The 112024-nt window shown below is 62.3% G+C and carries 109 protein-coding genes, 1 pseudogene and 1 riboswitch (2 of these 111 running past the window's edge); of the genes and pseudogenes, 57 read left to right on the top strand and 53 right to left on the bottom strand.

Features of this window, described 5'->3' with window-relative positions; translation table 11 throughout:
• Positions 1 to 275, top strand: the end of a protein-coding gene (locus B9N88_RS22035; RefSeq protein ID WP_027606127.1) for a phosphonate degradation HD-domain oxygenase. The gene continues 280 nt to the left of window position 1, outside the view; the window shows 275 of its 555 coding nt (coding positions 281-555); its start codon lies off the left edge, out of view; it ends in the stop codon at positions 273 to 275.
• Here the strand turns inward: B9N88_RS22035 and B9N88_RS22030 are convergent.
• Together B9N88_RS22030 and B9N88_RS22025 are read right to left on the bottom strand one after the other, a co-directional pair.
• Positions 272 to 1639 (bottom strand): DUF3482 domain-containing protein, encoded by a 1368-nt coding sequence (locus B9N88_RS22030; protein ID WP_027606126.1) that lies wholly within the window; start codon positions 1637 to 1639, stop codon positions 272 to 274. The two genes, B9N88_RS22035 and B9N88_RS22030, sit on opposite strands and share 4 nt — an antisense overlap.
• Positions 1632 to 3011: a DUF2868 domain-containing protein gene (locus B9N88_RS22025; protein WP_027606125.1), complete on the bottom strand. Its 1380-nt coding sequence runs from the start codon at positions 3009 to 3011 to the stop codon at positions 1632 to 1634. Before B9N88_RS22025 ends, B9N88_RS22030 begins: the two co-directional genes overlap by 8 nt.
• Before the next feature lie 69 nt (positions 3012 to 3080).
• Between B9N88_RS22025 and B9N88_RS22020 the strand changes: the two genes are divergently transcribed.
• The gene (locus tag B9N88_RS22020) at positions 3081 to 3593 is read left to right on the top strand and encodes a dihydrofolate reductase (RefSeq protein WP_027606124.1); all 513 of its coding nucleotides are present in this window, start codon (positions 3081 to 3083) and stop codon (positions 3591 to 3593) included.
• A 78-nt stretch (positions 3594 to 3671) separates the two neighbouring features.
• Here the strand turns inward: B9N88_RS22020 and B9N88_RS22015 are convergent, their stop codons facing one another.
• Positions 3672 to 5063: an L-cystine transporter gene (locus tag B9N88_RS22015; RefSeq protein ID WP_027606123.1), complete on the bottom strand. Its 1392-nt coding sequence runs from the start codon at positions 5061 to 5063 to the stop codon at positions 3672 to 3674.
• A 242-nt stretch (positions 5064 to 5305) separates the two neighbouring features.
• Between B9N88_RS22015 and B9N88_RS22010 the strand changes: the two genes are divergently transcribed.
• The 4 genes from B9N88_RS22010 (at position 5306) to B9N88_RS21995 (ending at position 10634) form a co-directional block, all read left to right on the top strand.
• Entirely contained in the window at positions 5306 to 6364 is a 1059-nt protein-coding gene (locus tag B9N88_RS22010) for an HAD family hydrolase (RefSeq protein WP_027606122.1), read from the top strand.
• A 204-nt stretch (positions 6365 to 6568) separates the two neighbouring features.
• Entirely contained in the window at positions 6569 to 7102 is a 534-nt protein-coding gene (locus B9N88_RS22005) for an RNA polymerase sigma factor (RefSeq protein WP_027606121.1), read from the top strand.
• Entirely contained in the window at positions 7099 to 8055 is a 957-nt protein-coding gene (locus B9N88_RS22000) for a FecR family protein (protein ID WP_027606120.1), read from the top strand. The genes B9N88_RS22005 and B9N88_RS22000 overlap by 4 nt, the downstream gene beginning before the upstream one ends.
• 131 nt (positions 8056 to 8186) lie before the next feature.
• Entirely contained in the window at positions 8187 to 10634 is a 2448-nt protein-coding gene (locus B9N88_RS21995; protein WP_027606119.1) for a TonB-dependent siderophore receptor, read from the top strand.
• Between the two features lie 63 nt (positions 10635 to 10697).
• Here B9N88_RS21995 and ilvD read toward each other — a convergent pair whose 3' ends face one another.
• Positions 10698 to 12539 (bottom strand): dihydroxy-acid dehydratase, encoded by a 1842-nt coding sequence (gene ilvD / locus B9N88_RS21990; RefSeq protein WP_027606118.1) that lies wholly within the window; start codon positions 12537 to 12539, stop codon positions 10698 to 10700.
• 277 nt (positions 12540 to 12816) lie between these two features.
• Here ilvD and B9N88_RS21985 point away from each other — a divergent pair, with 277 nt between their 5' ends.
• The gene (locus B9N88_RS21985; protein ID WP_027606117.1) at positions 12817 to 14550 is read left to right on the top strand and encodes a DUF4153 domain-containing protein; all 1734 of its coding nucleotides are present in this window, start codon (positions 12817 to 12819) and stop codon (positions 14548 to 14550) included.
• Here B9N88_RS21985 and B9N88_RS21980 read toward each other — a convergent pair.
• Both B9N88_RS21980 and B9N88_RS21975 read right to left on the bottom strand, forming a co-directional pair.
• Positions 14525 to 15700, bottom strand: a complete 1176-nt coding sequence (locus B9N88_RS21980) for an MFS transporter (protein WP_027606116.1) — start codon at positions 15698 to 15700, stop codon at positions 14525 to 14527. The genes B9N88_RS21985 and B9N88_RS21980 overlap by 26 nt on opposite strands.
• 188 nt (positions 15701 to 15888) lie before the next feature.
• Complete coding sequence (locus tag B9N88_RS21975) at positions 15889 to 17085, bottom strand: class I SAM-dependent rRNA methyltransferase (RefSeq protein ID WP_015373227.1); 1197 nt, start codon at positions 17083 to 17085, stop codon at positions 15889 to 15891.
• A gap of 187 nt (positions 17086 to 17272) precedes the next feature.
• Here B9N88_RS21975 and B9N88_RS21970 point away from each other — a divergent pair, with 187 nt between their 5' ends.
• Both B9N88_RS21970 and mutM read left to right on the top strand, forming a co-directional pair.
• A complete protein-coding gene (locus B9N88_RS21970; protein ID WP_169898796.1) occupies positions 17273 to 18085 on the top strand; it encodes an HDOD domain-containing protein in 813 nt (270 codons plus the stop codon).
• 21 nt (positions 18086 to 18106) lie between these two features.
• Positions 18107 to 18919, top strand: a complete 813-nt coding sequence (mutM, locus tag B9N88_RS21965) for a bifunctional DNA-formamidopyrimidine glycosylase/DNA-(apurinic or apyrimidinic site) lyase (protein ID WP_027606114.1) — start codon at positions 18107 to 18109, stop codon at positions 18917 to 18919.
• A gap of 124 nt (positions 18920 to 19043) precedes the next feature.
• Here mutM and B9N88_RS21960 read toward each other — a convergent pair whose 3' ends face one another.
• The 5 genes from B9N88_RS21960 to B9N88_RS21940 form a co-directional block, all read right to left on the bottom strand.
• Entirely contained in the window at positions 19044 to 19295 is a 252-nt protein-coding gene (locus B9N88_RS21960) for a YfhL family 4Fe-4S dicluster ferredoxin (RefSeq protein ID WP_003195146.1), read from the bottom strand.
• Between the two features lie 114 nt (positions 19296 to 19409).
• Complete coding sequence (gene coaD, locus B9N88_RS21955; RefSeq protein ID WP_003176711.1) at positions 19410 to 19889, bottom strand: pantetheine-phosphate adenylyltransferase; 480 nt, start codon at positions 19887 to 19889, stop codon at positions 19410 to 19412.
• Positions 19890 to 20003: 114 nt separating this feature from the next.
• The gene (locus B9N88_RS21950) at positions 20004 to 21599 is read right to left on the bottom strand and encodes a GMC family oxidoreductase (RefSeq protein WP_027606113.1); all 1596 of its coding nucleotides are present in this window, start codon (positions 21597 to 21599) and stop codon (positions 20004 to 20006) included.
• Positions 21600 to 21636: 37 nt separating this feature from the next.
• Complete coding sequence (locus tag B9N88_RS21945) at positions 21637 to 22182, bottom strand: hypothetical protein (RefSeq protein WP_027606112.1); 546 nt, start codon at positions 22180 to 22182, stop codon at positions 21637 to 21639.
• A 28-nt stretch (positions 22183 to 22210) separates the two neighbouring features.
• Positions 22211 to 23638, bottom strand: coding sequence for a coniferyl aldehyde dehydrogenase (locus B9N88_RS21940; protein WP_027606111.1), 1428 nt, complete (start codon positions 23636 to 23638; stop codon positions 22211 to 22213).
• Positions 23639 to 23784: 146 nt separating this feature from the next.
• Here B9N88_RS21940 and B9N88_RS21935 point away from each other — a divergent pair, with 146 nt between their 5' ends.
• Both B9N88_RS21935 and B9N88_RS21930 read left to right on the top strand, forming a co-directional pair.
• Positions 23785 to 24456, top strand: a complete 672-nt coding sequence (locus B9N88_RS21935) for a TetR/AcrR family transcriptional regulator (protein ID WP_027606110.1) — start codon at positions 23785 to 23787, stop codon at positions 24454 to 24456.
• Between the two features lie 33 nt (positions 24457 to 24489).
• On the top strand, positions 24490 to 25344 hold the full coding sequence (locus tag B9N88_RS21930) for a sulfurtransferase (protein WP_027606109.1): 855 nt from the start codon (positions 24490 to 24492) through the stop codon (positions 25342 to 25344).
• A 57-nt stretch (positions 25345 to 25401) separates the two neighbouring features.
• Here the strand turns inward: B9N88_RS21930 and B9N88_RS21925 are convergent, their stop codons facing one another.
• The 4 genes from B9N88_RS21925 to B9N88_RS21910 all read right to left on the bottom strand — a co-directional run bounded on the left by B9N88_RS21925 (position 25402) and on the right by B9N88_RS21910 (position 29914).
• Positions 25402 to 26397, bottom strand: coding sequence for a hydrolase (locus tag B9N88_RS21925; RefSeq protein ID WP_027606108.1), 996 nt, complete (start codon positions 26395 to 26397; stop codon positions 25402 to 25404).
• Between the two features lie 61 nt (positions 26398 to 26458).
• Positions 26459 to 27076 carry a 16S rRNA (guanine(966)-N(2))-methyltransferase RsmD gene (rsmD, locus tag B9N88_RS21920; protein WP_027606107.1) on the bottom strand — a complete coding sequence of 206 codons (618 nt, stop codon included), beginning with the start codon at positions 27074 to 27076 and terminating at the stop codon, positions 26459 to 26461.
• Positions 27076 to 28566, bottom strand: a complete 1491-nt coding sequence (locus tag B9N88_RS21915) for a M16 family metallopeptidase (protein ID WP_027606106.1) — start codon at positions 28564 to 28566, stop codon at positions 27076 to 27078. Before B9N88_RS21915 ends, rsmD begins: the two co-directional genes overlap by 1 nt.
• The gene (locus B9N88_RS21910; RefSeq protein ID WP_027606105.1) at positions 28559 to 29914 is read right to left on the bottom strand and encodes a M16 family metallopeptidase; all 1356 of its coding nucleotides are present in this window, start codon (positions 29912 to 29914) and stop codon (positions 28559 to 28561) included. Before B9N88_RS21910 ends, B9N88_RS21915 begins: the two co-directional genes overlap by 8 nt.
• Before the next feature lie 232 nt (positions 29915 to 30146).
• Here B9N88_RS21910 and ftsY point away from each other — a divergent pair, with 232 nt between their 5' ends.
• From ftsY to rpoH, 4 genes are all read left to right on the top strand, one after another.
• A complete protein-coding gene (gene ftsY, locus B9N88_RS21905) occupies positions 30147 to 31526 on the top strand; it encodes a signal recognition particle-docking protein FtsY (protein WP_027606104.1) in 1380 nt (459 codons plus the stop codon).
• Positions 31523 to 32194: a cell division ATP-binding protein FtsE gene (gene ftsE / locus B9N88_RS21900; RefSeq protein WP_003213784.1), complete on the top strand. Its 672-nt coding sequence runs from the start codon at positions 31523 to 31525 to the stop codon at positions 32192 to 32194. Before ftsY ends, ftsE begins: the two co-directional genes overlap by 4 nt.
• Positions 32191 to 33213, top strand: coding sequence for a permease-like cell division protein FtsX (ftsX, locus tag B9N88_RS21895; RefSeq protein WP_027606103.1), 1023 nt, complete (start codon positions 32191 to 32193; stop codon positions 33211 to 33213). The genes ftsE and ftsX overlap by 4 nt, the downstream gene beginning before the upstream one ends.
• Positions 33214 to 33342: 129 nt before the next feature.
• Positions 33343 to 34197, top strand: a complete 855-nt coding sequence (gene rpoH, locus B9N88_RS21890; RefSeq protein ID WP_003176698.1) for an RNA polymerase sigma factor RpoH — start codon at positions 33343 to 33345, stop codon at positions 34195 to 34197.
• A gap of 40 nt (positions 34198 to 34237) precedes the next feature.
• On the opposite strand, the gene mtgA is transcribed toward rpoH, so the two are convergent.
• The gene (gene mtgA / locus B9N88_RS21885) at positions 34238 to 34960 is read right to left on the bottom strand and encodes a monofunctional biosynthetic peptidoglycan transglycosylase (protein ID WP_027606102.1); all 723 of its coding nucleotides are present in this window, start codon (positions 34958 to 34960) and stop codon (positions 34238 to 34240) included.
• 74 nt (positions 34961 to 35034) lie between these two features.
• On the opposite strand from mtgA, the gene B9N88_RS21880 reads away from it, so the two are divergent.
• The 4 genes from B9N88_RS21880 (at position 35035) to trmB (ending at position 37277) form a co-directional block, all read left to right on the top strand.
• A complete protein-coding gene (locus tag B9N88_RS21880; RefSeq protein ID WP_027606101.1) occupies positions 35035 to 35415 on the top strand; it encodes a DUF423 domain-containing protein in 381 nt (126 codons plus the stop codon).
• A 71-nt stretch (positions 35416 to 35486) separates the two neighbouring features.
• On the top strand, positions 35487 to 35687 hold the full coding sequence (gene thiS, locus B9N88_RS21875; protein WP_049711100.1) for a sulfur carrier protein ThiS: 201 nt from the start codon (positions 35487 to 35489) through the stop codon (positions 35685 to 35687).
• A gap of 60 nt (positions 35688 to 35747) precedes the next feature.
• Complete coding sequence (locus B9N88_RS21870; RefSeq protein WP_027606099.1) at positions 35748 to 36542, top strand: thiazole synthase; 795 nt, start codon at positions 35748 to 35750, stop codon at positions 36540 to 36542.
• Positions 36543 to 36551: 9 nt separating this feature from the next.
• Entirely contained in the window at positions 36552 to 37277 is a 726-nt protein-coding gene (gene trmB, locus B9N88_RS21865; protein ID WP_027606098.1) for a tRNA (guanosine(46)-N7)-methyltransferase TrmB, read from the top strand.
• Between the two features lie 140 nt (positions 37278 to 37417).
• On the opposite strand, the gene B9N88_RS21860 is transcribed toward trmB, so the two are convergent.
• The 9 genes from B9N88_RS21860 to B9N88_RS21820 form a co-directional block, all read right to left on the bottom strand.
• Positions 37418 to 37741 (bottom strand): DUF3392 domain-containing protein, encoded by a 324-nt coding sequence (locus B9N88_RS21860; protein WP_010207241.1) that lies wholly within the window; start codon positions 37739 to 37741, stop codon positions 37418 to 37420.
• Positions 37742 to 37759: 18 nt separating this feature from the next.
• Positions 37760 to 38962, bottom strand: coding sequence for a radical SAM family heme chaperone HemW (gene hemW / locus B9N88_RS21855; RefSeq protein WP_027606097.1), 1203 nt, complete (start codon positions 38960 to 38962; stop codon positions 37760 to 37762).
• On the bottom strand, positions 38959 to 39555 hold the full coding sequence (rdgB, locus tag B9N88_RS21850; protein WP_027606096.1) for an RdgB/HAM1 family non-canonical purine NTP pyrophosphatase: 597 nt from the start codon (positions 39553 to 39555) through the stop codon (positions 38959 to 38961). The genes hemW and rdgB overlap by 4 nt, the downstream gene beginning before the upstream one ends.
• Positions 39552 to 39986, bottom strand: a complete 435-nt coding sequence (locus B9N88_RS21845; protein WP_027606095.1) for a DUF4426 domain-containing protein — start codon at positions 39984 to 39986, stop codon at positions 39552 to 39554. The genes rdgB and B9N88_RS21845 overlap by 4 nt, the downstream gene beginning before the upstream one ends.
• A gap of 21 nt (positions 39987 to 40007) precedes the next feature.
• Complete coding sequence (gene metW, locus B9N88_RS21840) at positions 40008 to 40628, bottom strand: methionine biosynthesis protein MetW (RefSeq protein ID WP_017735309.1); 621 nt, start codon at positions 40626 to 40628, stop codon at positions 40008 to 40010.
• 7 nt (positions 40629 to 40635) lie between these two features.
• Entirely contained in the window at positions 40636 to 41775 is a 1140-nt protein-coding gene (locus B9N88_RS21835) for a homoserine O-succinyltransferase MetX (RefSeq protein WP_027606094.1), read from the bottom strand.
• Positions 41776 to 41900: 125 nt separating this feature from the next.
• A complete protein-coding gene (locus B9N88_RS21830) occupies positions 41901 to 42488 on the bottom strand; it encodes a YggT family protein (RefSeq protein WP_027606093.1) in 588 nt (195 codons plus the stop codon).
• 25 nt (positions 42489 to 42513) lie between these two features.
• The gene (proC, locus tag B9N88_RS21825; protein WP_027606092.1) at positions 42514 to 43332 is read right to left on the bottom strand and encodes a pyrroline-5-carboxylate reductase; all 819 of its coding nucleotides are present in this window, start codon (positions 43330 to 43332) and stop codon (positions 42514 to 42516) included.
• 33 nt (positions 43333 to 43365) lie between these two features.
• Complete coding sequence (locus B9N88_RS21820) at positions 43366 to 44052, bottom strand: YggS family pyridoxal phosphate-dependent enzyme (RefSeq protein ID WP_027606091.1); 687 nt, start codon at positions 44050 to 44052, stop codon at positions 43366 to 43368.
• Positions 44053 to 44109: 57 nt separating this feature from the next.
• Here B9N88_RS21820 and B9N88_RS21815 point away from each other — a divergent pair, with 57 nt between their 5' ends.
• The gene (locus B9N88_RS21815) at positions 44110 to 45144 is read left to right on the top strand and encodes a type IV pilus twitching motility protein PilT (RefSeq protein WP_027606090.1); all 1035 of its coding nucleotides are present in this window, start codon (positions 44110 to 44112) and stop codon (positions 45142 to 45144) included.
• Positions 45145 to 45282: 138 nt separating this feature from the next.
• Here B9N88_RS21815 and B9N88_RS21810 read toward each other — a convergent pair whose 3' ends face one another.
• Positions 45283 to 45918 carry a C40 family peptidase gene (locus tag B9N88_RS21810; RefSeq protein ID WP_027606089.1) on the bottom strand — a complete coding sequence of 212 codons (636 nt, stop codon included), beginning with the start codon at positions 45916 to 45918 and terminating at the stop codon, positions 45283 to 45285.
• Positions 45919 to 46168: 250 nt separating this feature from the next.
• Between B9N88_RS21810 and B9N88_RS21805 the strand changes: the two genes are divergently transcribed.
• Positions 46169 to 46597 (top strand): NINE protein, encoded by a 429-nt coding sequence (locus B9N88_RS21805; RefSeq protein ID WP_027606088.1) that lies wholly within the window; start codon positions 46169 to 46171, stop codon positions 46595 to 46597.
• A gap of 53 nt (positions 46598 to 46650) precedes the next feature.
• Here B9N88_RS21805 and B9N88_RS21800 read toward each other — a convergent pair whose 3' ends face one another.
• From B9N88_RS21800 to gshB, 7 genes are all read right to left on the bottom strand, one after another.
• On the bottom strand, positions 46651 to 47922 hold the full coding sequence (locus B9N88_RS21800) for a dihydroorotase (RefSeq protein WP_027606087.1): 1272 nt from the start codon (positions 47920 to 47922) through the stop codon (positions 46651 to 46653).
• Positions 47919 to 48923 carry an aspartate carbamoyltransferase catalytic subunit gene (locus B9N88_RS21795; RefSeq protein WP_027606086.1) on the bottom strand — a complete coding sequence of 335 codons (1005 nt, stop codon included), beginning with the start codon at positions 48921 to 48923 and terminating at the stop codon, positions 47919 to 47921. Before B9N88_RS21795 ends, B9N88_RS21800 begins: the two co-directional genes overlap by 4 nt.
• Before the next feature lie 24 nt (positions 48924 to 48947).
• Positions 48948 to 49454 carry a bifunctional pyr operon transcriptional regulator/uracil phosphoribosyltransferase PyrR gene (gene pyrR, locus B9N88_RS21790; RefSeq protein WP_027606085.1) on the bottom strand — a complete coding sequence of 169 codons (507 nt, stop codon included), beginning with the start codon at positions 49452 to 49454 and terminating at the stop codon, positions 48948 to 48950.
• An 83-nt stretch (positions 49455 to 49537) separates the two neighbouring features.
• Entirely contained in the window at positions 49538 to 49975 is a 438-nt protein-coding gene (gene ruvX, locus B9N88_RS21785) for a Holliday junction resolvase RuvX (protein WP_005792259.1), read from the bottom strand.
• Positions 49975 to 50544 carry a YqgE/AlgH family protein gene (locus tag B9N88_RS21780; RefSeq protein ID WP_027606084.1) on the bottom strand — a complete coding sequence of 190 codons (570 nt, stop codon included), beginning with the start codon at positions 50542 to 50544 and terminating at the stop codon, positions 49975 to 49977. The genes ruvX and B9N88_RS21780 overlap by 1 nt, the downstream gene beginning before the upstream one ends.
• An 88-nt stretch (positions 50545 to 50632) precedes the next feature.
• Positions 50633 to 51538 (bottom strand): energy transducer TonB, encoded by a 906-nt coding sequence (locus tag B9N88_RS21775; RefSeq protein WP_027606083.1) that lies wholly within the window; start codon positions 51536 to 51538, stop codon positions 50633 to 50635.
• A gap of 77 nt (positions 51539 to 51615) precedes the next feature.
• The gene (gene gshB, locus B9N88_RS21770) at positions 51616 to 52569 is read right to left on the bottom strand and encodes a glutathione synthase (protein WP_027606082.1); all 954 of its coding nucleotides are present in this window, start codon (positions 52567 to 52569) and stop codon (positions 51616 to 51618) included.
• 240 nt (positions 52570 to 52809) lie between these two features.
• On the opposite strand from gshB, the gene pilG reads away from it, so the two are divergent.
• From pilG to madM, 16 genes are all read left to right on the top strand, one after another.
• Positions 52810 to 53217, top strand: a complete 408-nt coding sequence (gene pilG / locus B9N88_RS21765) for a twitching motility response regulator PilG (protein ID WP_027606081.1) — start codon at positions 52810 to 52812, stop codon at positions 53215 to 53217.
• Positions 53218 to 53263: 46 nt separating this feature from the next.
• Positions 53264 to 53629, top strand: coding sequence for a twitching motility response regulator PilH (gene pilH, locus B9N88_RS21760; protein WP_014720320.1), 366 nt, complete (start codon positions 53264 to 53266; stop codon positions 53627 to 53629).
• Positions 53630 to 53641: 12 nt separating this feature from the next.
• Positions 53642 to 54166 (top strand): chemotaxis protein CheW, encoded by a 525-nt coding sequence (locus tag B9N88_RS21755; protein ID WP_027606080.1) that lies wholly within the window; start codon positions 53642 to 53644, stop codon positions 54164 to 54166.
• Complete coding sequence (locus B9N88_RS21750; RefSeq protein ID WP_027606079.1) at positions 54163 to 56214, top strand: methyl-accepting chemotaxis protein; 2052 nt, start codon at positions 54163 to 54165, stop codon at positions 56212 to 56214. The genes B9N88_RS21755 and B9N88_RS21750 overlap by 4 nt, the downstream gene beginning before the upstream one ends.
• Positions 56215 to 56311: 97 nt before the next feature.
• On the top strand, positions 56312 to 62134 hold the full coding sequence (locus tag B9N88_RS21745) for an Hpt domain-containing protein (RefSeq protein WP_027606078.1): 5823 nt from the start codon (positions 56312 to 56314) through the stop codon (positions 62132 to 62134).
• A complete protein-coding gene (locus tag B9N88_RS21740) occupies positions 62127 to 62582 on the top strand; it encodes a chemotaxis protein CheW (protein WP_027606077.1) in 456 nt (151 codons plus the stop codon). The genes B9N88_RS21745 and B9N88_RS21740 overlap by 8 nt, the downstream gene beginning before the upstream one ends.
• Before the next feature lie 466 nt (positions 62583 to 63048).
• On the top strand, positions 63049 to 63303 hold the full coding sequence (locus tag B9N88_RS21735) for a DUF6124 family protein (protein ID WP_027606076.1): 255 nt from the start codon (positions 63049 to 63051) through the stop codon (positions 63301 to 63303).
• A 276-nt stretch (positions 63304 to 63579) separates the two neighbouring features.
• Positions 63580 to 65250, top strand: coding sequence for a malonate decarboxylase subunit alpha (gene mdcA / locus B9N88_RS21730; protein WP_027606075.1), 1671 nt, complete (start codon positions 63580 to 63582; stop codon positions 65248 to 65250).
• The gene (locus B9N88_RS21725) at positions 65251 to 66084 is read left to right on the top strand and encodes a triphosphoribosyl-dephospho-CoA synthase (RefSeq protein ID WP_027606074.1); all 834 of its coding nucleotides are present in this window, start codon (positions 65251 to 65253) and stop codon (positions 66082 to 66084) included.
• Positions 66084 to 66383, top strand: coding sequence for a malonate decarboxylase subunit delta (locus B9N88_RS21720; protein ID WP_027606073.1), 300 nt, complete (start codon positions 66084 to 66086; stop codon positions 66381 to 66383). Before B9N88_RS21725 ends, B9N88_RS21720 begins: the two co-directional genes overlap by 1 nt.
• Positions 66376 to 67218 carry a biotin-independent malonate decarboxylase subunit beta gene (locus B9N88_RS21715; RefSeq protein WP_027606072.1) on the top strand — a complete coding sequence of 281 codons (843 nt, stop codon included), beginning with the start codon at positions 66376 to 66378 and terminating at the stop codon, positions 67216 to 67218. Before B9N88_RS21720 ends, B9N88_RS21715 begins: the two co-directional genes overlap by 8 nt.
• A complete protein-coding gene (mdcE, locus tag B9N88_RS21710; protein WP_027606071.1) occupies positions 67215 to 67985 on the top strand; it encodes a biotin-independent malonate decarboxylase subunit gamma in 771 nt (256 codons plus the stop codon). The genes B9N88_RS21715 and mdcE overlap by 4 nt, the downstream gene beginning before the upstream one ends.
• The gene (locus B9N88_RS21705) at positions 67979 to 68575 is read left to right on the top strand and encodes a malonate decarboxylase holo-ACP synthase (RefSeq protein ID WP_027606070.1); all 597 of its coding nucleotides are present in this window, start codon (positions 67979 to 67981) and stop codon (positions 68573 to 68575) included. The genes mdcE and B9N88_RS21705 overlap by 7 nt, the downstream gene beginning before the upstream one ends.
• Positions 68572 to 69471, top strand: a complete 900-nt coding sequence (gene mdcH, locus B9N88_RS21700) for a malonate decarboxylase subunit epsilon (protein WP_027606069.1) — start codon at positions 68572 to 68574, stop codon at positions 69469 to 69471. Before B9N88_RS21705 ends, mdcH begins: the two co-directional genes overlap by 4 nt.
• A gap of 67 nt (positions 69472 to 69538) precedes the next feature.
• Positions 69539 to 69943: a malonate transporter subunit MadL gene (gene madL, locus B9N88_RS21695; RefSeq protein WP_027606068.1), complete on the top strand. Its 405-nt coding sequence runs from the start codon at positions 69539 to 69541 to the stop codon at positions 69941 to 69943.
• A 1-nt stretch (position 69944) separates the two neighbouring features.
• A complete protein-coding gene (madM, locus tag B9N88_RS21690) occupies positions 69945 to 70709 on the top strand; it encodes a malonate transporter subunit MadM (protein ID WP_027606067.1) in 765 nt (254 codons plus the stop codon).
• 19 nt (positions 70710 to 70728) lie between these two features.
• On the opposite strand, the gene B9N88_RS21685 is transcribed toward madM, so the two are convergent.
• A complete protein-coding gene (locus tag B9N88_RS21685; RefSeq protein WP_027606066.1) occupies positions 70729 to 71649 on the bottom strand; it encodes a LysR family transcriptional regulator in 921 nt (306 codons plus the stop codon).
• 144 nt (positions 71650 to 71793) lie between these two features.
• On the opposite strand from B9N88_RS21685, the gene B9N88_RS21680 reads away from it, so the two are divergent.
• Complete coding sequence (locus tag B9N88_RS21680) at positions 71794 to 72411, top strand: PAQR family membrane homeostasis protein TrhA (protein ID WP_027606065.1); 618 nt, start codon at positions 71794 to 71796, stop codon at positions 72409 to 72411.
• Here the strand turns inward: B9N88_RS21680 and B9N88_RS21675 are convergent.
• Positions 72406 to 73308, bottom strand: coding sequence for a LysR family transcriptional regulator (locus tag B9N88_RS21675; protein WP_027606064.1), 903 nt, complete (start codon positions 73306 to 73308; stop codon positions 72406 to 72408). The genes B9N88_RS21680 and B9N88_RS21675 overlap by 6 nt on opposite strands.
• Before the next feature lie 108 nt (positions 73309 to 73416).
• Here B9N88_RS21675 and B9N88_RS21670 point away from each other — a divergent pair, with 108 nt between their 5' ends.
• The 3 genes from B9N88_RS21670 to B9N88_RS21660 are packed head-to-tail and all read left to right on the top strand — an operon-like array spanning position 73417 to position 75950.
• The gene (locus B9N88_RS21670; RefSeq protein ID WP_027606063.1) at positions 73417 to 74664 is read left to right on the top strand and encodes a D-amino acid dehydrogenase; all 1248 of its coding nucleotides are present in this window, start codon (positions 73417 to 73419) and stop codon (positions 74662 to 74664) included.
• Between the two features lie 10 nt (positions 74665 to 74674).
• Positions 74675 to 75025: a RidA family protein gene (locus tag B9N88_RS21665; protein ID WP_027606062.1), complete on the top strand. Its 351-nt coding sequence runs from the start codon at positions 74675 to 74677 to the stop codon at positions 75023 to 75025.
• A gap of 25 nt (positions 75026 to 75050) precedes the next feature.
• Positions 75051 to 75950 (top strand): transporter substrate-binding domain-containing protein, encoded by a 900-nt coding sequence (locus B9N88_RS21660; protein ID WP_027606061.1) that lies wholly within the window; start codon positions 75051 to 75053, stop codon positions 75948 to 75950.
• A 15-nt stretch (positions 75951 to 75965) separates the two neighbouring features.
• On the opposite strand, the gene B9N88_RS21655 is transcribed toward B9N88_RS21660, so the two are convergent.
• A complete protein-coding gene (locus B9N88_RS21655) occupies positions 75966 to 76685 on the bottom strand; it encodes a 16S rRNA (uracil(1498)-N(3))-methyltransferase (RefSeq protein ID WP_027606060.1) in 720 nt (239 codons plus the stop codon).
• A gap of 37 nt (positions 76686 to 76722) precedes the next feature.
• Positions 76723 to 78129: an adenosylmethionine--8-amino-7-oxononanoate transaminase gene (locus B9N88_RS21650; RefSeq protein WP_027606059.1), complete on the bottom strand. Its 1407-nt coding sequence runs from the start codon at positions 78127 to 78129 to the stop codon at positions 76723 to 76725.
• Between the two features lie 273 nt (positions 78130 to 78402).
• On the opposite strand from B9N88_RS21650, the gene B9N88_RS21645 reads away from it, so the two are divergent.
• Positions 78403 to 78954: a cytochrome b gene (locus B9N88_RS21645; RefSeq protein ID WP_027606058.1), complete on the top strand. Its 552-nt coding sequence runs from the start codon at positions 78403 to 78405 to the stop codon at positions 78952 to 78954.
• 32 nt (positions 78955 to 78986) lie between these two features.
• Positions 78987 to 79565: a YceI family protein gene (locus tag B9N88_RS21640; RefSeq protein ID WP_027606057.1), complete on the top strand. Its 579-nt coding sequence runs from the start codon at positions 78987 to 78989 to the stop codon at positions 79563 to 79565.
• A gap of 285 nt (positions 79566 to 79850) precedes the next feature.
• Here the strand turns inward: B9N88_RS21640 and B9N88_RS21635 are convergent, their stop codons facing one another.
• The 5 genes from B9N88_RS21635 to ahcY form a co-directional block, all read right to left on the bottom strand.
• On the bottom strand, positions 79851 to 81737 hold the full coding sequence (locus tag B9N88_RS21635) for a DEAD/DEAH box helicase (protein WP_027606056.1): 1887 nt from the start codon (positions 81735 to 81737) through the stop codon (positions 79851 to 79853).
• Positions 81738 to 81958: 221 nt separating this feature from the next.
• Positions 81959 to 82750, bottom strand: a complete 792-nt coding sequence (locus B9N88_RS21630) for a substrate-binding periplasmic protein (protein WP_027606055.1) — start codon at positions 82748 to 82750, stop codon at positions 81959 to 81961.
• Positions 82751 to 82813: 63 nt separating this feature from the next.
• Positions 82814 to 83896: a hypothetical protein gene (locus tag B9N88_RS21625; protein WP_027606054.1), complete on the bottom strand. Its 1083-nt coding sequence runs from the start codon at positions 83894 to 83896 to the stop codon at positions 82814 to 82816.
• A gap of 83 nt (positions 83897 to 83979) precedes the next feature.
• Positions 83980 to 84825 (bottom strand): methylenetetrahydrofolate reductase [NAD(P)H], encoded by an 846-nt coding sequence (gene metF / locus B9N88_RS21620; RefSeq protein WP_027606053.1) that lies wholly within the window; start codon positions 84823 to 84825, stop codon positions 83980 to 83982.
• 70 nt (positions 84826 to 84895) lie between these two features.
• Positions 84896 to 86305, bottom strand: a complete 1410-nt coding sequence (gene ahcY / locus B9N88_RS21615; RefSeq protein ID WP_027606052.1) for an adenosylhomocysteinase — start codon at positions 86303 to 86305, stop codon at positions 84896 to 84898.
• Between the two features lie 21 nt (positions 86306 to 86326).
• A riboswitch (S-adenosyl-L-homocysteine riboswitch) is annotated at positions 86327 to 86433 on the bottom strand.
• Between the two features lie 199 nt (positions 86434 to 86632).
• On the opposite strand from ahcY, the gene B9N88_RS21610 reads away from it, so the two are divergent.
• Both B9N88_RS21610 and B9N88_RS21605 read left to right on the top strand, forming a co-directional pair.
• The gene (locus B9N88_RS21610; protein WP_027606051.1) at positions 86633 to 87037 is read left to right on the top strand and encodes an acyl-CoA thioesterase; all 405 of its coding nucleotides are present in this window, start codon (positions 86633 to 86635) and stop codon (positions 87035 to 87037) included.
• 76 nt (positions 87038 to 87113) lie between these two features.
• Positions 87114 to 88001, top strand: coding sequence for a formate/nitrite transporter family protein (locus B9N88_RS21605; protein WP_027606050.1), 888 nt, complete (start codon positions 87114 to 87116; stop codon positions 87999 to 88001).
• Here B9N88_RS21605 and B9N88_RS21600 read toward each other — a convergent pair.
• The gene (locus B9N88_RS21600) at positions 87995 to 89254 is read right to left on the bottom strand and encodes a cation:proton antiporter (RefSeq protein ID WP_027606049.1); all 1260 of its coding nucleotides are present in this window, start codon (positions 89252 to 89254) and stop codon (positions 87995 to 87997) included. The two genes, B9N88_RS21605 and B9N88_RS21600, sit on opposite strands and share 7 nt — an antisense overlap.
• A 192-nt stretch (positions 89255 to 89446) precedes the next feature.
• Between B9N88_RS21600 and B9N88_RS21595 the strand changes: the two genes are divergently transcribed.
• Positions 89447 to 89833, top strand: coding sequence for an MAPEG family protein (locus B9N88_RS21595; protein ID WP_027606048.1), 387 nt, complete (start codon positions 89447 to 89449; stop codon positions 89831 to 89833).
• 47 nt (positions 89834 to 89880) lie between these two features.
• Here B9N88_RS21595 and B9N88_RS21590 read toward each other — a convergent pair whose 3' ends face one another.
• Positions 89881 to 91068, bottom strand: coding sequence for a murein transglycosylase A (locus B9N88_RS21590; RefSeq protein ID WP_027606047.1), 1188 nt, complete (start codon positions 91066 to 91068; stop codon positions 89881 to 89883).
• Between the two features lie 128 nt (positions 91069 to 91196).
• Here B9N88_RS21590 and B9N88_RS21585 point away from each other — a divergent pair, with 128 nt between their 5' ends.
• Positions 91197 to 91646 carry a c-type cytochrome gene (locus tag B9N88_RS21585; RefSeq protein WP_027606046.1) on the top strand — a complete coding sequence of 150 codons (450 nt, stop codon included), beginning with the start codon at positions 91197 to 91199 and terminating at the stop codon, positions 91644 to 91646.
• A gap of 6 nt (positions 91647 to 91652) precedes the next feature.
• On the opposite strand, the gene B9N88_RS21580 is transcribed toward B9N88_RS21585, so the two are convergent.
• The 5 genes from B9N88_RS21580 to B9N88_RS21560 all read right to left on the bottom strand — a co-directional run bounded on the left by B9N88_RS21580 (position 91653) and on the right by B9N88_RS21560 (position 96641).
• Positions 91653 to 92048, bottom strand: a complete 396-nt coding sequence (locus B9N88_RS21580) for a DUF1090 domain-containing protein (RefSeq protein ID WP_027606045.1) — start codon at positions 92046 to 92048, stop codon at positions 91653 to 91655.
• Positions 92049 to 92114: 66 nt separating this feature from the next.
• Entirely contained in the window at positions 92115 to 93776 is a 1662-nt protein-coding gene (gene ligB, locus B9N88_RS21575; RefSeq protein ID WP_043293571.1) for an NAD-dependent DNA ligase LigB, read from the bottom strand.
• 95 nt (positions 93777 to 93871) lie between these two features.
• Positions 93872 to 94222 carry a hypothetical protein gene (locus B9N88_RS21570; RefSeq protein ID WP_027606043.1) on the bottom strand — a complete coding sequence of 117 codons (351 nt, stop codon included), beginning with the start codon at positions 94220 to 94222 and terminating at the stop codon, positions 93872 to 93874.
• Positions 94223 to 94435: 213 nt separating this feature from the next.
• On the bottom strand, positions 94436 to 95626 hold the full coding sequence (metK, locus tag B9N88_RS21565; protein WP_027606042.1) for a methionine adenosyltransferase: 1191 nt from the start codon (positions 95624 to 95626) through the stop codon (positions 94436 to 94438).
• A 19-nt stretch (positions 95627 to 95645) separates the two neighbouring features.
• Positions 95646 to 96641, bottom strand: a complete 996-nt coding sequence (locus tag B9N88_RS21560) for an ArsR/SmtB family transcription factor (RefSeq protein ID WP_027606041.1) — start codon at positions 96639 to 96641, stop codon at positions 95646 to 95648.
• Positions 96642 to 96913: 272 nt separating this feature from the next.
• Between B9N88_RS21560 and tkt the strand changes: the two genes are divergently transcribed.
• The 6 genes from tkt to fba all read left to right on the top strand — a co-directional run bounded on the left by tkt (position 96914) and on the right by fba (position 103236).
• Positions 96914 to 98911: a transketolase gene (tkt, locus tag B9N88_RS21555; RefSeq protein ID WP_027606040.1), complete on the top strand. Its 1998-nt coding sequence runs from the start codon at positions 96914 to 96916 to the stop codon at positions 98909 to 98911.
• A 138-nt stretch (positions 98912 to 99049) separates the two neighbouring features.
• Positions 99050 to 100105, top strand: coding sequence for an erythrose-4-phosphate dehydrogenase (gene epd, locus B9N88_RS21550; RefSeq protein WP_027606039.1), 1056 nt, complete (start codon positions 99050 to 99052; stop codon positions 100103 to 100105).
• Between the two features lie 17 nt (positions 100106 to 100122).
• Complete coding sequence (locus B9N88_RS21545; protein WP_027606038.1) at positions 100123 to 101286, top strand: phosphoglycerate kinase; 1164 nt, start codon at positions 100123 to 100125, stop codon at positions 101284 to 101286.
• A 29-nt stretch (positions 101287 to 101315) separates the two neighbouring features.
• Positions 101316 to 101543, top strand: coding sequence for a hypothetical protein (locus tag B9N88_RS21540; RefSeq protein ID WP_027606037.1), 228 nt, complete (start codon positions 101316 to 101318; stop codon positions 101541 to 101543).
• A 60-nt stretch (positions 101544 to 101603) separates the two neighbouring features.
• Positions 101604 to 101936 (top strand): MliC family protein, encoded by a 333-nt coding sequence (locus B9N88_RS21535; RefSeq protein WP_027606036.1) that lies wholly within the window; start codon positions 101604 to 101606, stop codon positions 101934 to 101936.
• Positions 101937 to 102171: 235 nt separating this feature from the next.
• Complete coding sequence (fba, locus tag B9N88_RS21530; RefSeq protein WP_003177554.1) at positions 102172 to 103236, top strand: class II fructose-bisphosphate aldolase; 1065 nt, start codon at positions 102172 to 102174, stop codon at positions 103234 to 103236.
• 106 nt (positions 103237 to 103342) lie between these two features.
• Here the strand turns inward: fba and B9N88_RS21525 are convergent, their stop codons facing one another.
• The gene (locus B9N88_RS21525) at positions 103343 to 104008 is read right to left on the bottom strand and encodes a polysaccharide lyase family 7 protein (RefSeq protein WP_027606035.1); all 666 of its coding nucleotides are present in this window, start codon (positions 104006 to 104008) and stop codon (positions 103343 to 103345) included.
• A 308-nt stretch (positions 104009 to 104316) separates the two neighbouring features.
• On the opposite strand from B9N88_RS21525, the gene B9N88_RS21520 reads away from it, so the two are divergent.
• Genes B9N88_RS21520 through B9N88_RS21510 form a run of 3 tightly spaced genes read left to right on the top strand, consistent with a single transcriptional unit; the run spans position 104317 to position 107282 of the window.
• Positions 104317 to 106422 (top strand): putative bifunctional diguanylate cyclase/phosphodiesterase, encoded by a 2106-nt coding sequence (locus B9N88_RS21520; protein WP_027606034.1) that lies wholly within the window; start codon positions 104317 to 104319, stop codon positions 106420 to 106422.
• 43 nt (positions 106423 to 106465) lie between these two features.
• Positions 106466 to 106966, top strand: coding sequence for a M48 metallopeptidase family protein (locus B9N88_RS21515; RefSeq protein WP_027606033.1), 501 nt, complete (start codon positions 106466 to 106468; stop codon positions 106964 to 106966).
• A gap of 19 nt (positions 106967 to 106985) precedes the next feature.
• Positions 106986 to 107282 carry a winged helix-turn-helix domain-containing protein gene (locus B9N88_RS21510; protein ID WP_027606032.1) on the top strand — a complete coding sequence of 99 codons (297 nt, stop codon included), beginning with the start codon at positions 106986 to 106988 and terminating at the stop codon, positions 107280 to 107282.
• A 39-nt stretch (positions 107283 to 107321) separates the two neighbouring features.
• On the opposite strand, the gene B9N88_RS21505 is transcribed toward B9N88_RS21510, so the two are convergent.
• On the bottom strand, positions 107322 to 107774 hold the full coding sequence (locus tag B9N88_RS21505) for a GNAT family N-acetyltransferase (protein WP_027606031.1): 453 nt from the start codon (positions 107772 to 107774) through the stop codon (positions 107322 to 107324).
• 200 nt (positions 107775 to 107974) lie between these two features.
• Here B9N88_RS21505 and B9N88_RS21500 point away from each other — a divergent pair, with 200 nt between their 5' ends.
• Positions 107975 to 108712, top strand: coding sequence for a substrate-binding periplasmic protein (locus B9N88_RS21500; protein WP_027606030.1), 738 nt, complete (start codon positions 107975 to 107977; stop codon positions 108710 to 108712).
• Positions 108713 to 108734: 22 nt separating this feature from the next.
• Here the strand turns inward: B9N88_RS21500 and yccS are convergent.
• Both yccS and B9N88_RS21490 read right to left on the bottom strand, forming a co-directional pair.
• Positions 108735 to 110937 (bottom strand): annotated as a pseudogene (gene yccS / locus B9N88_RS21495) (YccS family putative transporter); the annotation flags it as partial.
• 145 nt (positions 110938 to 111082) lie between these two features.
• Positions 111083 to 112024, bottom strand: partial view of a BaiN/RdsA family NAD(P)/FAD-dependent oxidoreductase gene (locus B9N88_RS21490; RefSeq protein WP_027606028.1) — the 3' portion only. 237 nt of this gene lie beyond the right edge of the window; 942 of the gene's 1179 nt are visible here — the last part of the coding sequence; its start codon lies off the right edge, out of view — the gene reads right to left on this strand; its stop codon occupies positions 111083 to 111085.

Below are 112024 nucleotides of genomic sequence, written 5' to 3'. Positions count from 1 at the left end.
TGGCCAGGCTGGTGGAGTACCACGTCCAGGCCAAGCGCTATCTGACGTTCAGCCAGCCGGACTACTACGCACGCTTGAGCGAAGCCAGCCGCCGCACCCTCGGTTACCAGGGCGGCGTGATGACGGCCGAGGAGGCCCGCGCCTTTGAACAAGACCCGCTGTACCAGGTCAGCCTGCGCCTGCGCCACTGGGACGAACAGGCCAAGCAAATGCACGTGCCGGTGCTCGACCTGCAAGTGCTCAAGGCCAAGGCCCGGCAGCTGCTGGCGGCTTAAGTCTCGTCGAGGCGCTGGGCCAGGGCTTCGACCTGTTCCTGGCGTTCGGCCTGGCTCAGTCTGGCCTGGGGGTTGAGGGACGACCACTGCGGGTGGGCGCGGGCCTTGTGCAACGCGTCCGGCAATTTGCCTTCGCGCCAGGTCTTGTCCTGGGGCGTATCGACCTTGATGCTGTGCATCGCCGCATGGCCGCGCAGGTTCAGGGCCTTGAGCAACTGGCGCTGGCGCAGGGCGAGCAGGCGCAGCACGCTGTCGTCCACGGTCAGCTCGCGTTGGCCCTTGATCTTGCCCAGCAGGCGGCTGCCGTAGCTGCGTGCAGTCTGCAACGCGCCACCGGCGATGGCGCCCGCCAGGGCGGCGGCGCCGAGGGTCAGCCCGCCGACCAGCAGGTCCACACCGGCTCCGGCCGCTGCGCCTGCAGCGATGCCACCACCGACGCGCACGCCGAGTTGCTTGAGGGTTTCCGGGTTGAACAGGTCATCCCCCCAACGGCCGTCGAGCAACGGCAAGTCGCTGGCGGCGGCGTCCTGCGGGCGGAAGCCGAACAGCTTGAGCAGGGCCTCCACGCATTTTTGTTCGCGCTGACGCACCGCCTTGCGCAAATCGCTGATGGCTTGTTGCTCATCTTCAGTCACCACGCTGCGTCGGCACGCGGCGCAGTCGATCAGCAATTCGGCAATCAACCGCGCGGCACTCTGTTGACGGGCCTGGCGTTGGGCTTCCTGGTCGAGGATCAGGCGCTGCAACTGCGGTCGGGCGTTTTCCAGCAGCAGGGCGAGACTTTCATACAGGCGACGTTCGCCGTCTTCCGGCGGCGCGACGCTGTCGAAACGCACCAGCGCATGCAGGCCCAGGCGTGCCAGGGCTTCACGCCAGTCCGGCTCGCGGTGGTCGCTGCTGCTGACGAAGTTGAGCACCGGCAGCAACGGTTTGCCACAACTGGCCAGCACTTGCAGCTCATCACGGTACTTGGCCAGCACCGGTTCGCGAGCGTCGATCACATACAGGCCGGCGTCCGAGGCCAGCAGTTGGCGCAGCACCTTGGCTTCCTGTTCAAAGCGCTGGCGGGCTTCGCTGCCTTCCAGGAACCGCGCCAGACGGGCCGGGCCGTCCAAGCGTTCACCGGGGCGATCCAGGCGTTCCAGGTAGTCGAGCAGGGCGATGGCATCTTCCAGGCCGGGGGTGTCATAGAGATCGAGCAAGGCTTCGCCGTCGACCGACAAGCGCGCGCCTTCGACATGCCGCGTGGTGCTGGGGCGATGGGAGACTTCACCGAACCCGACGTCACGGGTGAGGGTGCGCAGCAACGAGGTCTTGCCGACGTTGGTGTGGCCGACCACCGCGAGTTTCAGTGGCTTAGTCATGACCGGTCTCCAGCCAGTTCAACGGCGCGCAGTCGGCGAACGGCAGCTCCAGTTGTTGCAGCGCGCTGTGCCAGTCGCCCAGGCGCTCGGCATCCAGCGCCTGGCCGGGCGGGGCTTGCAGCAGCCAGACACGGGTGTCGGCGGCGCTGCGTGCAAGTTCGGCGATCAGTGCCAGGCTGCCACGGTCCGGCGAGCGGCGCGGGTCGCAGACGATGGCCAGGCGCGCGGGCGGGAAGCGGCTGAGTTGCTCCAGGAGCTTGTTGCGCGATTCGCGGCTGTCGAGGATGCCGGCGTTCTTAACCTTCGCCGGCAACTTGGGCGGCCAGGGATGTTGATCGTCCAGTTCGATGGCGACGAGCAAGGCGCCGTCGCTGTCCAGCTCACTGACGCCTCCGGTGACGTGGTGCAGTTGTTCCGGCGCGGCGTCGTTGACGCCAAGGCGCTCGCTGCTGGGCATCAGGCGTTCGCGCAGTGGGCTGTAGCCGGGCAGGTTGAGGTCGAGATGCAAGGCGGCGCGCCCGCGTTTCCAGCGCCAGAGGCACAGCAGGGCGAGGATCAAGCGGGGCAGCAGGCCGTAGACCAGCAAGACGCCGACCAGCCAGGCGGCCCAGGCCTGGCGGGCGCTTTCGATGTTCAGGGCGGAATCGCCGCTGGCGCGGATCATCTCGACGGTCGGTACGTTGAAGCCCAGCAGGGCGGGCAGGGTGCCGAGGGCCTGGGTCACGGCGACGAAGGTGTCGGCGCCGAGGATGGTGGTTTCCCACACAAAGCCGTAACGGCGGGTGGCGAGCAGCGTCAGCAGAATCACCAGCGCGCTGAGCAGCGCCAGCAACCACAGGCTGTTGACCAGCACACCGACCGCCCAGCGATTGAGTTTCTGCCGTTGCAGCAACAGCAGCAACGCCGGGGCCAGTTGGGCAGCCTTGGCATCGCGCGCCAGTTTTTCACTGAGCCACAACCACAAGCGCCCGAGGCTGGCGCCGTGCTCGCCGGCAAACAACAGCCCCAACGCCCAGCTCAACAGCAGGATCAGGTTCAGGCCGAGCAGGCTGCCCAGGGCCCAGAACACATTCACCGGGGTCAAGCCGTTGCCCAGCGCAGCAAAGGCCAGGCCCGCGCCGCTGATGACGGCCACCACCGCCAGCAGCACCAGCGCCAGGCGTGCGCCTTGCAGCCAGCGCGTGAGGGCGGCGGTCAGGCCATCGCGCTCGGCCAGGTGCAGGGCGCGCTGCTGGATGCGCGTCGGCAGGTCGCCGCCCGCGGTGCGGGCGAGGCGATTGGCTTCCTGGTCTTCCAGGGGGCCGGCGTGTTCTTCACGCAGGCGCACGGTTTCCGTCAGCCAGAGTTTGTGCAGGGGGGTCAGTGCGGTCACGCGTCTTCCTGTCGTGCAAGTGAGCTTGGAGCATAACCGCTGGTTCGTGGCTCTGGTATTCTCGTCGCCATGAAAAAAACTCTCCCTTTAAGCCTGATCGCAGCCCTCGGTGAAAACCGCGTGATCGGCGTCGACAACAGCATGCCCTGGCATTTGCCGGGGGATTTCAAATACTTCAAGGCCACCACGCTCGGCAAGCCGATCATCATGGGGCGCAAGACCTGGGACTCCCTGGGCCGACCGCTGCCGGGGCGCTTGAACATTGTGGTCAGCCGTCAGACCGACCTGGCGCTGGAAGGTGCGGAAGTTTTTCCGTCACTCGATGCCGCCGTGGCGCGGGCTGAAGCCTGGGCGCTGGAGCAGGGCGCGGATGAGCTGATGCTCATCGGCGGTGCGCAGTTGTATGCGCAGGGGCTGGAACAGGCGGATCGCCTGTACCTGACACGCGTGGCGCTGAGCCCGGAAGGGGATGCGTGGTTTCCGGCGTTTGATGCGAGCCAGTGGAAGTTGGTTTCCAATCTGCCGAACCCAGCCGAAGGTGATAAGCCGGCTTACAACTTCGAAGTCTGGGAAAAAGCCTAAAAGCATCGGGGGCAAGCCCCCTCCCACATTGAAGTGCATTCCAACTGTGGGAGGGGGCTTGCCCCCGATGGCGGCCTATCAGGCCTGCGCTAACTCCGCATGCTCATCCGCATCCAACAACGCTTTATCCGTCTGCCCCATGATCTGGCTGGTAATGGCCCCCGCCGTCATCGAGCCATTCACGTTCAGCGCCGTACGACCCATGTCGATCAGCGGCTCCACGGAAATCAGCAGCGCCACCAGTGACACCGGCAAGCCCATGGCCGGGAGCACGATCAACGCGGCGAAGGTCGCGCCGCCGCCCACCCCCGCCACACCGGCCGAACTGAGGGTCACAATCGCTACCAGGGTCGCGATCCACAGCGGGTCCAGCGGGTTGATGCCCACGGTCGGCGCTACCATCACCGCCAACATGGCAGGGTAGAGACCGGCGCAACCGTTCTGGCCGATGGTCGTGCCAAACGAGGCGGCGAAGCCGGCGATGGATTGCGGGATGCCCAGGCGGCGGGTCTGCGCTTCAATGCTCAGCGGGATGGCCGCCGCGCTGGAGCGGCTGGTGAAGGCAAAGGTCAGCACTGGCCAGACCTTGCGGAAGAAGCGCAGCGGGTTGATGCCGGCCAACGACAGCAGCAGGCCATGCACCACGAACATCAGGCCCAGGGCCAGGTACGACACCACCACAAAACTGCCGAGCTTGATGATGTCCTGCAGGTTGGAACCGGCGACGACCTTGGTCATCAGCGCCAGCACACCGTACGGGGTCAGCTTCATCACCAGGCGCACCAGGCGCATCACCCAGGCTTGCAGGGTGTCGATGGCGTTGAGCACCTTCTGGCCTTTTTCCACGTCATCCTTGAGCAGTTGCAGCGCGGCAACCCCAAGGAAGGCGGCGAAAATCACCACGCTGATGATCGACGTCGGCTTGGCCCGGGCCAGGTCGGCGAACGGGTTGGCCGGCACGAACGAGAGCAGCAACTGCGGGATATTCAGGTCGGCGACCTTGCCGGCGTAATCGCTCTGGATCACTTGCAGGCGTGCCATTTCCTGGGTGCCGGCCACCAGGCCTTCGGCGGTGAGGCCGAACAGGTTGGTCAGGCCGATACCGATCAGCGCTGCAATCGCGGTGGTGAACAGCAGCGTACCGATGGTCAGGAAGCTGATCTTGCCCAGGGACGAGGCGTTATGCAGGCGCGCCACGGCACTGAGGATCGAGGCGAATACCAGCGGGATCACGATCATTTGCAACAGTTGCACGTAGCCGTTGCCGACCAGGTCGAACCAGCCAATGGAGGCTTTGAGCACGGGGTTGCCGTCGCCGTAAATGGCGTGCAAGGCCGTACCGAACGCTACACCGAGGACCAGGGCGAACAGAACCTTCTTGGCGAGGCTCCAGTGGGTGCGACGGGTTTGTGCCAGGCCCAGCAACAGGGCCACGAACACCAGCAAGTTGAGAATCAGGGGCAGATTCATTGAAGCTCCGTTGAGAAGGCAGCCAATCGCGTGAGCCTGCGATTGCGAACCGGAAATCCTAACAGCTTGAAATATATTGATTTAATACCAATATGGAATGGCGACTGTCGTTTTTGGAATAAGCTGCTGACGCTCCGGCGTATGCCCATGACGGAATCAGGACGCACACCGTCGTGCTCGCGTTGGGAACTGTCACAGGGATTTGTTAGCGTCCATGTCTTTCACTCAGGGAGACAACGCCTATGAAGCTCGCGCCGAAATTACTAGCCGCCGCATTCTGCCTCGGACTCGCCAGCCAGGCGTTCGCCGCCACCGAGTTGAAACACTGGCCGGCACCCGCCGCCAAACAACTGAACGAGATGATCGCCGCCAACGCCAATAAGGGTAACTTCGCGGTGTTCGACATGGACAACACCAGCTACCGCTACGACCTCGAAGAGTCCCTGCTGCCCTACATGGAAAACAAGGGCCTGATCACCCGCGACAGCCTCGACCCGTCGCTCAAGCTTATGCCGTTCAAAGACACCGCCGACCATAAGGAAAGTCTGTTCAGTTACTACTACCGCCTTTGCGAAGTCGACGACATGGTCTGCTACCCGTGGGTTGCGCAGGTGTTTTCCGGCTTCACCCTCAAGGAACTCAAGGTCCAGGTGGATGAACTGATGGCCTCCGGCAAACCGGTGCCGGTCAGCTATTTCGAAGGCGACGTGGTCAAGCAGTCCGAGGTACAGCCGCCGAAGGTCTTCACTGGCCAGGCCGAGCTGTACAACAAGCTGATGGAAAACGGCATCGAGGTGTACGTGATGACCGCCGCGTCGGAAGAGCTGGTGCGCATGGTCGCCGCCGATCCGAAGTACGGCTACAACGTCAAACCCGAGAATGTCATCGGCGTGACCACCCTGCTCAAGGACCGCAACACCGGCGAACTGACCACCGCACGTAAACAGATCGCCGCCGGCAAATACGACGAAAAAGCCAACCTCGGCCTGGAGCTGACCCCCTACCTGTGGACCCCTGCCACCTGGATGGCCGGCAAGCACGCGGCGATCCTCACCTACATCGATGAATGGAAAAAACCGGTGATCGTCGGCGGCGATACGCCGACCAGCGACGGTTACATGCTGTTCCACGATGTGGACGTGGCCAAGGGCGGTATCCACCTGTGGATCAACCGCAAGGACAAATACATGACCCAACTCAACGGCATGATCGCCAAGCATGCCGCGGCGCAAGCCAAGGAAGGGTTGCCGGTGACGGCGGACAAGAACTGGGTGATCGTCAAGCCTGACGAGATTCAGTAACACCGGGTCGCCTGCATCCCAGGCAAGCCAGCTCCCACATTTTTAATGTGTTCACACATCAAAAGGTGGGAGGGGGCTTGCCCCCGATGGCGGACTCAAGGGCACTACAAAATCCAGCCTAAAATAGATATCAATTGCGAACAAATCTCATCCTCTGCTAGCGTGCGCACTTCCTGAACCCTCCGTTCTTCTCAAGGTAGTGCTGTGCCCTCCTGGAATTCGCAGATCGCGCGCCTGTTCGCGGAGCAGAAGAAAGCCCTCGAAGCCTTCGTCACTCGCCGCACCGGCAGCGCCCAGGTGGCCGCCGACCTGACTCAGGAGTCGTTCCTGCGCCTGGCTCGCATGGACTGCGGCGAAAAGATCGACAACCTTCCAGCCTTCCTCTTCACCATCGCCAGCAACCTGGTGCGCGATCACCAGCGCCAGGCCATCCGCCGTGAGCGCCTGGACGCGGGCGAGCCCAGCGAAGAGCTGCCGTGCAGCAATCCGGGTGCCGACGAGCAATTAGCCGTCTACCAACAGGAACAACTGATGCAGGATGCGATCCTGGCGTTGCCCCCAGCGACTCGGCAGATCTTCCTGCTTTATCATGTCGACGAACTTTCCTACCGCGAGATTGGCGAACGCCTGTCGATCACGGCACGCAGTGTGGAATACCAACTGCGTCGCGCCTTGATTGAATGCCGCGCGTACATCAAGACGCGGCTTGCCTGCGATGAACAAGGACGTCGCTCATGACCGCCACCTCCACTGCCGACGTGTTGTTTGACGAAGCGTCCGGCTGGTATTTCCGCCTGCAGGCCGAGGACGTGACGCCGGCCGACATGGACGCCTTTGCCGCCTGGCTGGGGCAAGGCCCGGCCCAGGATGACGCCTGGCAGGAAGTGCAGGCGATGCTCGGTGGACTGCGCGAACCTGCGCGGGTGATTCGCCGCGCCGAACAGGCCGCCTGGCGCAAACCGGCGCGAGCCTGGCAGCGTTGCGCGTGTGCTGCGGCGGTGTTGCTGGCCGTGGGGCTTACCGTGCAGAACACGCCATGGCTCGATCGCCTGCGCGCGGACTACACCACCGGCACCGGCGAGTCGCGCAGCATCGAACTGGCCGACGGCTCGCACCTGCAACTCAACACCGACAGCGCGGTGCAGATCCGCTTGAGCGGGGGCGAACGGCAAATCCGTTTGCTGCGTGGCGAAGGCTTTTTCGACGTCACCAAGGATTCGACACGGCCGTTCGTGGTGCAGTCCGGCGACGGCTGGGTGAAGGTGGTCGGGACGCAGTTCAGCGTTGCGCGGCGCGATGCGCAGACGCGGGTGCAGGTGGCGCAGGGCAAGGTGCAGGTCAGTGCTGGCAGCGGTGAACCGGTGTACCTGGAGCCAGGGCGGGCCGTGGAATATCAAGGCCAGCGCCTGGCCGAGGTGCATGCTTTCGACCCGGCCAGCGGCTTTGCCTGGCGCCAACGGCAACTGGTGTTCCGCCAGCAGCCGCTGTCGGAAGTGGTGAGCGAGTTGAATCGCTATTGGCCCGGCAAGACTCTGGTGCTCGGTGATGCGCTGCGCAACCGCGTGGTGTCGGGTGTGTTTGAAATCGACAAACCCGAAGCCGTGATCAAAGCGCTGGAGTACACCCTTAACCTGCGTGCCGAGCACTACACCCCATATTTACTGGTGTTGCGCGAAGGCAAGGCATCGTAATCGCAACTTTTTGAAAAAACTTTCAGGGTTTCTCCCCAGGCACTCGTCCTTGATCACTGAGGCGTAAATAGTAAGTACTCTCAAGTAGTGCGGCGCCGATCACAGACTTTTTGCACCGGGGAGCACCATCCATGGCACATCGATTCGCCGCACGGTCCTTGTTGGCACTGGCCATTTCCATGGCCTGTGGCACTGCGCCGCTGTATTTGCAGGCCGCCGACACCACCCAGGCCCAGACCTACCGTTTCGATATTGCAGGGCAAAGCCTGGACGGTGCGCTGGCGGCGTTTTCCGCGGTGACGCGAGTTCAGGTGCTGGTGTCGGGTGAGTTGACCCAGGGCGTGCTGTCGCCGGGTGTCAAAGGCAGCCTCGGCCAGCGCGAAGCCTTGGGGCAACTGCTCGGCGGTACCGGGCTGAGTGCGGCGTTTATCAACGCGGACACCGTGACCCTGGAAAAGCGCATGGACACAGGCTCCGCCATCGAAGTCGGCGCCACCACCATCAGCGCCGAACACTTGGGCGCCACCACCGAAGGCAGCGGCTCCTACACCACCGGCGCAGTGACCCTGGGCAAGGGCGAACAGAAACTCAAGGACATCCCGCAATCGGTCAGCGTCATGACCCGCAAGCAGATGGACGACCAGAACACCACCAAGCTCTCCGAAGTGGTCAAGCGCACGCCCGGCCTGACCGCGACCAAATCCCCGGGCCCCGGCATGTTCATCTTCTCCCGTGGCTTCGAGATCGGCACCCTGCAATACGACGGCGTCGGCATCCCGCGTAACACCTACGCGCTGGGCAGCTACCTTACCGAAAACATGGCGATCTACGACCGCGTCGAAACCTTGCGCGGTCCGGCCGCTTTGCTGCAAGGCGCCAACAGCCCCGGCGGCACCATGAACCTGGTGCGCAAGCGCGGCCAGCAGGCGCCTACGGTGACCGTCACCGCCAAGGCCGGTTCGTGGGATCACTATGGCACCCAGGTGGATGCGGGGGGGCCGCTGAACGCCGAAGGCACGTTGCGCGGCCGCTTTGTGGCGGATTACGACACCACCGATTCCTTTGTCGACTATGCCGGCGGCTGGAATCAGACGGTCTACGGGGCGGTGGACTACGACTTCACGCCTGACACCACCGTGGGTGTTGGTATCAGCAACCAGAAAGGCCATTCACGCCCCAACTTCATGTCGCTGCCCCGTTACGCCAACGGCAACGATATTGGCCTGTCACGCTCCACCTTCGTCGGTGCCAGCTGGAACCGCGCCGTCAACAACCAGACCCAGGTGTTCGCCGACATCGAGCATCGCTTCAACGACGACTGGAAAGTGAAAGCCGCCCTCGTGGCGATGGACGAACATAACGACGCGACATACCAAGCGACGTGGGACGCCATCCCCAACCCCGGCGACACCGGTAACGTGCGCTATGTGGACTGGGTTACCGACTTCAATACCAAAAGTCGTGGTGCGGATGTGTATGTCAACGGCGAGTTTGAAGGCCTGGGTTTCCAACAGGAGATGGTGTTGGGCGCCAACTATTCCAAGCTCACCACAGACGACCAATGGGCCCGTGCGGCGACGGCTGGCGCCGATATTTTCAACATCGACCACAACCGTCCGCAGCGCGATAAGTACCAGCTGTTTCAGGCAGGAAATGCGTCGAGGAGCTGGTACGACATTCGTCAGAAAGGCATCTACGGCACCTGGCGCGTGAAAGTGCTCGATCCGCTGACCTTGATCGTTGGTGCACGTACCAGTTGGTATGACTATTCCTACATCGACCAGAGTGGTTCCAGGGGGGTGTACGGCAGTCCGTCCGGAAGCGCCACTCAGACGAATGGCAAGGTCACGCCGTATGCGGGCCTGGTATATGCCCTCAATGACCAATGGTCTGCCTATGCCAGTTACGCCGATGCGTTCGAACCACAAACCAACCGGACAACTTCCGGCTCCTTGCTCAAGCCTATCGAGGGCAAGAACTACGAGCTGGGTCTCAAGGGTGAGTTGGCGGATGGTCGTCTGAATACCTCGTTCGCGATCTTCCGTTATGATCAGGAAAATCGCGGCGTCCAAGACCTTCAAGGGCCGATGAACTGCGATGGCTGGTACTGCTCGGTCGCCTCGGGCAAGGTCCGAAGCCAAGGCTTGGAAGCCACATTGAGCGGCGAAGTGCTGCCGGGTTTGCAACTGGTCTCCAGTTACACCTACAACACCACCAAATTCCTCAAGGACGACACCTACGAAGGCAAGGTCTTCAGTACCTGGACGCCCAAGCACTTGCTCAAGGTCTGGGGCGATTACCAATTGCCGGGGGACTGGAATAAAGTCAGCGTCGGCGCCGGGGTGACCGCGCAAAGCAGTACCGTGGCCTACGACCGCACCTTCAGTGTGCCGGGCAATGCACTGTGGGATTCGCGGGTGGCCTACAAGATCAACCAGGAGTTCACCGTCGCGGCGAACCTGTACAACATGTTCGACAAGAAGTATTACATCCCTGCCTACAACGCGAACTGGGGCAGCAACTACTACGGTGATCCGCGTAATGTGATGTTTACGATGACCTACACGCCGCAGTTCTGATTACATCCGGATATAAAAATGCCCCGCATTTGGCGGGGCATTTTCATGTGTGGCGGTTAGCCCTTACAGCCCATCCAGCATTGCCTTGTTACGTACCGCACCCTTGTCGGCACTGGTCGCCAACAAGGCATAGGCCTTCAACGCGGTCGTGACTTTGCGCGGACGCTTCTCCACCGGCTTCCAACCTTTCTTGTCCTGCTCGACCCGGCGCGCTGCCAGCTCTTCATCGCTGATCAACAGGTTGATCGAGCGGTTCGGAATGTCGATCAGGACCTTGTCGCCGTCCTGCACCAGGCCAATCGCACCGCCGGCAGCGGCTTCAGGTGACGCGTGGCCGATGGACAGGCCCGAGGTGCCGCCGGAGAAACGGCCGTCGGTGAGCAGGGCGCAGGCTTTGCCCAGGCCCTTGGACTTCAGGTACGACGTCGGGTAGAGCATCTCTTGCATACCCGGGCCGCCTTTCGGGCCTTCGTAGCGGATGATCACGATGTCGCCTTCCTTGACTTCGTCGGCGAGGATGCCGCGTACCGAGCTGTCCTGGCTTTCGTAGATCTTGGCGCGGCCTTCGAAGACGTGGATGGATTCATCCACGCCGGCGGTTTTCACCACGCAGCCGTCGAGGGCAATGTTGCCGTACAGCACGGCCAGGCCGCCTTCCTTGGAGTAGGCGTGCTCGACACTGCGGATGCAGCCGTTTTCACGGTCGGCGTCCAGGGTGTCCCAACGGGTCGACTGGCTGAACGCGGTCTGGGTCGGGATACCGGCCGGGCCAGCCTTGAAGAAGGTGTGCACGGCTTCGTCGTCAGTCAGGGTGATGTCCCACTTGGCGATGCCTTCGGCCAGGGATTTGCTGTGCACGGTCGGCAGGTCGGTGTGCAGCAGGCCGCCACGGGCCAGGGAGCCGAGGATCGAGAAGATCCCGCCGGCGCGGTGCACGTCTTCCATGTGGTACTTCTGGATGTTCGGCGCGACCTTGCACAGTTGCGGCACATGGCGGGACAGGCGGTCGATGTCGCGCAGGTCGAAATCGATCTCGGCTTCCTGGGCCGCAGCCAGCAAGTGCAGGATGGTGTTGGTGGAACCGCCCATGGCGATGTCCAGGGTCATGGCGTTTTCGAACGCCTTGAAGTTGGCGATATTGCGCGGCAACACCGACTCATCGTTCTCGCCGTAGTAGCGCTTGCACAGCTCGACGATGGTGCGGCCGGCCTGCAGGAACAGCTGCTCGCGGTCGCTGTGGGTGGCCAGGGTCGAACCGTTGCCCGGTAATGCCAGGCCGAGGGCTTCGACCAGGCAGTTCATCGAGTTGGCGGTGAACATGCCGGAGCACGACCCGCAGGTCGGGCAGGCGCTGCGCTCGTATTCCGCGACCTTCTCGTCAGAAGCGCTGGAATCGGCGGCGATGACCATGGCGTCGACCAGGTCCAGGCCATGGGAGGCGAGTTTGGTCTTGCCGGCTTCCATCGGGCCGCCGGAGACGAAGATCACCGGGATGTTCAGGCGCAGGGCGGCCATCAGCATGCCGGGGGTGATCTTGTCGCAGTTCGAGATGCACACGATGGCGTCGGCGCAGTGGGCGTTGACCATGTACTCCACGGAGTCGGCGATGATCTCGCGGCTCGGCAGGGAATACAGCATGCCGTCATGGCCCATGGCGATGCCGTCGTCCACGGCGATGGTGTTGAATTCTTTTGCCACGCCGCCAGCGCGTTCGATCTCGCGGGCGACCAGTTGGCCCAGGTCCTTGAGGTGCACGTGGCCGGGTACGAACTGGGTAAAGGAGTTGGCAATGGCGATGATCGGCTTCTTGAAGTCGTCATCTTTCATCCCCGTGGCACGCCACAGTGCGCGGGCGCCGGCCATGTTGCGGCCGTGGGTGGATGTTTTCGAGCGGTAATCTGGCATGGAGCACTCCGGGCGGCTAATCAGGTACTAAACAGGGGAGTGAGCTTCTATTGACGTCTGGAGCACTCAGAAATAGCCGTGTGTCCGGAGGTTGCCTCAAACGCTGCGGGATCGCCGCGCGCAGTGGCCTTGAGCTCATAAACCCGCCGGGGGATGACTGGCGATGAATAGGGCCGATTCTACACCGCTGGCGGCTGGAGGGAACGGGATACTCAGGGCCGCTGGCTTTGTTTAGACTGGCGGCCCTTTGCCCCTACCCCTCTCCAAAGGAATTGGAATGCCCGGTATCCATCGTTTTCTTGGGTTCTACCTGCTGATCGGTCTGATCCAGGGAATCGTCTTCTATTACTCCGATCAGCTCTATCGCTTGAGCGAAACCGTGTTTTTTGTCACCTACACCGTGGTGTTGGTGGGCGGTACCACCTTGCAACTGCTGGGGGAAAAAGCCCGACAGTGGCGGTCGTTGCTGCCTACGCTGGCATTCACCCTGTTGATGGGTGGCATGACGCTGTGGGTCTGCTACGGCCTCGACCATGTCGGCAATAACCGCTGGGCGATCAATTCCTGGTTTATCAGCGTGGTGGTGTTGAGCTATGTCTGTGCCACGTTTCTGTTCGCCTGGCCCGCCGAAAAAGGGCAACGCTGGCGTTATGAAGACCTGTTCCAGCAGGCCTGGAACAGCGTATTCATCGTGCTGTATGCCCTGATCCTGGTGGGGGTGTTCATGTTGCTGCTCAAGCTATGGGGCCGACTGTTCCTGATGCTGGGCATCGAATTTTTTGAGCGCCACTTCTGGAGCCAGCTATTCCTGTGCATCAGCTTGCCGTTGGTGTTCGCCTTGGGCATGTACCTGGCGGCGCGCAGCGAGAAAGTCATCGGCCAGATGCGCGGCATGCTGTTCAGCGCCTGTGGCTTGTTGTTGCCGTTGATCGCCCTGATCAGCCTGCTGTTTACCCTGACCTTGCCGTTCACCGGGCTCGGTCGGATTTGGGCGACGGGTTATTCCACGCCGATTCTGCTGGTGCTGGCGGGGGCGCAGCTGTTCTTGCTCAATGGTGTTTTTCAGGAGGGCGTTCAACCTCCACCGTACCCCAAATGGTTAACGCGGTTTATCGAATTGAGCCTGCTGTGCCTGCCGATTCTCGCCGCCCTGGCGTTTTATTCGAGCTGGTTGCGGGTCGAGCAATATGCCTTATCGCCACAGCGCTTCATTGCACTGGCGGCGGCGTTACTCTGTGGTTTGTATGGCCTGGCGGCCGTGTGGGCGGTGGTGTTGCGTTCGCCGGTCTGGCTGGCCAACCTGCGTGTTACCAACCCGGCCTTGGCGCTGCTGTTTTGTGGGCTGGTGGTGTTGGTCAACACGCCGATCCTCGATCCGGTGCGCCTGAGCGTCGACGATCAGGTCCGGCGTTTGCTCGACGGGCGTACCAAGGCTGAAGAGTTTGACGCGCACTACCTGCGTTTTGGCCTGGAGAAGGCTGGGGAGGCGGCGTATGCCAAGTTGCAGGTCGACCTGGACCAGGAGCGCATTCTGGACCCGGAATCGCGCCGTGCCTTGCGTGAGCGGATGGAAGACACCTCGCTGAGTTTCAGTGAACAGTATGAAAAAGAGCGTGCCCGCCGGCCCAAGCCCGAGCTGGAATGGATCGGCCCCGAGCCCAAGGGCAGCGAGCAGTTTGCCGAGCTCAGCCTGAACACTGACTCTGGGTGCGAGCCCGGCTGTGTGTTGTGGGCGGTGGACTTCGATCAGGACGGGCAGCCCGAAGTGCTTGCGATACCCCGCACCAGTTATCGCCATGACTTCAAGCCGCCGCGCATTTTTGTCCTGGACGATAAGGGCGAATGGGACGATCGCGGCCCTCTCGTATGGACGCAACTGCCCGACGGCTATGTGGACACCGAGACCCTGATCCACGATATCCGTGAGGGCAAGATCTCGTTGGTCAAGCCTCGTTACCGGCAGTTGCAGTCCAGTGACATGTTGCTCACGCCGGTGGTTCGTGAACCGTAGTCCGCCGATTGGTCACCAGCCCCCAGAGGCTGAATCCGATAAAACTGAGGGCGATGCTCATCAATAGATGATCGCCGGCCTGGGCCAGTGCCGCGCTGCCGACAGCGGCAGTGAGAAACATGATGCTATTGCCCGCCGACGCCGCCGTGCCCGCGCTGCTGGAGAACAACAGCATTGCTGCGGAAATCGCGGCGGGCCTGACCAGGGTGACGGCCAGGGCGCTGATCAGCATCGGGATCAACAAGGTCACAGTGGTCATGGCTTCAATGCTGACGATCAGCGTTAACAGCGCGCCTGCGACGAGCAGCAAGCCAAGACCGATATTGATTTGCCGGGACAGCGCCATGCGTTTTTGCAGGTACGAGGCAGCAACGCCGCCGAGCAGGTAGGCCAGGCCGTACACCATCAGCACCAGCGCATATTGGTATTCGGACAGCTTCAGCGCATCCATGAAAATCAGCGGCGTCACGCTGATCAGGGCGAAGTAGCAGGCAAACACCAGGGCGGCGATCCACCAATAGCGCAGAAAGTCCCGATTGCGCGCCACGGCCTTGAGTGTGCCGATGATGGATACCGGTTCGCGGTGCGGGCTGGAGGACTTCGACGGCAGGATACAGAGCGCCTGGATCAACATGCCCGATGCCATCAGCGCAAACCCATAGAAGCTCCCTTGCCAGTCGAAGGTGGTTTGCAGCCAGGAGCCGATCAGCGGCGACAGCGCGACAAACGAGCCGCTCAGGGTCATGTAATAGAGGCGCACCCGGGCTCGGTCCTGTTCGTCGAACAGGTCTTCCACCAGTGCATGGCCCAGTACGAAGAAGCCGCAGCCCATGGCCTGGACCGTGCGGAACAGCAGGAAGGTCAGGTAATCCGGTGCCATGGCGCAACCTATCGCCCCGAGGATCGACAGCGTGATACAGCCGAGCAGGACTTCCTTGCGCCCCCATTTATCCGAAAGCGGACCGGCGAGCAGTTGGGAGATGGAAAAGACCAGGGTGAACAGGCTGATGGACAGTGCGATGTCTGCGCTGGGCGTGTCGAACCGGGCGGACAGGGCGGGGAACGACGGGAGCAGGATATTGATCGGGAAAAAGCTGATCAGTGAGATGCAGGTGATGAGGATGAAGCGGGAGAGGGTGGGCCCAGACATTGTTTTTGTTTTCCGGAGTAAAGCCAGAAACCGATACTAGTCTGCGAAAAGTGGAATTCAATCAAAAGTGTTGAGAGAAACTTCCTGAATGGACGTGGCTTGCTTGGGTAGGAAAAGTTTTCACGGCAACCACAAAACAAATGTGGGAGGGGGCAAGCCCACTCCCACATTTTTATCTGTGCTTGGCTTTAGCTGTTTGGCAACAACCGGCACGTAATGCTCTTGATATACCGCGTCTCGACAATCGCCGGATGCACCGGATGATCCGGGCCCTGCCCGCCACGTTCCAGCATCTGGATATTGCGGTCCAGATGGCGGGCGCTGGTCAGCAGGATGTTCTGCAGGTCGTCTTCCGGCAGGTGCATGGAGCACGAGGCGCTGACCAGGATGCCGTCCTTGCTGAGCAGGCGCATGGCTTGCTCGTTCAGGCGGCGATAGGCGCCTTCGCCGTTCTTCATGTCTTTCTTGCGTTTGATGAAGGCCGGTGGGTCGGCGACGATCACGTCGAAGCGTTCTTCGCTGGCTTTCAATTCCTTGAGGGCTTCGAAGACGTCACCTTCGATGCAGGTCATCTTCTCGGCGACGCCATTCAGCGCGGCGTTGCGCTCCACGCCATCGAGGGCGAAGGCCGAGGCATCGACGCAGAACACTTCACTGGCGCCGAAGGCCGCGGCCTGCACGCCCCAGCCGCCGATGTAGCTGTACAGGTCGAGTACGCGTTTGCCTTTGGCATACGGGGCCAGGCGCGCGCGGTTCATGCGGTGGTCGTAGAACCAGCCGGTTTTCTGGCCCTGGATCACCGGGGCTTCGAATTTCACGCCGTTTTCTTCCAGCGCCACCCACTCCGGCACCAGGCCGAACACGGTTTCGACGTAGCGGTTGAGGCCTTCGGCGTCGCGCGCGGCGGAGTCGTTCTTGAACAGGATGCCGCTCGGCTTGAGCACTTGGGTCAGGGCGGCGATCACGTCGTCTTTATGGGCTTCCATGGTCGCCGAGGCGATCTGCACCACCAGGATATCGCCGAAACGGTCGACCACCAGGCCCGGCAGCAGGTCGGAATCGCCGTAGACCAGGCGGTAGAACGGCTTGTCGAACAGGCGATCACGCAGGGACAGGGCGACGTTCAGGCGGTGCACCAGCAGCGACTTGTCCAGTGGCAACTTGATGTCGCGCGACAGCAGGCGTGCGCAGATCAGGTTGTTCGGGCTCATGGCCACGATGCCCAGGGTCTTGCCGCCGGCCGCTTCCAGGATGGCCTGGTCGCCCGCCTGGAAGCCGTGCAGAGGGGTGGCGGCCACGTCGATTTCGTTGCTGTAGACCCACAGGTGGCCGTTGCGCAAACGACGATCGGCGTTGGCTTTGAGACGCAGGCTTGGCAGGGACATGACGTCGCTCCGGAAAAAAGAGCGGGAGTATACCTTGTTATGTAGGAAATGGCCGGACTGCCGGATGTGCGGGGAGGTGTCAGCCGAGGGTTGATAAGGGTTAGAATCCCCACCTAGCCCAGAGTGTGTACTTATGTCCCAAGAGCTTTCCGCCGAACAGATCCAGCAGGCCCTCCAAGGCATCAGCGTGCCGCCTCAGCCGCAAATCATGGTGGATTTGCAGATGGAGCAGTACATGCCCGACCCGGACCTGGAAGTGATCGCGCGGTTGATCTCCCAGGACCCGGGCCTGTCCGGCGCGCTGCTGAAGATCGTCAACTCGTCCTATTACGGCCTGAGCAACAAGATCGCCTCGATCCAGCGCGCGGTGAACCTGCTGGGCAGCCGTTCGATCATCAACCTGATCAACGCCCTGTCGATCAGGGGCGAGATGAGCGACGACACCATCGTCACCCTCAACCGCTTCTGGGACACCGCCCAGGACGTGGCCATGACCTGCCTCACCCTGGCCAAGCGCACCGGCGCCCAGGCGGTGGACGAGGCCTATGCCCTGGGGCTGTTCCACGACTGCGGCGTGCCGCTGATGCTCAAGCGTTTCCCCAACTACATGACGGTGCTCGAAGAGGCCTACGCCAACGCCGGCCCCGACTGCCGCGTGGTCGACACCGAAAACAATGCGTTCAACACCAACCATGCGGTGGTCGGCTACTACACCGCCAAGTCCTGGCGCCTGCCGGAGCATGTGACCGACGCCATCGCCAACCACCACAATGCCCTGGCGATCTTCAGCGATGAGACGTCGCGCAATCCGCAGCTGAAAAACCTGCTGGCGATCCTGAAGATGGCCGAGCACATCTGCTCGTCCTGCCGCGTGCTGGGCAACCAGTCGGTGGACCATGAGTGGAATGCCATCGGCCACCTGGTGCTGGACTATGTGGGCCTGTCGGACTACGACTTCGAAAGCCTGAAGTTGTCGATCCGCGAACTGGGCGCGCACTGATCCCCCCCTCACGAGGTACACATGCCCGAGTTACCAGAAGTCGAAACCACCCGGCGTGGGATTGCGCCGCACCTGGAAGGCCAGCGGGTCAGCCGCGTGGTGGTGCGTGAGCGGCGCCTGCGCTGGCCGATCCCGGAAGACCTGGATGTGCGCCTGTCCGGCCAGCGCATCGTGCTGGTGGAGCGGCGCGCCAAGTATCTGTTGATCAATGCCGAAGTGGGCACTTTGATCAGCCACCTGGGCATGTCGGGCAACTTGCGCCTGGTCGAGGTCGGCATGCCGGCGGCCAAGCATGAACATGTGGATATCGAGTTGGAATCCGGCCTGGCCCTGCGCTACACCGACCCTCGGCGTTTCGGCGCGATGCTCTGGAGCCAGGACCCGCACAACCATGAACTGCTGATTCGCCTGGGGCCGGAGCCGTTGACCGAGCTGTTTGACGGTGAGCGGTTGTTCCAGCTGTCCCGCGGCAAGTCGATGGCGGTGAAACCGTTCATCATGGACAACGCGGTGGTGGTGGGCGTAGGTAACATCTATGCGACTGAGGCGTTGTTTGCGGCGGGGATTGATCCACGTCGCGCGGCCGGCGGCATTTCACGCGGGCGTTATTTGAAGCTGGCAGTCGAGATCAAGCGCATTCTGGCGGCGGCAATCGAGCGTGGCGGCACCACGTTGCGGGACTTTATCGGTGGCGATGGGCAGCCGGGGTATTTCCAGCAGGAGTTGTTCGTCTACGGCCGCGGTGGCGAGGCGTGCAAGGTCTGCGGGACTGAGCTGCGCAATATGGTGCTGGGGCAGCGGGCGAGTGTGTTTTGCCCCAGGTGCCAGAGCTGATTGCTGTGTAGTGGTTGATATCGCTATCGGGGGCAAGCCCCCTCCCACACTTTGATTTGTGAATACGTTCAAAATGTGGGAGGGGGCTTGCCCCCGATGAGGTCTTTCCAGGCACTAAAGAAGCTCAAGCCTTACCGGTAATCTTCCGGTACTTCTCCATCAACTGCTCTTCCGTCTCCGGATGGGCTTCATCCAGCGGAATGCAATCCACCGGACACACCTGCTGGCACTGCGGCTCGTCGTAGTGACCGACGCACTGGGTGCACAGGTTAGGGTCGATCACGTAGATCTCTTCGCCCTGGGAGATGGCGGCGTTCGGGCACTCGGGTTCGCAGACGTCGCAATTGATGCAATCGTCGGTGATGATCAGGGACATGGAAACTCCTGCCAGGGCTGTCAGCCAAGGCATCTGAAAACTAATGCGCGCAATTGTGCCGCATTGGCGCCCGCAGTGCGAGCTGTGGTGAGCGGGGCAAGCCCGCCCACCACATTACTTCTTGAAGCGCAGCGTCAGCGCATCAGCCACGGCCGGATGCACGAACTTGGTGATATCCCCGCCCAAAGCGGCAATTTCACGGACCAACGTCGAGGAAATGAACGAATAACGTTCCGACGGCGTGAGGAACAGGCTTTCCACGTCCGGCGCCAGTTGGCGGTTCATGTTGGCCAGCTGGAATTCGTATTCGAAGTCCGACACCGCGCGCAGGCCACGCAGGAACACATTGGCGTTCTGCTCCTTGGCGAAATGCGCGAGCAACGTGGAAAAGCCCACCACTTCCACGTTGGGCAGGTGCTTGGTGACCTCACGCGCCAGCTCCACGCGCTGTTCCAGGGGAAACAGCGGGTTTTTCTTGGGGCTGGCCGCGACTGCGATGATCACATGGTCGAACAAACGAGAGGCGCGTTCGACCAGATCGCCATGGCCTTTGGTAATCGGGTCGAAGGTACCTGGGTACAACACTCGGTTCATCGCGTCGTCCTGGCGGAGTCCGTTGGGGAACCGGATGGTATCGCAGCCATCCCGGTCGGCCAAGTCAACTTATGCATAAGAAAGCCGTATAGACACCGTGAATAGCGTGTTTTTTCACGCTGTTTTCAGACGTTCGGCCAAGGCTGTCGCCAGTTGAGCGGTTAATCCGTACACCGATAATTGCGGGTTGGCCCCAATACTGGTGGGGAATAGCGAACCGTCGTGGATCGACAGGTTGCGCAATTGGTGATGGCGACCGAGGCTGTCAGCCACCGCATTTTTGGGATCTTCGCCCATGGCACAGCCGCCCATCACATGGGCGCTGCCCAGGGTTGTCCGGTGCAATTCCAGATTCAAACCCTCAATGACGCTGCGTGCCTCGGCCAAGGTGTTCACGAACCGTGCGTCATGGTGCATGGGCTTGACCGATTTGGCACCCGCCGCGAACTGGATTTCGGCCATGCTGTGGAAGGCCCGGCGCAGGCCGTCCCAGGCATAGGGTGAGACCTGATAGTCGAGCACCGGCGTACCGTCACCGCGTAAATCCACGCTGCCGCCCTGGCTGTCGGGGTGAAAGCCGTCACGCAACAGCGCGAGCATGGCGTGGGTATGGGGCAATTGGCCCATGTCCAGGGCGTTCTGCGTGCCATAGCCGCCGAACAAGGTGCTGGCCAATGCTGGATGCAAGGGCGGCGCTTCAAGCTTGTAGGACATTTTGCCGGTGGTGCCGTCCTGCCACTGGAAATGGTCGGAGTAGATCGACTGCGGCGCGCCGTAGAACGGGTTGATCACCTCGTCGAACAATGCGGCGGAGAAGTTCACCAAGTGCAAAAAGGTCCGCTTGCCCAGCCGCGAATGCGGGTCGGGGGCACCCGAGCGCATCAGCAGCGCCGGGCTATTGATGCCGCCGCCCGACAGCACGTAATGCTTGGCCTTCACTGTGATCTTGCGCCCGGTAGGCGCCACGCAGCGCGCGTCCATCGCTACGCATTCCAGGCTGCTGATGGTGTCGCCGCTGTATTTGAGCTGCTCGGCGCGGGCCAGGTACAGCAGCTCGCCGCCTTTTTCCAGGGTGGACGGGATGGTGGTCACCAGCATCGACTGCTTGGCGTTGACCGGGCAGCCCATGCCGCAATAACCCAGGTTGAAGCAGCCACGTACGTTGCGCGGGATCACATGCCAGCTGTAGCCGAGCTTTTCGCAGCCTTTGCGGATCACATCATTGTTGGCATTCGGGGGGATGGCCCATGGTGCGATGCCCAGGCGCTGCTCCATCTTTTCGAACCACGGTGCCATCTCTGCACTGCTGTGGCCTTTTACCGCGTACTCGCTGGCCCAATGGCTGAGGGTGGCGTCCGGGGTACGGAAGCTGGAGGTCCAGTTGATCAGCGTGGTACCGCCCACCGCGCGGCCTTGCAGGATGGTGATGGCGCCGTCCTTGCTCATGCGGCCGATGCCTTCCTGATACAGGCTGGCGTAGGCCTCGTCCTCCAGCAGCTTGAAGTCGCTGCTGGTCTTGAGCGGGCCTTCTTCGATCAACAGTACTTTGTAGCCGGCGGCGCTGAGGATCTCGGCAGTGGTGCCGCCACCGGCGCCGCTGCCGATGATGGCCACGTCGGCCTCCAGGGTCAGGTCGCGGTCGAGGGCGGCGCCATCGTGGGTTTTCCAGCCGCGGGCCAGGCCGTCGCGGAACAGATCGGGTACGGGCATCAGGGTCGTCTCTTGTTTTTATTGTGAGGGATGCAAATCAGATCTTCGGCGGGCCGGGGTAGCCGCAATGCGCCCAGGATTCGGGCCGGAAGTACCAGGCCATGATCACCAGCTTGAGCAGCGAGCCCTGGCCCATGCGCAGCAGGTTCAGGTAGCTGTTTTCCCAGCGGTGCAGGAAGTTGCGGATCTGCTCCGCGCTGGCGTTTTCCCAACTGCCCCAGATGCCGGTCAACGGGCCGCGCGTAATGCCCATGCCGAGCACATCGAACAGCTGCTGGGTGAGCTTGAACATCTCCGGCGACAGGTGTTGCAGGCTGTAGTCGAGTTTTTTCAACGTGTCTTCAATCCCGGCGACCACATCCTGAGCGCTGGCCACGCCTTCGAGCAGCACCGGGATCACCGCGCGCAGGAACGGCAGGTCACTGCTGCGCAACATGGCAAAGCCGCTGGCCGGGGTGCTGCTGGAGCAGCCGCTGAGGCTGGCGCCCAGCCCGGCCGTGGCCAGGAAAGCGCTGGCACACAGACCGATTTTCAAGACGCCGCGCCGCGACAGCGCGGGTGAATCAATGAGGCTAGGGTTCATTGTTATTGTTATCCCGTGGGTGGCGGTGTCAGCGGACAAACAGCTTCTGGATCAGTTTCTGGATCGATTTGCCGTAGGGCGGGTAGATCAATTTCGCCGCGTTCAGGCGCTGTTTCACCAGCACACCCTTGGCCTTGCTGAACGTCAGGAACCCTTCATGGCCGTGGTAGTGGCCCATGCCCGAGGGGCCGATGCCGCCAAAGGGCATGTCGTCCTGGGCCACGTGCAGGAGGGTGTCGTTCAGGCAGACACCGCCGGAATGGGTCTCGTGGAGGACCCGGTCCTGCTCGCGCTTGTTGTAGCCGAAGTAATACAGGGCCAGCGGGCGAGGGCGCTGGTTGATGTAGGCAAAGGCTTGGTCGATGCCGCGATAAGGCACGATCGGCAGCACCGGGCCGAAGATTTCGTCCTGCATCACGGTCATGTCATCGCTGACATTCAGCAGCAGGCTATGGGCCATGCGCCGTGCCTGGCCCTGGTCGTACAGCGGGATCAGGGTGGCGCCCTTGTCGGTGGCGTCCTTGACGTAGGCATTGAGCCGGGCCAATTGACGCTCATTGATGATGGCGGTGTAGTCCGGGTTGTCGGCCAGCGTCGGATAAAACCCGCGAACCGCCTTGCTGTAGGCCTCGACGAAACCCTCCACGCGGTCCTCCGGCACCAGCACGTAGTCCGGGGCCACGCAGGTTTGCCCGGCGTTCAAGGCTTTACCGAAGGCGATGCGTTCGGCGGCGTCCTTGAGCGGTACGTCGGCGGAGACAATGGCCGGCGACTTGCCGCCCAGTTCCAGGGTGACCGGCGTGAGGTGTTCGGCAGCGGCGCGCATCACGTGCTTGCCAATACTGGTCGCGCCGGTAAACAGCAGGTGATCGAAGCGCAGCTTGGAAAACGCCATGCCCACCTCGGCCTCTCCGAGCACCACGCACACCAGGTCCTCGGGGAAAATCCTCGCCAGTAACGCCTTGAGCAGTTCGCCGGTAGCGGGCGTGGATTCGCTGAGCTTGAGCATCACCCGGTTGCCTGCGGCCAACGCACCGACCAGTGGGCCGATGGCCAGGTACAGCGGGTAGTTCCACGGCACGATCACGCCGACCACGCCCAGGGGTTGGTAAATGACTTTGGCTGACGCAGGTTGGAAGGCCAGGCCTACAGCGCGGCGGGAAGGTTTCATCCAGCCTTTTAGGTGTTTGCTGGCGTAGTGAATGCCATGCAGGCTGGGCATCAGTTCGGCGAACAGGGTTTCGTCGGCGCTGCGCTGGCTGAAATCCTGGCTGATCGCATGGATCAGTGCCTGGCGCTCGTCACTGAGCACATCCCGCAAGGCCTTCAGCCACTGTTGGCGCTGTGCAGCTGGCGGCATCGGGTTGGCGGCGTAGGCGCGGCGTTGGGCGTCGAACAGGTCCTGGAGTTGATCCAGCGCCTGGGCATCTTGCAGGTAGGCAACGTTGGCAGACATGGCGCAGCACCGATTGTTATTGGTCTGCGTGGATTTTTAGAGTCATTGCTCTAAATTGTCAAATGACATTGCAGCAACATGCAGATTTATCCTGGCAAGGATAGGCCGTAAGATGCCCTATCACGTGTACAGAAGCTGATTCCCCTATGGCACCACGAGTAAAGACCAGCGAGCGTATTGTGCAAACCAGCCTGGAGCTTTTTAACCAGCAGGGCGAGCGCAGTATCAGCACCAACCATATCGCCGCCCATATGGAAATTTCGCCGGGCAACCTGTACTACCACTTCCCCAACAAGCAAGCGATCATCTCCGTGCTGTTTCGCGAATATGAAGCGTTGGTGGACAGTTTCCTGCGTCCGCCCCAGGGGCGTGCAATGGTCGTGGAGGACAAGCGCTTTTATCTCCAGGCCGTACTGGCCGGCATGTGGCGCTACCGTTTTCTGCACCGCGACCTTGAACACCTGCTGGAGAGCGACCCGGAGCTGGCCACCGGCTATCGGCGTTTTTCCCAGCGTTGCCTGATCCAGGGCGGCGCCATCTACCAGGGGTTTGTCGATGCAGGCATCCTGAACATGGACCCGGTGCAAACCGAAGCCCTGACCCTCAATGCCTGGATCATCCTCACCTCCTGGGTGCGTTTCCTGTGCACCACCAATGAAAACTCCGCCCACCTGAGTGCCGAAGCCATCAAGCGCGGTGTGTATCAGGTGCTGGTGCTGGAGGCGGGTTTCGTTACGCCCCAGGCGAAAGAAGCGGTGGATGCACTGTTCAAAGAGTTTTACGTGCCGTTGAACCAGGCACTGGAAGACGTGAAGTAGGACCTTTCCCGAATCTGTTCACAGGAGTCCATCATGCCGCTTGCCCAACTGATCAGCCCCCAGCAATTGGCCGAGCGCCAGACGTCGGCGGGGCTGGTGATCCTGGATTGCCGTTTTGCCCTGGAAGACCCGGATTACGGGCGTTGCAGCTACGCCGAAGGGCATATCGAGGGTGCGCAATATGCCGACCTGGAGCGCCATCTCAGCGGGCCGGTGATCAAAGGTGTGACCGGTCGTCACCCGTTACCGGCGGCGGGCACCTTCGCCGAGCAACTGCGGACATGGGGCATCCATGCTGACACCGATATCGTGCTGTATGACGACGGCCCTGGCGCCTATGCGGCTCGTGCCTGGTGGCTGCTGGCCTGGCTGGGCAAGCGTGACGGTGTGTTTATCCTGGACGGCGGCCTCAAGGCCTGGCATGCCGCGGGTTTCCCGTTGAGCCTGGACGCGCCGGTAACCGAGCGTGGGACTTTCGATGGCGCGCCGGACAATCACCTGCTGCTGGATGCCGAACACCTGCAAAAACGCCTGGGCCAACCCGGCCTGACCCTGATCGATGCCCGCGCCCAACCGCGCTTTCGCGGTGAAGTTGAGCCCATTGATCCGATTGCCGGGCATATCCCCGGTGCGCAATGTGCGGCGTTCAACGAAAACCTGGGCAGTGACGGGCGTTTCCTCCCGGCCGAGCAACTCAAGCAGCGCTTCGCCGCGCAGTTGCAGGGGCGCTCGCCGGAGGAACTGGTGGCGTATTGCGGTTCGGGCGTGACGGCCTGCCACAACCTGTTCGCCCTGAGCCTGGCGGGTTACCCGTTGGGCAAGTTGTATGCGGGGTCGTGGAGCGAGTGGATTACCGATCCGACGCGGAAAATCGCTACGGGTGACTGAGTTCCCGGCCGTGTAAACCCAATCCTAATATGAGAGGGGCTTATCCCTCCCACATGTTTAACCGTGTCGTGCCAATAACCATTGTGGGATGCGCCGCTCCAGGTAGTAGCCTGGGCGTTTCAGCGAGCCATCGACGAAGCCCACGTGCCCGCCCTTGGCCGTCAGCTCAAATTCGGTGCACGCCGACAGCTCACTGGCCTCGGGCAAGCTGTGGGCGAATACGAACGGGTCGTCGGCAGCCTGGATTATCAACGTCGGCGTGCGGATCGCGCCCAGGTAGTAGCGACTCGACGCGCGACGGTAATAGTCCTCGGCACTCAAGAACCCATGCAGCGGCGCGGTGACCCGGCCGTCGAAGTCCCAGAAGGTGCGCATCTTCTCCAGCGAGCCAAGCGCTTCCAGGGTTTTCAGCCCGTCCGCGCGGCCATCCTGTAAAAAACGGCGTTGTTTGACGCGGATATACGCGAGCATTTCACCCATGAAGTGCTTTTGATAAATCCGCGAGAAACCTATCCCGATCCGGTCTGCACACTGATCCAGGCGAAATGGCACCGACACCGCCGCTGCGCCTTGCAGCCCGGACGCCTCGCCGGTTTCCCCCAGGTGCTTGAGCAGCACATTGCCCCCCAGCGAATAACCCACCGCATACAGCGGCGCCAACGGCCGCTTGGCGCGCAGGTGCGCAATCGCGGCGGCGAGGTCTTCGCTGGCGCCTGAGTGATAGCTGCGCGCCAGCAGGTTGGGCTCGCCCGAACAGCCGCGCCAGTTCAAGGCCGCACTGGCCCAGCCTTGGGCGCCGAGGACTTTTTGCAGGCCGGCCACATAGGGGGAATTGGATGAGCCGGTCAGCCCGTGCAGCACCAGCACCAACGGCGCCTGCGCGTCATGGGGGCCATGCCAGTCGAGGTCGAGAAAGTCGCCGTCTTCCAGCCACAGGCGTTCGCGTTGGCGTTCGATATGGGTAGTCGGCCGCCACAGCGGCCCCCACAGGGTTTGCAGGTGAGGGTTGCCGAGGCCGAAGGCGGGGGTGAACTGGTCGGAGGACGGTGTCATGACACTCTCAGTTTTGAGCTGACTCACTGTCTGTGGTGAGCAGGCTTGCTCACCACAGATTTTAAGCGACGCTTTCGACCAATCGATGCCACAGCGCGTAATACACACGACCGGATTTCTGCTCCCGGTGCAGGCGCCAGGCGCCCGGCAAGCCCAGGGTAGACGGCGCGGTCTCGCTTTCAGTGTAGATCCACGCATCCGGTGCCAGCCATTGGCGCTCTTCGAGCAAGGCGCACACGGTCGGCAACAGGTTCTGGTTGAACGGTGGGTCGAGGAACACCACGTCGTAGGCACTGGGCGCCTGGGTTTCCAGGTAGCGCAGGGCGTCGGCGGTCTGCACCTGGCCATTGGTGCAGCGCAGGGTGCCCAGGTGTTCCTTGAGGCTGGACACCGCGACATTGCTGGCATCCAGCGCCTGGGCCTGGGCTGCGCCACGGGACAGCGCCTCCAGGAACAGCGCGCCACTGCCGGCGAATGGGTCCAGCACCTTGGCGCCGGCAATGTACGGCGCCAGCCAGTTGAACAGGGTTTCACGTACGCGATCCGGCGTCGGGCGCAGGCCCACGACGTCGGGGAAGCTCAGCTTGCGGCTGCCCCATTCGCCGCCAATGATGCGCAGTTGGCCCACACCGTTATGCACGTTGTGGACAGGTTTTTTCGGGCGAGATGAACTGGCCATTAATGCTCCGGAACCCCGAGCGGCTGCTCGGCAGGTTTATCAGTGGGGGGCGGTAGTGGCTTTTGCGCAGTCGTTGGGCCGGCGGTCACGATGACCATCTTGTCGGCGCTCAAGTGTTTGTTCAAGGCAGCCTTGACCTGCTCTACGGTCAGGGCCTGGGATTGTTTCATGAAATCTTCCAGATAGCTCAGCGGCAGGTTGTAGAAACCCATGGCGCCCAGCTGTCCGACGATATCGGCGTTGCTTGCGGTGGACAGCGGGAAGCTGCCGGCCAGCTCGCGCTTGGCGTCATCCAGTTCCTTTTGCGTCGGGCCGGTCTTGAGGTAGTCGGCGAGCACGTCTTCGACCAAGCGCAGGGTGCCGCCGCTCATTTCGGCGCGGGTCTGCAGGTTGATCATGAACGGGCCACGCACTTGCATCGGCGAGAAACCGGAATACACCCCATAGGTCAGGCCACGTTTCTCGCGCACTTCGCTCATCAAGCGGGTTCCGAAGCCGCCGCCGCCGAGAATCTGGTTGCCCAGGGACAGGGCTGCGTAGTCCGGGTCGGCGCGGTCGATGCCCAATTGGGCGAACAGCAGGTGAGTCTGTTTGGACGGGAACTCGATATGGCTCAGGCCGGCCTTGGGCTCGGTCGGCTGGGCGATCTTCGCCATGGCCGGGCCCTTGGGCAGCGCGGCCGACACTTTGGCGGTCATCGCTTCGGCTTCGGCGCGGGTCAAGTCGCCGACCACGGCAATCACCGCATTACCCGCCGCATAAGCCTTGGCGTGGAACGCCTGCAACTGCGCGAGGGTAATCTTCGGAACGCTTTGCGGCGTGCCTTCACTCGGGTGAGCATAGGGGTGATCGCCGTACAGGCGCTTGAACAGCTCCAGGCTCGCCAGCTTACCGGGATTCTGCTTCTGGTATTCAAAGCCGGCGAGGATCTGGTTCTTGATCCGCGCCAGGGAGTCGGCGGGGAAGGTCGGCTTGCCGATCACCTCGTCAAACAGCGCCAGGGCGGCGTCGCGTTTAGCGCTGTCGCTGAGGCTGCGCAGGGACACCAGCGCCATATCGCGATAAGCGCCATTGCCAAAGTCGGCGCCCAGGCCTTCAAAACCACTGGCAATCTGGCTCACATCCTTGCCCGGTACGCCTTCGTTGAGCATGGCGTTGGTCATCAGCGCCAGGCCCGGCACGTTGCCGTCCTGGCTGCTGCCGGCGGCGAACAGGATGCGCATGTCGAACATCGGCAACTCATGGGCTTCGACGAACAGCACCTTGGCGCCTTCGGCGGTGGTCCAGGTTTGCACGTCGAGCTTGCGGTTGGTCGGCGCCTTGCCGTCCAGTTCCGCCAGGGATTGCAGTTTGTTGGTCGATTGAGCCTTGTCCAATGCCTGGCTGGCGACGGAGTCACTCGGGCGCAGGAAGTACACGGCGCTCGCCGCGATCAACGTGACGACGATCAGGCCCGGCAGGATCAGGCGGCTGCTTTTGCGATCACTCATGAGCGGTCTCCTCAGGCAAAACATGGGCGACGCTCAGACGTTCGCGGGTGAAATAGGTGCGCGCGGCCTTCTGGATATCTTCCGGGGTCACGCTTTGCAGGTCGGCCAGTTCGGTGTCCATGAGTTTCCAGGACAGGCCCACGGTTTCCAGGGAGCCGATGGCCGTGGCCTGGCTGGTGATGGAATCGCGTTGGTACACCAGGCCGGCAATGACCTGGGCACGGATGCGTTCCAGTTCTTCGGCGGTCGGTGGCTTGGCCTTCAACTCTTCCAGCAGGCGCCACAGGCCGGCTTCGGCTTGGGCAACGGTCTTTTTCTTCTGCTGGTTCGGGGTGGCCGAGAGGGTGAACAGGCTGTCGCCCCGGGTGTAGGCGTCGTAGTTGGTGGACGCGGCGGATACCAGCTCTTCGCCACGCTCCAGTTGCTCGGAGATCCGTGCACTGTAGCCGCCGTCCAGCAGGGCCGAGATCAGGCGCAGGGCCTGGACCGAACGCTTGTCTTCGGCGGTGGCCAGGCCAGGTACGTTGAAGCCCAGGATCACGCTCGGCAATTGGGTCTGCACATGCATGGTCAGCAGGCGCTCGCCGGGCTCGGCCAGCTCCATCGGAACCTTGGCGGGCGGTACGTCACGCTTGGGGATCGGGCCGAAGTAGCGCTGGGCCAGGTTTTTTACCTCGTCCGGGGTGACGTCGCCGACCACCACCAACGTGGCGTTGTTCGGTACATACCAGGACTGGTACCAGTGGCGCAGCTCCTCGACCTTCATGCGGTCGAGGTCGGCCATCCAGCCGATGGTCGGGGTGTGATAGCCGCTGGCCGGGAAGGCCATCGCCTTGAAGCGCTCGAAGGCCTTGGACATCGGGTTGTCGTCGGTGCGCAGGCGGCGTTCTTCCTTGATTACCTCGATTTCGCGGCTGAACTCGTCGGCCGGCAGGCGCAGGCTGGCCATGCGGTCGGCTTCCAGCTCAAAGGCAACGCCCAGGCGGTCACGGGCCAGCACCTGGTAGTAGGCGGTGTAGTCATCGCTGGTGAAGGCGTTTTCTTCGGCGCCCAGGTCACGCAGGATCAGCGAGGCTTCGCCGGGGCCGACCTTGGCGCTGCCCTTGAACATCATGTGCTCCAGAGCGTGGGACAAACCGGTCTGGCCCGGGGTTTCGTAGCTCGAACCGACCTTGTACCAGACCTGGGAAACCACCACCGGCGCGCGATGGTCTTCGCGCACGACCACCTTGAGGCCGTTATCCAGGGTGAATTCATGGGTGGGTTGTGGGTCGGCAGCCAAGGCTGAAAGGGGCAGACAAACTGTGCTGAACAGCAGGCCTGCGGCGTGGCGGGCTAGAGCATTCATTCGTTTTTAAACCTGTTGGGCTGCCCGCTTGGTCTTAGCGTCGGCGGGCGAGGAGGTGCTAGGATACTGATCCGACCTAGGGACGGCCACTATGGCTGTCTTGTTAAGGCCCTATTTAGGCCTTACAAAATGTTGCGCATGAACGAGCTGGCTAAAAAACAGTCTGTTACGCATCGAATTTTATTTACCGATGTGCCCCTTGGCGCGTCGCTACCTTGAGATAGCCGTCTCCATGTTTGGTTCCAACGACGACAAGAAGACCCCAGCTGCGGCTGGCGAGAAGAAAGGCCTGTTCGGATGGCTGCGCAAAAAGCCGCAGGAAACCGTCGCTGAACAGCCACAGGTTCAAGCTGAGCCGATCCCCGAGCCTATAGTAGAAGCCGAGCCCGTTGCCGAAGCGCCGGCGCCGGTGGTGTTGCCGATGGCTGAGCCGGTGTTGCAGCCGGTGGCCGAGGTGGAGCCTGAGCCCGAACACAAGCCGTGGCCTGAGCTGCCGGTGCCCGAAGAGCCTGTGGCGCTGGTTGAAGATGTGCAGGCCGAGCATGTGGTGCCGCCGATTCCGGTGACCGTTGAGCCACAGCCGGTCGTTGTCGAAGCTCCCGCCCCCGTGCCCGCGCTCGTCGAGCCAGTGGTTGCCGCTCCCGCCGTCGTCGAAGCGCCCGTCGCCTCCACCGAAACCAGCAAGACCGGCTTCTTCGCCCGCCTCAAGCAAGGCCTGAGCAAGACCAGCGCCAGCATCGGCGAAGGCATGGCCAGCCTGTTCCTCGGCAAGAAAGTCATCGACGATGAGCTGCTGGAAGACATCGAAACCCGCCTGCTGACCGCCGACGTGGGCGTCGAAGCCACCGCCGTGATCATCCAGAGCTTGACCCAGAAGGTCGCGCGCAAGCAGTTGACCGATGCCGACGCCCTCTACAAATCCTTGCAGGCCGAACTGGCTGCGATGCTCAAGCCCGTTGAGGCGCCGCTGGTGATCACCCCGAACAAGCCGTTCGTGATCCTGGTCGTGGGTGTCAACGGCGCCGGCAAGACCACCACCATCGGCAAACTGGCCAAGAAGCTGCAGTCGGAAGGCAAGAAAGTCATGCTCGCCGCCGGCGACACCTTCCGCGCCGCTGCCGTCGAGCAATTGCAGGTCTGGGGTGAGCGCAACAAGATCCCGGTCATCGCCCAGCACACCGGTGCCGATTCCGCCTCGGTGATCTTCGACGCCGTGCAAGCCGCCAAGGCCCGTAACATCGACGTGCTGATCGCGGATACCGCCGGTCGCCTGCACACCAAAGACAACCTGATGGAAGAGCTGAAGAAAGTCCGCCGCGTGATCGGCAAGCTCGACGCAGACGCCCCGCACGAAGTGCTGCTGGTGCTGGACGCCGGTACCGGGCAGAACGCCATCAGCCAGGCCAAGCAATTCAACCAGACGGTCCAGCTGACCGGCCTGGCCTTGACTAAGCTCGACGGCACGGCCAAAGGTGGCGTGATCTTCGCCCTGGCCAAGCAGTTCGGGTTGCCGATTCGTTATATCGGCGTCGGTGAAGGCATCGACGACCTGCGCACCTTTGAAGCCGAACCCTTTGTCCAGGCACTGTTTGCCGAGCGGGAGCGTTCATGATTCGATTCGAACAGGTCGGTAAACGCTATGCCAACGGGCATGTGGGCTTGCATGAGCTGAGCTTTCGAGTGCGCCGCGGCGAGTTCTTGTTTGTCACCGGTCACTCGGGGGCCGGCAAAAGTACGCTGTTGCGCCTGCTGCTGGCCATGGAACGCCCGACCACGGGCAAGTTGCTGCTGGCGGGCCAGGACCTGGCTACCATCAGCAATGCGCAGATCCCGTTCCTGCGCCGCCAGATCGGCGTGGTGTTCCAGAACCACCAGTTGCTGTTCGATCGCACGGTGTTCAACAACATTGCCCTGCCGTTGCAGATTCTTGGGCTGTCCAAGGCCGAAATCGTCAAGCGCGTGGATTCGGCCCTGGAGCGCGTGGCGCTGTCGGACAAGACCGACCTCTACCCCGGCGACCTGTCCACCGGCCAGCAACAGCGCGTCGGCATTGCCCGCGCCATCGTCCACCGCCCGGCCTTGCTGCTGGCGGACGAACCCACCGGTAACCTCGACCCGCGCCTGGCGGCCGAGATCATGGGCGTATTCGAGGATATCAACCGTCTGGGCACCAGCGTACTGATCGCCAGCCATGACCTGGCGCTGATCGCCCGCATGCGCCATCGCATGCTGACCCTGCAACGCGGTCGCCTGATCGGTGACGGGGAGGCTGGCGTATGAGTGCAACACGTAGCCCCAAGGTTTCCGAGCGCGTGGCGCCGAAACCGGCCGACCCGCAGCCGAAAAAGAAAAAACACGACGACGATGACGGCCCGGACTTCAGCACCCTGCTGCGCGCCTGGATCGAAAGCCATCGCGCCAGCCTGCTGGACAGCCTGCGTCGCCTGGGCAAGCAGCCGATCGGCAGCTTTTTTACCTGCCTGGTGATGGCCGTGGCCCTGAGCCTGCCGATGGGCTTGTCGTTGCTGCTTAGTAATGTCGAGCGCCTGGGCGGTTCCTGGCAGCGTGCGGCACAGATTTCCCTGTACCTGAACCTGGATGCCAGCACCAAGGAAGGCGAAGCACTACGGGACGATATCAAGAACATGCCGGGCGTCGCGGACGCCGAGTACGTCAGCCGCGACCAGGCACTCGAGGAGTTCCAGCAGCAGTCCGGCCTGGGCGAGGCGTTGAAAGAGCTGCCGCAGAACCCGTTGCCGGGCGTGGTGCTGGTGACGCCGAATGAAGTCGACAAGACGGGCCTTGAAGCCCTGCGACAAAAACTCGCAGAGATGCCGAAGGTGCAACAGGCGCAACTTGATCTAGTCTGGGTGGAGCGCCTGGCGGCGATCCTCAAGCTGGGCGACCGCTTTGTGTTCGGCCTGACGGTGTTGTTGGTGTCTGCATTACTTTTGGTGATAGGTAATACCATTCGTCTTCATATTGAAAACCGTCGCACCGAGATAGAAGTGATTAAACTGGTCGGCGGCACGGACAGCTATGTGCGTCGGCCTTTTCTGTACATGGGCGCGCTTTATGGCCTGGGTGCGGGGATTTTGTCCTGGGGCGTGCTGGCGTTCGGCCTGAACTGGCTGAACGACGCGGTTGTCGGGCTTGCCGGCTTGTACGGCAGCGATTTTGCCCTGGCCGGGGTGCCGGTTGCCGATGGTCTGTCGCTCTTGCTTGGCGCGGTATTGTTGGGTTATATCGGTGCCTGGATTGCGGTCGCACGGCATTTACGCGAGCTGGCACCGAAGTAGTTAATGTCAGGGTAATGTGGTTTCGTTTGTATTGACCGTATCAGTGGTTTAGGGAACTTGTCCTACGGTTCCCGGTCAATTTTCGCAGTGCTGAACTGCACGAGTTATGTGAGTCGGAGGTTTTTTCGTATGACCACTTCTTTGCAACCTGCTTATGCCTTGGTCCCGGGTGCGAACCTGGAAGCCTATGTGCACACGGTCAACAGCATTCCATTGCTGACGCCCGAGCAGGAGCGTGAACTGGCCGAGAGTCTCTACTATGAGCAGGATTTGGGGGCGGCTCGGCAGATGGTGCTCGCCCACCTGCGTTTTGTCGTACATATCGCCCGTAGCTATAGCGGCTACGGCCTGGCCCAGGCTGACCTGATCCAGGAAGGCAACGTCGGCCTGATGAAGGCTGTAAAGCGCTTCAACCCTGAGATGGGCGTGCGCCTGGTGTCGTTTGCCGTGCACTGGATCAAGGCGGAAATCCACGAGTTCATCCTGCGCAACTGGCGCATCGTGAAAGTCGCGACCACCAAGGCCCAACGCAAGCTGTTCTTCAACCTGCGCAGCCAGAAAAAACGCCTGGCGTGGCTGAACAACGAGGAAGTCCACCGCGTGGCCGAAAGCCTCGGCGTGGAGCCCCGTGAAGTGCGCGAGATGGAAAGCCGCCTGACCGGCCATGACATGGCCTTCGACCCGGCCGCCGAAGCGGACGACGACAGTGCTTTCCAATCGCCGGCCAACTACCTGGAAGACCACCGGTACGACCCGGCGCGTCAACTGGAAGACGCCGACTGGAGCGACAACTCCAACCACAACCTGCACGAAGCGCTGGAAGTGCTGGACGACCGCAGCCGTGACATCCTCTACCAGCGCTGGCTGGCGGAAGAAAAAGCCACGCTGCACGACCTGGCGCAGAAGTACAACGTGTCGGCCGAGCGCATTCGTCAGCTTGAGAAAAGCGCGATGAACAAGCTGAAGTTGTCGATCGCCGCCTGAACATGTGGGAGGGGATAAGCCCCTCCCACATTTGTTTGTGTCAGTCGGACCAAGGTGCTTTGCGGGAATTGTTCAGTTCCACCAGGTAACCCTCTCCGCCCAGCTGGCTCATCTGCTGGCGAATCCAGGCTGCCCGCCGCGCCACATACGCGGTCGGATGGCTGGCACTCCATACCCGTGGATTAGGCAACACCGCCGCCAGGTAGCTGGCCTGCTGCCGGGACAACCCCTTGGCACTCACCCCAAAGTGATGTCGCGCCGCCGCTTCCGCGCCAAACACGCCTTCATCCCATTCCACGCTGTTGAGGTACACCTCAAGAATCCGCTGCTTGGGCCAGAACACCTCGATCAGCCCGGTAAACCAGGCTTCCAGGCCTTTGCGCAAATAACTGCGACCCGCCCACAGGAACAGGTTTTTCGACACCTGCTGGCTCAGCGTGCTCGCGCCCCGGATCGAACCGCCGCGCTCGTTGTGCAGGAGCGCCGCCTGGATCGCGCCGAAATCAAAGCCCCAGTGCTGCGGGAAGCGCTGGTCTTCACCGGCCATCACCGCCACTTTCAGGTCGTCGGAGATCTCGTCCCACGGCACCCAGGTGCGTTGCAGGTCAATGGGTTCGCCGTCGAACCAGGATTCGACCTTGCGTTCCACCATCAGCGCGGTGAAGGGCGGCGGGACGACACGGAACAGCAGCACCAGCAGAACACTGCCAATGGCAAACCATTTCACGATGGTGAGAAAGCGTTTGAAGAGGACACGCAGCATAGAGATGGCTTGGCCGAACCCGTTGAGCGGGCCATTATACAGACCCTGTCCAATGAGTCTGACTGGAGTTCCTCATGCTGCGTAGCTTTCTGATGCTGGCTGCCTTTTTCGGCTTCACCGGTGTCGCCCTCGGTGCGTTCGCCGCCCATGGCCTGAAAAGCCGCCTCAGCGCCGAGTACCTGGCGATCTTTCACACCGGCGTGACTTATCAGTTGGTGCACACCCTGGCGCTGTTCGGCGTGGCGCTGCTGCGGGCGCATATTCCGGGGCGCCTGGTGACGTGGGCGGGCGTGTCCTTTGTCGTCGGTATCCTGCTGTTCTCCGGCAGCCTGTACGTGCTGACCACCACGGGGATCAGCAAACTCGGCATCATCACGCCCTTCGGCGGGTTGGCGTTCCTGCTGGGTTGGTTCTTCCTGGGCCTGGCGGCCTGGCGCATGCAACTGACCGCTTGACGCTTGGAGCTGACCTTCAGGTGCCAATCGAGCTAGAATGCTGGCCCCTAAAAACGATGGCGGCCCGTGGCATGCGCATTCAGTTGAACGGCGAATCCCTTGAACTGCCCGACGGTGAAACCGTTGCGGCCCTGCTGACCCGCCTGGACCTGACCGGGCGTCGCGTCGCAGTGGAACTCAACCTGGATATCGTCCCGCGTAGCCAGCACGCCGAGACCACGCTCACCGAGGGTGACCAGGTCGAGGTGGTCCATGCCATCGGCGGCGGCTAGTCCCGCGCTTTTATGTAGCCCCGGATTCTGCAGAACCTCACCCCATTTCGAGGATTTCCCATGAGCATCGTTCGTAGCGACAAGCCCTTCGTCCTGGCCGGTCGTACCTACCAGTCCCGTCTGCTGGTCGGCACCGGCAAGTACCGCGACATGGAAGAAACCCGCCAGGCCATCGAAGCCTCGGGCGCCGAGATCGTGACCTTCGCCGTGCGCCGCACCAACCTCGGCCAGATCGAAGGCGAGCCGAACCTGCTCGACGTGCTGTCGCCGGATCGCTACACCTTCCTGCCGAACACCGCCGGGTGCTACGACGCCATCGAAGCCGTGCGCACCTGCCGCCTGGCCCGTGAACTGCTCGACGGCCACAACCTGGTCAAGCTGGAAGTGCTGGCCGACCAGAAAACCCTGTTCCCCAACGTGATCGAAACCCTCAAGGCCGCAGAAACGCTGGTCAAGGAAGGTTTTGACGTGATGGTCTACACCAGCGATGACCCGATCATCGCCCGCCAACTGGCCGAAATCGGCTGTATCGCCGTGATGCCGCTGGCCGGCCTGATCGGTTCCGGGCTGGGTATCTGCAATCCGTACAACCTGCAGATCATCCTCGAAGAAGCCAAGATCCCGGTCTTGGTGGACGCCGGTGTCGGTACCGCCTCCGACGCCACCATCGCCATGGAACTGGGCTGTGACGCGGTGCTGATGAACTCGGCCATCGCCCACGCCCAGCAACCGGTGCTGATGGCCGAAGCCATGAAACACGCCATCGTCGCCGGCCGCCTGGCCTACCTCGCCGGGCGCATGCCAAAAAAACTCTACGCCAGCGCCTCTTCGCCGCTGGATGGTCTGATCAAGTAAGAGCCATTGATGACTGAATCAAACGAAACGCCGAACACTGTGGAAGAAGGCGACGAGTCCAAGCACCGCCGCATCAAGAGTTTTGTGATGCGCGCCGGCCGCATGACCGAGGGCCAGCAAAAGGGCCTGGAGCAAGGTACGCCGCTGTTCGTCCTGCCCCTGGCCGACGCGCCGGTGGACTATGACCAGGTGTTCGGCCGTTCGGCCCCGCGTTCCCTGGAAATCGGTTTCGGCATGGGTCACTCCCTGCTGGAAATGGCCGCAGCCTCGCCGGAACAGGATTTCATCGGTGTGGAAGTCCACCGCCCAGGTGTCGGTGCGCTGCTTAATGGCGTGCTGACTCAAGGCCTGACCAACCTGCGGGTCTATGACTGCGACGCGATCGAAGTGCTCAACCGCTGCATCGCCGACAACAGCCTCGACCGCCTGATGCTGTTTTTCCCGGACCCTTGGCACAAGAGCCGTCACCACAAGCGCCGCATCGTCCAGGCTTCCTTCGCGGAACTGGTGCGCAGCAAGCTGAAAGTCGGCGGTATCCTGCATATGGCTACCGACTGGGAACCCTATGCCGAATACATGCTGGAAGTGATGGACGTTGCCCCTGGCTACCGCAACCTGGCGCAAGACGGCAAATGCGTACCACGCCCGGCCGAACGCCCGATCACCAAGTTCGAGCGGCGTGGTGAGCGGCTGGGGCATGGGGTTTGGGATTTGAAGTTCGAGAAGCTGGCGTAACTCGCCACTGACTTGAAATGCAATTCAATGTGGGAGGGGGCTTGCCCCCGATAGCGGTGGATCAGTCACTTTGATGTCGACTGACCCTCAGCTATCGGGGATAAGCCCCCTCCCACAGTTGTTTTGTGTTGGATTTGAGGTCAGCGGCGATCGGCGACGACGCCAATCAACACCAGCACCACCACCAGCACCGGCGCCAGGCTGTAGTTATTGAACTGGCTCAAGCCACGCACAATCCACGGCGTCGCATAGATCAGCGCCGCACCACTGCCGATCATGCACAGCAGGGCCATCAACGGTACGCGCAACGCGCCGGCAACGCTGCCCAGGCGTGCTTCGACCCAGCCCTTGATGTCGGCGCCAAACAGCACCAGCAAACAGCCCACAAGGGCCAGGGAGATTTCCGATAGGTTGCTGCGGCTCCAGCGGGATACGGTGGCGAGCAGGTCGAGTACCAGATCCATTCGATTTCCTTAGAGCGATCAGCTCAAAAACTTCTGCAACAGGTCATTGAGAAAGAGTTGCCCGCGGTCGGTGGCCGCCAGGCGTGACGGTTCGACCTGCATTAAGCCACTTTGTTCTGCCTCGCGCCGCGCCTCGTCGAGGCTCGCCAGGTCGAGGCCGGTGCGTTCGGCGTAGAGCGTGGCGTCGACGCCCTCGGTGAGGCGCAGGGCGTTCATCAGGAACTCGAACGGCAACTCTTCGTTGGTCAGCTCCTTCGCCCCGGCCTGGAAGCTTTTGGCCGGGTTGAGGTAGTCCTTCGGCGCGCGGGTCTTCCAGGTGCGCACAATGCGCCCGTCCGGATGGCTGAGCTTGCCGTGGGCGCCGGCGCCGATGCCGATAAAGTCGCCGAAACTCCAGTAGTTGAGGTTATGTCGCGCCGGGCGCCCGGGCTGGGCGTAGGCCGACACTTCGTATTGTGCGTAACCGTGTTCGGCCAGCAGCGCCTGGCCGGCTTCCTGGATGTCCCACAGGGTATCGTCTTCCGGCAGCGCGGGCGGCTGGTTCCAGAACACGGTGTTGGGTTCCAGGGTCAACTGGTACCAGGACAGGTGTGTGGGTTTGAGCGCGATGGCCTGGCGCAGGTCGCTCAAGGCATCGTCCAGGGACTGGTCGGGCAAGCCGTGCATCAGGTCCAGGTTGAAGTTGTCGAACCCGGCCTGGCGCGCCATCCCTGCGGCGCGTACGGCTTCGTCGCCGTTATGGATGCGGCCCAGGGCCTCAAGCTTTGCCTGCTGGAAGCTCTGGATGCCGATGGACAGCCGGTTGATCCCCAGCGCGCGGTAGGCGACGAACTTCTCTTGCTCGAACGTGCCGGGGTTGGCTTCCAGGGTGATTTCGATGTCGCCGGCAAACCGGATGCGTGCTTCCACGCCTTTGAGCAATCGGCCCAGCGCCGCAGCGCTGAACAGGCTTGGCGTGCCGCCGCCGAAGAAGATAGAACTCAGTTCGCGCCCATACACCGCGTGCAGGTCCTGATCGAGGTCGGCCAGCAAGGCGTCCACATACTCTTCTTCCGGCAGCACCTTGCTGGCGGTGTGGGAGTTGAAGTCGCAATAAGGGCATTTGCGCACGCACCACGGGATGTGGATGTACAGCGCCAAGGGCGGCAGCACCGGTAGCGCCGCCCGAGGTGTTTGCGCGCCACCGTGGATCAGCGGCTGCGCGGAGGTGTTCCGGGTCATTTCAAGCCCAGGCGCTGGCGCAGCAAATCCATTGCGCGGGCGCGGTGGCTGATCTGGTTCTTGTCGGCCGGGCTCAATTCGGCGCTGGAGACATTGCGCTCCGGCACCCAGAACAACGGGTCATAGCCAAAACCGTGCTCACCGCTGGCAGCGTGCAGGATGCGCCCGTGCCACAGGCCTTCGCAGAGGATCGGCAGCGGGTCATCGGCATGCCGCACCAAGGCCAGCACACAGACGAACTGCGCGCCGCGCATCGCGTCCGGCACGTCCTTGAGTGCGTCCAGCAGCTTGGCGTTGTTGGCCGCGTCGCCCTTGCCATCGGCATAACGCGCCGAGTAGATACCCGGCGCGCCGCCGAGGAAGTCCACCGCCAGGCCAGAGTCGTCCGCCAGCGCCGGGAGGCCCGAGATCCGTGCGGCATTGCGCGCCTTGAGGATGGCGTTCTCGACGAACGACAGGCCGGTCTCTTCCGGCTCCACCTGGCTGAACTCGCCGATCGAGCGCAGCTGCACGGATTCGCCGAGCATGGCCTGGAGTTCTTTGAGCTTGCCGGCGTTATGGCTGGCCAATACGAGTTGAGTAAGGTTCATCATTCCGCCGGAAACAGTTCCTGGTTGAATTGGAAGCTATGGGCTTTGCCGCCGGTTTCCACATTGATGGTAAACGTCTTGTATTCCCGCTGCGTCACGGAGTACGGCGCGAGGTAATTGATCCCGCCTTTCTCGTCGATTTGCTTGAACGTCAGGATCTCGCTCTTGCCGCCCAGGTCCTTGATGGTGCCTGTCACCTGCGCTGCCACCGGGGTTACGCCCTTGATCACGGTCACATTGATCAAGCCCTTCTCCTTGCTGCGCACCACGCCGACTTTCTGGGCGGTTTCCGGCTGCAGGAAGCTGGAGGTGAAGGTGTTGTAATGAACGGTGATATCACCGAAGTCTTTCTTGCGATTAGCGTCGATAGTGTCCGCCGCCATGGCGCTGGCGCCCAGGCATGCAGTCAGTAGAAAAATAGCCAAGCGACTCATGATCGTCCCTCTTGAAAATGATTAGACGGCAATCTTGTGATCCGTCAGGCCAGGGCTGCTGACCCGGTAGATACCAATTTCGCCCAACAGATTGGGCCATAGCTTGCTTGCCCAGCCGTGACGATGCTGTTGATCGACGGCCAGGCGGTTGATCACCTTGGCTTCACGCTCGCCACACAGGGCTTCGAAGTCTTCGAAGGTGCAGAAGTGGATGTTCGGCGTGTTGTACCAGGTGTACGGCAGGAAATCCGAGACTGGCATGCGGCCCTTGGTCGCCAGGTACCAGCGGCAGCGCCAGTGCCCGAAGTTGGGGAAGGTGATGATGCACTGGCGGCCCACGCGCAGCATTTCGTCGAGGATGCGGTCCGGGTAGTGCACCGCTTGCAGGGCCTGGGTCATCACCACGATATCGAAGCTGTTGCTGGCGAAGTTGCCCAGGCCCTTGTCCAGGTCCTGCTCGATCACGTTGATGCCCTTGGCCACGCACTGGGCGATGTTGTCCGGGTCGTTTTCCAGGCCGTAGCCGGTGACTTGCTTGTTGTCGCGCAGCCAGCTCAGCAGTTCGCCATCGCCGCAGCCCAGGTCGAGCACGCGGCTGCCGGCGGGGATCCAGTCTTGGATGATGTCCAGGTCGGCTCTCATGGCGTTCTCACAAAGTAATGCGGTTCATGTAGTTGCTGAAAGCCTGGAGGTAGCGCGGGATCGGAATCAGGAAGGCGTCATGGCCTTGCGGTGCATCGATCTCCAGGTAGCAGACGTCTTTCTTGGCGGCCATCAGCGCATCCACCAGCTCTCGGGAGCGGGCCGGCGAGAAGCGCCAGTCGGTGGTGAACGACATGACGCAGAACTTCGCCGTGGCGCCCTCGAAGGTTTTCGCCAGGTCGTCGTCGTGGTTGGCTGCCGGGTCGAAGTAGTCCAGGGCCTTGGTCATCAGCAGGTAGGTGTTGGCGTCGAAACGCCCGGAGAACTCCTCGCCCTGATAACGCAGGTAGCTTTCCACCTGGAACTCTACGCTGTGGAAGTCGTAGTTGAGCTTTTCGCTCTTGAGGCCACGGCCGAATTTCTCGCCCATGGAGTCATCGGACAGGTAGGTGATGTGCCCGACCATTCGCGCCAGCATCAAGCCGCGCTTGGGGATCACACCGGCTTCCTGGAACGAACCGCCGTGGAACTCGGGGTCGGTGAGGATGGCCTGGCGTGCTACTTCGTTGAAGGCGATGTTCTGCGCCGACAATTTGGGTGCCGAGGCGATGGCCAGGCAATGGCGCACGCGATCCGGATACGTGATGGTCCATTGCAGGGCCTGCATGCCGCCCAGGCTGCCGCCGATCACGGCGGCCCATTGTCGGATACCCAGCAGGTCGGCGAGGCGCGCCTGGCTGTGCACCCAGTCTTCCACGGTGAGTACCGGGAAGTCGGCGCCGAACGGCCTGCCGGTTTCCGGGTTGAGGCTGCTGGGGCCGGTGGAACCGTTGCAGCCGCCGAGGTTGTTCAGGCTGACGACAAAGAACTTGTTGGTGTCGATGGGCTTGCCGGGGCCGATGCAACTGTCCCACCAGCCAGGCTTGCGCTCGTCAACGCTGTGGAAGCCAGCGGCGTGATGATGGCCGGAGAGGGCGTGGCAGATCAGCACGGCGTTGCTCGCCGTGGCGTTCAGTTGGCCGTAGGTTTCATAAATCAGGTCATAGGCAGGCAGCGAACGACCACAGGCCAGGGCCAGTGGTTCGCTGAAGTGCGCCACTTGGGGCACGACCAGTCCAACAGAATCGGGGGGGAAGGCAGTTGGCATCGACCCTGCTCTCGTTTAAATGAGGCGTAAGTCTAAAGACCGATGCACCCAGCGGCAAGCAAAGGCCAAATGTGGGAGGGGCAAGTCGAATCGTCGCCCCGCCCCTCCTGCATTTGCTCTGCCTGTCAGATCAGTCCGAACAGTTCCTTCGGCATGTTCGCGAAGTCAGCCAGGTACGGGATGCCCCAGCCTTGTATCAGCTGGATCGCGATAAACGCGAAGATCGGCGAAATATCCAGGCCGCCCAGGTTGGGCACCCAGCGGCGGAACGGCGCGAGCACCGGCTCGGTGATCTGAGACACCAGCTCGGCACCTGGGCTGCGGCTACCCGGCGCGACCCAGGACAGGATCACGCTGATGATCATCGACCAGAAGATGATCTTCAAAAACAACGAGAAGATCCCGATCAGTGCCCACGGCAACAGCAGCACGGTGTAAGGCAGGTAGCCCTTGAGCATCAGGACCAGCGCGAACAGCAGGATCTGCAGCAGCAATGCCAGCACCAGTGACGACATGTCCAGGCCGAACATGCTCGGGACCACCCGGCGCAGGGGCTTGAGCAGCGGTTGGGTGGCCTTCACCACGAATTGGCACAGCGGGTTGTAGAAGTTCGCCCGCACCAGTTGCAGGATAAAACGCATCAGCACGATCAGCAGGTACAGGCTGCCCAAGGTCTGGATGATGAAGATGACGGCGTCATTGAGTCCAAGCATCATTTATTCCTTCGTAGGGGGACGACTATTTGCCCAGCTGCTCGGCCATTTCAGCCGAACGATGTGCTGCGGCACCCAGTGCTTTTTCCACCAGGGCTTCAAAGCCCCCGGCCTGGAACGATTCGATGGCAGCCTGCGTCGTGCCGCCGGGGGAAGTGACGCGGCGGCGCAACTCGGCAGCGTCCACCTCACTGGAGACAGCCATTTTCGCGGCGCCCAGGGCGGTTTGCTCGGCCAGTTGCTCGGCGACTTGCTGCGGCAGGCCCAGTTTCACGCCGGCGGCGGTCATGGCCTCGATCAGCAGGAAGAAGTAAGCCGGGCCGCTGCCCGACACGGCGGTGACTGCGTCCAGTTGCTGCTCCTGTTCCAGCCACAGGGCGATGCCCACGGCGGACAGCAGTTCCTGGGCCTGGTCACGTTGCTCGGCGGTCACCTCGTGGGTGGCGTACAGACCGCTCACACCCTGGCGCAGCAGCGCCGGGGTGTTGGGCATGCAACGCACGATCGGTTGCGCGCCGAGCCAGTTGTTCATGCTGGCGCAGGTGATGCCGGCGGCGATCGACACCACCAGTTGGTGCGGCTGCAGGCTTGGGCGCAGGCTTTCGCACACGGCCTTCATGGCCTGTGGCTTGACCGCCAGCACGATCACATCGACACCTTGGATGGCTTCGGCGTTATCGGCGAAGGTTTCGATACCGTGCTCGGCGCTGACGCGGGCACGGGTCTCGGCGCCCGGATCGCTGGCGCGGATCTGCGCCGCTTCCAGGCCCTTGGCCCGCAGGCCGCCGATCAGGCTGGCCGCCATGTTGCCGGCGCCGATAAAGGCAATACGCGTGTTGCTCATGACAGGTCCTTACTTAGATGGATGTCAGCCATTTCATGGCTGGCCGTAGTCGCGGGCGCCAAACAGGGCGGTACCGATCCGCACCCAGGTGGCGCCCTGGGCGATGGCCGACTCAAGGTCGTGGCTCATGCCCATGGAAAGTGTGTCGAGCGGCAGGTTCAGGCTGTTTTGCAGGTCGCGCACGCTGGAAAACGCGGCGTCTTGTTCGGCCCGATCGTCCGTCGGCTCGGGAATCGCCATCAGGCCCCGCAGCTTCAAGCGCGGCAGGGCGCTGATGGCGTTGGCCAGCGCCGGCAGGTCGGCGGAGGTGCAGCCGGACTTGCTGGCCTCGCCACTGACATTGACCTGGATGCAGATATTCAGCGGTGGCAGGTCGGCCGGGCGTTGCTCGGACAGGCGTTGTGCAATTTTGAGACGGTCCACGGAATGCACCCAGGCGAAATTCTCGGCGATGGCGCGAGTCTTGTTCGATTGAATGGGGCCGATGAAGTGCCAACTCAAGGGCAGGTCGGTTAATTCGGCCTGCTTGCCCAGGGCTTCCTGCAGGTAGTTTTCGCCAAAATCACGCACCCCGGCGGCATAGGCTTCACGCACGGCTTGGGCAGGTTTGGTCTTGCTCACGGCCAGCAGGTGGATGCTGTTTGCGTCACGTTGCACGGCGTCGGCTGCGGCGCGGATGCGCTGGCTAACCTGGCCGATGTTGTCTGCTATCGTCGACATTCAAGATGCGCCCGTGGATATGGAGTCCGCGGCATTCTACTGGAAATGGAAAGCCCTATGGATATCACTGAATTACTGGAGGCCGGCGTGCGTCGCGGCGCTTCCGACCTGCATCTGTCGGCCGGTATGGCGCCCATGCTGCGTATTGACGGTGAGGTCTGGCCGTTGGATTGGCCGGTGCTTTCACCCCCGCAAGTAGCGGATTTATTGAGCCCGTTGCTCAACCGCTACCAACAAAAGGATTTCGAAACATCTCTTGAAACGGATTTTGCCTTCGAGTTGCCGGGCGTGGCGCGGTTCCGGGCGAACGTATTCCAGCAGGATCGCGGCATGGGCGCGGTGTTTCGCACCATCCCGGCCGAGGTCCAGAGCCTGGAAAACCTCGGCCTGGGGGAAGTGTTCCAGCGTATCGCCCAGCTTGCGCGCGGCCTGGTGCTGGTGACGGGCCCCACCGGCTCCGGCAAGTCCACTACCCTGGCGGCGATGATCGATTACCTCAACCAGCATCGGCGCCAGCACATCCTCACGCTGGAAGACCCCATCGAGTTTATCCACACGCCGAAAATCGCCCTGATCAACCAGCGCCAGGTGCATCGCGACACCCACAGTTTCTCGCTGGCCTTGCGTTCGGCGCTGCGCGAAGACCCTGATGTGATCCTGGTGGGCGAACTGCGCGACCTGGAAACCATCCGCCTGGCCCTGACGGCGGCTGAGACCGGGCATCTGGTATTTGGCACCCTGCACACCACCTCGGCGGCGAAGACCGTGGACAGGCTGGTGGACGTGTTCCCGGCGGGGGAAAAGGCCATGGTCCGCTCGATGCTGTCGGAGTCGTTGCAGGCGGTAGTGTCCCAGGTGCTGGTCAAGAAGGTTGGCGGCGGGCGGGTGGCGGCCCATGAAATCATGCTGGGTACGCCAGCCATTCGAAATTTGATCCGCGAGGACAAGGTGGCGCAGATGGTCTCGGCGATTCAGACCGGCGGTGCGCTGGGTATGAAAACGCTGGATATGAGCTTGAAGGCGTTGGTCACGGAAGGCGTGATCAGCCGGGAAGAGGCGCGGGAGAAGGCGAGGGTGCCTGGGGATATCTGAGGGGTTGTGAACGACACACATCAAATGTGGGAGGGGGCTTGCCCCGATAGCGGTGGATCAGTCAGCTTATCTGTACCTGGCCCACTGCTATCGGGAGCAAGCCCCCTCCCACATGTACTACTGCATTCCAGCTTCAGATCAGCGTTGTACTACCCGCAAGGTGTTCTGCTCTTTCGGCAGAACCCGCTTGGCAATCACGTAGTTCTTGTCCCAGAACGGCTTTTTCAGCGTGTCGATGCTGACCGACTTGCCACGACGCGGTGCGTGGATGAAGCGGTCGTTGCCCAGGTAGATGGCTACGTGGTTCACCTGGCGGCTCTTCAGTTTGAAGAACAACAGGTCACCCGGTTTCAGGTCCTTGCGCTCAACCTTCTGCCCATGACCGGCGGCCATGGCGTTGGAGGTGCGCGGCAGATCCACGGCCGCTACGTCGTTAAACGCATATTTCACCAGGCCGCTGCAGTCAAACCCTTTACTTGGGCTGCTGCCGCCCCAACGATAAGGAGTACCGAGCACGTTTACGGCGCGGCTGAGGACGGTGCTGCTTTGCCTGGTGTTGACTGCCATCAGGCCTGGAACTGCTTTACCGTGGGCCTTGCTCAGTTGAGTCGGGCGGCTGACGGTTGGCTTTGCCGATTTGGCAGTGCTGGGCGCGCTGTGGACTTTAGGGGTGAAACCGTTGACGTTCGGAAGTCGTTGCTCACGATTGGTGGCGTGGGCGGCCAGTGGCATTAATAGGCAAATGGTTAGCCATGTCTTTAAAAATGGTCGCATCAGGCGTGGCTCTTATGGGTTTGCGCGCAACTTTATAACAGCTTTTTGTGTCGTTCTCAGGCCGTTTGTCGACTGAACCTTGGGGTCAAACTCAGGAAAAACGCGACGATTCGCCGCGATTGTCCTACACAAGTCAGGTGGCATAAGGCTTTCAGGGGAGGGAAGATACCATTTGCCGTACGTCGGGCGCCTGTAAAAAAGTCACAAAGAAAGTGAAAAAATTTATCTATCGAAGCAAAAGAGGTACGCCATGAACACCTATCAACAGGTTGGTCCGCAGCAAGACACCCACAGCAAGGTGATCGGTTACCTGCTCTGGATTTTCGGGTTTACCGGGGCCCATCGTTTCTATTACGGCAAACCGGTCACTGGAACGATCTGGTTTTTCACCCTCGGCTTGCTGGGGATCGGCTGGCTGATCGACCTGTTCCTGATTCCGGCCATGGACCGTGAAGCGGACCTGCGTTTTACCGCTGGGCCAATCGAATACAACGTGGCGTGGATTCTGTTGGCGTTCCTGGGGGTGTTCGGCGTGCACCGCATGTACCAGGGCAAATGGATCACCGGCCTGATCTACCTGCTGACCGGCGGCTTATTCCTGGTGGGGGTGCTGTATGACTTCTGGACCTTGAATACCCAGGTTTCGATCCGCAATGCCGAGCGCAACGGCGGCCGGTAGATCATAAATAACCTGTAGAAGCGAGCAAGCTCGCTCCTACAGTTTTTAATGGCTCAAGCCTGGTAGCTGATGCGCCCATCCACCAAGGTGTAGCGCACGCTCGCCGGCAGGCTATGGCCGATGAACGGGCAGTTCTCACCCTTGGACAGCCAGTGCTCGCCCGCAACCGTGGAGCCGGCCGGGTCAAACAGCACCAGATCCGCCGCCGACCCCACCGCCAGCTTGCCCGCCGGCAGGCGCAAGGCCTCGGCCGGGCCTGCGCTCAGGCGCGCCAGCAGTGTCGGCAGGTCCAGCAAACCGTCTTCCACCAACGTCATCGCCAGCGGCAGCAACAGCTCCACGCTGCTGATGCCCGGCTCCGTCGCGCCGAACGGCGCCAGCTTGGCATCGCGCTCATGGGGCTGGTGGTGGCTGGAAATCGCCGAGATCACCCCCGATTTCACTGCCGCACGCAAACCGTCACGATCGGCCAGTGTGCGCAGCGGCGGTTGCACGTGGTAAAGGCTGGAGAAGTCAATCAGCGCCTCATCCGTCAGCAGCAACTGATACAACGCCACGTCTGCCGTCACCGGCAGGCCACGGGCCTGGGCCTGGGCGATCAGGGCCACGCCCCGGGCGCTGGTCAGTTGGCTGAAGTGCGCACGCACGCCGCTTTGTTCCACCAGCAGCAGGTCACGGGCCAGGGCTACGGTTTCAGCGGTTTCCGGAATACCCGGCAAGCCGAGGAAGCTGGCGACCGCACCTTCATGGGCCAGGCCGCCTTCGGCCAGGTCGCGGTCCTGGGAGTGGAAGATCACCGTCAAGTCGAAGGTGGCCGCGTATTCCAGGGCGCGGCACAGGGTGCGGGTGCTGCGGAAACTCTCCAGGCCGTTGCCGAACGCCACGCAACCGGCATCGCGCAGGGCGATCAGTTCGGCGAGTTGTTCGCCTTCCAGGCCTTTGCTCAGGGCGCCGATGGGGAACACTTTGCAATTGCCGGCTTCACGGGCACGGTCGAGGATCAGCTCGGTCACGGCCGACGTGTCGAGCACCGGCTTGGTGTGCGGTGGGCAGCACAGGCTGGTGACGCCACCGGCTGCGGCCGCTCGGGTCTCGCTGGTGATATTGCCTTTGCGGCTGAAGCCCGGCTCGCGCAGGGCGACGTTCAGGTCAACCAGGCCGGGCGCGGCCACCAGGCCTTTGGCGTCGATGGTCTCGCTGGGGCTGAAAGCACCGGGCGCGGCACCGATGGCGATGATCCGGCCGGCCTCCAGGTGCAGATCGGTAACGTGATCCAGGCCACTGGCCGGATCGATGACTCGGGCGCCGAGAATGCTGAGCTTCACTGGGCCTTCTCCTGCTCGAATTGACGTTGCGCGGTTTGTCCGCTCATGGCCATGGACAACACCGCCATGCGCACGGCGATGCCATACGTGACCTGGTTGAGAATCACCGACTGGCTGCCGTCGGCCACCGCCGACTCAATCTCCACGCCTCGGTTGATCGGCCCCGGGTGCATCACGATGGCGTCCGGCTTGGCGCCGGCCAGGCGTGCGGTGGTCAGGCCGAACAGACGGTAGAACTCGCCTTCGCTCGGCAGCAGGCCACCCGACATGCGTTCGCGTTGCAGGCGCAGCATGATCACCACGTCCACATCCTTGAGGCCTTCGGTCATGTCGGTGTAGACCTTCACGCCGTATTGCTCGATGCCGATGGGCAGCAGGGTTTTCGGTGCGATCACGCGGATGTCCGGGCAACCCAGGGTTTTCAGGGCCAGCATGTTCGAGCGTGCCACCCGCGAGTGCAGGATGTCGCCGACGATGGCCACCGAGAGGTTTTCAAAGCTGCCCTTGTGCCGGCGTATGGTGAGCATGTCGAGCATGCCCTGGGTCGGGTGGGCGTGACGGCCGTCGCCGCCGTTGATGATCGCCACCTGCGGGCACACGTGCTCGGCAATGAAGTGGGCGGCCCCGGAGTCGCCGTGGCGCACCACGAACATATCGGCGGCCATTGCTTCCAGGTTGCGCAGGGTGTCGAGCAGGGTCTCGCCCTTGCTCGCCGACGAGGTGGACACGTTCAGCGTGATCACGTCGGCCGACAGCCGTTGGGCCGCCAGTTCAAAGGTGGTCCGTGTACGGGTGGAGTTCTCGAAGAACACGTTGCAGATGGTCTTGCCGCGCAGCAGCGGGACTTTCTTCACCGCCCGGCCGCCAACCTCGAGGAACGAGTCGGCGGTGTCGAGGATTTCGGTGAGCAGTTCGCGGGGCAAACCGTCGAGGGACAAGAAGTGTTGCAACTGGCCCTGAGCATTGAGCTGCAGCGGGCGCTTGGCATCTAGAGGCGTCATCGCGGGGACTCTTTACAAGGCGGTTTAAAGGGCAAGGTCTTGCAGTTCGAGTTCGAGCGGCGTGGGACCGGACAATTTTACTCGCTGGCTGGCCTCAAGGGACAGCGTGGCGCCAACCACGTCCGGGCTGATGGGCAGTTCGCCTGCCTCCAGGTCCAGCAGGCAGACCAGGGTGATGCTGGCCGGGCGCCCGTAATCGAACAATTCATTCATGGCGGCGCGGATGGTACGGCCGCTCATCAGTACATCGTCGATCAGCACCAGGTGCTGGCCTTCAATCTCGAACGGCAGGGCGGACGGGCGCACTTGCGGGTGCAGGCCGTTCTGGCTGAAGTCGTCGCGGTAGAAGGACACGTCCAGGGTACCCAAGGGTGAGTCGCTGCCCAGTTCGTCCAGCAACGCCTGGGCGACCCACACACCACCGGTGCGAATGCCGATAAAGCGCGGTTCGCTGATGCCACGGTGTTCCAGGTGCGTCTTGAGGCTAACCGCCATCTGGCGGATCAGTTCGGCGGGGTTTGGCAGGCTCATGGTGGCTCCTTCAAGGCCTTGCGCGGCGGGGGCGACGACAAGGTCCGGGCTCAAACGTAGGAAGACGCGGCAAGCCGCGTCAGTCAGGATTCAAATAAAGCAGTGTTTTCGTCCAGCCAGCCCTGTAACAGCAAGGCGGCGGCGATGGCGTCCACCGGGTTGTCGCGGTAGCTGCCTTTCTGGCCGCCACGGTCACGGCGCTCGCCCTTGGCTTCAAAGGTGGTCAGGCGTTCATCGTGGGTATAGAAGGGCAGGTTGTAGCGGCCATTAAGACGGCGGGCGAACTTTTCGGCGCGCAGGCACATGTCGCTGGGGGTGCCGTCCATGTTCAGGGGCAGGCCGACCACTACGGCATCGGGCTTCCACTCTTTGATCAGGGCTTCGACCTGGTTCCAGTCCGGTATGCCGTTCTGGGCCTTGAGGGTGCACAGCTCGCGGGCCTGGCCGGTGATGACCTGGCCGACCGCTACGCCGATCTGCTTGGTGCCGTAGTCAAAGCCGAGGATCAGACGCAAGGCCATCAGGCGTGCCCCGCCTGGCTGGTCAGCAGGCTGAGGTTGACCCGCAGCTTGGCCGCGGCGGCTTCCAGGCGCAATTCGCTTGCGGTGTTGAACAGGATGTCGGCATCGAACGGGCAGGTCAGCCAGGCATTGCTGGCCAGTTCGGCTTCCAACTGCCCGGCTTCCCAGCCGGCGTAACCCAGGGTGATCACACTTTGCTCAGGGCCCACGCCGTCGGCGATGGCGAACAACACGTCCTGGGAGGTGGACAGCGAGACTCCGTCCAGGTCAACCGTGGCCTGGAACTTCGGCCCGGTGGGGTGCAGCACAAAGCCGCGATCGGTCTGCACCGGCCCGCCGATGTAGATCGGCACGCCCTGGCAACGGGCCGGCGGGTCGACCTCCGGACGCAGTTGTTCAAGGATATCGGCCAGGTTCAGCGCCTGCGGGCGGTTCACCACCAACCCCATGGCACCATTGGCCGTGTGCTCGACGATGTAGGTCAAGGTCTGCGCAAAGTTCGGGTCGGCCATATGGGGCATGGCGATCAGGAATTGGTGCTTGAGGTAGGTCGGGCTGACATTTTTCATGTCCGCTAGTGTGGCGTTGGAGGGGCGAACTGACAAGCTGGACGTGACCCGAATACAGTGCTGTCGGCTTTTCTGTAGGACGGCGCGTTCAGTTGCTGGAAAGGCGATCACCCTTGGCAAACTTCCAGGTGCGGATGATTTCCAGGCGGTCCACATCGTTCAAGTCCCCGGTAAACGGGGCAAAGGGCGCGGCCAGGCGCACGATGCGTTGGGCCGCCTGGTCCAGCAGCGGCTGACCGGACGATTCCAGCACCTGCACTTCATATAAGGTGCCGTCGCGGTTGATCGACACCAAAAGACGCAAATTGCCGTAGATCTGCTGGCGCCGTGCCTCTTCCGGGTAGTTGAGGTTACCGATGCGCTCGACCTTCTTACGCCACTCGTCCTTATACCAGGCGCCCTTGTCGCGCATGGTCGAGGCGGCGTTCAGGCGGTAAATGCGTGGGCGCTTGGCGTACAGCTGTTGTTCATGGGCCAGTTCGGCTTCCAGGCTGGAGATTTCGTCGGACAGTGTCGAGCTGTCGAACGTCGGTGCCGGCTTCACGGGCTCGGGTTGCGGCTCGGTCTTGGTTTTCTCGCGCTGGACTGGGGCTTTTTGCGGCTTGGGTGCGACGGTGGTCACCGTGGGCTTGGGCGTGGCCTGTTTGACTTCAGGCTTGGGCGCCGGCGGCGGTGTGACCTTATTGACCTTGTTGTCCTGGAAGGGCGCCACTTCGGTGGTCTTGGGGATCGCCTTCTTGTCCAGGGTGCCACTGCCCTGCTGGTTGTCCTGGGCGAGAAAGTCGGCCTTCTCGGGCTTCTTTTCGCTCTTGAACGTGGCGAGGGTGATTTCCAGGGTCTTGGTGATCTGCTTGGGCTCGACCATGGTGAAACCCACGCCGAGGATCAAGGCCAGGTGAATCAATGCCGCGAGAAACAGGGTAAATCCGAGCCGATCAGCCGGGCGCACGCCGCTGTGGGAGAGTTCGGAGGGCAGATCGGACGGGAGTGTCATGACAAGAAAACCAACATCGCGCGTTTCACAGGTCGGGCATGATAGCGCAATGTTGGTATGTGTCCGGCTGTTCTATATCAGTTGGCCTGCAGCTTGCGTTCGATGGCGGCCATCAACATTTCGCCGATGTTCGTGCCAAATGCGTTATCGATCTCGCGAATGCAGGTCGGGCTGGTGACATTGATTTCGGTAAGATTTTCCCCAATTACGTCAAGGCCTACAAACAGCAAACCCTTTTCCCGCAGGGTCGGGCCAACCTGGCTGGCGATCCAGCGGTCCTTGTCGGACAACGGCCGCGCTTCGCCTCGACCTCCTGCTGCCAGGTTGCCACGGGTCTCGCCTGCCGCCGGAATACGCGCCAGGCAGTAATCCACCGGCTCGCCGTCGATCATCAGGATGCGTTTGTCGCCGTCCTTGATCGCCGGCAGGTAGGCCTGGCCCATGATCTGCTGGGTGCCCAGGGCGGTCAGGGTTTCGAGGATCACCGACAGGTTCGGGTCGCCGGCGCGGTGACGGAAGATCGAGGTGCCTCCCATGCCGTCCAGCGGCTTGAGGATCACATCACCGTGTTTGGCGGCAAATTCACGCAGCACGTCGGCACGACGGCTGACCACGGTGGGCGGCGTGCACTGCGGGAACAACGTGGCGAACAGCTTTTCATTGCAGTCGCGCAGGCTTTGCGGCTTGTTGACGATCAGCACGCCGGCACGCTCGGCCTGCTCCAGCAGGTAGGTGGAGTAGACGAACTCCATGTCGAACGGCGGGTCCTTGCGCATCAGGATCACGTCGAGGTCGCTCAGGGGGCTGTCGATTTCGTCCTGCAGTTCGAACCACTTCTCGGGGTTGGCAAACACCTGCAGCGGGCGCATGCGTGCACGGGCCTCGCCGTCGCCCTGGTAAAGGTCGCGCTGCTCCATATAGAACAGGCTCCAGCCGCGGGCCTGGGCGGCCAGGAGCATGGCCAGCGAGCTGTCCTTTTTATAGGAAATGCTGGCGATAGGGTCCATGACAATGCCGACGCGAACGCTCATGGGGGATTTCCTCTAGCAAAATTGGGGCGCATAAAAGTGGCGTCAGAGTGGCGCTGCGGCTGTTGTGGGTCAAGGAAAAACCACCGGGCGGGTGCCTCGATAGATTGCTCCCCGAGACTGTGCTAAAAAGACTGCCACGGCGCAGCAGCCCTTGAATTCCAAGGCCTGCGGCGCTCATCCTGTGCAACATCAGGCAGTACACACCGAAAACCGATTCGCTGTGGCGATGGTAGAGCAGATATGGAACAGCATTCCAACGCCTTGAGAGTGATGGTGATCGACGATTCGAAGACGATCCGCCGCACCGCCGAGACGCTGTTGAAGAACGTGGGCTGCGATGTCATCACGGCCATCGACGGTTTCGATGCCCTGGCCCGGATTGTGGATCATCACCCGCACATTATCTTTGTCGACATCATGATGCCGCGCCTGGATGGCTATCAGACCTGCGCCCTGGTGAAGAACAACCCGGTGTTCAAGTCGATCCCGGTGATCATGCTGTCCTCCAAGGACGGTCTGTTCGACAAGGCCAAGGGGCGCATCGTGGGTGTCGATCAGTTTTTGACCAAGCCTTTCAGCAAGGAAGAACTGCTGAGTGCGATCAAGGCCTATGTGCCCGGGTTCGCCGCAGTGGAACAAGCACACTGACGCCGCCTCACAAGGGCCGGCGCCGACCAATGTAGTGGGGAAAACCATGGCACGTGTTCTGATCGTCGACGATTCGCCGACCGAAATGTACAAACTGACCGGCATGCTGGAAAAGCACGGCCACCAGGTCCTCAAGGCCGAGAACGGCGCCGACGGCGTGGCCCTGGCCCGCCAGGAAAAGCCCGACGCCGTGCTGATGGACATCGTGATGCCGGGCCTCAATGGCTTCCAGGCCACCCGCCAGCTGTCCAAGGAGCCGGAAACCAACGGCATCCCGATCATCATCATCACCACCAAGGATCAGGAGACCGACAAGATCTGGGGCGCACGCCAGGGTGCCAAGGATTACCTGACCAAGCCTGTGGACGAGGAAACCCTGATCGCCACCCTGAACAAGGTGCTGGCCGGCTGACGGCACGCCATCATGACCGAGTCGCAAACCGCCTTCGAGTTGCTGCTGGACATCGACCGCCGCTGCCGCCTGCTGGCCGCCGACCTGCCATCCCAGGAAACCCGCCTGCAACGCTGGAGCGGGATTGGCTTTCGCCTGGGGCAGCATTGGTATGTCGCGCCCATGGGCGAAGTCGCCGAAGTCCTGCATGAGCCGCGTTGCACTTTAATGCCCGGGGTCAAGGCCTGGGTCAAGGGTGTTGCTAACCTGCGCGGGCGTTTGCTGCCGGTGATGGACCTCGGCGGCTTCCTTGGGCTTGAGCTGTCCAAGGCGCGCAAGCAACGGCGGGTGCTGGTGGTGGAATACAACGATCTGTTTGTCGGGCTGCTGGTAGACGAGGTGGTGGGGATGCAGCATTTTGCACAAGACGCCTTGCTGGTGAGCCCCAGCCCCGGCGCGCCATTTATCCAGGGCCAATTCGACGGCGAGCCGCTGTGGCAGGTCTTCAGCCCCTTCGCCCTGGCCCAGGCCCCTGGCTTCATGGATGTCGCCGCATGACCACCGCTACTACGCCCAAACCCCAGGCCGGCTCACGCAGCCGTTCACAGATCATCGTGCTGTTTATCGCGCTGATCGTATTCATCATGCTGCTGTTCGCCAACTTCGCTTACCTCAACACCCAGTCCACCTATGACAAGCAGTACATCGGCCACGCCGGTGAACTGCGCGTGCTGTCCCAACGCATTGCCAAGAACGCTACCGAAGCCGCCGCCGGCAAGGCCGCCGCATTCAAGCTGTTGGGCGATGCGCGCAACGACTTTGCCCGACGCTGGGGCTACCTGAAAAAAGGCGACCCGGAAACCGGCCTGCCCGCTGCGCCCAGTGCGGTCCGTGCCGAAATGCGCGCGGTGCAGACCGACTGGGAGGCGCTGCTGAAAAACACCGACGCGATCCTCGCCAGCGAACAGACCGTGCTGTCCCTGCACCAAGTGGCCGCGACCCTCGCCGAAACCGTACCGCAATTGCAGATGGAGTCGGAAAAGGTCGTCGACATCCTGCTGCAACGCGGCGCGCCGGCCAGCCAGGTGGCCTTGGCCCAGCGCCAGTCGCTGCTGGCCGAGCGTATCCTGGGCGCGGTCAACACGGTGCTGGCCGGTGACGAAACCGCCGTCCAGGCCGCCGACACCTTTGGCCGCGATGCCAATCGCTTCGGGCAGGTGCTCAATGGCATGCTCAACGGCAACCCCGGGCTGCGCATCACTCAGGTAGAAGACCGCGATGCCCGCGCGCGGCTGGCGGAAATCGCCGAGCTGTTCGAGTTTGTCTCCGGCTCCGTGGATGAAATTCTCGAAACCTCGCCCCAGCTGTTCCAGGTCCGCGCCTCGGCGAGCAATATTTTCAACCTGTCGCAAACCCTGCTCGATGAAGCCTCGCACCTGGCCACCGGTTTTGAAAACCTCGCCAGCGGACGCAGCTTCGACACCATCGGCGGCTATGTGCTGGGCCTGTTGGCGCTGGCCTCGATCATCCTGATCGGCCTGGTGATGGTGCGCGAAACCAACCGCCAACTGCACGAGACCGCCGAGAAGAACGAGCGCAACCAGAACGCGATCATGCGCCTGCTCGATGAAATCGAAGACCTGGCCGACGGCGACCTCACCGTGACCGCCTCGGTGACTGAAGACTTCACCGGCACCATCGCCGACTCCATCAACTATTCCGTGGACCAGCTGCGCGACCTGGTGGCCACCATCAATCTCACCGCCGGGCAAGTGGCGGGCGCCGTGCAAGAGACCCAGGCCACCGCCATGCACCTGGCCCAGGCCTCCGAGCATCAGGCCCAGCAGATCGCCGAAGCCTCCACCGCGATCAACCAGATGGCCCAGTCCATCGACCAGGTGTCGGCCAACGCGGCCGAGTCCTCGGCGGTGGCGGAACGTTCGGTGGAAATCGCCAACAAAGGCAACGAGGTGGTGCACAACACCATCCACGGCATGGACAACATCCGCGAACAGATCCAGGACACCGCCAAGCGCATCAAGCGCCTGGGCGAGTCGTCCCAGGAGATTGGCGACATCGTCAGCCTGATCGACGACATTGCCGACCAGACCAACATCCTCGCCCTCAACGCCGCGATCCAGGCGAGCATGGCCGGGGATGCCGGGCGCGGCTTTGCGGTGGTGGCCGATGAAGTGCAGCGGCTGGCCGAACGTTCGTCGGCGGCCACCCGGCAGATTGAAACCCTGGTGCGCGCGATCCAGGCCGACACCAACGAAGCCGTCATTTCCATGGAGCAGACCACCACCGAAGTGGTGCGCGGTGCACGGCTGGCCCAGGACGCCGGGGTGGCGCTGGAAGAGATCGAAGGCGTATCGAAAACCCTGGCCGCGCTGATCCAGAGCATCTCCAACGCGGCGCAGCAACAGACCTCATCGGCGGGGCAGATCTCCCTGACCATGAACGTGATCCAGCAGATCACCACGCAGACGTCATCGGGCTCCACCGCTACCGCCGAAAGCATCGGCAACTTGGCGAAGATGGCCAGCCAGTTGCGCAGGTCGGTGTCGGGTTTCACCTTGCCTGCGGCCAAACAGGTTGATGATTGAAATGCGATCCAAATGTGGGAGGGGCTTGCCCCCTCCCACACTAGATCTCCATTGGCTTTGAGATCCAGGCAACCCACGAATTCTAAGCGGAGCAGTTATGGTTGATCGGCACGACTACGTGGCCCTTGAATGGGTCAAGGGCGACATTGCCGAAACCCTGAAGCAGGCCCGTTCGGCGCTGGATGCATTTGTCGAGACCCACGACGATGGCGTGATCAGCCAGTGCCTGGACGCTATCCACCAGGTGCATGGTGCGCTGCAAATGGTCGAGTTCTACGGCGCGGCGCTGCTGGCCGAAGAGATCGAGGAACTGGCCCTGGCGCTCCAGGCCGGGCATGTCGGCCAGCGCGAGGAAAGTATCCGCCTGCTGCAACAGGCCTTGGGCCAACTGCCGTTGTACCTTGACCGGGTGCACAGCGCTCGCCGTGATTTACCGCTGGTGGTGCTGCCGCTGCTCAACGACCTGCGCAGTGCCCACGGCGAAAGCCTGCTGTCGGAAACCAGCTTGTTCAGCCCGCAACTGCTGTCGATTGCGCCGCTTGCCGAGGACGCCCTGGCCCAACGCGCGCCGGCCGACCTCCAGGCGCAACTGCGCCAGTGGCATCAACTGTTGCAGCAAGCCCTCGCCGGGCTGCTGCGTGAAGACCACGGGCCGAGCAACCTGGAAGACATGGCGCGGGTGTTCGCGCGCCTTGAGGCGCTGTGCCAGGGCGCGCCGCTGTTGCCGCTGTGGCAAGTGGCGTCGGCGCTGGTCGAGGGCATGCTCACCGGCGTGGTCGCCAACAGCCCGGCGCTGCGCAGCCTGCTCAAGGCCAGCGACAAGCAGCTCAAGCGCCTGCTGGCGCAGGGCATCGGCGGGATCAACCAGCCCGCACCGGATGAACTGCTCAAGAGCCTGTTGTTTTACGTCGCCAAAGTCACCCGGCCGACCCCACGCATGCAGAGTCTGAAAGAGCGCTACAGCCTGGATGAGGCCTTGCCCGACAGCGCAGTGGTGGACGCCGAACGCGCGCGCCTTGCCGGGCCGGATCGCAACGCCATGGGCTCGGTGCTCGGTGCGTTGTGCGAAGAATTGGTCCGGGTCAAAGAGCGCCTCGACCTGTTCGTGCGCAGCGACCGCCAGCACACGAGCGACCTCGACGCGCTGCTGGCTCCCCTGCGACAGATTGCCGATACCCTCGCGGTGCTGGGGTTTGGCCAGCCGCGCAAAGTCATCATCGACCAGCTGGCCGTGGTATTGAGCCTGGCCCAGGGGCATCGCGAGCCCAACGATGCGGTGTTGATGGACGTCGCCGGTGCGTTGCTCTATGTGGAAGCCACGCTGGCGGGAATGGTCGGCACCGTCGAGCCGGAAGGCCACGAAGAAAGCCGCCTGCCCACCACCGACCTGACCCAGATCCACCAGTTGGTCATCCGCGAATCCTGCCAGTGCCTGCAGCAAGCCAAGGAGCTGGTGATCGACTGTATCGAAGCCGATTGGGACCGCCAGCGCCTGGAATCCCTGCCGGAACTGCTGAGCCAGGTGCGCGGCGCGCTGGCGATGATCCCCTTGCCCCGCGCGGCCAGCCTGATGCGCGGTTGCACCGATTACGTCGACGAACAGTTGATGGTCAACGACAGCCCGCCGTCGGAGCTGCAACTGGGGCATTTCGCCGATGTGATCAGCAGCCTGGAGTATTACCTCGAACGCATGCTCCAAGACCCGGACGCCGCCGGTGAACGGGTGTTGGAACTGGCCACCCAAAGCCTGGCTGCGCTGGGCTACCTGCCCGCCGAAAAACCCTGGCGTCAGGCGCTGGCGGCACCCGATGGCGCGCTGTCGAGCGAGGTTGCGCCCAGCCAGTCCCAGTTCGACGCATTGGCCAACCCCACTTCGGGCCTCAATCCGCCAGCCTTGCAACGCCCCGGTAGCCTGCTGCCGCCGCCGGCCGATGAAGCGCCCATCGACGATGAACTGCGCGACGTCTTCCTCGAAGAAACCGAGGAAGTCCTTGAGGTGCTGCACCGTCACCTGCCCAACAGCGCGGACAAAACCGCCCAGGGCGAAATGCGCCGCGCCTTCCACACCCTGAAAGGCAGCGGCCGCATGGTGCGCGCCCTGGTGCTGGCGGAGCTGGCCTGGGCCGTGGAAAACCTGTTGAACCGTGTGCTCGAGCGCAGCGTGGCCCTCGGCCCCGAGATCCAACAGGTGCTGGATGACGCCGTGGCCCTGCTGCCGGCATTGATCGCCGACTTCGCGACGGGAGAGCAACACCAGCGCGATGAGGTCGACGCCCTGGCCGCCCGCGCCCACGCCTGGGCCAACGGCGCCCCAGCGTCGGTCGGCGAACCCCACGATCCGATGTTGCTGGAGATCTTCCGCAACGAAGCCCAGAGCCATCTGGACAGCCTCAACCACTTCCTGCAACAGGCCGCCGAGCATGTGCCGCTGCAAGTCAGCGATGAACTGCAACGCGCCCTGCACACCCTCAAGGGCAGCGCCTACATGGCCGGCGTGTTGCCGATCGCCGAGCTGGTGCGCCCACTGGATCACCTGACCCGCGAGTACAAAGCCCATCGCCTGCCGCTGGACCTGGACGAAGTCGAGTTGCTGCTGGAAGCCGAAGGCCTGTTCCAGCGTGGGTTGCGTCAACTGGACCGCGATCCCCTGGTGTCGATCAAGGGCGCGGATGACTTGATCCGCCGGACCCAGGCCCTGCTCGACCATCAACTGGCCGCGCTGCTCGACGCCCCCAACACGGGGTTGCGGATCAAGCGCGACCCGCAACTGATCGCCAACTTCCTGGCCCAGGGCATGGACATTCTGCTCGACGCCGAAAGCCTGCTGCGCCGCTGGCAGCAGCACCCCGGCGAACGCCAGGAACTCACCGCGCTGCTGGATGAATTGACCACGCTGGGGGAGGGCGCCCATGTCGCTGACCTGCACGCCATCGATGAACTCTGCGAAGCCTTGCTCGACCTCTACGGCGCCGTGGAAGAAAGCAGCCTGGCGGTCAGCGAGCGGTTTTTCCATGAGGCCGAGCAGGCCCATGAAGCGCTGATCAACATGCTCGATCAATTGGCCGCCGGCCAGGAAATCATCCCGGCACCGGCACGTGTACACGCCCTGCGCGAACTGTTGGACGATGCACTGGACCCTTCTGCCACCGGCCTGATCAAAAGCGACGGCAGCCGCGCCTTGAGCATCTCCGAACTGGGCGCCGCCACCGCGCAACTGCAGGATGAAACGTGGATCGACGATGAACTCGTGGAAATCTTCCTCGAAGAAGCCGTGGATATTCTCGACAGTGCGGGGCAGTCCCTGAAACGCTGGCTGCTGGAGCCGGACAGTGCCGCGCCGTTGTCGTCCCTGCAGCGCGACCTGCATACCCTCAAGGGCGGCGCGCGCATGGCCGACATCGGACCGGTGGCCGACCTGGCCCATGAACTGGAATGCCTGTACGAAGGCCTGGTGGATCGGCGCTACAGCTACTCCAGCGAGTTGTCGCAGGTGCTGATGGCCAGCCATGAGCGACTGGCCTTGCAACTGGAGGAACTGCAGCACCATCAACCCTTGAGCGACAGCGCCGAACTGGTCGCCCGGTTGCGCGCGCTACGCCAGGGCGGCATGCCGGCTGTACAGGCCGCCCCACCTGCGGAAACGCCGGGCACCGACCCCGAGTTGCTGGACATCTTCCTCGAAGAAGCCGCCGACATTCTCGACAGCTCCGGCAGCGCCTTGCTGCGCTGGCAGGCCGAGCCGAACAATCGCCAGGAAGTCGAAACCCTGCTGCGCGACCTGCACACCCTCAAGGGCGGCGCGCGCATGGTCGAGATCGGGCCGATCGGTGACCTGGCCCATGAGCTGGAATTTCTCTACGAAGGGCTGTCCGCCGGTTTGCTCGCGCCGTCCGCCGAACTGTTCGCGTTGCTGCAGGGCTGCCACGACCGCCTGGCGCAGATGATCGACGCCGTGGCGGATGGGCTGCCGGTGGGTTCGGTGGACAAGCTTATCGAACGTATCAAGAGCCTGGTGCACCCCAGCGATGAGCCCGTGACGCCCGTGGCGCTGCCCGCAGGCAAGGCCGAAGCGGTGGTTGATCCCGGCGCCGACATGGTGAAGATTTCCGCTGACCTGCTGGACGACCTGGTCAACCTGGCCGGCGAGACCTCGATCTTCCGTGGTCGTATCGAGCAGCAAGTCAACGACGCGCGCATTGCCCTGCATGAGGTGGAAACCACTATCGAACGCATGCGCGACCAACTGCGCCGCCTCGACACCGAAACCCAGGGGCGCATCCTCAGTCGTCAACAGGCCGAGGCCGAGCGCCTGGGCTATGAAGAATTCGACCCGCTGGAAATGGACCGTCATTCGCAGTTGCAGCAGCTGTCCCGGGCGCTGTCGGAATCGGCCTCCGACCTGCTCGACCTCAAGGACACCCTCGACCGCCGCAACGAGGACGCCCATGGCCTGTTGCAGCAACAGGCGCGCATCAACACCGAGTTGCAGGAAGGCCTGATGCGCACGCGCATGGTGCCCTTCGAGCGCATGCTGCCGCGCCTCAAACGCATCGTGCGCCAGGTGGCGGGCGAGTTGGGCAAGGACGTGGAGTTCATCGTCGGCAATGCCGAGGGTGAAATGGACCGCAATGTGCTGGAGCGCATGGCGGCACCGCTGGAACACATGCTGCGCAACGCCGTCGACCATGGCCTGGAGCCCCGCGATGCGCGGCTGTTGGCCGGCAAGCCGGAGAAGGGCCGCATCACCCTGGACCTGACCCACGAAGGCGGCGATATCGTTTTCGACATGCGCGACGACGGTGCCGGTGTGCCTCTGGACGCGGTGCGGCGCAAGGCGATCAAGCGCGGTTTGCTCGCCCCTCATCAAGAGATGAGCGACCGTGATGTGTTGCAGTTCATTCTGCAGCCGGGGTTCTCTACGGCGGAAAAGATCACGCAGATTTCCGGGCGTGGCGTGGGCATGGACGTGGTGCACGAAGAAGTGCGCCAGCTCGGCGGCTCGATGTTCATTGACTCGACACCGGGGGAGGGCGTGCACTTTCGCATCCGCCTGCCGTTTACGGTGTCGGTCAATCGGGCGTTGATGGTGCACTGCGCGGACGATCAATATGCGATCCCGCTCAACACCATCGAAGGTCTGGTGCGGGTGCTGCCCCATGAGCTGGCGGGGCACTACCAGCAGGATCCGCCGTGTTATGAATATGCCGGCCAACGCTACGAGCTGTTTTACCTGGGTGACCTGCTGCACACCGTCGGTCGCCCGAAATTACTGGGCCAGTATCAACCCGTGCCGGTGTTGCTGGTGCAGTGCAACGAGCGCCGTGTGGCGGTGCATGTGGACGCCATGGCCGGCACCCGGGAGATTGTGGTCAAGGGCCTGGGCCCGCAGTTTTCCGGGGTGCAGGGGTTATCCGGCGCGACCATCCTGGGGGATGGGCGCGTGGTGTTGATCATCGACCTGCTCGCGCACATCCGCGCCCGGCAACCGGCCTTGCCGGCCCAGGCGGTGGATGCTCCGTTGATCCTCAACGACCCGCTGAAAAAGCGCCCGCTGCTGGTGCTGGTGGTGGACGACTCGGTCACCGTGCGCAAAGTCACCAGCCGCCTGTTGGAGCGCAACGGCATGAACGTACTCACCGCCAAGGACGGCATCGACGCCCTTGCCGTGCTCGAGGAACATACCCCCGACCTGATGCTGCTCGACATCGAAATGCCGCGCATGGACGGCTTCGAAGTGGCCATCCAGGTGCGCAATGACCCCCGGCTGATGCGCCTGCCGATCATCATGATCACCTCCCGCACCGGCCAGAAACACCGCGACCGCGCCATGGCCATCGGCGTCAACGACTACCTGGGCAAGCCGTACCAGGAATCGGTGCTGCTCGAAAGCATCGCCTACTGGAGCAAATCCCGTGCTTGACCACCGCACCAGCCAACTCACCGGCCTGCTCCTGCCCCTGGCCGACCGCCACCTGATACTGCCCAACGTCGCCATCGCCGAATTGATCGACTTCCAGCGCGGCGAACCGGCCAGCGATGCGCCGCCGTGGTATTTGCGGCAAGTGACGTGGCGAGATCGACAAATCCCGTTGATCAGCTTTGAAGCGGCGTGCGGCGAGGCCGGCGTGACCGGCGAACGCTCGCGGATCGTGGTGTTGAATGCACTGGGCGGCCGACCGACGTTGAAGTTCATTGCGCTGGTGATCCAGGGGATTCCACGGTCGTACAAGCTCGATAGCGAATTGAGCTACGTGGACGTGCCGCTGTGCCCGCTGGAACTGGCGGCGGTGCAGGTGGGGGAACATGTGGCGAAGGTGCCGGATTTGATGGGGCTTGAAGCCTTATTGGTCGAGTCCGGACTGGCCTGAATCTAAGTCATGTGAGGATCCCCTGTGGGAGGGGGCTTGCCCCCGATGGCGGTGTGTCAGTCACTGCATCTGGTGGCTGACCCACTGCCATCGGGGGCAAGCCCCCTCCCACATTAAAGTGCCGGTGTTTGACGGATTGCGGGTGGTCTTAGGATTTTTCCTGCAAGATTTTGGGCTGTGCATGAACTTGTCGCGTGCAGCCCGCGCGCCTAGTCTTCGTCCCGTCATCGCAAAAAACGGTGACACGGACGTGCAAGTCCGACGAAACTGTTTAGGCGTACAAACGCCCTGCCAACCAACGGGCGTTTTTTGTGCTCGCTGCTTTATGGCGGCTGCGCGCAGGAGGTCTTCGGACCTGCTGGGTGTCCTAAACAGGCCCGGTCTTGCACACCTGCGCACGGTCGCCACCCTCATTCGCGTGCAAGCGAACGGTGGCGCTCCTTACTGACTGTTTAGGAGTTTCATCATGATCAAACCTACCCCTAATCTGCCTCTCTTCGCCGTAAACCCCCACCAAACCACCGAAACGCTGCTGGTCAACGCCAGCGAAACCCTGTCCTCCCTCAACGCACTCACCTGCAACCTGGCCTTCGACCTGGACACTTCCCAGCGCGCCATCATGCTCGGGATCCAGCAAATGGCCGAGTTGGGGCAGTTGTTGGTGGATCGGGCGCTGGAGCAGGTCAGCCCTTCTGCGGAAGAAGTCCCAGCCAGGGATTGATCATTCCCTTTTTGGGACCGCTATCTAACAGGCACTACTGAGCAAATGTGGGAGGGGGCTTGCCCCCGATGGCTGAGTGTCAGTTGATACATAACTTAGCTGACCCTCCGCTATCGGGGGCAAGCCCCCTCCCACATTTAGATCATCTTTTGGCTCGGCTCAGCGTTTACTGATGCTCCATTACTCCAACCGTAATGATCCGCCGCCCAGCTTGATTGATGGCCCCTTGAATCACTCCTAAGGTACAGCCCACGACAGCAAACCCGTGGAGCGACCATGACAACAACAATAACCCCCGACTCGCGCTGGACGCGGCGGCGCGACGAGAAGCAGCGGCGGCTTGGGCTGGTCAAAACAATCGCAGACGGGGCGGTTTTGCCCAGTGACAGGATTGTCGAAGCGCTTGAGGCCCTGATCCTCCCCGGCGACCGCGTGGTGCTGGAAGGCAACAACCAGAAGCAGGCCGACTTCCTCTCGCGCTCCCTGGCCAAGGCCGACCCGGCCAAGCTCCACGATTTGCACATGATCATGCCCAGCGTCGGGCGGTCCGAGCACCTGGACCTGTTTGAAAAGGGCATCGCGCGCAAGCTGGACTTTTCCTTCGCCGGCACCCAATCCCTGCGCATCAGCCAACTGCTCGAAGACGGCCTGCTGGAAATCGGTGCGATCCACACTTACATCGAACTCTATGCACGGCTGGTGGTGGACCTGATCCCCAACGTCGTACTGTCCGCCGGTTTCATGGCCGACCGTGCCGGCAATATCTACACCGGCGCCAGCACCGAAGATACTCCCGCGCTGATCGAACCCGCCGCGTTCAGCGATGGCATCGTGATCGTGCAGGTCAACCAGTTGGTGGATGACGTCAGCGACTTGCCCCGCGTCGACATCCCTGCCAGTTGGGTGGATTTCGTGGTGGTGGCCGACAAGCCGTTCTACATCGAGCCGCTGTTCACCCGCGACCCGCGCCATATCAAGCCGGTGCATGTGCTGATGGCGATGATGGCGATCCGCGGCATCTACGAAAAACACAATGTTCAGTCCCTCAACCATGGGATCGGCTTCAACACCGCCGCCATTGAATTGATCCTGCCCACCTACGGTGAATCCCTGGGCCTGAAGGGCAAGATCTGCCGTAACTGGACCCTCAACCCGCATCCCACGCTGATCCCTGCCATCGAAAGCGGCTGGGTGGAAAGCGTGCACTGCTTCGGCACCGAACTGGGCATGGAGAACTACATCGCCGCGCGCCCGGATGTGTTTTTCACCGGCCGCGACGGTTCGATGCGTTCCAACCGAATGTTCTGCCAGCTGGCCGGCCAATACGCGGTGGACCTGTTTATCGGTGCGACCCTGCAAGTCGACGGCGACGGTCATTCCAGCACCGTGACCCGTGGCCGCCTCGCCGGTTTCGGTGGGGCGCCGAACATGGGCCACGACCCGCGCGGTCGTCGTCACGGCACGCCGGCATGGCTGGACATGCGCCACGGCGACGCGCCGGAAGCGCTGCTGGAACGCGGCAAAAAGCTCGTGGTGCAGATGGTCGAGACCTTCCAGGAAGGGGGCAAGCCCACCTTCGTCGACACCCTCGACGCCGTGGAAGTGGCGCGCAAAAGCGGTATGCCCCTGGCGCCGATCATGATCTACGGTGACGACGTCACCCACCTGCTCACCGAAGAAGGCATCGCCTACCTGTACAAGGCGCGGTCCCTGGAAGAGCGCCAGGCGATGATCGCCGCCGTCGCCGGGGTGACCGCCATCGGCATGCGCCACAACCCCAAGGACACCGCGCGCATGCGCCGCGAGGGCCTGATCGCCTTGCCCGAAGATTTGGGCATCCGCCGTACCGACGCCACCCGCGAGTTGTTGGCCGCCAAGAGCGTGGCCGACCTGGTGGAGTGGTCCGGTGGCCTGTACAACCCGCCCGCCAAATTCAGGAGCTGGTAAATGCGCGCCCTTAAACTGCACGAACTCAGCCTCGCGGATCGCCTGGCGGATATGGCCGTCGATGCGCTGATCGATGAAGCCGACCTGTCACCCAAGCCCGCCTTGGTGGATCGCCGCGGCAACGGCGCCCACAGTGATCTGCACCTGGGGCTGATGCACGCTTCGGCGCTGTCGCTGTGGCCGATGTTCAAGGCGATGGCCGAGGCGGCGCTTGAATTCGGCGAGGTCGGCTTGCCGCTGCGCGAAGCGCTCGGCCGTATCGGGCGCGAAGGCGAACAGGCGATGCTCGTCACCACCCACGGCGTGAACACCCATCGCGGTGCGATCTGGGCCCTCGGCCTGCTGACCGCAGCGGCTGCCCTGGAACCGCGTGCCATAACGCTGAACGCCGCCAGACTGGCCCTGCTCAACGACCGTTACGCGCCGCAAACCCCGAGCCACGGCGCCCAGGTCGCCCAGCGTTATGGCGCACGCGGTGCCCGTGAAGAAGCGCAACTGGGCTTCCCCGCCGTGACCCAACGTGGTCTGCCGCAACTGCACAAAAGCCGCCAGCAAAATGCTGGTGAACAGAACGCGCGCCTGGACGCCTTGCTCGCGATCATGACCGAGCTGGCCGACACCTGCGTGCTCTATCGCGCCGGCGTGGAAGGCCTGCATGCCATGCAGCGCGGCGCCCAGGCCGTGCTGGACGCCGGCGGCAGCGCAAGCCTCGCCGGGCGCCGCCAATTGCATGAACTGGACCACCAACTGCTGGCCCTGAATGCCTCCCCCGGCGGCGCCGCCGACCTGTTGGCCGCCTGCCTGTTTATCGACCGCCTCGACGGAGCGTTGTGATGGAAACCTTATCCTTTGAATTCCCCGCCGGGCAGCCGCCAAAAGGCCGTGCGCTGGTGGGCTGCGTCGGCTCGGGCGACCTGGAAGTGCTGCTGGAGCCGGGCACGGCCGGCACGCTGACCATCCAGGTCCAGACCTCGGTAAATGGCGCCGAACAACGCTGGCAGCACCTGTTTGAACGCATCTTCCAGGAGCAGACGCCCCCGGCCCTGAACATTGATATTCACGATTTCGGCGCCACCCCCGGCGTGGTGCGCCTGCGCCTGGAGCAGGGTTTCGAGGAGATCGACCATGACTGACTTGCTGGCTAAACACAGCTTCGTGGAACTGGGGGCGCGGCAGCGGGCCAAGGCCTTGTTGGATGCCGGCACCTTTCGCGAACTGATCGACCCGTTCCAGCGGGTCATGTCGCCTTGGCTCAGCCGCCAAGGTGTGGTGCCCCAGGCCGATGACGGCGTGGTGATCGCCAAGGGCAGCCTCGGCGACTTGCCTGTGGTGATTGCGGCCATTGAAGGCAACTTCCAGGGCGGCAGCCTCGGTGAAGTGGGCGGCGCGAAAATCGCCGGCGCCCTGGAACTGGCGGCCGAAGACAACCGCAAGGGCATCCCGACCCGCGCCGTGCTGCTGCTGGAAACCGGCGGCGTGCGCTTGCAGGAAGCCAACCTCGGCCTGGCCGCGATTGCCGATATACACGCGGCGATTGTCGACCTGCGCCAGTACCAGCCGGTGATCGGCGTAGTGGCGGGCAGCGTTGGCTGTTTCGGCGGCATGTCCATTGCGGCCGGGTTGTGCAGCTACCTCGTCGTCACCCGTGAAGCGCGCCTGGGGCTGAACGGTCCGCAGGTGATCGAGCAGGAGGCCGGGCTGGAAGAGTACGACTCCCGCGACCGTCCTTTTATCTGGAGCCTCACGGGCGGCGAACAGCGTTTTAACAGTGGCCTGGCCGACCGTTACGTGGCCGATGATGTGGCGCAGATCCAGCAGACGGTCAGCGCGTTGCTGCAGCAGGGTGTGCCCGCACAACAGCGCAGTCGCCAGGCTGATGATTACCTCGCACGCTTGGCCGAGTTGGACGCCGTAGCGCAAATCGACCCGGCGACGGTGCGCGAGCTGTATCAGGGAGAACGCTCATGAGAGGCTTGCAGTGGTTCAACGCATTGAGCGCCGGCGCTCCAGTTGTAGACGATTTGCCGGCGTCGCTGAGGGTGGCCGACGGTGTATTGGGTGAGCAACAGGTGCGCTTTGTCGCCGTAGTGACCGACGCGCAAAACCGCTTCCCTCGGGCACGCAATGGCGAAGTCGGTTTGTTGGAGGGCTGGGGGTTGGCCAAGGCCGTCGATGAAGCCATCGCCCGGGGTGACAAGCGCCCGATCATCGCCATCGTCGACGTGCCCAGCCAGGCCTACGGCCGTCGTGAAGAAGCCCTCGGCATCCATCAGGCCCTGGCCGCTGCCGCCGACAGTTATGCCCGCGCGCGCCTGGCCGGGCACCCGGTGATTGCGCTGCTGGTGGGCAAGGCCATGTCCGGTGCGTTCCTCGCCCATGGCTACCAGGCCAACCGCCTGATTGCCCTGCGCGATCCCGGCGTGATGGTGCACGCCATGGGCAAGGCCTCGGCCGCGCGAGTGACCCTGCGCAGCGTCGAAGAGCTGGAAGCCCTGGCCGCCAGTGTGCCGCCCATGGCCTATGACATCGACAGCTATGCCAGCCTCGGCTTGCTGTGGGAGACCTTGTCGGTCTGCCAGATTGAACAGCCCACGGCGGACGATGTAGCGCGGGTCAGCGATTGCCTGGTGAATGCGATCAAGGACGTCGGCAGCGCCGATCTGCGCGGACGCCTCGGCGCGACCAATCGCGCAGCGTCCAGCCAGGTTCGCCAACTGCTGCGGGAACAATGGTGAACGCCCACGACTTGCTCTGGGGCATGACCCCGGCGCATGCGTCCACCGATGCACCGGCCTGGGTGCTGGAGGCGCTAGGCGCCGGCCACCCGGTGGTGGTGCGCCGCGCCATTGCCGCGCCGGGGCATGTGGCGGTCGGCGTGCGCGGGCGTTTGCGTGAGCAGCGGTTCGCCGCCGAGATGCCGCTGGCGGCGGTGCAGCGGCGCGTTGCACCGGAAGCCCTGCGCGACGTGGTTTCGCTACGGGACGTACCCGCACTGCAAGCGCTTGCTCAATTGCGTTCGGTGCTGGTGCACGAGGCATGGGGCGTCAGCGGTAGCGCCGGCTTTGAATTGGCCACCGGCATCGAAGCACTGCATGCCCAGAGTGATCTGGATTTGATCCTGCGCACGCCCAAGCGCCTTGAACGCGCCGATGCCGAGGACCTGCTGGCGAGCCTGGACACGGCGGTGTGCCCTGTGGACCTGCAACTGCAAACCCCGTTCGGCGCCGTGGCCTTGCGCGAATGGGCTGGCGGATCACGTCGCGTGCTGTTGAAAACCATCAGCGGCGCGCGCCTGGTCGACGATCCCTGGCAGGCCGTGGCATGAGCAGCCTCCTGGTGTTTCCGGGGCAGGGTGCCCAGCGACTCGGCATGCTCCAGTCGCTGCCCGAACCTGTGCTGGAAGAAGCCAGCGATGCCCTGGGCGAAGACGTGCGCCGGCTCGATTCAGCGCGAGCCCTGGCCAGTACCCGCGCCGTGCAACTGTGCCTGTTGATCGCCGGCGTCGCCCACGCCCGCCTGTTGGAGCGCACCCCGGATTACGTGGCGGGCCTGTCCATCGGCGCCTACCCGGCTGCGGTCATCGCCGGGGCCCTGGATTTTGCCGATGCGGTAAAGCTGGTCAGCCTGCGCGGCCAACTGATGCAAAACGCTTATCCACACGGCTACGGCATGACCGCGATCATCGGCGTGGAGTTATCCACCGTCGAAACACTCCTCGCCGACATCCACAGCCCTGAAACCCCGGTGTACCTGGCCAATATCAACGCCGATAACCAGAGCGTGATCGCCGGCAGCGACGAGGCCATGAAGCGTGTCGCCGCGCGCATCAAGGGCAACGGCATCGCCAAACGCCTGGCCGTCAGTGTGCCGTCCCATTGCGCGCTGCTGGCGCAGCCGGCCGAGGCCCTGGCCCAGGTATTTGTCCCGCTCAAGGCGCCGCGCATCACCTACCTGAGCAGCACCCGCGCGCGGCCGATCCACAACCCCGAACACCTTTGCGACGACCTGGCCTTCAACATGTGCCGCGTCGTTGACTGGCGCGGCACCGTACAAAGCGCCTACGAGCGCGGTGTGCGCCTGCAAATCGAACTGCCCCCGGGCGCCGTGCTCACCGGCCTGTCACGCCGCGTGTTCGAACAAGGCACCGTGATCGCCTGCGAAGGCGCACGCCTGGATACCTTGCAGGCCCTGCTGGAAGAGGAGGAGCGCCGCCACCGATAAAGCACCACCCAAGGCTGTCGAAGCACAAAAACAACAATTTCGATCGAGCACTTCGAGGACAACAACAATGATTATTTACGGTGTGGCATTGCTGGCGATCTGCACGCTGGCAGGTGTGATCATGGGCGACATGCTCGGCGTGTTGCTGGGCGTCAAATCCAACGTGGGCGGGGTGGGGATCGCCATGATCCTGCTGATCTGCGCCCGCCTGTGGATGCAAAAACGCGGCGGCATGACCAAGGAGTGCGAGATGGGCGTGGGCTTCTGGGGCGCCATGTACATTCCCGTGGTCGTAGCAATGGCCGCGCAGCAGAACGTCGTGACCGCCCTGCACGGGGGCCCGGTCGCGGTGCTGGCGGCGATTGGTTCGGTGGTGGTCTGTGGTTGTACCATCGCCTTGATCAGTCGTACGCACAAGGGCGAGCCCCTGCCCGCCGAAGAGCCGCTGATCGTGCCTGCGGGAGGTCGCTGATATGTGGGATCTCATCGAAAAAGGCCTGGAACATAACGGCCTGATCACTGCGTTTGCGTTTGTTGGCGTGGTGATGTGGATTTCCGTGGTGCTGTCCAAGCGCCTGACGTTCGGGCGCATCCACGGCTCGGCGATTGCCATCGTCATCGGCCTGGTCCTGGCCTGGGTCGGCGGCACCCTTACCGGCGGGCAAAAAGGCCTGGCTGACCTGGCGCTGTTCTCCGGCATCGGCCTGATGGGCGGCGCGATGCTGCGCGACTTCGCCATTGTTGCCACGGCGTTCGAGGTACAGGCCACCGAAGCGCGCAAGGCCGGGATGATCGGCGTGATTGCGCTGCTGCTGGGCACGATCCTGCCGTTTATCGTCGGCGCCAGCATGGCCTGGGTGTTTGGCTATCGCGACGCTATCAGCATGACCACCATCGGCGCGGGTGCCGTGACCTACATCGTCGGCCCGGTGACCGGTGCGGCGATTGGCGCGACTTCGGATGTGATGGCGCTGTCGATTGCGACCGGGTTGATCAAGGCGATCCTGGTGATGGTCGGTACCCCGGTGGCGGCGCGTTGGATGGGCTTGGACAACCCGCGTTCGGCGATGGTGTTTGGTGGCCTGGCCGGCACCGTGAGCGGCGTGACGGCAGGGCTGGCGGCGACGGATCGGCGCTTGGTGCCGTATGGCGCGTTGACGGCGACGTTCCATACCGGGCTTGGGTGTTTGCTGGGGCCTTCGTTGCTGTACTTCATTGTGCGTGGGTTGGTGGGCTGACCTTGGGGATTGCGGAGTGTCAGGCTGTTCCCTGCCGATTGGCATACATCCGACACTCCGCCAACAACGCCAGTAAATTCGGATCACGCTCCTTGGCCTTCAGGAACACCACGCCGATATGCTGCTGCAACCGATACCTGGGTTGCAGCGGTATCAGCTTCACGCGGTTCTCGTACACCGCCGCGATCCTTCCCGGCAGCAACGCATAACCCACCCCTGAACTGACCATGCTCAGCAGTGTGAAGATGTCATTGACCTGCATCGCCACCTTCGGCTCGAACCCCGCCTGCTTGAACACCCGGTTGCCATCCTGATGAGTGGCGAAGCCTTGGGTGAGGGTGATGAAGGTGGCGTCGCGCACGTCGGCCAGGTCGATTTCCTGGGCGCGGTCGAAGGGCGAGTCGGCCGGGGTGGCGAGGAAGATGTCGTCGCAGAACAGCTCGATCTGTTCGCAGTCGGGGTCGTTGGCGTGTTCGTCGAGGGAGATGAGGATTGCGTCGACTTCCATGTTCTTGAGCTTGTACAGCAGGTCGAAATTGGAGCCGAGGATCAGGTCGATATTGAGTTCGCTGCGCCTGATCTTCAGGCCCATGATCAATTGCGGCACGGTCCTGACGGTCAGTGAATACAGCGAGCCGAGCTTGAAGCGTTCGGCGGAGAAACCGGCGGCTTCGCGGGTCAGGCGTACGCTGTCGACCACATCGGCGATCAGTTTCTGTGCGCGTTCTTCCAGCACGTAGGCGCTTTCCAGCGGCGTGAGGTTGCGGCCCTCGTGTTTGAACAGCGGGCAGCGCAAGGCATTTTCCAGCGAGTGGATGGCGCGGTGCACGCTGACATTGCTGGTTTGCAGCTCGGCGGCGGCGCGGGCCAGGTTGCCGGTGCGCATGAATGCCAGGAAGATTTCCAGCTTCTTGAGGGTGAATTCTTCGTCGATCAGCATGGCCGTGGGCTCTTGTTCGAATGCGTCCGATTGTGCCCGCAAAACCCGGCGGCGTCCTCGGAACGTCACAAGTCGCTTGCACTCTTATGCGCAAGGCTGGACGCTTGCCAGCCAGTTCCAGCGGCTACAGGAGGTCAGTGACAGATGTATCACGGGGAACGATTCAACGCCTGGAGCCATTTGCTCGGTGCAGTCGCGGCGTGTATTGGCGCCGTGTGGATGTTGGTGGTGGCGAGCCTGGATGGCAGCCCCTGGAAGATCGTCAGCGTGGCGATTTATGGCTTTACGCTGATGGTGCTGTACAGCGCGTCGACCGTGTACCACAGCGTACAGGGGCGGCGAAAAGAGATCATGCAGAAGGTCGATCACTTTTCGATCTACCTGCTGATCGCCGGCAGCTACACGCCGTTTTGCCTGGTGACGTTGAGAGGCCCTTGGGGCTGGACGCTGTTCGGCATCGTGTGGGGGCTGGCGGTGATCGGCATCCTGCAGGAGATCAAGCCGCGCTCCGAGGCGCGCATCCTGTCCATCGTGATCTACGCGGTGATGGGCTGGATCGTGCTGGTGGCGGTCAAGCCACTGATCGCCGCGCTGGGCACCGCCGGGTTTATCTGGCTGGCGGCGGGCGGGGTGCTGTACACCGTCGGCATCATCTTCTTTGCCCTGGAGGATCGCCTGCGGCATTCCCATGGGATCTGGCATTTGTTTGTGATCGGCGGCAGCCTGCTGCATTTCGTGGCGATCATGCACTACGTGTTATAGGCGCTCCAGCAGCTCCCGAGCCCGGTTGCCGAAGATCTGTAGCAGATTGGCCAGCATATGCGGCGGCGGTTCATCGGCACGGGTCAGGGCGTAGAGGGTGATCGGCAGCGGCGGTGTAAGCGTGCGGATGCAGGTGGTCGCCGTCGATGCGCCGAGGGCGGTAAAGGGGTCGATGACCGTCAATCCGGCGCCGGACTCCACCATCGCCCGTGCCAGGGAATAGGTTTGCACCGATATCGTCACCCGAGGCGGCGGGTCGACGCTCTCCAGGTAGTTGTCGAGCCTCGCCGCCAGTGGGTCGGCGCTGGACAGGCCAATCAACGGTGCCCCCGCCAGGTCTGCCAGGGGCAGGGCTTGATGCAGCTCAGCGTCCGGCCAGTAGTTTTTCGACGCCAGGGCCACCAACACACCGTTGGCCAACACTTGTGTGGTCAACCCGGGATGGCCGGAGAAGCTGAGGGTCAGTGCCAGGTCGATCTCGCGCATCAACAGTTTTTGCACCAGCTCGCGGCTATGGTCGCTGGACAGTTCGCAGGCGATGTCCGGGTAGTCGCGCTTCCATTCCAGGATCGCCGGGGGCAGCAACGACAGTGCCAATGCCGGGATTGCACCAATCCGTACACTTTGCCCCGGGGCGCGGCGCAGGCTCTTGGCCAGGCGCCGCACGCCTTGCAGGCTCGCGGTGACTTTTTCGACTTCACTTTCCAGCGCCAGGGCTTCGGGCGTGGGCTGCAATTTGCCGCGTACCCGCAAAAACAGCGGGAAACCCAATTGTAACTCGGCATGTTGCAACACCTTGGTCACCGCTGGTTGGGAGACATGCAGCAACTGCGCGGCGGCGCTGATGGAGCCGGTCTGGCGGATGGCCTGGAAGATTTCGATATGACGCAAGCGCATGGCAGGTCCATAACCTTTGTTTATAGGTGCCCCATCTTTATTCATTGTCGGCGGCCTGTCACCTGCACCTACCCTGGGCTTTCTTGGATCAAGGGCTGGGGGTGTTGAATGGCCAGGCAGGTTTGCATCATTGGTGGAGGCGTTATCGGCCTGGCGAGTGCCTACGCGTTGGTACGTGCAGGTCATGAAGTGACGGTGATCGACGCGCGTGACACCGTGGGCAGCGAAACCAGCTTCGCCAATGGCGGGCAATTGTCCTACCGCTACGTCGCACCGCTGGCGGATGCGGGAGTGCCGCTACAGGCGATTGGCTGGTTGCTGCGCGGTGACTCGCCACTGAAGCTGCGCCCACGCCTGGATCCCCGACAATGGCGCTGGATGGCCGCGTTCATCGGCGCCTGCCGTGGCTCGGTGAACAAGCGCAACGCCGCGCACTTGCTGCGCCTGGCGAGCCTGAGCCAAAACACCTTACAGCAATGGCGCGTCGACGATCGCCTGGACACGTTCAATTGGCGGCGTAACGGCAAGCTGGTGACCTTTCGCAATGCCGATACCTTTGAGCGTGCGCGCAGCAAGGTCACCGACATCCTGCAACAACAGGTGCTGTCGGCGCTGGATTGTGCACGGCTGGAGCCGGCGCTGGCGCAGGTGGCGGGTGAGTTTGTCGGTGGTATCTATACGCCCAATGAAGAAGTGGCGGACTGTCATGCCTTCTGCCAACAACTGGCGGCACGCCTTGAAGCGTCGGGGCGCTGCACCTTTCTGCTGGGGCGCAAGGTCACCAGGATTCGCCATGCCGACGGCGCGGTGCAAGCCATCGAGCTGGGCGACGAAGTGATGCCGGTGGAACACCTGGTGCTGGCGGCCGGCCATCGCAGCGCCGAGTTGGCATTGCCCGGCGTGTCACTGCCACTGTATCCACTCAAGGGCTATAGCCTCAGCGTGCCGATTGGCGCACAGCATCAGGCGCCGAATGTGAGCATCACCGACTACGACCGCAAGATGGTCTACGCGCGTATCGGCGAACAGCTGCGGGTGGCGGCCATGGTGGATATCGTCGGCTTTGACGCCAGCCTTGAGCCCAAGCGCCTGGCGCTGATGAAACGCCAGGCGGTCGAGACATTTCCTACGGCTGGCGACTATGCCAATGCTGTGGAATGGGCCGGTATGCGTCCCGCCACCCCGACCGGTGTGCCGCTGATTGGCCCCAGCGTGTATCGCAACCTGTGGCTGAACCTGGGCCACGGCGCCCTCGGCTTTACCCTGGCGTGCGGCAGCGGCCAATTGCTGGCCGAGCTGATCGGCCACCACCTACCTTCCATAGATATGCAGGGCCTGGCGCCCCGCGCCGCGTGAGGATTGACCCATGACCATCAACCGAATCAGCAGCAACGACCGACTTTCCGGCGCCGTTACGTTCAAGGATCTGGTATTCCTTTCGGGCCAGGTGCCCGGCGAAGGCCAGGATGTGGCGACGCAGACCCGCGAAGTGCTGGCCAGGATCGATGCGCTGCTGGCCCAGGCCGGCAGTGACAAGGATCATTTGCTCAATGCGACCATTTACTTGAAAGACATCGGCAGCGGTTTCGCGCCGATGAATGAGGTATGGGCCGCCTGGCTATCGCCCGGGATGGCGCCTACGCGCACCACCCTGCAGGCGGAGCTGGCGCGGCCGAGCGTGCTGGTGGAAATCAGCGTGATTGCGGTACGAAAATAACGTCAAAAACCAACGGAGAATAACAATGAAAAAAATCCTGTTGACCGGCTGCATCGGCCTTTTGCTGGGAGTACACGCCCATGCCAACCAGGCGCCGCTGGACGGTACGCTGGGCAAGATCGCCAGCACCCAGTCCATCACCCTGGGCTATCGCGATGCGTCGGTGCCGTTTTCCTACGTGGGGGATCACAGCGGTAAGCCGATGGGCTATTCGGTGGACCTGGCCAGCAAGATCGTCGAGCGTATCCAGCAGAAAACCGGGGTGGCTGACCTGAAGGTGAAGTACAACCTGGTGACCTCTCAAACGCGGATTCCGCTGGTGCAGAACGGCACCGTCGACCTGGAGTGCGGCTCCACCGGAGTCACGGCCGAGCGGCAGAAGCAGGTGGCATTTTCCTACGGGTTTATTTACGTGAAAGGCCAGTTGCTGACGGCTAAGGACAGCGGCATCAAGGGCTTCGCCGACCTGGCGGGCAAGAACGTGGTGACTACCGCCGGCACCACCAACGAGCGTTTTCTAAAGAGCTACAACGCCGAGCACAAGAGCAATATGTTCGTGATCAGCGCCAAGGACCACGGCGAGGCGTTCAAGATGCTCGAGACGGGCCGAGCGGCCGCGTTCTATATGGACGATGCATTGCTCTACGGCGAACGTGCCAAGGCCAAGGACCCACACAACTGGGTGGTGGTGGGCGAGGAGCAGTCGCGGGAGATCTACAGCTGCATGGTGCGCAAGGATGACCCGCAGTTTCTTGCGGTGGTCAACGAGACCCTCGGCGACCTTTACCGTTCGGGGGAGATCAACGGGATTTACCAGCGCTGGTTTGAACAGCCGATTCCGCCCAAGGGCTTGAACCTGGAATTCCCGATGACCAGTGAGTTGAAGGCGATCATTGCCAAGCCGATCAGCGATCCGGTGGACTGATCACCCCTCCCACATTTAGAAGTCGCCCCAGAGTTGTTGGGCAACCGCCAACGCGACGACGGGCGCAGTCTCGGTGCGCAACACGCGCGGGCCGAGGCGGGCGGCGTGGAAGCCAGCGCCTTGGGCGGTGTCGACTTCGTTGTCGGTCAGCCCGCCCTCCGGGCCGATCAGAAACGCCAGGCTCGCAGGTTTGGCATGGCTGACCAGCGGCTCGGCCACCGGGTGCAGCACCAGTTTCAGGTCCGCCTCGACCTGCTTCAACCAGTCCGCCAGCAGCAACGGCGGGTGAATCACCGGTACCGTCGAACGCCCGCACTGCTCGCACGCGCTGATCGCCACCTGGCGCCAGTGCAGCAGGCGTTTGTCGGCGCGTTCGTCCTTGAGGCGCACTTCGCAGCGGTCGCTGAAGATCGGCGTGATGGCATTGACGCCCAGCTCGGTGGCTTTCTGGATCGCCCAGTCCATGCGTTCGCCCCGGGACAGGCCCTGGCCGAGGTGGATGTGCAGCGGCGATTCGGCCTGGCCGGCGAAGCTTTCCGTCAGTTGCACGGTGACGCGTTTCTTCCCGACTTCCAGCAGGCTGCCCAGGAATTCCTGGCCGGAGCCGTCAAACAATTGCACGGCGTCACCTTCGCCCATGCGCAGCACGCGGCTGATGTAGTGCGCCTGGGCTTCGGGCAGTTCGTGATCGCCGAGGCTCAGCGGGGTGTCGGTGAAAAAGCGGGACAGTCTCATGTCGGTTCTCTGGAAAAAGGTGTAGGTGTGCCGGCAATCAACCCGGATCGCGGAAACCAGGGTGGAAATCCTTCGGCACCGCCACGCTGACTTTACTGTTGGTGGCGATATCGATGCCTTCGCTGGCGACTTCGGCGAGGAAGTCGATCTGCTCCGGTGTAATCACATAGGGCGGGAGGAAATACACCACGCTGCCCAACGGCCGCAACAACGCACCGCGTTCCAGGGCGTGTTCGAACACCTTGAGACCACGGCGCTCCTGCCACGGGTAAGCGGTCTTGGTGGCCTTGTCCTGGACCATCTCGATGGCCAGCACCATGCCGGTCTGGCGTACTTCCGAGACATGCGGATGGTCGACCAGATGAGCCGTTGCCGTGGCCATGCGCCGGGCCAGGGCCTTGTTGTTTTCGATGACGTTGTCTTCTTCGAAAATATCCAGGGTCGCCAGGGCCGCCGCACACGCCAGCGGGTTGCCGGTGTAGCTGTGGGAGTGCAGGAAGGCGCGCAGGGTCGGGTAGTCGTCGTAGAACGCGTCGTAGACGTCATCGGTGGTGACCACGGCGGCCAACGGCAGGTAGCCGCCGGTCAGGGCCTTGGACAAACACAGGAAGTCCGGGCGGATGCCGGCCTGTTCACAGGCGAACAGGGTCCCGGTGCGGCCGAAGCCCACGGCGATTTCATCGTGGATCAGGTGCACGCCATAGCGGTCGCAGGCCTCGCGCAGCAGCTTGAGGTACACCGGGTGGTACATGCGCATGCCGCCGGCGCCCTGGATCAGCGGCTCGACGATCACGGCGGCGACGGTGTCGTGGTGCTCGGCCAGGGTCTGTTCCATGGCCAGGAACATCGTGCGCGAGTGTTCTTCCCAGCTCATGCCCTCGGGGCGCAGGTAGCAATCCGGGCTCGGCACCTTGAGGGTGTCCAGCAGCAGCGCCTTGTAGGTCTCGGTAAACAGCGGCACGTCGCCCACCGACATCGCGGCGATGGTTTCGCCGTGGTAGCTGTTGGTCAGGGTGACGAAGCGTTTTTTGTTTGGCAGGCCACGGTTGAGCCAATAGTGAAAGCTCATCTTCAGCGCGACTTCAATGCACGACGAACCGTTATCGGCATAGAAGCAGCGGGTCAGGCCCTCGGGGGTCATCTTGATCAGGCGCTCGGACAGCTCGATCACCGGCTGGTGGCTGAAACCGGCGAGGATCACGTGTTCCAGCTGGTCGACCTGGTCCTTGATGCGCTGGTTGATGCGCGGGTTGGCGTGGCCGAAGACGTTGACCCACCAGGAGCTGACGGCGTCGAGGTAGCGCTTGCCTTCGAAGTCTTCCAGCCAGACGCCTTCACCGCGCTTGATCGGGATCAGCGGCAGTTGCTGGTGGTCTTTCATCTGGGTGCAGGGATGCCACAGCACCGCGAGGTCGCGTTGCATCCACTGGTTGTTCAAGCCCATCGGTGATCTCCTCGAAGCGGTCCTGCGAGCGGCGCAGGTAAAACAATCGCGCAAGCCTATGCAATGGGCGGCGGTGTCACAACCCATAACGCATGAATTGGCAGTAAACACAGGACGGACTGTCACGTTTCTTCTGGATAGTCCTTAATCCTTGGTTAATTTACTGTTCATACCCTCAAGATCATATTTCTCGATATTTCAAAGCGAAATTTTCCGCTTTAATTCGATAGGTAAATCGCTAGTCTTGGGCGCAGCTCTTACGGGATTAAGTACATGCAGCTACGTAACTCACCGGCCCGTTATGGCTGGGTCAGTATGGTTTTGCACTGGGGCGTGGCCCTGGTGGTGTTCGGCCTGTTCGCCCTGGGCTTGTGGATGGTGGGTCTGGACTACTACAGCGCCTGGCGCAAGGACGCACCGGACCTGCACAAGAGCATCGGCATCACGCTGTTCGCCATCATGCTGGTGCGTATTGTCTGGCGCCTGATCAGCCCGCCGCCTCCGCCGCTGGCCAGTTACAGCCGCTTGACCCGTATCGGTGCCGCGTTTGGCCACGCGTTCCTTTATCTCGGGCTGTTTGCCGTGATGATCGCCGGTTACCTGATTTCCACCGCAGACGGTGTCGGTATCCCGGTGTTTGGCCTGTTCGAAATTCCTGCCGTGGTTTCCGGTCTACCGGACCAGGCAGACACAGCCGGCGTGGTGCACCTGTACCTCGCCTGGGTGTTGGTAGTCTTCGCCGGCCTGCACGGCGTGGCTGCGTTGAAACACCACTTTATCGATCGTGATGCGACCCTCACGCGAATGCTGGGGCGCAAAGCCTGATGTTCAACCTCGACTCACAAGGAATAGAAAGCATGTTGAAAAAGACCCTCGCCGCTCTGGCAATCGGTACAGCGCTGCTGTCTGCAGGTCAGGTGATGGCTGCCGACTACAAGATCGACAAGGAAGGCCAGCACGCCTTCATCGACTGGAAAATCAGCCACCTGGGCTACAGCTACATCCACGGTACCTTCAAGGACTGGGATGGTACGTTCAGCTGGGATGCCGCCAAGCCTGAAGCCAGCAAAATCGCGGTCGACGTGAAAACCGCCAGCCTGTGGTCCAACCACGCCGAACGTGACAAGCACATCGCCAGCAAGGACTTCCTGGATGTCGGCAAGTTCGCCGATGCCAAGTTCGTCTCCACTGCGGTTAAATCCACCGGCGAGAAAACCGCTGATGTGACCGGCGACCTGACCTTCCACGGCGTGACCAAGCCTGTGACCTTCAAGGCCACGTTCAACGGTGAAGGCAAGGATCCATGGGGCGGCGAACGTGCCGGCTTCAACGCCAAGACCACGCTGAACCTGAACGACTTCGGCATCAAGGGCCCTGGCCCGACTTCCCAGACTGTCGACCTGGACATCTCGCTGGAAGGCGTCAAGCAGAAGTAATTTCTGTCCGCACACAAAAAACCGGATCTCAGGATCCGGTTTTTTTTGGCCTGTATTTCCTGTAGTGAGCGAGCTTGCTCGCGCTGGGGCGCGAAGCGGCCCTAATCAGATACACCATGATTCTTCTGGCAGAACACGGTGACAGGTGTTGGGGCTGCTGCGCAGCCCAGCGCGAGCAAGCTCGCTCACCACAACCAGTTCGCTCATCCCAGGGAACGTGTGGGGAGGAGATAAAAAATGCCCCGCATCTTTCGATGCGAGGCATTTTTCATGGCGCTTTGAAACTCAGCGGTTGCGGGTCAGCAATGCTGGTTTTTCACCACGCGGACGGCCTGGCAGTTGATCCAACTGCTCGGGTGTCGGGAAGCGGTCGGCTTTCGACTCCTTGTGGATGATCTTCGGCGCCGGGCCACCGCGCGGGTTCTGCACGGCTGGCTCGGACAAACGTGGCTGGTCGTCACGGGCCGGGCGGCGGTTGTTGCTGCGCGAATCTTCGCGACGCGCCTGGCCGTCACGCGGTGCACCGTTACGCGGGCCGCTGCGCTTGGCCGGTGGAGTGCCGGTCGTGCCGCCGCTGCTGTTGCGCGGGCCGTTCTGACGACCGCCCTGGGGCTGGCCGCCACGTGGAGCGCCGGCGCCTGCGCCCTGTGCCGGAGCACCTGGACGACGGCCGCGGCCCTGGGCCGGTTTGGCCTGGGGCACGTAGTCCACGCGGTTACCGAAGTTATCCACGTCGTCGTCGAGGAATTCGTCCGGGGCGCGGTCGGCTGCGGCGCGTGGGGGCTGGCTCGGCTGGCGCTGTTCGCGGGCCGGGGTGCCTTCACGGGGCTTCTGCTCACGGGCCGGGCGTTCGCCACGGCCGTTGGTTGGCGCTTTTTCCTTGCCGCCCTTGTCCTTGCCCTTGTCGCGACGACCACCGCCACCACCGCCGCCGTTCGGGCCATCGCCCTTCGGACCGCGTGGGTTACGTGGGTTGCGCACGTCCGGACGTTCGCGCACTTCAGGCTTTTCGGCCTCAACGGCGCTGGCATCGAAGCCCATCAGGTCGCCATCGGCGATTTTCTGCTTGGTCATGCGTTCGATGCTTTTCAGCAGTTTCTCTTCGTCCGGGGCAACCAGGGAAATGGCTTCACCCGAACGACCGGCACGGCCGGTACGGCCGATACGGTGCACGTAGTCTTCGTCGACGTTTGGCAGCTCGAAGTTGACCACGTGTGGCAACTGGTCGATGTCCAGGCCACGGGCGGCGATATCGGTGGCCACCAGGATGCGCACTTCACCGGCCTTGAAGTCGGCCAGCGCCTTGGTGCGTGCGTTCTGGCTCTTGTTGCCGTGGATGGCGACGGCGGTGAGGCCGTGCTTGTCCAGGTACTCGGCCAGGCGGTTCGCGCCGTGCTTGGTGCGGGTGAACACCAGTACCTGTTCCCACGCGCCGGCGGTGATCAGGTGGGCCAGCAGCGCACGCTTGTGGCTGGCGGCCAGGCGGAATACGCGTTGCTCGATACGCTCGACCGTGGTGTTCGGCGGCGTGACCTCGATGCGCTCCGGGTTGTGCAGCAGCTTGCCGGCCAGGGCGGTGATGTCGTTGGAGAACGTTGCCGAGAACAGCAGGTTCTGACGTTTGGCCGGCAGGCGGGCGAGGACCTTCTTCACGTCATGGACAAAGCCCATGTCGAGCATGCGGTCGGCTTCGTCCAGCACGAGGATTTCCACGTGGGACAAATCGACGCTGCCTTGGCCGCACAGGTCGAGCAAACGACCGGGGCACGCCACCAGCACGTCAACACCACGGGACATGGCCTGAACCTGTGGGTTCATGCCGACGCCGCCGAAGATGCAGGCGCTGACGAACTTCAGGTCGCGGGCATACAGCTTGAAGCTGTCGTGCACCTGGGCGGCGAGTTCGCGGGTAGGGGTCAGGACCAGTACGCGCGGTTGGCGCGGGCCGTGACGCTGGGATTTGTCCGGATGACCGTTGGGGAACAACCGCTCCAGAATCGGGAGGGCGAAGCCGCCGGTTTTACCCGTACCTGTCTGAGCCGCAACCATCAGGTCGCGACCTTGCAACACGGCGGGAATAGCCCGCTGTTGCACCGGAGTAGGCTCGGTATAGCCCGCTGCCTCGATGGCGCGGACTAAAGCCTCGGAGAGACCGAGGGAAGCAAAGGACATGAGTAATCCTGTTTTAGTTAGGGCTTGGCCCAGAGGGATAATCTTGCCGGGCGTGAATGGCGCTTAGGGGAGCGCAATCCCGTCCGGTCCTGCTGCGTCTGGCGGGCACTCCACCGGCTCGCGCGGGCTGAAAGCTGCGCAGTAGCGGGGTTGGGTGCCTTTTTCAGGACCTCAGCGGCCGGGCGTAAGCCTGGCGGAAAGGCCGGAGTATAACAGAGCAATCACTGTGCGCCGCTTTCCTGCTGCTCAACGGTGTGTCCGGACGCGGTTATGGCGTGGATTCCACCATATTTGGCGCTTAAAGCGGCGTAGGCCGGTTCCTGTTTGAAGCGCTTGAGCTCGGCGGCAAAGCGTTGTACCAGCAGGTCCATCCCCGCGCCACGGCGTACGGCGAGGTATTGCTGCTGGCGGCTGACCACAATGGGCGCCTGGCTGACCTTGCCTTCCAGGCCCAGGGCCTTGATCACATGCTGGCCGACCCGGCGGTCGGTGATCAGCAGGTCGATGCGTCCCAGCAGCAATTTACCGAAGTTGGCCTCGTGGCTGGGGGCCGGCTCGCGGCTGAACCGGGTGGAGTCGCTGAATGGCGCGCCGTACAGGTAGCCTGGCGAGGTGCCGACAGTGAGGCCGTCCAACTCGTCGAGGCCTTGGACCGGATGAGGGCGTTCGTTGGCGTAGAACATCACGAATTCCACTTCCGACAACGGTTCGCTGGGGTACAGCAGCAGGGCGTCGCGTTCGTGGCTGTGGAAAATATCCAGTGCGCCATCGGCATGACCCTGATCGAGCATGGCCAGACAGCGCTTCCAGGGCAGGAACTGCCATTGCACCTCGACCCCCAGGCGCTGGAACACGATCACCGTGGTTTCGTAGTCCAGCCCGTGCATGGCGCCGTGCTCTTCGTACACATAAGGCGCCCAGGGCTCGGTGACAATGCGCAATTTCTCGCCATAAGCGGCGAGGCTCAAGCAAGTAAAAAGCGCAACGGTCAACAGCTTCAGAGTGACGGGCATGCCCCGAGGTTACGACGCCCGTGCGCTAAAGAGAAGCGCTGGCACACGCATCTGCGGGCGACGCTATTTTGTGGGTGAGGTCATCAGGTGCTCATAGATGGCTGCACGTCGCTCGCCCAGAATCAGGCGCACCACTGGGTTGGCGAACCAATGTTCGAGCTGGTGCGCATCGACCGGGCTTTTTTGCCGCTCTTCCTGATTCTGCAAAGCCTTGTCCCACCAAACCGGGCCACAGGCCTGGTCGAATTCATTTTCGTGCTCGTAGCAGCCGTAGAGAATTTCGCGGATGAACTGCTGCTTGCGTTTGGGCAAGGCCAGGGTGATCAGCTTGTACATCAAGCGTTGCAATCGCGGCGGGCGGGGCAGGTGGGCAGACACATTGCGGGTGTCGGCCAGGGCCTGGGCGCAGATGGGGTCCGCGGCGTGCTTGGTGACCCACGCCTTGACCTTGGCCCGGAACAACTGCTTGCGGCTCCAGTAGTGGTGGATCAGGTCGGGGCACTGGCGCACATTGAGCGTACGGTACGCGGCCACCGACAGGCAGAACTCTTCCAGGGTGTAGGCACCGTGGGCCATCGGGAACAGCTCGTCCATCAACTCGATCGAGCGATCAAGGATGTGCGCATCTTGCCGGGTCAGGCCCATGACGCCGGAGTTGAGCAGCCACATGTCGTCGTCGGCCAGGCCTTTGTCTGCAAGGTGCCTGGCCAGGGCTTCATACAGTACGCTTTCGCGGTTGTCGCCGTACTTGGCGTGGAAGGCATTGCACAGCACGGTGCCGGGCGCGACACGTTCGAACAGCGCCATGGGCGAGTCGTGAAAAAAGGTATCGGTGTCGATCAACAGCGCCCGTTCCGCTGTTTCCAGCACCTGGCGCAACAGCACGTGCTTGGTGCGGAAATGGTAGCCGTGGGGCTCGCTCCAGCGTCTGCGCGTGGCGTCGTCCAGGGTGTGAACCTGTACCGGCAAGCCGCGATAGGGGGCCGGATTGTCGCTGAACACCTGGATGTCCAATGGCATGCCCTGGGGACCGCCCAGGTGGGCCAGGGCGCTGGCGATGCTGAATACGGCTTCCTGATGATAGGTCTCGGCGCCGAATACCAGGTACACCAGCTGCGGGCGGGGAGTCGGGGACGCTGTATTCATGTACTGCAGGCTTCCTTTCCGGGGATATATAGACGAAAAAAACCCCCGTAATAACGAGGGCCGGGTACAGCGATTAAACCGGCCTAACGTGGCAGTTTAAGGTTGTTCCAGATCGCGAGGCTGGGTTCAGCCTGGTTCAGGGTATAGAAGTGCAGGCCTGGTGCGCCACCTTGCAACAATTCTTCACACATATTGCTGATCACCTGTTCGCCGAACGCCTGGATGCTCTTGACGTCGTCGCCATAGGCTTCCAGTTGCTTGCGCACCCAACGTGGGATCTCAGCACCGCAGGCGTCGGAGAAGCGCGCCAGCTTGCTGTAGTTGGTGATCGGCATGATGCCCGGCACGATCGGGATGTTCACGCCCATGGCGCGTACACGCTCGACGAAGTAGAAGTAGCTGTCGGCGTTGAAGAAGTACTGGGTGATCGCGCTGTCGGCGCCGGCGTTGGCTTTGCGTACGAAATTCTGCAGATCGTCTTCGAAATGGCGCGCCTGGGGGTGCATCTCCGGGTAAGCGGCCACTTCGATATGGAAGTGATCGCCGCTTTCTTCACGAATGAAGCTCACCAGGTCATTGGCGTAGCGCAGCTCACCGCTGGCCATGCCCATACCGGACGGCAAGTCGCCACGCAGGGCAACGATGCGCTTGATTCCGGCGGCCTTGTATTGAGTGAGCAGGCTGCGCAGGTCGGCCTTGCTGTCGCCCACGCAGGACAAATGCGGAGCGGCGGGAATGTTGACTTCGCTTTCAAGCTGCAACACGGTGTTGATCGTACGATCGCGGGTCGAGCCGCCGGCGCCGTAGGTGCAGGAGAAGAAATCGGGGTGGTAAGTGGCCAACTGCTTGGCAGTCGCCATTAGTTTTTCATGCCCAGCATCGGTCTTGGTGGGGAAGAACTCGAAGCTGTAGCGACGGTCTTGGGACATGGTCATACCCTTGGGAACTCGAAAGCCTGTAAGGCGAACCCGCCCCTGAAGGGGCGGGCAGCCAAGCCGATCAGTAGCGGTAAGCGTGCGGCTTGAACGGACCTTCGACGGTCACGCCGATGTAGTCGGCCTGGGTCTTGGTCAGCTGAGTCACCACGCCGCCGAAGCCGCGGACCATTTCCAGGGCCACTTCTTCGTCGAGTTTCTTCGGCAGTACTTCCACGGTCAGGCGCTCGGCTTTCTGGGCTGGCGACAGGTCGGCGTATTTCTGGCCGAACAGGAAGATCTGGGCCAGTACCTGGTTGGCGAACGAGCCGTCCATGATGCGGCTTGGGTGGCCGGTGGCGTTGCCCAGGTTAACCAGGCGGCCTTCAGCCAGCAGGATCAGGTAGTCGTCGTTCTGTGGGTCGAAATCGCCAGCGCCGGTACGGTGAACCTTGTGTACCTGCGGCTTCACTTCTTCCCATGCCCAGTTCTTGCGCATGAAAGCGGTGTCGATCTCGTTGTCGAAGTGACCGATGTTGCACACCACGGCGCGCTTCTTCAGGGCCTTGAGCATGTTGGCATCGCAGACGTTGACGTTACCGGTGGTGGTCACGATCAGGTCGATCTTGCCCAGCAGGGCCTTGTCGATGCTGGCTTCGGTGCCGTCATTGACGCCATCGATGAACGGCGAAACCACTTCGAAACCGTCCATGCAGGCTTGCATGGCGCAGATCGGGTCGACTTCGGAGACTTTAACGATCATGCCTTCCTGGCGCAGGGACTGGGACGAACCCTTGCCCACGTCACCGTAGCCGATCACCAGGGCTTGCTTGCCCGACAGCAGGTGGTCGGTGCCGCGCTTGATGGCATCGTTCAGGCTGTGACGGCAGCCGTACTTGTTGTCGTTCTTGCTCTTGGTCACCGAGTCGTTGACGTTGATGGCCGGGATTTTGAGCTCGCCCTTGGCCAGCATGTCCAGCAGGCGGTGTACGCCGGTGGTGGTTTCTTCGGTCACGCCGTGGACGCGGTCGAGGATCTGCGGGTACTTCTTGTGCAGCAGCTCGGTCAGGTCGCCGCCGTCGTCGAGGATCATGTTGGCATCCCAAGGCGCGCCATCTTTAAGGATGGTTTGCTCCAGGCACCACTCGTACTCTTCTTCGGTCTCGCCTTTCCAGGCGAATACCGGGATACCGGCAGCGGCGATGGCGGCAGCGGCCTGGTCTTGCGTCGAGAAGATGTTGCAGGACGACCAACGCACTTCGGCACCCAGGGCAACCAGGGTTTCGATCAGCACGGCAGTCTGGATGGTCATGTGGATGCAGCCGAGGATCTTCGCGCCCTTGAGCGGTTGCTCGGCGGCATACTTGCGACGCAGGCCCATCAGGGCTGGCATTTCGGATTCGGCGATAAAGGTTTCGCGACGGCCCCAGGCAGCGAGGGACATGTCGGCGACTTTGTAGTCGTTGAAATCTGCAGGCGTAATTACAGCGCTCATGAAGAGCCTCCATTCGTAGTGTGCGAATGGGCGCCGTTGTGCGTTTAGTATCAGGCCAGGGCAACCAGGCCGGACAACGCCCCATCCGAGCCTGACAGGTTGAACCTGCTGCAGCGCCCCTCGGACAGGTGGCGGGAGAAACGGTATCAACTGAAGATGACCGTTTTGAAGCGGGGGCGATTATAGCCGTGTACGCGGCACTTCCCAAGCCTTTCTGTCGGCCATATGAAGATCGCACATGGGGTTGATAGGCAATGGCGCATAGAGCTTGGGGGCAGGCTCTGCCATGATGTTGCCCATCATTCGGCAAGACGCTTTGGAGTGACCATGAACTTCCACACCCGCAAATGGGTAAAACCTGAAGACCTCAACCCCAACGGCACCCTGTTCGGCGGTAGCCTGCTGCGTTGGATCGACGAAGAAGCAGCCATCTACGCCATCGTCCAACTGGGCAACCAGCGTGTTGTGACCAAGTACATCTCCGAAATCAACTTTGTCAGCGCCTCGCGCCAGGGCGACATCATCGAACTCGGGATCACTGCTACCGAGTTTGGCCGCACCTCCATCACCCTCACCTGTGAAGTGCGTAACAAGATCACCCGCAAAAGCATCCTGACTGTAGAGAAGATGGTCTTCGTCAACCTCGGCGAAGACGGTTTGCCGGCACCGCATGGTCGTACCGAGATCAAGTACGTCAAGGATCAGTTCCAGGACGACGGCATCAGCGAGTAAACCTGCGCCGGGCCAGTGAACGCTCTTGATCAACCATAGGTCGTACCTGAACATCGCCCCCCGTTCAGGTATCACCATGGCCACGCAAGAAGACGGCAAGACCCCCAACCTGTCCCAGGAAGAGCAGCAGGACGTCGACAAGAACCAGCCGCCCCGCGCGGCGGTGCTGCATGAAATTATCCGCACCCAGGGCGATCAGGAGCTGGAGCGAAGCGTCGCCGCCTTGTGGTGGTCGGCACTTGCGGCCGGCCTGACCATGGGCCTGTCATTGATGGCCATGGGGCTGCTCAATTCACGCCTTCCGGACGGAGAGGCCTTCAAGGTGATCGCCAGCTTCGGCTACTGCGCAGGCTTTCTCGCGGTGATCCTGGCGCGCCAGCAACTGTTCACTGAAAACACCCTGACCGCCGTGCTGCCGGTGATGAGCAAGCCGACCCTGGCTAATGCCGGACGCCTGTTGCGGTTGTGGTCGGTGGTGCTGGTGGGCAACCTCTGCGGCACGCTGCTGGTGGCCTACGTGATGCTGCACCTGCCGATCTTCGACACCAAGACCGACCTGGCCTTCCTCGAAATCGGGCGCAAGATCATGGAAAACGACGCCGGCCAGATGTTTGCCAAGGGCATCGTCTCCGGTTGGATGATCGCGACCATGGTGTGGATGATCCCGTCGATGGAAAGCGCCAAGATGTGGATCATCATTCTGATCACCTACCTGATGGCCCTGGGGGATTTCACCCATATCGTGGTGGGTTCGGCGGAAGTGTCATACCTGGTGTTTGCCGGCGAGTTGCCGTGGAAGGATTTCTGGCTGGTATTTGCTGGCCCAACCCTGGCCGGCAATATCATCGGTGGCAGCTTTATCTTTGCGTTGATCAGTCATGCGCAGATTCGCAGCGAGAGTAGCTTGCCGGGCAAGCACGCTGCGGACCCGAGGCATCCGCAGCGGATCAACAAGGATCAGTGAACGTCAGGTGCGGCCTGGGGTTCGCCCTGGGTCACGCGCTTGACCAGCTTGCCGATGCTCAGCCCCTGCAACAGGATCGACGACAGCACCACGATGTAGGTGATGCTCAGCAGCAGATCGCGCTCCGGGCCCAGTGGCAGGGCCAGCGCCAGTGCCACCGAGACCCCGCCGCGCAGGCCGCCCCAGGTCAGGATACGGATGGTGCCGCGCGGCACTGTGCGCCAGCGGCGCAGCAACAGGATCGCCGGGGCCACGGTCAGCAGGCGCGACAGCAGGATCGCCACCGCCAGCAAACTGGCCGCGAACACGTGCAGCCAGTTGAACGGCAACAGCAGCAGCTCCATGCCGATCAGCGCGAACAGCAGCGCGTTAAGCATGTCGTCCAGCAGTTCCCAGAAGCCGTCCAGGTAGCGCCGGGTCATGTCGTTCATCGCCAGCTTGCGCCCCAGGTTGCCGATGATCAGCCCGGCCACCACCATCGCGATCGGTGCGGAGACGTGCAGTTCGGTGGCCATCGCCGAGCCGCCGATGACCAGGGCGAGGGTCAGCATCACTTCGATCTGGTGCTGTTCGATGCTCTTGATCATCAGGTACACCAGGTAGCCGATGAGCCCGCCGAAGACCACGCCGCCAATTGCCTCATGGGCGAACAGCAAGGCCGTGGCGCCCACGGTAGGCGTCTCGCCCAACTGCGCGATGCCCAGCAATACGGTAAACACCACCACTGCCGTGCCGTCGTTGAACAGGCTCTCGCCCACAATCGTGGTCTTCAGCGGTTTCGACGCATTGGCGGTTCGCAGCACGCCCAGTACCGCAATGGGGTCGGTGGGCGAGATCAGTGCGCCGAACAACAGGCAGTAAAGGAAGCTCACGTGCCAGCCAAACAGGGCGAAGATGTAATACGCCAGGCTGCCGATCACCACGGTGGCGATCAATACGCCGAAGGTGGCCAGCAGGCCGATGGGCCAGCGGTAGCTGCGCAGGTCGTTCAAGTTGACGTGCAAGGCGCCGGCGAACAGCAGGAACGACAGCATCCAGTTCATCAGCAGGTCGCCGAAGTCGATCTGGCCGATCAATTGCTGGATGCGCTCCTCAAGGCCTGGGTAGCCGAGCACGCTCAGGCCTTGCAGGATCAGGGAGAACAGCAGGGCCGTGACCATCACGCCGATGGTGGGCGGCAGGCCGATAAAGCGGAAGTTCACATAGGTGAGCAGGGTTGTGAGGCAAATAAAGGCGGCGACAAGTTCAAGCATCCGGGGTCCTTGGAAGGTGGGGGTGGGTTGTTAATGGGGGATGGACCGCAGTGGCGGCGTGAGGTTGCAACGTCTTGGGTGAAAGTGCGGTAGAACCTTTCGGTGTCGCGCGGCTCATAGCGGTTAGGTGCGATATCGGGTTTTTAGTGCTAGAACTCTAATCGCTGCATAAAACGACAAAAGGACTGAGTGATGACGGCTGCTTTCTGGTGTGTGTTGATCGCGATTTTCCTGCCTTACCTGTGCACGGGCGTGGCCAAGTTCAGTGGCGGCAAGTTCGGGCCGCGGCAGAACCACGACCCGCGTGCTTTCCTGGATACCCTTGAAGGGGTTGCCAAGCGCGCCCACAGTGCGCAGCTCAACAGCTTTGAAGTCACCCCCGCCTTTGCCGCCGCGGTGATTATCGCCCACCTGGCCGGCACGGCCGCACTGGTGACCATCAATGTGCTGGCGGTGCTGTTTATCACCAGCCGCCTGCTGTACATCATTTGCTACCTGGCCGACTGGGCGATACTGCGCTCGCTGGTGTGGGCGGTGGGCATGGCGTTGATTGCGAGCTTCTTCTTCGTGTCGATCTGACTTGTGACGCAGATCCAGTTGTGGGGGGCACCCCTCCCACATTTGAACTAGAGCGTCTCCGGCACCTGCGGCAACGCCGCGCCCTTGGGCCACAGCATCCAGATCTGCCCTTGCTGCTTCATATTTCCCGCCAGCTCTCCGGCAGCGTCACCCGTGCCCCAGAACAAATCCGCGCGCACTTCTCCGGTGATTGCACCGCCGGTGTCCTGCGCGGCGACCGGGCGTGCCAATGGCGAGCCGTCGGGCTTGGTAGTCGACAGCCACAACAGGCTGCCCAACGGAATCACCTTGCGATCCACCGCTACGCTGTAGCCGGCGGTCAACGGCACATTCAGCGAACCGCGCGGGCCTTCATTACTGTCGGGGCGAGCGCTGAAGAATACGTAGCTGGGATTGCTGGCCAGCAGTTCCGGGATGCGCTCCGGGTGCGCCTTGGCCCAAGCGCTGATGGCGCCCATGGTCACGTCTTCTTTCTTCAGTTCGCCTTGCTCCACCAGCCAACGGCCGATAGGGCGATAGGGGTAGCCGTTCTGGTCGCCGTAACCGACGCGTAGCTGGCGACCGCCCTTGAGTTGAATGCGCCCCGAGCCCTGGATCTGCAGGAATTGCAGGTCCATCGGGTTGGTCAGCCAGGCAATCGGCTTGGCGGTGGAGCCCTGGCCGTTGATGGCGCTGGCATCGTCATAGGGCTTGAGCACGCGCCCTTCGAGGCGGCCGCGCAGGCGCTTGCCCTTGAGTTCCGGGTAGATGCTTTCCAGATTGACGATGATCAGGTCATCCGGTACGCCATACACGGGAACATGGGCGGCGGCGGTCTTGGTCAGGCTGCCGGGGTAGACCGGCTCGTAGTAGCCGGTGATCAAGCCGTTGGGGGTGTTGTCGGCCGAACGCAGGCCGAACACGTCCAGGCGCTCCTTGAGAAAACCGCGCACCGCCACGGCATCGGCTGGCACGGGACCCGCTGCTGCGCAGGTGGCCCCCCATATAGGGTCGGCCTTGAGGCGTTGGCAGGCGCTGCGCCAGGATTCGAAGCCGGCCAGCAGGTCGCTGTCGGACACGGCGGGCAACGCCTCCCAGGGAGCGCTTACATAGGTGGCGACGGCGTGGGGCTTGGCAGCTTCTTCTTTAGCCGTGTCTTTACCGCTGTCCTTGCCCGCGTCACAGCCTGCCAGCAGTGCAATCATCGGCAGAGCCCATGCCAGACGGCGGCTCAAGTGTTTCAATGTGAGATTCATACAAACGGTTCCTGAAGCGATTGCCCGCGCCTTAGCGCCTGTGGACAACCCTTATTATTAATAGGGCTATTGGTCTTTACGGGCAGGGCGAGGATACTGGCCGCCGTTTCCCGTGACCCTGAGCCGCCATGACTTTTAAAAAAATGACGCTTGTGCTGTTGGCCTGCCTGGCACTGTCCGCCTGCGGCGGCGTCGATCCGAATTCGCCCCTGGGCCAGCGCAAGGCGATCTTCAAGCAAATGCTCAAGACCGCTGAAGACCTGGGCGGCATGTTGCGCGGGCGCATTGCGTTCGATGGCGCGAAATTCGCCGAGGGCGCGGTCAAGCTCGATGCGCTGTCCCATGAACCGTGGAAACACTTTCCGAGTGTGCGCGAAGAGGATCACACCAGCGCCAAGGACGATGTGTGGCAAAAACAGGCACAGTTCCAGCAACTGGCCCGCGACCTGGAAGCGGCCACCGGTGAATTGGTGATCGCCAGCCAGGTGCAGCCCTACAGGGCCAGCAACCTTACGCCTGCCGTGCAGAAAGTCGAAGATGCCTGCAGTGCCTGCCATAAACAATTTCGCGACCACTGACCGGTTTTACTGGTCGAGTTCTTCCACGGCGTCCTGCAGTTCCTTGCGTGACTCGGCGAGTTTGTCCTTACGCTTGTTGATCTTGTCCGCGTCGCCTTTTTTCATCGCCTTGTCGAGGTCGGCCTGACGGCGGCTGACCTCGTGCTTGGCGTCGAGTACCTTGTTTTCGCGCTCCTTCCTCAAGGCGGCATCCGTGCAGTTGGCGGTGACTTCGCTCAGGGCTTTTTCCAGGCCGGCTTGCTGGTCGCTGTTGCCGTGGGCCTTGGCCTGTTCGAGCTGGGTGCTGATGGCCTGGCGCTTGGCGGCACAGCCGGTGAGTGGAGTGGCTTCTTCGGCGGCGAGCAGTGGCGTGGCCATGAAGCTTGCGACGGTCAACAGGGCAAAAGGGGCGAGGAATTTCATGTGGAGCTCCGGGGTCGCAAATAGCAGGGTGAATTCTGCTGTGATTTAAAGGTGGCTGGGTCTGGTTCAAAACCCGTCTATTCCGGCCACACGTAATGTTTCAGCCAATGTCTGTACGTGTGGGTCGCGAAAAAAAGCGCTCAGTTGCGCTGCGCGACCCGGGCCGATGCCATCGATGGCCAGCCAGGCCTGGGTGTCTCTGGCGACCAGCGTCTGCCAGTTGCCCTCCAGGTTGCCGCGTGCCGCAGGCGGTACACCCAAGGCCTTGAGCCATTGTGCGAAGGGGCGTTGCCGAGCGCTGTGAAGGCTGTCGAGCAGCCGCGTGCGGCTGCGCTCACCGAAGCCATCAATGTTAGCAAGCTCTGCCGCATCCAGGGTTAACCAATCGAGAAAGCCTGCGATTAGACCGGCCTGGATCAATATGTTCCACGTCTCGTGGCCTATGTGTGGCAATGCCAGGCCCTGGTTGCCGCTCAGCCAGGTAAGGCGTGCGAGCAGCTGTTCTTCGCAGCCGGGGTCCAGCTGCCAGCAACTCAAGGCGTGAAAGTCCCGAGGGTCGGGCATTGGCAGCTCGACCCTGGTGGTATTGCGCAGGATCACCTGGTCCAGCCGAGGGATCACTTGGCCAGCCAGGCTGATGGACACCTGGTCGCCCGGGCGAATATCCAGGGCCTGCCAGCGCTTCAAGGAGCCGGCGCTGACCCGGCTGATCCGGCGGTCGTCCAGGCGCACCGGCTCCAGTTCCAGAATGGGGGTGATGCGTCCGGTGCGGCCGATCTTGAATTGCACCTGGCGTACCAGGGCCAGGGCCTGGGAGGCGGGGTACTTCCAGGCGACCGCCCAATAAGGCGCACTGGCCTGCCAGCGTTCAGCGGGTGCGCGCTGCGCCTGGTGCAGCACCACGCCGTCACTGGCAAAGGGCAGGGGGTGGTTGTACCAATAGGTGCGCCAATGTGCTGCTTCGATGATGTCCTGGACCGGCTGGCTATAGCGCTGGCTGTCGGTGAACCCCCAGCGTGCCAGGGTGGCGAGGCGTTCGGTAAAGTCTGCGGGGCCATTCGGCCAGGCCCAGACAAACAGGCCGATGCCGGCGGCGTCGGTGTCGCTCAACTGCCGACGGTTCATCATCCCGGCCACCTTGCTGCGCGCGTTGAGCCCGCCGCGTGCCGATTGCACATGCTCGTCGAGGCGCCAATAAAGTTCGCCTTGCAGCACCAGGTCGATGGGTTCCGGCAGTTGCTGGACAATGCCGGGGATCTTGCGCGCGGAGGCCGACCAGTCCTGGCCCAGCTTGCCATCGCCACGGCTGATCAGCTGTTTCAACCGCCCCTGGCGGTACACCAGGGTCACCGCAACGCCGTCCACCTTGGGTTGGATCCATACATCCCGGCGCGTGCCCAGCCAGGCGCCCACGGCTTGCTCATCCAGGCGCTTTTCCAGGCCGGTATGGGCGACCGGGTGCGGCAAGGTGCCCCGTGAACTGGCCAGCGGATCATCAGGCGCGGTGGGGTTGGGGACGCACTGGCGCCAGTGGGCCAGGCGCTGGCGAGCCTGGTCGTAGAGTTCATCACTGACGGGGGATTGGCCGAGGCGGTGGTAACTGTCGTCCCACAGGCGGATTTGTTCGGCCAGGGTGTCGACCTGGGCCCGGGCATCATCAGGGCAGTTTTCAGCCCAGGCCGAAAAGGGTAGAGCGCTGAGTAGCAGAACAATCAGTAAACGCATCATGAGCATCCTTGCTCGGAAGGGGCGCCCAGCCTAAATGATCCGTTCACCTACAAAAAAGCCCCGACGCTGCGGGGCTTTTTACCGGGTGTTTCGGCTTACTTGAACAGGCCGCCCAGCGCTTTCACGGCATCAGGCTTATCAGCCTTGGCTTCCTGGGTTTGCTGCTTGGCGTCGGCTTTGGCCTGGGCTTCGGAGAGTTTGTCACAACCTTTGTTGATCTGGTCCTGCGCTGCTTTGAAGGCCTTCACTTTCAAGCTGTCTTTGCTGGCTTCGGCCGCATCGATCTTGGTTTGCAGGTCTGCGGATTGCTTTTGGCAGTCGCCGGAATTGCCGACACCCAGCTGGGAGCCCAGGGCGCCACTCAGTGCGCTCAGGTCGGCGGCGTGGGCCGGCAGGGCGAACAGGCTGAGCAGAAGGGCGGCAGGGGCGAGCGTGGAGATGCGCATGAAAAACCTCAATGTTCGATTGCCTGCGCACTTATGAATCCCGGGCGGGTGCAGGGCAATATCCAAAATAAGGTGAAGGCCCGAGAGGGCGCGGATTCTAGAGGGCCATTATTGTGCCTGCAAGCTTTGGATCCAAAAAATGTGAAGGCGCTCCCGCAGGCAATAAAAAGCCCCGCCGGGCAAACCCGGCGAGGCTTTATGTACCGTGTGCGATTACAGGCCGGCGGCAGTGCGCAGGTCGTTGGCGCGGTCGGTTTTTTCCCAGGTAAAGGTGGTGAAGGTGTCGTCGCCGACGGTCTTCTGCGCAGGGGTACGACCGAAGTGGCCGTAGGCTGCGGTTTCCTGGTACATCGGGTGCAGCAGGTCGAGCATGGTGGTGATCGCGTAAGGGCGCAGGTCGAAGATCTCGCGCACCAGCTTGACGATCTTGTCATCGCTGATCTTGCCGGTGCCGAAGGTATTCAGCGAGATCGACGTAGGCTGAGCCACGCCGATGGCGTAGGACACCTGAATCTCGCAACGCTCGGCGAGGCCGGCAGCAACGATGTTCTTGGCCACGTAGCGACCGGCGTAGGCAGCGGAGCGGTCAACCTTGGATGGATCCTTGCCGGAGAACGCGCCACCGCCGTGACGGGCCATGCCGCCGTAGCTGTCGACGATGATCTTGCGACCGGTCAGGCCGCAGTCACCGACCGGGCCGCCAATGATGAACTGGCCGGTCGGGTTGATGTGGAACTGGGTGTCCTTGCTCAGCAGTTCGGCCGGCAGCACGTGCTTGACGATCAGCTCCATCACGCCTTCGCGCAGGTCGGCGTAGGAAACGTCCGGGTTGTGCTGGGTCGACAGTACGACGGCGTCAATGCCGACCACCTTGCCGCCTTCGTAGCGGCAGGTCACCTGGGACTTGGCGTCCGGGCGCAGCCAAGGCAGCACGCCGGATTTACGCGCTTCGGCCTGGCGTTGCACGAGCTGGTGCGAGAAGGTGATCGGGGCCGGCATCAGCACATCGGTTTCGTTGCTGGCGTAGCCGAACATCAGGCCCTGGTCGCCGGCGCCCTGGTCTTCCGGCTTGGCACGGTCGACGCCCTGGTTGATGTCGGGCGACTGCTTGCCGATGATGTTCATCACGCCGCAGGTCGCGCCGTCGAAACCGACGTCGGAGCTGTTGTAGCCGATGTTGGTGATCACGTCACGAACGATCTGCTCCAGGTCAACCCAGGCGGTAGTGGTCACTTCGCCGGCGATGATCGCTACACCGGTTTTCACCAGGGTCTCGCACGCCACACGGGCGAACTTGTCTTCAGCGATGATGGCGTCCAGCACCGCATCAGAAATCTGGTCGGCGATTTTGTCCGGATGCCCTTCAGACACGGACTCGGAGGTGAAAAGGGAGTATTCGCTCATCTCGATGTTTTCCTGATATTTACCGATGGTGAGTGTCGCCAGTCGGTCGCTGAAAGTGGCGGACCTGGATCTGGAAACCATTACGTAAACCTACATAGAGGCTTTCCCCGGGAACGAGTCCCGCAGCGGTGGCCCAACGGGCCAGATCGTCCTGTTCAAAACCCAACCAGAGATCACCGCAGGCCTCCCTGGCCCAATTCTGGTTGTGGCTGCATAAATCCGTAACCAACAGGCTACCGCCGGGGTGCAGCAACCCAGCCATTTGCTTTAAAGCGTCGGCGGGGGCGGCGAAATGGTGCAAGACCATGTTCAGCACCACGCAGTCGGCCTTGATCGTTGTGCTGCTCAGGGCGTCAGCCAACTGCAGGCTGACATTGCCCAATGCCTCGCGCTCACAGAGCTGGCGTGCCAGTTCGAGCATCGCCGGGCTGTTGTCCAGCGCCGTGACCTGCCGAAAGCGGCGGGCCAGTTCCGGCAGGAAGCCGCCATCTCCAGGCCCGACTTCCAGCGCCGTCGCTTCTTCACTGAAGCTCAGCTTGTCCAGCAGCGCCAGTACGCTGTCGCGGTATTGGGCCAGGCCTGCGATCAAGTCCTGCTGGGCGCGAAATTTTTCGGCAACCCGTGCAAAAAAGTCCTGGCTCGCGGCGGCACGTTGCCCATGGACCTGGCCGATGCGTGACTGCACGTCATGGGGCAGGCTCAGGCTGTCCACTTCCTCAAGCAGGGCCGCGTGCAACTTGCCGCCGAGCAGGTCGGCGTGGGGCAGGGCGCGGCGGTAGAAAATCGCATTGCCTTCGCGGCGGGTGGCGACCAGGTCGGCCTGGGCCAGCACCTTCAGATGGTGGCTCATGCCCGACTGGCCGATGGCGAAGATCTGTGCCAGTTCCAGCACGCCGAATGAATCGTTGGTCAGTGCGCGCAATACGTTCAGACGCAATGGGTCGCCAGCGGCCTTGCACAAGGCTGCCAGCTCTTCGCCGTCGTCAGGACGCAGGGTGGGCACGGGTAGGTTCATAAGGCCAGCAGTCTAGTGACGGGTGAGTATCCCCGCAAGGCCAATATCAAAAAGTTTTGATATTGGTCGATAAGTGGCGGTTATAAGCAGCCGCTATAACCTTTAGACGAAGCGGTTAAAGGTTTCTGCAAGCGATTGCCGCCCAAAGCACAGGAAAAACACCTGCAAGTGACTATCTGTCATTGCCCGCAGGCGGTGGCTGAGGGAAAATGCCGATCCTTTTTTCCGTTTCTTTTAATCATTCACTCTTCAAAATCCTCAGGAGAACAGCGATGCCCAGCCGTCGTGAGCGTGCCAACGCCATTCGTGCCCTCAGCATGGATGCCGTGCAAAAAGCCAACAGCGGCCATCCCGGTGCCCCGATGGGCATGGCGGATATCGCCGAGGTACTTTGGCGTGATTACCTGAAGCACAACCCGAGCAACCCGTCGTTCGCCGACCGTGACCGCTTCGTGCTGTCCAACGGCCACGGCTCGATGCTGATCTACTCGCTGCTGCACCTGACCGGCTACGACGTCACCATCGATGACCTCAAGAGCTTCCGCCAGTTGCACAGCCGCACCCCGGGTCACCCTGAATTCGGCTACACCCCAGGCGTCGAGACCACCACCGGTCCCCTGGGCCAAGGCCTGGCCAACGCCGTAGGCTTCGCGCTGGCTGAAAAAGTCCTGGGCGCGCAGTTCAACCGCCCTGGCCACGACATCGTCGATCACCACACCTATGTGTTCCTGGGTGATGGCTGCATGATGGAAGGCATTTCCCACGAAGTCGCGTCCCTGGCCGGTACCCTGGGCCTGGGCAAGCTGATCGCCTTCTACGATGACAACGGTATCTCCATCGACGGCGAAGTCGAAGGCTGGTTCACCGATGACACCCCCAAGCGTTTCGAAGCCTACAACTGGCAGGTAATCCGCAATGTCGACGGCCACGATCCGGAAGAGATCAAGACTGCCATCGACACCGCCCGCAAGAGCGCGCAGCCGACCCTGATCTGCTGCAAGACCACCATCGGCTTCGGCTCGCCGAACAAGCAAGGCAAGGAAGACTGCCACGGCGCCCCATTGGGTGACGCTGAGATCGCCCTGACCCGCGAAGCGCTGAAGTGGAACCACGGCCCGTTCGAAATCCCGGCCGACATCTACGCCGAATGGGATGCCAAGGAAAAAGGCCTGGCCACCGAAGCCGAGTGGGATCAGCGTTTCGCTGCCTACTCCGCCGAATTCCCTGAGCTGGCCAATGAACTGGTGCGTCGCCTGGCCGGTGACCTGCCTGCCGACTTCGCGGAAAAAGCCTCGGCCTACATTGCCGAAGTCGCGGCCAAGGGCGAGACCATCGCCAGCCGTAAAGCCAGCCAGAACACCCTGAACGCCTTTGGCCCGCTGCTGCCTGAGTTCCTCGGTGGTTCGGCCGACCTGGCCGGTTCCAACCTGACCCTGTGGAAAGGCTGCAAAGGTGTCTCGGCCGAAGACGCCAGCGGCAACTACATGTACTACGGCGTGCGCGAATTCGGCATGAGCGCCATCATGAACGGCGTGTCCCTGCACGGCGGCCTGGTGCCTTACGGCGCGACCTTCCTGATGTTCATGGAGTACGCGCGCAATGCCGTACGTATGGCTGCGCTGATGAAGAAGCGCGTGATCCATGTGTACACCCATGACTCCATCGGCCTCGGCGAAGACGGCCCGACGCACCAGCCGGTCGAACAACTGACCAGCCTGCGTACCACGCCGAACCTGGATTGCTGGCGCCCAGCCGACGCGGTGGAATCCGCGGTGGCCTGGAAGCACGCGATCGAGCGCAAGGACGGCCCTTCGGCGCTGATCTTCTCCCGTCAGAACCTGCAACACCAGGTGCGTACCGACGCGCAGATCGCCGACATCAGCCGTGGCGGCTACGTGCTCAAGGACTGCATCGGCGAGCCGGAGCTGATTTTGATCTCCACCGGTTCCGAAGTGGGCCTGACCGTTCAGGCGTACGACAAGCTGACTGCCCAAGGCCGTAACGTGCGCGTTGTGTCCATGCCGTGCACCAGCGTGTTCGAGGCCCAGGACGCCGGCTACAAGCAATCGGTGCTGCCGTTGCAGGTCAGCGCGCGTATCGCCATCGAAGCGGCGCACGCCGACTACTGGTACAAGTACGTGGGCCTGGAAGGCCGCGTGATCGGCATGACCACCTACGGTGAGTCGGCGCCGGCGCCAGCGTTGTTCGAAGAGTTCGGTTTCACCCTGGAAAACATCCTGGGTCAGGCTGAAGAGCTGCTGGAAGACTAAGTCAGTCTGCGTTGTCTGTACTGGCGCTATCGCGGGCAAGCCCGCTCCCACATTTGGATCGCGGTCTGATGTGGGAGCGGGCTTGCCCGCGATAGCGTCAGAACATTCAACACCGAACTAACCTTGATCGAGAACCCCATGCCCCAACCGCGTCCCTACAAAGTTGCACTCAACGGCTACGGCCGCATTGGTCGTTGCGTCTTGCGTGCTCTGTTCGAGCGAGGGGCGGCAGCCGGGTTTGAAATTGTCGCGATCAACGACCTGGCCGACATGGCCAGCATCGAATACCTGACACGCTTTGACTCCACCCACGGCCGCTTTCCCGGCGAAGTGCGGGTCGAAGGCGACTGTCTGCATATCAACGGCGACTGCGTGAAAGTGTTGCGCAGCGCCACACCCGAGGGCATCGACTGGGCGGCGCTGGGCGTCGACCTGGTGTTGGAATGCTCCGGTGCCTATCACACCCGTGCCGATGGCCAGCGTTTCCTCGACGCCGGCGCACCGCGTGTGCTGTTTTCCCAGCCGATGGCCAGCGAGGCGGATGTCGATGCCACCATCGTCTACGGCATCAACCAGGATTGCCTGACCGGCAGTGAGCTGCTGGTGTCCAACGCCTCCTGCACCACCAACTGCAGCGTGCCGCTGTTGCGCCTGCTGGATCAGGCGATCGGCCTGGACTACGTGTCGATCACCACCATCCACTCGGCGATGAACGACCAGCCGGTGATCGACGCCTATCACCATGAAGACCTGCGCCGCACGCGCTCGGCGTTCCAATCGGTAATTCCGGTATCCACCGGTCTGGCGCGCGGCATCGAACGCCTGCTGCCGGAACTTGCCGGGCGAATCCAGGCCAAAGCCGTACGGGTGCCGACGGTGAACGTGTCCTGCCTGGACATCACCATGCAAACCGTCAGCGACACGGATGCGACGGAGGTCAACCGGATCCTGCGCGACGCCGCCACCAGCGGCCCGCTCAAAGGCTTGCTGGCCTACACCGAGTTGCCCCACGCCAGTTGTGATTTCAACCATGACCCGCATTCGGCGATTGTCGATGCCAGCCAGACCCGCGTTTCCGGCCCGAGGCTGGTGAACATCCTGGCCTGGTTCGACAACGAATGGGGCTTTGCCAACCGAATGCTGGATGTTGCGGAACATTATCTGCATATCGCCTCTAAACAACCTCAACAGTAATTCAGGAACTGCCACCCATGACCGTGTTGAAGATGACCGACCTCGATCTGCAAGGTAAGCGCGTACTGATTCGCGAAGACCTCAACGTCCCCGTCAAGGACGGTGTTGTCACCAGCGATGCGCGAATCCTGGCCTCGCTGCCGACCATCAAGCTGGCCCTGGAAAAAGGCGCGGCCGTGATGGTCTGCTCCCACCTGGGTCGCCCGACCGAAGGTGAGTTCTCCGCCGAAAACAGCCTCAAGCCGGTAGCCGACTACCTGAGCAAGGCCCTGGGCCGTGATGTGCCGCTGGTGGCTGACTACCTGGGCGGTGTCGACGTTAAGCCTGGCGACATCGTGCTGTTCGAAAACGTGCGCTTCAACAAAGGCGAGAAAAAGAACAGCGACGAACTGGCCCAGCAATACGCCGCCCTGTGCGACGTGTTCGTGATGGACGCGTTCGGCACCGCCCACCGTGCCGAGGGTTCGACCCACGGCGTGGCCAAGTTCGCCAAGGTGGCGGCTGCCGGCCCATTGCTGGCGGCTGAACTGGAGGCATTGGGCAAGGCCCTGGGCGCTCCGGCCCAACCGATGGCTGCCATCGTTGCCGGCTCCAAGGTGTCCACCAAGTTGGACGTGCTCAACAGCCTGAGCCAGATCTGCAACCAGTTGATCGTTGGCGGTGGCATTGCCAATACCTTCCTGGCGGCAGCAGGCCACCCGGTGGGCAAATCCCTGTACGAGCCGGACCTGCTCGACACCGCCCGTGCCATCGCCGCCAAGGTCAGCGTGCCGTTGCCGGTGGACGTGGTGGTTGCCAAGGAGTTCGCTGAAACCGCCGAAGCCACCGTCAAGCTCATCGCCGACGTGGCCGCCGACGACATGATCCTGGACATCGGCCCGCAAACTGCAGCCAATTTTGCAGAACTGCTGAAAGCCTCCCAGACCATCCTGTGGAACGGTCCGGTCGGCGTGTTCGAGTTCGACCAGTTCGGCAACGGCACCAAAGTGCTGGCCAAGGCCATCGCAGACAGCTCGGCATTCTCCATCGCCGGCGGCGGCGACACCCTGGCGGCCATCGATAAATATGGCGTTGCCGACCAGATCTCCTACATTTCTACCGGTGGCGGCGCATTCCTCGAATTCGTCGAAGGCAAAGTCCTGCCCGCCGTTGAAGTGCTGGAAACCCGAGCCAAAGGCTAAGGCTCGTGATCCGGAAAAGGAGTGTTCCCATGATCAAGTCGTTGGCAATGGTGATCGCAGCGGGCCTGTTGGCCGGCTGCGGCAGCACGCCAAGCGCAGCGCCGGCGGCAGGCAAACCTGCCACGGAGCAGAAAAAAAGCTGCTATCAGGCTGACTGGCAAGCCGAGACCATGCCGGTAATCAACAAGCGCATCGGCAACGAACGGCTGGAGAAATACGACTCCGCGCCCAACGGTCAGGAACAGGGTTGCCCTTGACGGGTCTGATCAACTAACCGACGGCATCGGCGGCCTTTGGCCCCGCTGCGAGGATTGGCAATGAAAGGCGTTTTCGCCCTGGCAGCCCTGGCCCTATTGGCCGGTTGCAGCAGCATGAACATGTTCAACAAGGCAGAGCCGGAAGGTAAGTGGACCACCTGGACCTGCGACAGCAAGGCCGAGGTCAACTGGCGCTTCGCCAACCAGGCCCGCAGTGAGGTGGATGTACGCCTCGGCGGTTCCGACCAGGTTTATCGCCTCAAACAGGATGTGGCGGCTTCGGGCGTGCTGTACAGCAACGACCAGTTGGCGTTTCACACAAAAGGTGAGGAAGGCCTGGTTTACTGGGTTGCCACTGACGATTTGATCGGGCGGGGCTGCAAGGCCCAATAAGATTTCAACTTTGATGAGATCCAAATGTGGGAGGGGGCTTGCCCCCGATAGCGGTTTGTCAGCACCCCCATGTGCTGACTGAGGCACTGTCATCGGGGGCAAGCCCCCCTTCCACATCAGCAATAACGATTCAGCACGCCAGGCATGCAAAGCCTGACCTGCAATAACTTGAATAGCAGCCGCCGCTACGGCAGGCTTGCACGATTAACGACCCTCGACCGGGAGAGACAACACAATGGCACTTATCAGCATGCGTCAAATGCTGGACCACGCAGCCGAGTTCGGCTACGGCGTCCCAGCCTTTAACGTCAACAACCTTGAGCAGATGCGCGCCATCATGGAAGCCGCTGACAAGACCGACTCCCCAGTGATCGTCCAGGCTTCGGCCGGTGCGCGCAAATACGCCGGTGCCCCGTTCCTGCGTCACCTGATCCTCGCCGCGATCGAAGAATTCCCGCACATCCCGGTGTGCATGCACCAGGACCACGGCACCAGCCCTGACGTGTGCCAGCGTTCCATCCAACTGGGCTTCAGCTCGGTGATGATGGACGGCTCCCTCGGCGAAGACGGCAAGACCCCGACCGACTACGAGTACAACGTACGCGTAACCCAACAAACCGTGGCCATGGCCCACGCCTGCGGCGTTTCGGTTGAAGGCGAACTGGGTTGCCTGGGCTCCCTGGAAACCGGCATGGCCGGTGAAGAAGACGGCATCGGCGCCGAAGGCGTGCTGGATCACAGCCAGATGCTGACTGACCCGGAAGAAGCCGCCGACTTCGTCAAGAAGACCCAAGTGGACGCCCTGGCGATCGCCATCGGCACCAGCCACGGCGCCTACAAGTTCACCAAGCCACCGACCGGCGACGTACTGGCCATCGACCGCATCAAGGAAATCCACAAGCGCATCCCTAACACCCACCTGGTGATGCACGGTTCTTCCTCGGTCCCGCAGGAATGGCTGGCGATCATCAACCAGTACGGCGGCGACATCAAAGAAACCTACGGCGTACCGGTTGAAGAAATCGTCGAAGGCATCAAGTACGGCGTGCGCAAGGTCAACATCGACACCGACCTGCGCCTGGCGTCCACCGGCGCGATGCGCCGCCTGATGGCCACCAACCCGAGCGAGTTCGACCCGCGCAAGTTCTTCGGCGCGACTGTGACCGCGATGCGTGATGTGTGTATCGCTCGTTACGAAGCCTTCGGCACTGCGGGCAACGCTTCGAAGATCAAGCCGATCTCGTTGGAAGCGATGTACCAGCGTTATCTGAAAGGTGAGTTGAACGCTAAGGTGAATTGAGCCTCAGGCGTTAAAAAAGAAGCCCGCAGCGATGCGGGCTTTTTTTTGGCAGGAAATCAGTCTTGCGCCTATCGGGCATTGCCTGCTCGAATCGAGGCCGATCCGTTCACTCGTGATCAATATCCAACTTGGCAAACGTCACCTTCGCGCCTTCCTTGCTGTCCCCGCTGTTGTCCTGCACATATGCGCCCGCCTTGAAGTACAAGGGCTTGGCGGCCCATGCCGCACCAATGCGCTCGTTCCACTCACTGTCAGCGGCGTACACGCTGAGCAGGCCGGCCTTGTTGAGGTTGATCACGTAGGTGAAGCTTTTCTCCAGCGGCACATTGGACGCGACGATGATCACGCGGCTTTCATCTTCGTCCGGGCGCATGCGCACCTTGGCGACGATGTTGCCGGTCTGGGTCTTTTCCTTGAACTGGTATTCGAGCTTGATCAGCGGTTTCTGGCTGTCGTAGGCGTGGATCTGGCCGATGACGATCTTGCCGCTGGAGGGCACCTGGTTGACCGCCAGGGTGGCGCGCAGGAAGTTGTCGGCTTCGGGGTAGGTCCAGTTGCGCAGGCGGCCGTCGGCGTAGGTTTCGCGCAGTTCGCTGCGCGGGTACACGGCGTTTTCGGTGCGGGTGCCGGTGACGGGGGTCCAGAATTGCACGTTGCTGCCTTCGGCCTGGAAGTATTGGTCGTTGAAGCCGCTGAGTAGCTTTGGCGTGTCGATGGTCGCGGGGGGCGAGCCGACCGGAATGCTCAGGTTCCAAGTGGAGAGGTCGATCATGGCATTGGCCTTTTACAGGGGGTGAAGGCTTTGGCCCGGGGGCCTGACAGGTTCTTTATAGGCGGTGGTCAGCCAGTTGTTAAACACTTGCTGGCAATTTATTGGCGCCAAGGGAATGCCAAAAAGCCATGTTTCCCATGAACCGTGGGCTGTAGAGGTTGACCGTTAGTCGGCTGACTGAACTTTGGCGCAATGATGGCGTCCACGTCACTTCTGATTTTCAGGATCCGGGGCTAGAGTGAGGCCTCAATGTTTGTCCGGGTTTTCTCTCAGAAGTGACCGGAGTAGACCCAAGGAAGAGACCTAGCATGGAATGCGCTCCACCTCATGGCGATGGCAGTTCGGTTCTTCTGGTGGTCGATGACTACCCGGAAAATCTGATCAGCATGCGTGCGCTTCTGCAACGTGATGATTGGGTGGTGATCACCGCCGCGTCCGGGGTGGAAGCCCTCGAGTTGCTGCTGCAGCATGAGGTCGACCTGGTGCTGCTGGATGTGATGATGCCCGGCATGGACGGTTTCGAAGTCGCTCGCTTGATGCGCGGCAGCCAGCGCACGCGCATGACCCCGATCATTTTCCTGAGTGCCAACGCCCAATCCCCCGCCGCCGTGCTGGAAGGCTACGCCAGCGGCGCCATCGACTACCTGTTCAAGCCCTTCGACCCGCACATCCTCAAGCCCAAGGTCCAGGCGTTGCTGGAGCACCAGCGCAACCGCCGGGCCTTGCAGCGCCTGAGCCATGACCTGGAGTCCGCCCGGGCGTTCAATGCCTCGGTATTGGACAATGCCGCCGAGGGCATCCTGGTGGTGAGTGAAGAGGGCGTGATCGAATACGCCAACCCGGCGATTTCGCGCCTGCTCAATGCCACGATCCAGGAACTGCAAGGCCAGGACTTCCTGAGTTTCCTGCAAAAGCCCCATGTGCCCACATGGCCAGATTCGCAAATGTACGCCGACTACCGCCGCGGTGAAACCTGGCGCCTGCACGATGCGCTCCTGCGCACCAGCCGTGGCCAGCAAGTGCCGGTGGCGTTGTCCTGCGCGCCGCTGCCCGCAGAACAGAAGGCCATGGTGGTGACGGTGCTGGATATGTCCGAAGTGCGCCACCTGCACCAGCAGCTGGAATTCCAGGCCGTGACCGACCCGCTGACCGGGCTGTTGAACCGGCGCGGTTTCTACCAGGCGGTGGAAAACACCTTATCCCGCAGTGAGCGGACAGAGCAGTCCCTGGTGTTGCTGTACCTGGACCTTGACGGTTTCAAGCGGGTCAACGATTCCCTGGGCCATGATGCCGGCGACCGTGTATTGCGCTGGGTCTCGGAGCAATTGCAGGGTTGTCTGCGCTCCTACGACATTATCGGCCGCATGGGCGGCGATGAATTCACGGCGTTGCTGGAGCTGGAGTTTCCGGAGCAGGCGGCAAAGATCTCGGAAAAGCTGATCGAGCGAGTGTCGGTGTGCCAGCAGGTCGACGGTTTGGATGTGATGCTCGGCGTCAGCATCGGCATTGCCACCTTCCCGGATTGCGGCTCGGATTTGAGTGGTTTGCTGCGCGCGGCCGACATCGCCATGTACGAAGCCAAGCGCGCCGGCCGCCAGCAATATCGTTATTACGACCAGGAAATGAACGGTCGCGCCCGCTCGCGGTTGATGCTTGAAGACAGCGTGCGCACGGCGATTCAAAACAAGGATTTCACCCTGGTCTATCAGCCCCAGGTTTCGCTGGTGGATGGGCGTTTGCGCGGCGTTGAGGTGTTGTTGCGCTGGCGGCACCCCAGCGTCGGCGATGTGCCGCCGGGGCTGTTTTTACCCTTGCTGGAAGAGGCGCGGCTGATCAGTCAACTGAGCGCGTGGATCTATCAGCAGATCGCCGCCCAGCGCCAGGCGTGGCAAGCCGCGTTCGACGATGAATTGGTGCTGAGCGTGAGCCTGAGCAGCAGCCAGTTCAATATGCCTAACCTGGTGAACCAACTGCAGCAGATGCTGGAGCGCTATGGGCTGGAGGGGTACCAGTTGGAGGTGGAAATCAGCGAGGACTGCCTGATGAGTAACCTGGAAGAGGCCGCCAAGCAGCTCAAGTTGCTGCGCCGTATCGGGGTGCGTATCGCCCTGGATGACTTCGGTTCGGGGCAATGTTCCCTGGCGCATTTGCGCGACCTGGCCTTCGATACGCTCAAGCTTGATCCGCAATTGGTTGCGCGGCTGCCGGGCTCGGTGCGGGACGCGGCGATGGCGCGCAGTATTATCGAGCTGTGCAGGCATTTTGAGGTGGTCGTGGTGGCCGAGGGCGTGGAAACCCAGGAGCAGGCCCAGTGGCTCAAGGCCCAGGGTTGCCCGTTTATCCAGGGGCCGTGGGCGGCGCAGCCCCTGATGGCTGAAGAAGTGGTCGACTGGTCACGCGCCCGCGTGCGCTGAATTCGCTACACTGGCGCCCATCCGAATCCTGTTGCAGACCCCAATGACCGCGCTGAAATACCTCCAGGCCTACCCCGCTGCCCTCCAGGAGCAAGTGCGCCAACTGATCGCCAAGGACCAGTTGGGCGCCTACCTGGAACAGCGTTACCCCGACCGCCATGGGGTGCAGAGCGACAAAGCCCTGTACGCCTATGCCCAGGCCTTGAAGCAGGAACACCTGCGCAACGCGCCGGCCATCGACAAAGTGCTGTTCGATAACCGCCTGGACCTGACCCACCGCGCCCTGGGCCTGCACACCACGATTTCGCGGGTGCAGGGCGGCAACCTCAAATCCAAGAAAGAGATCCGCATTGCCTCGCTGTTCAAAGAGGCCGCGCCGCAATTCCTGCGCATGATCGTGGTTCACGAGCTGGCGCACTTCAAGGAATCGGACCACAACAAAGCGTTCTACAAACTCTGCGACTACATGATGCCCGGCTACCACCAGGTGGAATTCGACCTGCGGGTGTACCTCACGTATCGCGACCTGCAGGGCAAACCCTGACCGCACAAGGCGACCAACCATGGATGTGAGCAAGACCAAAAGCAGCTTCTACCGCCGGCTGTACGTGGCGTACCTGATCGACAGTGGGCTGGCCAGCAGCGTCCCGGCGCTGACCGAGGTCACCGGCATGCCTCGGCGCACCGCGCAGGACACGATTGCGGCGCTGGCGGACCTGGATATTGTGTGTGAGTTCGAGCAGGAGGATGGGGCCCGCAACCATGCCGGGCATTATCGGATTCGCGATTGGGGCGCGATTGATCGGGGGTGGATCGAGGTGAATCTCAGCCAGATCAAGCGGGTTTTGGATTACCCCTGAGTTCAGCGGTGGCGGGGCCGACGCTATCGGGAGCAAGCCTCAAGTACGCCGCATCCCGATATGCGGAATGTCATCCTCCAGGTATTCCTCACCCGCCACCACAAACCCATACCGCCCGTAATACCCCTGCAGATGGGCCTGGGCTGACAGGAAGATCGGCGTCTCAGGCCAGATATCGTCAATCTGCCTGAGGGTTTCTTCCATCATCTGGTGCCCCAGCCCGGTGCCCCGTGCAACCGGCGCCACGATCACGCGGCCGATCACCACGTCGCCGCCCTGGGACTCCGGATCCAGCAGCCGCAGGTAGGCCACCAGCTCGTCGTCTTTCCAGGCCATCAGGTGATGGGTATCGCCCGCCAGGTCTTGCCCGTCGATATCCTGGTAGACGCACTTCTGCTCGACAACAAAGACCTCGCCGCGCAAACGCAAAATGGCGTACAGCTGCTCCTTGCCAAGGTCGGTGTGATGTTTACAGACCCAATCGACTGTCATGGTGTGTTCTCGCTTGAATGTCTGTTCTGGATAGTAAGCGCAGCGGGCGACTCTGTCTAAATCGACTATTTTTGTGAATGAAATCAATTTGCCATCATTGAGTGCTCTCGACGTCCGTTTCTTTGTGTAATCTGAGCTAATGTTAGAACCTCAGGCCCTGCCTGAGCCAAGGCCACCGCCTGCCGCCAAGGATTTTGAGCATGCCGCGATTGTCTCGTGCCGTTGCTTTGATTGGAGTGTTGTTGCTGGCGACACCTGTGTTCGCACAGCGTCTGCGCCTGGTCGCGGATGCCTGGCCACCGTTTACCGATGCCACCTTGATCAACGGTGGCCTGGCCACCGATATAGTCACCACGGCCCTAGCCCGTGCGGGCTATGCCAGCGACTTCCAACAGGTGCCCTGGGCGCGGGCGCTGATGGGGGTGGGCGACGGGCGCTATGACGTGCTGGTCAACGCCTGGTACGACGAGGCCCGTACACAATTGGGGCAGTTTTCCGGCGAATACCTGCTCAATCGCGTACGTTTTATCAAGCGCCGTGACGATCCCATCGAGTTCCAGAACCTGGAGCAGTTGCACGACTATCCCATTGCCGTGGTGCGCGGTTATGCCTATTCAGCGGCGTTCGATGGGGATGGGCAGTTGCAGAAAGTGCCGGTGCATAACTTCGCCATGGCGGTGCGCATGCTGGCGGCGCAGCGGGTGCGGTTGACCGTGGAGGATGAGTATGTGGCGCGCTATTACTTGTCGCGCGAGTCGGTGCGGGTGCGCAATGCGGTGGAGTTTCTGCCCACGCCGCTGAGCGAAAACAGCCTGCATATCCTGGTCAGCCTGAAGAACCCTGAGCATGCGCAGATCGTTGCCGGTTTTGACCGCGAGATTGCCAGGATGAAGGCGGATGGCAGTTATGAGCGGTTGATGAAGGCCCATGGCATGTAGGGCCTGTGCGGGCCTCATCGGGGGCTTGCCCCGATAGCGGTCTAAGCCGCGCTGGTGTCCTTGATCAAATGCGCCGCCAGCGTGCGCAACGGTCCCAACTGTCTGCATATCAACGCCAACTGCGTCTGCACCAGCCGCTGCCCTTCATCAATCTCATCCGGCATCTGCTCCAGGTCCGCCGCCAGGGCCTCCTCGGCATCGCTCTGAATCGCAATCGGCTGCTTGTTCGCCAGCCCGGTGGCGATTTCGTCAATGCTCGCCGCCAGGCTATTGCCGGCGCCATCGATCAAGTGCGCGCGCACCTCGGCCGGCAGTTGGGTTTCGCGGTGTGCCCCGAGCCCCGACAGGTAGCTGAGCAAGGTGTGCGACAGCACCAGGAAGCGGAAGCCCACATCCGCTTCCTTACGGAAATGCCCAGGCTCCATCAGCATATTCGCCAGGGTGGTGGACAGCGCCGCATCGGCGTTGTGGGCATTGCGCCGGGCCAGGCGGTAGGCCAGGTCGTCGCTCTTGCCAGCGGCGTATTGCTGCATGATCTGGCGCAGGTAGATGCTGTTGCAGGTCAGGGTGTTGGCCAGCACTTTGTTCAGGCGCCGGCCTTGCCAGTCCGGGAGGAACAGGAACACCGCCAGGCCCGCGATCAGGCTGCCGAGCAGGGTATCGAACAGGCGTGGCAGGAACAGTCCGTAGCCATCGCCCACCTGGTTGAAGCAGAACAGCACCATCAGGGTGATCGCCGCCGTGGCCAGGGTGTAGCGGGTGGTGCGGTTGATAAAGAACACCAGGCCGGCGGCGATGGCGAACATTGATTGCACCAGCGGGCTTGGGAACAGGTCGAACAGCGCCCACGCCACGGTGAGGCCGATGGCGGTGCCGATGATTCGCTGGCCGAGCTTGCGCCGCGTGGCACCGTAGTTCGGTTGGCAAACGAACAGCGTGGTGAGGATGATCCAGTAGCCCTGGGAGGCGTGGATCGCATGCAGCATGCCGTAGCCGACGGTCAGCGCCAGGGACAGGCGCAGCGCATGGCGGAACAGCAGCGATGTCGGCGTGAGTTGGGTACGCAGGCGCGTCCACATTTCCTTCAGGTTGCGTGGGGCGCGGTCCAGCAGGTTGCTGTCGGTGGCATCGGCCAGGGCGTCGGGGTTGCTGGCGTCGCCGAGCAGGCGGTCAAGGGTGGACAGGTTGGCCGCCAGGGCGCGCAAGGAGCGCAGCAGGCCGCGCCAGGCCGGGTTGCTCTGGATGCGCAGGTGTTCCAGGGAGGCGTTCAGGTCGCTGAGGGCTTCGGCGAAGCTGTCGTCATAGATGAACGGCTGGCGCAGCTGGATCGACTCGGCCAGGGCCTGGCAGGCCTTGCCTTGCTGGCGCAGCAGGCGTTGGCAGCGGAACAGCACATCGCTGTGGAAAAACGCATCGGCCAGGGCGTTGTAAGGATAGTGGGACGAGCTGGCGCGTTCGTGGATGTCCTGGGCCAGGAAGTACAGCTTGAGGTAGCGACTGACCTTCGACCCCGGCCGGCCATTGCCGACGCGGTGCAGGATGATTTCCTTCGCCGCATTCAGCGCCGCCACCACCCGGCCGTTTTGCTGGGCGAGTTCCAGGCGGCGGGCTTCCACGTCCAGTTGGCGAATCGGTTCGAACAACGACGACTTGAGCTTCAGGTAGCGCCCCAGCTCACGGAACAACCGCGCCAGGCTCTGCTGCACCGGCTGGTTGGAAAACAGCGCCTGCCACAGCACCGATAACGCGCCGTACCAGGCGGCGCCGGCCACCAGCAGCAACGGCTCATGCCAGAAATCACTGACGGCGCCGCCGCGCTGGTCCACGCCGATCATGGTGTAGACCGACAGGATCAAGGTGGCCGAAGCAATCGCACCATAGCGTTCGCCCAAGGCGCCGAGCATGGTCAGGCAGAACGTGGCCAGGGCCAGGGAGATGGCGAAAATCCAGGGGTAGGGGAACAACAGCTCCACCGACAGCGCGGCAACGCTGAAACACACCAGCGTCACCGCCAGGGCGTTGAGGCGGCCTTGCCAACTGTCGTCGGTCTCGGCCAGGGCGCTGGCGATAATCCCCAGGAACAGCGGGATCAGCAGGGTCATTTCATCCTGATACCAGCACAGCGCCATGCTGCCGGTGAGGGCGATAAACACCCGGATGCTGTAGCTGAATTTATCCAGCGCCCACAGGCGCCGCATGGACTGCTTGAACGAGGTCGATGACATGAAGTCTGGAGTCTTCCGGGACGATGCCGCTAAATTGAGCCATCAGTGACGCCACGGCAAGGGTGGTGATCACATCTGGCAGCAAATTATTCCCAGGCATACCGCAAATCAAATGTGGGAAGGAGCCTGCCCCCTCCCACATTCATCAGGCGTACTGCGCTGCGGCGTAACCCGAGGCCCAGGCCCACTGGAAGTTAAACCCGCCCAGATGCCCGGTCACATCCAGCACTTCCCCAATAAAGTACAAACCCGGGCTTTTCAGCGATTCCATGGTCTTGGACGAGACTTCCCGCGTATCCACCCCGCCCAAGGTCACCTCGGCCGTGCGGTAGCCTTCGGTGCCCGCCGGCACCAGCTGCCAGCTCGAGAGTTTTTGCGCGATATCGGCCACTTCAGCGTGGGTGTACTGCTTCATCGGCTTGGACGCGAACCAGGTGTCCGCCAGCAGGTTGGCCATCTTCTTGGTGAAGATTTCACCCAGCAGGGTTTTCAGCTCGCTGTTGGGGCGCTCGACCTGCTGCTGTTGCAGCCAGGTGTGGGCGTCGTGGTCGGGCAGCAGGTTGATCTCCAGCGTGTCGCCGGACTCCCAGTAGGAGGAAATCTGCAGAATCGCCGGGCCGCTGAGGCCGCGATGGGTAAACAGGAGGTTCTCGCGAAAGCTCTGGCCGTTGCAGCTGACCAGGCAATCCACCGAGGTCCCGGACAGCTCGCCGCACAAGTCCTTGAGCTGGTCGGTGATGGTGAACGGCACCAGCCCGGCGCGGGTCGGCAACAGCTCATGGCCGAACTGCCTGGCGACTTGATAGCCAAAGCCGCTGGCGCCCAGGGTCGGGATCGACAGGCCGCCGGTGGCGATCACCAGGGATTCGCAGCGCAGTTCACCCAGGGTGGTCTGCAACTGGTAGCCGCTGTCGAGCTTGGCGATTTCTTCAATCGAAGTGTCCAGGTGCAGGCTCACGCCGGTCTGGATGCATTCGTCCAACAGCATGCCGAGGATGTCGCTGGATTTGTTATCGCAGAACAGCTGGCCGAGTTTCTTCTCGTGGTACGGCACGCCGTGCTTGGCCACCAGGCCGATGAAATCCCA

Source organism: Pseudomonas sp. LAMO17WK12:I1, from assembly GCF_900177315.1.
Lineage (GTDB): Bacteria > Pseudomonadota > Gammaproteobacteria > Pseudomonadales > Pseudomonadaceae > Aquipseudomonas > Aquipseudomonas marginalis.
Note: the sequence above shows the minus strand (reverse complement) of the source record. Positions and strands in the feature narration are given on the sequence as shown.

Coding starts and splice junctions, on each gene's coding strand:
- B9N88_RS22030 (WP_027606126.1), bottom strand. CDS start 1,639: ATGACTAAGCCACTGAAACTCGCGGTGGTCGGCCACACCAACGTCGGC.
- B9N88_RS22020 (WP_027606124.1), top strand. CDS start 3,081: ATGAAAAAAACTCTCCCTTTAAGCCTGATCGCAGCCCTCGGTGAAAAC.
- B9N88_RS22015 (WP_027606123.1), bottom strand. CDS start 5,063: ATGAATCTGCCCCTGATTCTCAACTTGCTGGTGTTCGTGGCCCTGTTG.
- B9N88_RS22010 (WP_027606122.1), top strand. CDS start 5,306: ATGAAGCTCGCGCCGAAATTACTAGCCGCCGCATTCTGCCTCGGACTC.
- B9N88_RS22000 (WP_027606120.1), top strand. CDS start 7,099: ATGACCGCCACCTCCACTGCCGACGTGTTGTTTGACGAAGCGTCCGGC.
- B9N88_RS21995 (WP_027606119.1), top strand. CDS start 8,187: ATGGCACATCGATTCGCCGCACGGTCCTTGTTGGCACTGGCCATTTCC.
- ilvD (WP_027606118.1), bottom strand. CDS start 12,539: ATGCCAGATTACCGCTCGAAAACATCCACCCACGGCCGCAACATGGCC.
- B9N88_RS21985 (WP_027606117.1), top strand. CDS start 12,817: ATGCCCGGTATCCATCGTTTTCTTGGGTTCTACCTGCTGATCGGTCTG.
- B9N88_RS21980 (WP_027606116.1), bottom strand. CDS start 15,700: ATGTCTGGGCCCACCCTCTCCCGCTTCATCCTCATCACCTGCATCTCA.
- B9N88_RS21975 (WP_015373227.1), bottom strand. CDS start 17,085: ATGTCCCTGCCAAGCCTGCGTCTCAAAGCCAACGCCGATCGTCGTTTG.
- mutM (WP_027606114.1), top strand. CDS start 18,107: ATGCCCGAGTTACCAGAAGTCGAAACCACCCGGCGTGGGATTGCGCCG.
- B9N88_RS21960 (WP_003195146.1), bottom strand. CDS start 19,295: ATGTCCCTGATCATCACCGACGATTGCATCAATTGCGACGTCTGCGAA.
- coaD (WP_003176711.1), bottom strand. CDS start 19,889: ATGAACCGAGTGTTGTACCCAGGTACCTTCGACCCGATTACCAAAGGC.
- B9N88_RS21950 (WP_027606113.1), bottom strand. CDS start 21,599: ATGCCCGTACCCGATCTGTTCCGCGACGGCCTGGCCCGCGGCTGGAAA.
- B9N88_RS21945 (WP_027606112.1), bottom strand. CDS start 22,182: ATGAACCCTAGCCTCATTGATTCACCCGCGCTGTCGCGGCGCGGCGTC.
- B9N88_RS21940 (WP_027606111.1), bottom strand. CDS start 23,638: ATGTCTGCCAACGTTGCCTACCTGCAAGATGCCCAGGCGCTGGATCAA.
- B9N88_RS21935 (WP_027606110.1), top strand. CDS start 23,785: ATGGCACCACGAGTAAAGACCAGCGAGCGTATTGTGCAAACCAGCCTG.
- B9N88_RS21930 (WP_027606109.1), top strand. CDS start 24,490: ATGCCGCTTGCCCAACTGATCAGCCCCCAGCAATTGGCCGAGCGCCAG.
- B9N88_RS21925 (WP_027606108.1), bottom strand. CDS start 26,397: ATGACACCGTCCTCCGACCAGTTCACCCCCGCCTTCGGCCTCGGCAAC.
- rsmD (WP_027606107.1), bottom strand. CDS start 27,076: ATGGCCAGTTCATCTCGCCCGAAAAAACCTGTCCACAACGTGCATAAC.
- B9N88_RS21915 (WP_027606106.1), bottom strand. CDS start 28,566: ATGAGTGATCGCAAAAGCAGCCGCCTGATCCTGCCGGGCCTGATCGTC.
- B9N88_RS21910 (WP_027606105.1), bottom strand. CDS start 29,914: ATGAATGCTCTAGCCCGCCACGCCGCAGGCCTGCTGTTCAGCACAGTT.
- ftsY (WP_027606104.1), top strand. CDS start 30,147: ATGTTTGGTTCCAACGACGACAAGAAGACCCCAGCTGCGGCTGGCGAG.
- ftsE (WP_003213784.1), top strand. CDS start 31,523: ATGATTCGATTCGAACAGGTCGGTAAACGCTATGCCAACGGGCATGTG.
- ftsX (WP_027606103.1), top strand. CDS start 32,191: ATGAGTGCAACACGTAGCCCCAAGGTTTCCGAGCGCGTGGCGCCGAAA.
- rpoH (WP_003176698.1), top strand. CDS start 33,343: ATGACCACTTCTTTGCAACCTGCTTATGCCTTGGTCCCGGGTGCGAAC.
- mtgA (WP_027606102.1), bottom strand. CDS start 34,960: ATGCTGCGTGTCCTCTTCAAACGCTTTCTCACCATCGTGAAATGGTTT.
- B9N88_RS21880 (WP_027606101.1), top strand. CDS start 35,035: ATGCTGCGTAGCTTTCTGATGCTGGCTGCCTTTTTCGGCTTCACCGGT.
- thiS (WP_049711100.1), top strand. CDS start 35,487: ATGCGCATTCAGTTGAACGGCGAATCCCTTGAACTGCCCGACGGTGAA.
- B9N88_RS21870 (WP_027606099.1), top strand. CDS start 35,748: ATGAGCATCGTTCGTAGCGACAAGCCCTTCGTCCTGGCCGGTCGTACC.
- trmB (WP_027606098.1), top strand. CDS start 36,552: ATGACTGAATCAAACGAAACGCCGAACACTGTGGAAGAAGGCGACGAG.
- B9N88_RS21860 (WP_010207241.1), bottom strand. CDS start 37,741: ATGGATCTGGTACTCGACCTGCTCGCCACCGTATCCCGCTGGAGCCGC.
- hemW (WP_027606097.1), bottom strand. CDS start 38,962: ATGACCCGGAACACCTCCGCGCAGCCGCTGATCCACGGTGGCGCGCAA.
- rdgB (WP_027606096.1), bottom strand. CDS start 39,555: ATGATGAACCTTACTCAACTCGTATTGGCCAGCCATAACGCCGGCAAG.
- B9N88_RS21845 (WP_027606095.1), bottom strand. CDS start 39,986: ATGAGTCGCTTGGCTATTTTTCTACTGACTGCATGCCTGGGCGCCAGC.
- metW (WP_017735309.1), bottom strand. CDS start 40,628: ATGAGAGCCGACCTGGACATCATCCAAGACTGGATCCCCGCCGGCAGC.
- B9N88_RS21835 (WP_027606094.1), bottom strand. CDS start 41,775: ATGCCAACTGCCTTCCCCCCCGATTCTGTTGGACTGGTCGTGCCCCAA.
- B9N88_RS21830 (WP_027606093.1), bottom strand. CDS start 42,488: ATGCTTGGACTCAATGACGCCGTCATCTTCATCATCCAGACCTTGGGC.
- proC (WP_027606092.1), bottom strand. CDS start 43,332: ATGAGCAACACGCGTATTGCCTTTATCGGCGCCGGCAACATGGCGGCC.
- B9N88_RS21820 (WP_027606091.1), bottom strand. CDS start 44,052: ATGTCGACGATAGCAGACAACATCGGCCAGGTTAGCCAGCGCATCCGC.
- B9N88_RS21815 (WP_027606090.1), top strand. CDS start 44,110: ATGGATATCACTGAATTACTGGAGGCCGGCGTGCGTCGCGGCGCTTCC.
- B9N88_RS21810 (WP_027606089.1), bottom strand. CDS start 45,918: ATGCGACCATTTTTAAAGACATGGCTAACCATTTGCCTATTAATGCCA.
- B9N88_RS21805 (WP_027606088.1), top strand. CDS start 46,169: ATGAACACCTATCAACAGGTTGGTCCGCAGCAAGACACCCACAGCAAG.
- B9N88_RS21795 (WP_027606086.1), bottom strand. CDS start 48,923: ATGACGCCTCTAGATGCCAAGCGCCCGCTGCAGCTCAATGCTCAGGGC.
- pyrR (WP_027606085.1), bottom strand. CDS start 49,454: ATGAGCCTGCCAAACCCCGCCGAACTGATCCGCCAGATGGCGGTTAGC.
- ruvX (WP_005792259.1), bottom strand. CDS start 49,975: ATGGCCTTGCGTCTGATCCTCGGCTTTGACTACGGCACCAAGCAGATC.
- B9N88_RS21780 (WP_027606084.1), bottom strand. CDS start 50,544: ATGAAAAATGTCAGCCCGACCTACCTCAAGCACCAATTCCTGATCGCC.
- B9N88_RS21775 (WP_027606083.1), bottom strand. CDS start 51,538: ATGACACTCCCGTCCGATCTGCCCTCCGAACTCTCCCACAGCGGCGTG.
- gshB (WP_027606082.1), bottom strand. CDS start 52,569: ATGAGCGTTCGCGTCGGCATTGTCATGGACCCTATCGCCAGCATTTCC.
- pilG (WP_027606081.1), top strand. CDS start 52,810: ATGGAACAGCATTCCAACGCCTTGAGAGTGATGGTGATCGACGATTCG.
- pilH (WP_014720320.1), top strand. CDS start 53,264: ATGGCACGTGTTCTGATCGTCGACGATTCGCCGACCGAAATGTACAAA.
- B9N88_RS21755 (WP_027606080.1), top strand. CDS start 53,642: ATGACCGAGTCGCAAACCGCCTTCGAGTTGCTGCTGGACATCGACCGC.
- B9N88_RS21750 (WP_027606079.1), top strand. CDS start 54,163: ATGACCACCGCTACTACGCCCAAACCCCAGGCCGGCTCACGCAGCCGT.
- B9N88_RS21745 (WP_027606078.1), top strand. CDS start 56,312: ATGGTTGATCGGCACGACTACGTGGCCCTTGAATGGGTCAAGGGCGAC.
- B9N88_RS21735 (WP_027606076.1), top strand. CDS start 63,049: ATGATCAAACCTACCCCTAATCTGCCTCTCTTCGCCGTAAACCCCCAC.
- mdcA (WP_027606075.1), top strand. CDS start 63,580: ATGACAACAACAATAACCCCCGACTCGCGCTGGACGCGGCGGCGCGAC.
- B9N88_RS21725 (WP_027606074.1), top strand. CDS start 65,251: ATGCGCGCCCTTAAACTGCACGAACTCAGCCTCGCGGATCGCCTGGCG.
- B9N88_RS21720 (WP_027606073.1), top strand. CDS start 66,084: ATGGAAACCTTATCCTTTGAATTCCCCGCCGGGCAGCCGCCAAAAGGC.
- B9N88_RS21715 (WP_027606072.1), top strand. CDS start 66,376: ATGACTGACTTGCTGGCTAAACACAGCTTCGTGGAACTGGGGGCGCGG.
- mdcE (WP_027606071.1), top strand. CDS start 67,215: ATGAGAGGCTTGCAGTGGTTCAACGCATTGAGCGCCGGCGCTCCAGTT.
- B9N88_RS21705 (WP_027606070.1), top strand. CDS start 67,979: ATGGTGAACGCCCACGACTTGCTCTGGGGCATGACCCCGGCGCATGCG.
- mdcH (WP_027606069.1), top strand. CDS start 68,572: ATGAGCAGCCTCCTGGTGTTTCCGGGGCAGGGTGCCCAGCGACTCGGC.
- madL (WP_027606068.1), top strand. CDS start 69,539: ATGATTATTTACGGTGTGGCATTGCTGGCGATCTGCACGCTGGCAGGT.
- madM (WP_027606067.1), top strand. CDS start 69,945: ATGTGGGATCTCATCGAAAAAGGCCTGGAACATAACGGCCTGATCACT.
- B9N88_RS21685 (WP_027606066.1), bottom strand. CDS start 71,649: ATGCTGATCGACGAAGAATTCACCCTCAAGAAGCTGGAAATCTTCCTG.
- B9N88_RS21680 (WP_027606065.1), top strand. CDS start 71,794: ATGTATCACGGGGAACGATTCAACGCCTGGAGCCATTTGCTCGGTGCA.
- B9N88_RS21675 (WP_027606064.1), bottom strand. CDS start 73,308: ATGCGCTTGCGTCATATCGAAATCTTCCAGGCCATCCGCCAGACCGGC.
- B9N88_RS21670 (WP_027606063.1), top strand. CDS start 73,417: ATGGCCAGGCAGGTTTGCATCATTGGTGGAGGCGTTATCGGCCTGGCG.
- B9N88_RS21665 (WP_027606062.1), top strand. CDS start 74,675: ATGACCATCAACCGAATCAGCAGCAACGACCGACTTTCCGGCGCCGTT.
- B9N88_RS21660 (WP_027606061.1), top strand. CDS start 75,051: ATGAAAAAAATCCTGTTGACCGGCTGCATCGGCCTTTTGCTGGGAGTA.
- B9N88_RS21655 (WP_027606060.1), bottom strand. CDS start 76,685: ATGAGACTGTCCCGCTTTTTCACCGACACCCCGCTGAGCCTCGGCGAT.
- B9N88_RS21650 (WP_027606059.1), bottom strand. CDS start 78,129: ATGGGCTTGAACAACCAGTGGATGCAACGCGACCTCGCGGTGCTGTGG.
- B9N88_RS21645 (WP_027606058.1), top strand. CDS start 78,403: ATGCAGCTACGTAACTCACCGGCCCGTTATGGCTGGGTCAGTATGGTT.
- B9N88_RS21640 (WP_027606057.1), top strand. CDS start 78,987: ATGTTGAAAAAGACCCTCGCCGCTCTGGCAATCGGTACAGCGCTGCTG.
- B9N88_RS21635 (WP_027606056.1), bottom strand. CDS start 81,737: ATGTCCTTTGCTTCCCTCGGTCTCTCCGAGGCTTTAGTCCGCGCCATC.
- B9N88_RS21630 (WP_027606055.1), bottom strand. CDS start 82,750: ATGCCCGTCACTCTGAAGCTGTTGACCGTTGCGCTTTTTACTTGCTTG.
- B9N88_RS21625 (WP_027606054.1), bottom strand. CDS start 83,896: ATGAATACAGCGTCCCCGACTCCCCGCCCGCAGCTGGTGTACCTGGTA.
- metF (WP_027606053.1), bottom strand. CDS start 84,825: ATGTCCCAAGACCGTCGCTACAGCTTCGAGTTCTTCCCCACCAAGACC.
- ahcY (WP_027606052.1), bottom strand. CDS start 86,305: ATGAGCGCTGTAATTACGCCTGCAGATTTCAACGACTACAAAGTCGCC.
- B9N88_RS21610 (WP_027606051.1), top strand. CDS start 86,633: ATGAACTTCCACACCCGCAAATGGGTAAAACCTGAAGACCTCAACCCC.
- B9N88_RS21605 (WP_027606050.1), top strand. CDS start 87,114: ATGGCCACGCAAGAAGACGGCAAGACCCCCAACCTGTCCCAGGAAGAG.
- B9N88_RS21600 (WP_027606049.1), bottom strand. CDS start 89,254: ATGCTTGAACTTGTCGCCGCCTTTATTTGCCTCACAACCCTGCTCACC.
- B9N88_RS21595 (WP_027606048.1), top strand. CDS start 89,447: ATGACGGCTGCTTTCTGGTGTGTGTTGATCGCGATTTTCCTGCCTTAC.
- B9N88_RS21590 (WP_027606047.1), bottom strand. CDS start 91,068: ATGAATCTCACATTGAAACACTTGAGCCGCCGTCTGGCATGGGCTCTG.
- B9N88_RS21585 (WP_027606046.1), top strand. CDS start 91,197: ATGACTTTTAAAAAAATGACGCTTGTGCTGTTGGCCTGCCTGGCACTG.
- B9N88_RS21580 (WP_027606045.1), bottom strand. CDS start 92,048: ATGAAATTCCTCGCCCCTTTTGCCCTGTTGACCGTCGCAAGCTTCATG.
- ligB (WP_043293571.1), bottom strand. CDS start 93,776: ATGATGCGTTTACTGATTGTTCTGCTACTCAGCGCTCTACCCTTTTCG.
- B9N88_RS21570 (WP_027606043.1), bottom strand. CDS start 94,222: ATGCGCATCTCCACGCTCGCCCCTGCCGCCCTTCTGCTCAGCCTGTTC.
- metK (WP_027606042.1), bottom strand. CDS start 95,626: ATGAGCGAATACTCCCTTTTCACCTCCGAGTCCGTGTCTGAAGGGCAT.
- B9N88_RS21560 (WP_027606041.1), bottom strand. CDS start 96,641: ATGAACCTACCCGTGCCCACCCTGCGTCCTGACGACGGCGAAGAGCTG.
- tkt (WP_027606040.1), top strand. CDS start 96,914: ATGCCCAGCCGTCGTGAGCGTGCCAACGCCATTCGTGCCCTCAGCATG.
- epd (WP_027606039.1), top strand. CDS start 99,050: ATGCCCCAACCGCGTCCCTACAAAGTTGCACTCAACGGCTACGGCCGC.
- B9N88_RS21545 (WP_027606038.1), top strand. CDS start 100,123: ATGACCGTGTTGAAGATGACCGACCTCGATCTGCAAGGTAAGCGCGTA.
- B9N88_RS21540 (WP_027606037.1), top strand. CDS start 101,316: ATGATCAAGTCGTTGGCAATGGTGATCGCAGCGGGCCTGTTGGCCGGC.
- B9N88_RS21535 (WP_027606036.1), top strand. CDS start 101,604: ATGAAAGGCGTTTTCGCCCTGGCAGCCCTGGCCCTATTGGCCGGTTGC.
- fba (WP_003177554.1), top strand. CDS start 102,172: ATGGCACTTATCAGCATGCGTCAAATGCTGGACCACGCAGCCGAGTTC.
- B9N88_RS21525 (WP_027606035.1), bottom strand. CDS start 104,008: ATGATCGACCTCTCCACTTGGAACCTGAGCATTCCGGTCGGCTCGCCC.
- B9N88_RS21520 (WP_027606034.1), top strand. CDS start 104,317: ATGGAATGCGCTCCACCTCATGGCGATGGCAGTTCGGTTCTTCTGGTG.
- B9N88_RS21515 (WP_027606033.1), top strand. CDS start 106,466: ATGACCGCGCTGAAATACCTCCAGGCCTACCCCGCTGCCCTCCAGGAG.
- B9N88_RS21510 (WP_027606032.1), top strand. CDS start 106,986: ATGGATGTGAGCAAGACCAAAAGCAGCTTCTACCGCCGGCTGTACGTG.
- B9N88_RS21505 (WP_027606031.1), bottom strand. CDS start 107,774: ATGACAGTCGATTGGGTCTGTAAACATCACACCGACCTTGGCAAGGAG.
- B9N88_RS21500 (WP_027606030.1), top strand. CDS start 107,975: ATGCCGCGATTGTCTCGTGCCGTTGCTTTGATTGGAGTGTTGTTGCTG.